Origin of the sequence: Halobacillus sp. A5, assembly GCF_024189315.1 — a bacterium.
Classification (GTDB): Bacteria; Bacillota; Bacilli; order Bacillales; family Halobacillaceae; genus Halobacillus_A.
Genome location: NZ_JAIZEO010000001.1, coordinates 1,380,834 through 1,484,836, shown reverse-complemented (window position 1 = coordinate 1,484,836; position 104,003 = coordinate 1,380,834). Strand labels below are relative to the sequence as shown.

General features: G+C 41.0%; 97 protein-coding genes, 16 tRNA genes and 2 rRNA genes (1 of these 115 only partly in view). 88 read left to right on the top strand and 27 right to left on the bottom strand.

The genetic code is table 11. From position 1 onward, the window contains the following. The 18 genes from LF822_RS07915 to LF822_RS07830 all read left to right on the top strand — a co-directional run. Positions 1-110: ribosomal RNA gene (locus LF822_RS07915) — 23S ribosomal RNA — on the top strand; the annotation flags it as partial. Between the two features lie 156 nt (positions 111-266). Further along, positions 267-380: ribosomal RNA gene (rrf, locus tag LF822_RS07910) — 5S ribosomal RNA — on the top strand. A 10-nt stretch (positions 381-390) separates the two neighbouring features. After that, positions 391-465, top strand: a tRNA-Asn gene (locus tag LF822_RS07905). Positions 466-472: 7 nt separating this feature from the next. Next, positions 473-565, top strand: a tRNA-Ser gene (locus LF822_RS07900). Positions 566-580: 15 nt separating this feature from the next. Further along, a tRNA-Glu gene (locus LF822_RS07895) sits at positions 581-655 on the top strand. 6 nt (positions 656-661) lie between these two features. Continuing rightward, positions 662-737 (top strand) — tRNA-Val (locus tag LF822_RS07890). A 32-nt stretch (positions 738-769) separates the two neighbouring features. Continuing rightward, positions 770-846: transfer RNA gene (locus LF822_RS07885), tRNA-Met, on the top strand. Between the two features lie 72 nt (positions 847-918). Further along, positions 919-995 (top strand) — tRNA-Asp (locus tag LF822_RS07880). Between the two features lie 39 nt (positions 996-1,034). Continuing rightward, positions 1,035-1,110 (top strand) — tRNA-Phe (locus LF822_RS07875). A 13-nt stretch (positions 1,111-1,123) separates the two neighbouring features. After that, positions 1,124-1,199, top strand: a tRNA-Thr gene (locus LF822_RS07870). A gap of 18 nt (positions 1,200-1,217) precedes the next feature. Next, a tRNA-Tyr gene (locus tag LF822_RS07865) sits at positions 1,218-1,303 on the top strand. A 20-nt stretch (positions 1,304-1,323) separates the two neighbouring features. Then, positions 1,324-1,394, top strand: a tRNA-Trp gene (locus LF822_RS07860). Positions 1,395-1,406: 12 nt separating this feature from the next. Next, positions 1,407-1,482 (top strand) — tRNA-His (locus LF822_RS07855). A gap of 21 nt (positions 1,483-1,503) precedes the next feature. Next, positions 1,504-1,578, top strand: a tRNA-Gln gene (locus LF822_RS07850). An 8-nt stretch (positions 1,579-1,586) separates the two neighbouring features. Then, positions 1,587-1,661 (top strand) — tRNA-Gly (locus LF822_RS07845). Positions 1,662-1,721: 60 nt separating this feature from the next. Further along, positions 1,722-1,795, top strand: a tRNA-Cys gene (locus LF822_RS07840). 6 nt (positions 1,796-1,801) lie between these two features. Then, a tRNA-Leu gene (locus LF822_RS07835) sits at positions 1,802-1,883 on the top strand. A 140-nt stretch (positions 1,884-2,023) separates the two neighbouring features. After that, positions 2,024-2,977, top strand: a complete 954-nt coding sequence (locus tag LF822_RS07830; protein WP_253923418.1) for a tyrosine-type recombinase/integrase — start codon at positions 2,024-2,026, stop codon at positions 2,975-2,977. A 19-nt stretch (positions 2,978-2,996) separates the two neighbouring features. On the opposite strand, the gene LF822_RS07825 is transcribed toward LF822_RS07830, so the two are convergent. From LF822_RS07825 to LF822_RS07815, 3 genes are all read right to left on the bottom strand, one after another. Next, positions 2,997-3,662: a BA5345 family protein gene (locus tag LF822_RS07825; protein ID WP_253923417.1), complete on the bottom strand. Its 666-nt coding sequence runs from the start codon at positions 3,660-3,662 to the stop codon at positions 2,997-2,999. A gap of 21 nt (positions 3,663-3,683) precedes the next feature. After that, entirely contained in the window at positions 3,684-4,325 is a 642-nt protein-coding gene (locus tag LF822_RS07820) for a hypothetical protein (RefSeq protein WP_253923416.1), read from the bottom strand. Positions 4,326-5,343: 1,018 nt separating this feature from the next. Next, complete coding sequence (locus LF822_RS07815) at positions 5,344-6,009, bottom strand: hypothetical protein (RefSeq protein WP_253923415.1); 666 nt, start codon at positions 6,007-6,009, stop codon at positions 5,344-5,346. Positions 6,010-6,772: 763 nt separating this feature from the next. Here LF822_RS07815 and LF822_RS07810 point away from each other — a divergent pair. From LF822_RS07810 to LF822_RS07765, 10 genes are all read left to right on the top strand, one after another. Beyond that, a complete protein-coding gene (locus LF822_RS07810; protein WP_253923414.1) occupies positions 6,773-8,203 on the top strand; it encodes an alanine/glycine:cation symporter family protein in 1,431 nt (476 codons plus the stop codon). A gap of 172 nt (positions 8,204-8,375) precedes the next feature. Further along, positions 8,376-8,753 (top strand): YidH family protein, encoded by a 378-nt coding sequence (locus LF822_RS07805; RefSeq protein WP_253923413.1) that lies wholly within the window; start codon positions 8,376-8,378, stop codon positions 8,751-8,753. 73 nt (positions 8,754-8,826) lie between these two features. After that, positions 8,827-8,900, top strand: a tRNA-Gly gene (locus tag LF822_RS07800). 117 nt (positions 8,901-9,017) lie between these two features. After that, entirely contained in the window at positions 9,018-10,724 is a 1,707-nt protein-coding gene (locus tag LF822_RS07795; protein WP_253923412.1) for an ABC-ATPase domain-containing protein, read from the top strand. 20 nt (positions 10,725-10,744) lie between these two features. Continuing rightward, on the top strand, positions 10,745-11,878 hold the full coding sequence (gene queG / locus LF822_RS07790) for a tRNA epoxyqueuosine(34) reductase QueG (RefSeq protein WP_253923411.1): 1,134 nt from the start codon (positions 10,745-10,747) through the stop codon (positions 11,876-11,878). 70 nt (positions 11,879-11,948) lie between these two features. Next, the gene (locus LF822_RS07785) at positions 11,949-12,491 is read left to right on the top strand and encodes a methylated-DNA--[protein]-cysteine S-methyltransferase (RefSeq protein WP_253923410.1); all 543 of its coding nucleotides are present in this window, start codon (positions 11,949-11,951) and stop codon (positions 12,489-12,491) included. An 82-nt stretch (positions 12,492-12,573) separates the two neighbouring features. Next, complete coding sequence (locus LF822_RS07780) at positions 12,574-13,431, top strand: amidase domain-containing protein (RefSeq protein WP_253923409.1); 858 nt, start codon at positions 12,574-12,576, stop codon at positions 13,429-13,431. Between the two features lie 51 nt (positions 13,432-13,482). Further along, positions 13,483-13,959, top strand: a complete 477-nt coding sequence (trmL, locus tag LF822_RS07775) for a tRNA (uridine(34)/cytosine(34)/5-carboxymethylaminomethyluridine(34)-2'-O)-methyltransferase TrmL (protein ID WP_253923408.1) — start codon at positions 13,483-13,485, stop codon at positions 13,957-13,959. Between the two features lie 535 nt (positions 13,960-14,494). Further along, complete coding sequence (locus LF822_RS23040) at positions 14,495-14,698, top strand: hypothetical protein (protein WP_371925847.1); 204 nt, start codon at positions 14,495-14,497, stop codon at positions 14,696-14,698. Positions 14,699-14,735: 37 nt separating this feature from the next. Then, on the top strand, positions 14,736-15,329 hold the full coding sequence (locus LF822_RS07765; protein WP_253923407.1) for a hypothetical protein: 594 nt from the start codon (positions 14,736-14,738) through the stop codon (positions 15,327-15,329). A gap of 33 nt (positions 15,330-15,362) precedes the next feature. Here the strand turns inward: LF822_RS07765 and lipA are convergent, their stop codons facing one another. Continuing rightward, on the bottom strand, positions 15,363-16,307 hold the full coding sequence (gene lipA, locus LF822_RS07760; protein ID WP_253923406.1) for a lipoyl synthase: 945 nt from the start codon (positions 16,305-16,307) through the stop codon (positions 15,363-15,365). 18 nt (positions 16,308-16,325) lie between these two features. After that, a complete protein-coding gene (locus LF822_RS07755; RefSeq protein ID WP_253923405.1) occupies positions 16,326-17,141 on the bottom strand; it encodes a lipoate--protein ligase family protein in 816 nt (271 codons plus the stop codon). A gap of 262 nt (positions 17,142-17,403) precedes the next feature. Between LF822_RS07755 and LF822_RS07750 the strand changes: the two genes are divergently transcribed. The 17 genes from LF822_RS07750 (at position 17,404) to LF822_RS07670 (ending at position 43,671) form a co-directional block, all read left to right on the top strand. Further along, a complete protein-coding gene (locus tag LF822_RS07750) occupies positions 17,404-19,299 on the top strand; it encodes a PrkA family serine protein kinase (RefSeq protein WP_253923404.1) in 1,896 nt (631 codons plus the stop codon). 76 nt (positions 19,300-19,375) lie between these two features. Beyond that, a complete protein-coding gene (locus LF822_RS07745; RefSeq protein ID WP_253923403.1) occupies positions 19,376-20,905 on the top strand; it encodes a Ppx/GppA family phosphatase in 1,530 nt (509 codons plus the stop codon). A gap of 96 nt (positions 20,906-21,001) precedes the next feature. Beyond that, on the top strand, positions 21,002-23,107 hold the full coding sequence (locus LF822_RS07740; protein ID WP_253923402.1) for an RNA degradosome polyphosphate kinase: 2,106 nt from the start codon (positions 21,002-21,004) through the stop codon (positions 23,105-23,107). A gap of 255 nt (positions 23,108-23,362) precedes the next feature. Continuing rightward, positions 23,363-26,176, top strand: coding sequence for a 2-oxoglutarate dehydrogenase E1 component (locus LF822_RS07735; protein WP_253923499.1), 2,814 nt, complete (start codon positions 23,363-23,365; stop codon positions 26,174-26,176). Further along, entirely contained in the window at positions 26,173-27,480 is a 1,308-nt protein-coding gene (gene odhB, locus LF822_RS07730; RefSeq protein ID WP_253923401.1) for a 2-oxoglutarate dehydrogenase complex dihydrolipoyllysine-residue succinyltransferase, read from the top strand. Before LF822_RS07735 ends, odhB begins: the two co-directional genes overlap by 4 nt. A 291-nt stretch (positions 27,481-27,771) precedes the next feature. Next, positions 27,772-28,944, top strand: a complete 1,173-nt coding sequence (gene yhbH / locus LF822_RS07725) for a sporulation protein YhbH (protein WP_253923400.1) — start codon at positions 27,772-27,774, stop codon at positions 28,942-28,944. A gap of 321 nt (positions 28,945-29,265) precedes the next feature. After that, positions 29,266-30,783: a potassium/proton antiporter gene (locus LF822_RS07720; protein ID WP_253923399.1), complete on the top strand. Its 1,518-nt coding sequence runs from the start codon at positions 29,266-29,268 to the stop codon at positions 30,781-30,783. Positions 30,784-31,016: 233 nt separating this feature from the next. Further along, entirely contained in the window at positions 31,017-31,829 is an 813-nt protein-coding gene (gene proC, locus LF822_RS07715; RefSeq protein ID WP_253923398.1) for a pyrroline-5-carboxylate reductase, read from the top strand. A gap of 97 nt (positions 31,830-31,926) precedes the next feature. After that, positions 31,927-32,403, top strand: a complete 477-nt coding sequence (locus tag LF822_RS07710; RefSeq protein ID WP_253923397.1) for a PH domain-containing protein — start codon at positions 31,927-31,929, stop codon at positions 32,401-32,403. Next, complete coding sequence (locus LF822_RS07705) at positions 32,393-33,832, top strand: PH domain-containing protein (protein WP_253923396.1); 1,440 nt, start codon at positions 32,393-32,395, stop codon at positions 33,830-33,832. The genes LF822_RS07710 and LF822_RS07705 overlap by 11 nt, the downstream gene beginning before the upstream one ends. A gap of 158 nt (positions 33,833-33,990) precedes the next feature. Then, entirely contained in the window at positions 33,991-35,277 is a 1,287-nt protein-coding gene (locus tag LF822_RS07700; protein WP_253923498.1) for an NCS2 family permease, read from the top strand. Positions 35,278-35,468: 191 nt separating this feature from the next. After that, complete coding sequence (locus LF822_RS07695) at positions 35,469-36,998, top strand: spore germination protein (protein ID WP_253923395.1); 1,530 nt, start codon at positions 35,469-35,471, stop codon at positions 36,996-36,998. Beyond that, entirely contained in the window at positions 36,976-38,079 is a 1,104-nt protein-coding gene (locus LF822_RS07690) for a GerAB/ArcD/ProY family transporter (protein WP_253923394.1), read from the top strand. Before LF822_RS07695 ends, LF822_RS07690 begins: the two co-directional genes overlap by 23 nt. Further along, a complete protein-coding gene (locus LF822_RS07685) occupies positions 38,076-39,191 on the top strand; it encodes a Ger(x)C family spore germination protein (RefSeq protein WP_253923393.1) in 1,116 nt (371 codons plus the stop codon). The genes LF822_RS07690 and LF822_RS07685 overlap by 4 nt, the downstream gene beginning before the upstream one ends. 521 nt (positions 39,192-39,712) lie before the next feature. Next, entirely contained in the window at positions 39,713-40,903 is a 1,191-nt protein-coding gene (locus LF822_RS07680; RefSeq protein ID WP_253923392.1) for a NupC/NupG family nucleoside CNT transporter, read from the top strand. 425 nt (positions 40,904-41,328) lie between these two features. Further along, positions 41,329-42,180, top strand: a complete 852-nt coding sequence (locus LF822_RS07675; RefSeq protein ID WP_253923391.1) for an SDR family oxidoreductase — start codon at positions 41,329-41,331, stop codon at positions 42,178-42,180. Positions 42,181-42,240: 60 nt separating this feature from the next. Then, on the top strand, positions 42,241-43,671 hold the full coding sequence (locus LF822_RS07670) for an aldehyde dehydrogenase family protein (protein ID WP_253923390.1): 1,431 nt from the start codon (positions 42,241-42,243) through the stop codon (positions 43,669-43,671). Positions 43,672-43,761: 90 nt separating this feature from the next. On the opposite strand, the gene LF822_RS07665 is transcribed toward LF822_RS07670, so the two are convergent. Next, on the bottom strand, positions 43,762-45,129 hold the full coding sequence (locus tag LF822_RS07665; RefSeq protein WP_253923389.1) for an MATE family efflux transporter: 1,368 nt from the start codon (positions 45,127-45,129) through the stop codon (positions 43,762-43,764). Positions 45,130-45,211: 82 nt separating this feature from the next. Here LF822_RS07665 and LF822_RS07660 point away from each other — a divergent pair, with 82 nt between their 5' ends. The 3 genes from LF822_RS07660 to LF822_RS07650 all read left to right on the top strand — a co-directional run bounded on the left by LF822_RS07660 (position 45,212) and on the right by LF822_RS07650 (position 47,970). Then, a complete protein-coding gene (locus LF822_RS07660) occupies positions 45,212-46,282 on the top strand; it encodes an undecaprenyldiphospho-muramoylpentapeptide beta-N-acetylglucosaminyltransferase (RefSeq protein ID WP_253923388.1) in 1,071 nt (356 codons plus the stop codon). A 205-nt stretch (positions 46,283-46,487) separates the two neighbouring features. Continuing rightward, entirely contained in the window at positions 46,488-46,841 is a 354-nt protein-coding gene (locus LF822_RS07655) for a hypothetical protein (RefSeq protein ID WP_253923387.1), read from the top strand. Between the two features lie 310 nt (positions 46,842-47,151). Beyond that, positions 47,152-47,970, top strand: a complete 819-nt coding sequence (locus tag LF822_RS07650; RefSeq protein WP_371925845.1) for an aldo/keto reductase — start codon at positions 47,152-47,154, stop codon at positions 47,968-47,970. Positions 47,971-48,002: 32 nt separating this feature from the next. On the opposite strand, the gene LF822_RS07645 is transcribed toward LF822_RS07650, so the two are convergent. Further along, the gene (locus LF822_RS07645) at positions 48,003-48,233 is read right to left on the bottom strand and encodes a phage holin family protein (RefSeq protein WP_256521655.1); all 231 of its coding nucleotides are present in this window, start codon (positions 48,231-48,233) and stop codon (positions 48,003-48,005) included. 72 nt (positions 48,234-48,305) lie between these two features. Here LF822_RS07645 and LF822_RS07640 point away from each other — a divergent pair, with 72 nt between their 5' ends. From LF822_RS07640 to LF822_RS07630, 3 genes are read left to right on the top strand one after another with little or no spacing between them, the layout of a single operon-like run. Then, entirely contained in the window at positions 48,306-49,814 is a 1,509-nt protein-coding gene (locus LF822_RS07640) for a spore germination protein (protein ID WP_253923385.1), read from the top strand. Then, positions 49,807-50,922 (top strand): GerAB/ArcD/ProY family transporter, encoded by a 1,116-nt coding sequence (locus LF822_RS07635; RefSeq protein ID WP_253923384.1) that lies wholly within the window; start codon positions 49,807-49,809, stop codon positions 50,920-50,922. Before LF822_RS07640 ends, LF822_RS07635 begins: the two co-directional genes overlap by 8 nt. Continuing rightward, the gene (locus LF822_RS07630; protein ID WP_253923383.1) at positions 50,912-51,991 is read left to right on the top strand and encodes a Ger(x)C family spore germination protein; all 1,080 of its coding nucleotides are present in this window, start codon (positions 50,912-50,914) and stop codon (positions 51,989-51,991) included. Before LF822_RS07635 ends, LF822_RS07630 begins: the two co-directional genes overlap by 11 nt. Positions 51,992-52,028: 37 nt before the next feature. Here LF822_RS07630 and LF822_RS07625 read toward each other — a convergent pair whose 3' ends face one another. Beyond that, positions 52,029-52,478, bottom strand: coding sequence for a hypothetical protein (locus tag LF822_RS07625; RefSeq protein WP_253923382.1), 450 nt, complete (start codon positions 52,476-52,478; stop codon positions 52,029-52,031). Positions 52,479-52,484: 6 nt separating this feature from the next. Further along, positions 52,485-53,480, bottom strand: a complete 996-nt coding sequence (locus tag LF822_RS07620) for a DUF3231 family protein (protein WP_253923381.1) — start codon at positions 53,478-53,480, stop codon at positions 52,485-52,487. A 111-nt stretch (positions 53,481-53,591) separates the two neighbouring features. Here LF822_RS07620 and LF822_RS07615 point away from each other — a divergent pair, with 111 nt between their 5' ends. The 5 genes from LF822_RS07615 (at position 53,592) to LF822_RS07595 (ending at position 59,706) form a co-directional block, all read left to right on the top strand. Then, the gene (locus LF822_RS07615) at positions 53,592-53,927 is read left to right on the top strand and encodes a hypothetical protein (RefSeq protein WP_253923380.1); all 336 of its coding nucleotides are present in this window, start codon (positions 53,592-53,594) and stop codon (positions 53,925-53,927) included. Continuing rightward, positions 53,860-54,603, top strand: a complete 744-nt coding sequence (locus LF822_RS07610) for a TIGR00341 family protein (RefSeq protein WP_253923379.1) — start codon at positions 53,860-53,862, stop codon at positions 54,601-54,603. Before LF822_RS07615 ends, LF822_RS07610 begins: the two co-directional genes overlap by 68 nt. A 481-nt stretch (positions 54,604-55,084) precedes the next feature. Next, complete coding sequence (locus LF822_RS07605) at positions 55,085-56,827, top strand: ABC transporter ATP-binding protein (RefSeq protein ID WP_253923378.1); 1,743 nt, start codon at positions 55,085-55,087, stop codon at positions 56,825-56,827. Beyond that, positions 56,824-58,857: an ABC transporter ATP-binding protein gene (locus LF822_RS07600; RefSeq protein WP_253923377.1), complete on the top strand. Its 2,034-nt coding sequence runs from the start codon at positions 56,824-56,826 to the stop codon at positions 58,855-58,857. The genes LF822_RS07605 and LF822_RS07600 overlap by 4 nt, the downstream gene beginning before the upstream one ends. Before the next feature lie 33 nt (positions 58,858-58,890). Then, positions 58,891-59,706: a S1C family serine protease gene (locus tag LF822_RS07595; protein WP_253923376.1), complete on the top strand. Its 816-nt coding sequence runs from the start codon at positions 58,891-58,893 to the stop codon at positions 59,704-59,706. A 21-nt stretch (positions 59,707-59,727) separates the two neighbouring features. On the opposite strand, the gene LF822_RS07590 is transcribed toward LF822_RS07595, so the two are convergent. After that, the gene (locus LF822_RS07590) at positions 59,728-60,315 is read right to left on the bottom strand and encodes a flavodoxin family protein (protein WP_253923375.1); all 588 of its coding nucleotides are present in this window, start codon (positions 60,313-60,315) and stop codon (positions 59,728-59,730) included. A gap of 409 nt (positions 60,316-60,724) precedes the next feature. Here LF822_RS07590 and sigI point away from each other — a divergent pair, with 409 nt between their 5' ends. The 5 genes from sigI to LF822_RS07565 all read left to right on the top strand — a co-directional run bounded on the left by sigI (position 60,725) and on the right by LF822_RS07565 (position 66,171). Further along, complete coding sequence (gene sigI, locus LF822_RS07585; protein WP_253923374.1) at positions 60,725-61,456, top strand: RNA polymerase sigma factor SigI; 732 nt, start codon at positions 60,725-60,727, stop codon at positions 61,454-61,456. Next, positions 61,453-62,628: an anti-sigma factor domain-containing protein gene (locus tag LF822_RS07580; RefSeq protein ID WP_253923373.1), complete on the top strand. Its 1,176-nt coding sequence runs from the start codon at positions 61,453-61,455 to the stop codon at positions 62,626-62,628. The genes sigI and LF822_RS07580 overlap by 4 nt, the downstream gene beginning before the upstream one ends. A gap of 121 nt (positions 62,629-62,749) precedes the next feature. Beyond that, on the top strand, positions 62,750-63,151 hold the full coding sequence (locus LF822_RS07575) for a DUF1499 domain-containing protein (RefSeq protein WP_253923372.1): 402 nt from the start codon (positions 62,750-62,752) through the stop codon (positions 63,149-63,151). Next, positions 63,148-64,569, top strand: coding sequence for a dihydrolipoyl dehydrogenase family protein (locus LF822_RS07570; RefSeq protein WP_253923371.1), 1,422 nt, complete (start codon positions 63,148-63,150; stop codon positions 64,567-64,569). The genes LF822_RS07575 and LF822_RS07570 overlap by 4 nt, the downstream gene beginning before the upstream one ends. A gap of 39 nt (positions 64,570-64,608) precedes the next feature. Further along, positions 64,609-66,171, top strand: coding sequence for a GNAT family N-acetyltransferase (locus tag LF822_RS07565; protein ID WP_253923370.1), 1,563 nt, complete (start codon positions 64,609-64,611; stop codon positions 66,169-66,171). Positions 66,172-66,203: 32 nt separating this feature from the next. Here LF822_RS07565 and LF822_RS07560 read toward each other — a convergent pair whose 3' ends face one another. Then, a complete protein-coding gene (locus tag LF822_RS07560; protein WP_253923369.1) occupies positions 66,204-66,440 on the bottom strand; it encodes a YhdB family protein in 237 nt (78 codons plus the stop codon). Positions 66,441-66,611: 171 nt separating this feature from the next. On the opposite strand from LF822_RS07560, the gene LF822_RS07555 reads away from it, so the two are divergent. The 8 genes from LF822_RS07555 (at position 66,612) to LF822_RS07520 (ending at position 74,932) form a co-directional block, all read left to right on the top strand. Further along, positions 66,612-67,061, top strand: coding sequence for a hypothetical protein (locus LF822_RS07555; protein ID WP_253923368.1), 450 nt, complete (start codon positions 66,612-66,614; stop codon positions 67,059-67,061). Positions 67,062-67,122: 61 nt separating this feature from the next. After that, on the top strand, positions 67,123-67,668 hold the full coding sequence (locus LF822_RS07550; RefSeq protein WP_253923367.1) for a YhcN/YlaJ family sporulation lipoprotein: 546 nt from the start codon (positions 67,123-67,125) through the stop codon (positions 67,666-67,668). A gap of 307 nt (positions 67,669-67,975) precedes the next feature. Further along, positions 67,976-69,379, top strand: coding sequence for a SpoVR family protein (locus LF822_RS07545; protein WP_253923366.1), 1,404 nt, complete (start codon positions 67,976-67,978; stop codon positions 69,377-69,379). Positions 69,380-69,511: 132 nt separating this feature from the next. Next, positions 69,512-70,393 (top strand): D-amino-acid transaminase, encoded by an 882-nt coding sequence (dat, locus tag LF822_RS07540; RefSeq protein WP_253923365.1) that lies wholly within the window; start codon positions 69,512-69,514, stop codon positions 70,391-70,393. Positions 70,394-70,438: 45 nt separating this feature from the next. Beyond that, entirely contained in the window at positions 70,439-70,876 is a 438-nt protein-coding gene (locus LF822_RS07535; RefSeq protein ID WP_253923364.1) for a hypothetical protein, read from the top strand. Positions 70,877-71,150: 274 nt separating this feature from the next. Further along, positions 71,151-72,161 (top strand): TAXI family TRAP transporter solute-binding subunit, encoded by a 1,011-nt coding sequence (locus tag LF822_RS07530; RefSeq protein ID WP_253923363.1) that lies wholly within the window; start codon positions 71,151-71,153, stop codon positions 72,159-72,161. A 136-nt stretch (positions 72,162-72,297) separates the two neighbouring features. Next, positions 72,298-72,822 carry a DUF1850 domain-containing protein gene (locus LF822_RS07525; protein WP_253923362.1) on the top strand — a complete coding sequence of 175 codons (525 nt, stop codon included), beginning with the start codon at positions 72,298-72,300 and terminating at the stop codon, positions 72,820-72,822. Further along, positions 72,815-74,932 (top strand): TRAP transporter permease, encoded by a 2,118-nt coding sequence (locus LF822_RS07520; RefSeq protein WP_253923361.1) that lies wholly within the window; start codon positions 72,815-72,817, stop codon positions 74,930-74,932. The genes LF822_RS07525 and LF822_RS07520 overlap by 8 nt, the downstream gene beginning before the upstream one ends. 16 nt (positions 74,933-74,948) lie before the next feature. Here the strand turns inward: LF822_RS07520 and LF822_RS07515 are convergent, their stop codons facing one another. Further along, positions 74,949-75,584 carry a YczE/YyaS/YitT family protein gene (locus LF822_RS07515; protein WP_253923360.1) on the bottom strand — a complete coding sequence of 212 codons (636 nt, stop codon included), beginning with the start codon at positions 75,582-75,584 and terminating at the stop codon, positions 74,949-74,951. 143 nt (positions 75,585-75,727) lie between these two features. On the opposite strand from LF822_RS07515, the gene LF822_RS07510 reads away from it, so the two are divergent. The 3 genes from LF822_RS07510 (at position 75,728) to LF822_RS07500 (ending at position 77,927) form a co-directional block, all read left to right on the top strand. Further along, positions 75,728-76,495 carry a (S)-benzoin forming benzil reductase gene (locus LF822_RS07510; RefSeq protein WP_253923359.1) on the top strand — a complete coding sequence of 256 codons (768 nt, stop codon included), beginning with the start codon at positions 75,728-75,730 and terminating at the stop codon, positions 76,493-76,495. 62 nt (positions 76,496-76,557) lie between these two features. Beyond that, complete coding sequence (locus LF822_RS07505) at positions 76,558-77,616, top strand: dipeptidase (protein ID WP_253923358.1); 1,059 nt, start codon at positions 76,558-76,560, stop codon at positions 77,614-77,616. A gap of 32 nt (positions 77,617-77,648) precedes the next feature. Beyond that, entirely contained in the window at positions 77,649-77,927 is a 279-nt protein-coding gene (locus LF822_RS07500) for a hypothetical protein (protein WP_253923357.1), read from the top strand. A gap of 32 nt (positions 77,928-77,959) precedes the next feature. On the opposite strand, the gene LF822_RS07495 is transcribed toward LF822_RS07500, so the two are convergent. The 3 genes from LF822_RS07495 to LF822_RS07485 form a co-directional block, all read right to left on the bottom strand. Then, entirely contained in the window at positions 77,960-79,621 is a 1,662-nt protein-coding gene (locus LF822_RS07495) for a putative ABC transporter permease subunit (protein ID WP_253923356.1), read from the bottom strand. Beyond that, positions 79,614-80,336, bottom strand: coding sequence for an ABC transporter ATP-binding protein (locus tag LF822_RS07490; RefSeq protein WP_253923355.1), 723 nt, complete (start codon positions 80,334-80,336; stop codon positions 79,614-79,616). The genes LF822_RS07495 and LF822_RS07490 overlap by 8 nt, the downstream gene beginning before the upstream one ends. A gap of 152 nt (positions 80,337-80,488) precedes the next feature. Further along, on the bottom strand, positions 80,489-80,989 hold the full coding sequence (locus LF822_RS07485; RefSeq protein WP_253923354.1) for a GNAT family N-acetyltransferase: 501 nt from the start codon (positions 80,987-80,989) through the stop codon (positions 80,489-80,491). Between the two features lie 95 nt (positions 80,990-81,084). Between LF822_RS07485 and LF822_RS07480 the strand changes: the two genes are divergently transcribed. Then, a complete protein-coding gene (locus tag LF822_RS07480; RefSeq protein WP_253923353.1) occupies positions 81,085-81,636 on the top strand; it encodes a sugar O-acetyltransferase in 552 nt (183 codons plus the stop codon). A gap of 86 nt (positions 81,637-81,722) precedes the next feature. Further along, positions 81,723-82,475: a type I methionyl aminopeptidase gene (gene map, locus LF822_RS07475; protein ID WP_253923352.1), complete on the top strand. Its 753-nt coding sequence runs from the start codon at positions 81,723-81,725 to the stop codon at positions 82,473-82,475. A gap of 199 nt (positions 82,476-82,674) precedes the next feature. Here map and LF822_RS07470 read toward each other — a convergent pair whose 3' ends face one another. The 4 genes from LF822_RS07470 to LF822_RS07455 form a co-directional block, all read right to left on the bottom strand. After that, the gene (locus tag LF822_RS07470; protein WP_253923351.1) at positions 82,675-82,875 is read right to left on the bottom strand and encodes a cold-shock protein; all 201 of its coding nucleotides are present in this window, start codon (positions 82,873-82,875) and stop codon (positions 82,675-82,677) included. A 297-nt stretch (positions 82,876-83,172) separates the two neighbouring features. Beyond that, entirely contained in the window at positions 83,173-83,373 is a 201-nt protein-coding gene (locus LF822_RS07465) for a cold-shock protein (protein WP_188376689.1), read from the bottom strand. 158 nt (positions 83,374-83,531) lie between these two features. Beyond that, on the bottom strand, positions 83,532-84,389 hold the full coding sequence (locus LF822_RS07460; RefSeq protein ID WP_253923350.1) for a hypothetical protein: 858 nt from the start codon (positions 84,387-84,389) through the stop codon (positions 83,532-83,534). Between the two features lie 18 nt (positions 84,390-84,407). Further along, a complete protein-coding gene (locus tag LF822_RS07455; protein ID WP_253923349.1) occupies positions 84,408-85,232 on the bottom strand; it encodes an alpha/beta fold hydrolase in 825 nt (274 codons plus the stop codon). A 95-nt stretch (positions 85,233-85,327) separates the two neighbouring features. Between LF822_RS07455 and LF822_RS07450 the strand changes: the two genes are divergently transcribed. Further along, the gene (locus LF822_RS07450; RefSeq protein ID WP_253923496.1) at positions 85,328-86,098 is read left to right on the top strand and encodes a cobalamin-binding protein; all 771 of its coding nucleotides are present in this window, start codon (positions 85,328-85,330) and stop codon (positions 86,096-86,098) included. A gap of 85 nt (positions 86,099-86,183) precedes the next feature. Here the strand turns inward: LF822_RS07450 and LF822_RS07445 are convergent, their stop codons facing one another. Further along, complete coding sequence (locus tag LF822_RS07445; RefSeq protein WP_253923348.1) at positions 86,184-87,017, bottom strand: MBL fold metallo-hydrolase; 834 nt, start codon at positions 87,015-87,017, stop codon at positions 86,184-86,186. A 208-nt stretch (positions 87,018-87,225) separates the two neighbouring features. Further along, complete coding sequence (gene nhaC / locus LF822_RS07440; RefSeq protein ID WP_253923347.1) at positions 87,226-88,599, bottom strand: Na+/H+ antiporter NhaC; 1,374 nt, start codon at positions 88,597-88,599, stop codon at positions 87,226-87,228. A gap of 253 nt (positions 88,600-88,852) precedes the next feature. Between nhaC and LF822_RS07435 the strand changes: the two genes are divergently transcribed. From LF822_RS07435 to LF822_RS07420, 4 genes are all read left to right on the top strand, one after another. Next, entirely contained in the window at positions 88,853-89,578 is a 726-nt protein-coding gene (locus tag LF822_RS07435; RefSeq protein ID WP_253923346.1) for an AzlC family ABC transporter permease, read from the top strand. After that, positions 89,575-89,868, top strand: a complete 294-nt coding sequence (locus LF822_RS07430) for an AzlD domain-containing protein (protein ID WP_253923345.1) — start codon at positions 89,575-89,577, stop codon at positions 89,866-89,868. The genes LF822_RS07435 and LF822_RS07430 overlap by 4 nt, the downstream gene beginning before the upstream one ends. A 59-nt stretch (positions 89,869-89,927) precedes the next feature. Continuing rightward, positions 89,928-90,374, top strand: coding sequence for a hypothetical protein (locus LF822_RS07425; RefSeq protein ID WP_253923344.1), 447 nt, complete (start codon positions 89,928-89,930; stop codon positions 90,372-90,374). 92 nt (positions 90,375-90,466) lie between these two features. Further along, complete coding sequence (locus tag LF822_RS07420; RefSeq protein WP_253923343.1) at positions 90,467-90,997, top strand: GNAT family N-acetyltransferase; 531 nt, start codon at positions 90,467-90,469, stop codon at positions 90,995-90,997. A gap of 193 nt (positions 90,998-91,190) precedes the next feature. On the opposite strand, the gene LF822_RS07415 is transcribed toward LF822_RS07420, so the two are convergent. After that, positions 91,191-92,060, bottom strand: a complete 870-nt coding sequence (locus LF822_RS07415) for a cation diffusion facilitator family transporter (RefSeq protein WP_253923342.1) — start codon at positions 92,058-92,060, stop codon at positions 91,191-91,193. 220 nt (positions 92,061-92,280) lie between these two features. Between LF822_RS07415 and LF822_RS07410 the strand changes: the two genes are divergently transcribed. The 4 genes from LF822_RS07410 to LF822_RS07395 all read left to right on the top strand — a co-directional run bounded on the left by LF822_RS07410 (position 92,281) and on the right by LF822_RS07395 (position 94,723). Continuing rightward, positions 92,281-92,496, top strand: a complete 216-nt coding sequence (locus LF822_RS07410) for a hypothetical protein (RefSeq protein WP_253923341.1) — start codon at positions 92,281-92,283, stop codon at positions 92,494-92,496. A 162-nt stretch (positions 92,497-92,658) separates the two neighbouring features. Then, positions 92,659-93,267, top strand: a complete 609-nt coding sequence (wrbA, locus tag LF822_RS07405) for an NAD(P)H:quinone oxidoreductase (RefSeq protein WP_253923340.1) — start codon at positions 92,659-92,661, stop codon at positions 93,265-93,267. Positions 93,268-93,523: 256 nt separating this feature from the next. After that, the gene (locus LF822_RS07400; protein WP_253923339.1) at positions 93,524-93,763 is read left to right on the top strand and encodes an IDEAL domain-containing protein; all 240 of its coding nucleotides are present in this window, start codon (positions 93,524-93,526) and stop codon (positions 93,761-93,763) included. A 117-nt stretch (positions 93,764-93,880) separates the two neighbouring features. Then, entirely contained in the window at positions 93,881-94,723 is an 843-nt protein-coding gene (locus LF822_RS07395; protein WP_253923495.1) for a M15 family metallopeptidase, read from the top strand. Positions 94,724-94,777: 54 nt separating this feature from the next. Here the strand turns inward: LF822_RS07395 and LF822_RS07390 are convergent, their stop codons facing one another. Beyond that, on the bottom strand, positions 94,778-95,398 hold the full coding sequence (locus LF822_RS07390; RefSeq protein ID WP_253923338.1) for an NAD(P)-dependent oxidoreductase: 621 nt from the start codon (positions 95,396-95,398) through the stop codon (positions 94,778-94,780). Between the two features lie 99 nt (positions 95,399-95,497). Here LF822_RS07390 and LF822_RS07385 point away from each other — a divergent pair, with 99 nt between their 5' ends. Next, positions 95,498-96,793, top strand: a complete 1,296-nt coding sequence (locus LF822_RS07385; protein ID WP_253923337.1) for an MFS transporter — start codon at positions 95,498-95,500, stop codon at positions 96,791-96,793. Positions 96,794-96,969: 176 nt separating this feature from the next. On the opposite strand, the gene LF822_RS07380 is transcribed toward LF822_RS07385, so the two are convergent. Further along, the gene (locus LF822_RS07380) at positions 96,970-97,881 is read right to left on the bottom strand and encodes a zinc dependent phospholipase C family protein (protein ID WP_253923336.1); all 912 of its coding nucleotides are present in this window, start codon (positions 97,879-97,881) and stop codon (positions 96,970-96,972) included. Positions 97,882-98,191: 310 nt separating this feature from the next. Here LF822_RS07380 and fumC point away from each other — a divergent pair, with 310 nt between their 5' ends. Beyond that, the gene (fumC, locus tag LF822_RS07375) at positions 98,192-99,580 is read left to right on the top strand and encodes a class II fumarate hydratase (protein WP_253923335.1); all 1,389 of its coding nucleotides are present in this window, start codon (positions 98,192-98,194) and stop codon (positions 99,578-99,580) included. Between the two features lie 121 nt (positions 99,581-99,701). After that, a complete protein-coding gene (locus LF822_RS07370) occupies positions 99,702-99,902 on the top strand; it encodes an alpha/beta-type small acid-soluble spore protein (protein WP_253923334.1) in 201 nt (66 codons plus the stop codon). A gap of 350 nt (positions 99,903-100,252) precedes the next feature. On the opposite strand, the gene LF822_RS07365 is transcribed toward LF822_RS07370, so the two are convergent. Together LF822_RS07365 and LF822_RS07360 are read right to left on the bottom strand one after the other, a co-directional pair. Then, positions 100,253-101,350: an ABC transporter ATP-binding protein gene (locus tag LF822_RS07365; protein ID WP_253923333.1), complete on the bottom strand. Its 1,098-nt coding sequence runs from the start codon at positions 101,348-101,350 to the stop codon at positions 100,253-100,255. 120 nt (positions 101,351-101,470) lie between these two features. After that, positions 101,471-102,370, bottom strand: a complete 900-nt coding sequence (locus LF822_RS07360; RefSeq protein WP_253923332.1) for a PucR family transcriptional regulator — start codon at positions 102,368-102,370, stop codon at positions 101,471-101,473. A gap of 120 nt (positions 102,371-102,490) precedes the next feature. Between LF822_RS07360 and LF822_RS07355 the strand changes: the two genes are divergently transcribed. Further along, positions 102,491-102,772, top strand: coding sequence for a metal-sensitive transcriptional regulator (locus LF822_RS07355; protein WP_253923331.1), 282 nt, complete (start codon positions 102,491-102,493; stop codon positions 102,770-102,772). A gap of 105 nt (positions 102,773-102,877) precedes the next feature. Here LF822_RS07355 and LF822_RS07350 read toward each other — a convergent pair whose 3' ends face one another. Further along, positions 102,878-103,048: a hypothetical protein gene (locus LF822_RS07350; RefSeq protein WP_253923330.1), complete on the bottom strand. Its 171-nt coding sequence runs from the start codon at positions 103,046-103,048 to the stop codon at positions 102,878-102,880. Between the two features lie 161 nt (positions 103,049-103,209). Here LF822_RS07350 and LF822_RS07345 point away from each other — a divergent pair, with 161 nt between their 5' ends. After that, positions 103,210-104,003: the 5' portion of a DUF445 domain-containing protein gene (locus LF822_RS07345; protein WP_253923329.1), read on the top strand. It continues 343 nt past the right edge of the window; only the first 794 of its 1,137 coding nucleotides appear in the window; the start codon lies at positions 103,210-103,212; its stop codon lies beyond the right edge, outside the window.

The window sequence follows — 104,003 nt, the reverse complement described above, 5'->3', positions numbered from 1 at the left end:
TTACGCCAAGTAAGTAAGATTCCTCAGAGACGATGAGGTCAATAGGTCCGAGGTGGAAGCGTGGCGACACGTGCAGCTGACGGATACTAATCAATCGATGACTTAACTACATCCCTTTGTGAAAAATTAACGAATCGAATCCTGATGTGTTGTCTAACCTCTTATCCAGTTTTGAGGGTTCTGAAAAAAGTTTTCAAAAACCCTTGAATTTTTCTTAAAAGGACAATATAATAAATCTTGTCCGCAAAAAAGAAACACTTTAAAGATCTGGTGACGACAGCGAAGAGGTCACACCTGTTCCCATGCCGAACACAGCAGTTAAGCTCTTCAGCGCCGATGGTAGTCGGGTCGATCCCCGTGAGAGTAGGACGTTGCCAGGTTATACATTATTCCACAGTAGCTCAGTGGTAGAGCAATCGGCTGTTAACCGATCGGTCGTAGGTTCGAATCCTACCTGTGGAGCCATTCTTCTGGAGAGCTGTCCGAGCTGGCCGAAGGAGCACGATTGGAATTCGTGTAAACCGTTTTCGCGGTTTCGAGGGTTCGAATCCCTCGCTCTCCGCCATTTTCATTTACGACTGGCCCGTTGGTCAAGTGGTTAAGACACCGCCCTTTCACGGCGGTATCACGGGTTCGAATCCCGTACGGGTCACCACTCATTGGAGGATTAGCTCAGCTGGGAGAGCACTTGCCTTACAAGCAAGGGGTCGCAGGTTCGAGCCCTGCATCCTCCACCATTTATCTATAGTAGACAATGCGTCTACATTATCGCGGGGTAGAGCAGTTCGGTAGCTCGTCGGGCTCATAACCCGGAGGTCGCAGGTTCAAATCCTGCCCCCGCAACCAAATTATTTAATCGTAGTACTGAAAGTGCAACCAATATCTTTAATCGTAGTACTCTAAAGTACATTTTATAACGGTCCGGTAGTTCAGTTGGTTAGAATGCCTGCCTGTCACGCAGGAGGTCGCGGGTTCGAGTCCCGTCCGGACCGCCACTGATTACTTTTTACATAAGCTAGTTCACTAAACTGTTTGGCTCGGTAGCTCAGTCGGTAGAGCAACGGACTGAAAATCCGTGTGTCGGCGGTTCGATTCCGTCCCGAGCCACCATCTTTTTTGACTAGCCGGCCTAGCTCAATTGGTAGAGCAACTGACTTGTAATCAGTAGGTTGGGGGTTCAAGTCCTCTGGCCGGCACCATGAAGATTTATTGTACATGGAGGGATAGCGAAGTTGGCCAAACGCGGCGGACTGTAAATCCGCTCCCATCGGGTTCGTAGGTTCGAGTCCTACTCCCTCCACCATTTAATTTAATATTTCAAATAGGGGTATAGTTTAATGGTAAAACTACGGTCTCCAAAACCGTCAATGTGGGTTCGATTCCTACTACCCCTGCTTTGTTTTGTGGCGGTTGTGGCGAAGTGGTTAACGCACCGGATTGTGGTTCCGGCATTCGTGGGTTCGATTCCCATCAGCCGCCCCATTTTTTTATCTAGTCAATTAATGGGCTATAGCCAAGCGGTAAGGCAACGGTTTTTGGTACCGTCATGCGCTGGTTCGAATCCAGCTAGCCCAGCCATTTATACTGCGGGAGTAGTTCAGTGGTAGAACACCACCTTGCCAAGGTGGGGGTCGCGGGTTCGAATCCCGTCTCCCGCTCCAGAATATATTGCATCACCTATAAAATTAATGAATATAATCTATTAAATCCTTTATTTCAATGGCGGCATAGCCAAGCGGTAAGGCAGAGGACTGCAACTCCTTTATCACCGGTTCGATTCCGGTTGCCGCCTCCATGAAATGCCGGTGTGGCGGAATTGGCAGACGCGCACGACTCAAAATCGTGTTCCTCACGGAGTGTCGGTTCGAACCCGACCACCGGTACTACAGAACGGCGTCATGACGGAAGTCATGAGGTCTTTTTTTAATTTAAAAAGCGTGAATATTTGACGATGAATCCACGAAAAATCGTGCGCATGAATCGTGTGCGCCGCCCCTGTGATTAATTTCATGGGGGTTTATTTATGGTTAAACGCAGAAGAAAAGTCGATTCACAAGTGGTTAACACAATTAAGCCGGGGAATGTTACGTCATTCGATGAAGCACTCAAAGCGTTCATACAGTCGTCAGAATTGCGCGGGTTGTCGGATGCAACTGTCACCTTTTATCGTAGAGAACTGGATTTATACAGACGCAAAATGGTCGAACTGGATGCATTGGATATAGTAAGAGTTCATAAGATTAAACCGCAAGATATTGAACTGTTTATATCGGCGGAAATGGATGTCGGCAAATCACGTAATACTATTAATTCTCGATTGCGTGCAGTTCGTGCGTTTTATTCGTTTTGTTACCGCAAGCAATGGTTAAAGAGAAATCCTTTCGACGAAGTCAAACTGCTAAAGACGCGGCACACGGTCGGGGACACTTTTTCGCCATCGCAATTAAAACGAATACTGGACGCGCCTGATATAACCACGTTCACGGGTCTGCGTGATTATTCGATTATGTTGATGTTTGCGCACACGGGTATTCGATTAAATGAACTGTCATCGTTGCGCACGCATGACATCGACTTTGAAGATGGCGCAATCAATATCCAGCACGCAAAGAATACCCATGCCCGTCGCATACCGATGACAAAGCGATTACATGCCACGATGTCCGCGTGGGTGACCGAAAGAGGTCAAATACCCGGCGTCAACGCATTATTTATTACGTATGAGGATAAACCCCTGTCTAGGCGACAAATACAGCAGCGAGTCGCATATTACGGTAAGAGAACGGGTTTATCAGATGATGTCGCTACTAGCCCGCATACATTTCGCCGAACGTTCGCAAAGAACAAGATTGCGTCTGGAACTGATGTGTTTACTGTACAAGCGTTAATGGGTCACAGTGATTTATCGGTATTGAAAAAGTACGTTGCCATTTATTCGCAAGATTTAAAGAATGCGATTGAAAATGGAATAGAATAAAAACAACCGCCGGTGACGATTAATATACGTCTACTGGCGGTTTTTCCTTTTCGTTTTTAGGGGTATTATTTTCGCGCGCTGGCGGTAATATTTCATCCATAAACCGAGCAACTACATATTCTACATTCGTTGAGTAATAGTTAAAAGTTTTGAATAGCACCCACGACATTACACACGTAAAAAGGAATATCCCAAATAATAATAGGGAAGGGGCAGATATTAATTCTACTGATACAGGGACTATACATAAACCAAAACTTGTTAATAGTGCGCCAATTTCATGTTTACGTGTTAGAAGGTAAGAATACCTATTTGAATAATAAATCATCTTATATTCTTCTAATTCTTTAACATTCGCGTGCCATAAGTATTCGATTAGAAAAAATCTTTCATTCCAATTTTTCGGTACTTCAATTCCTTTATGTTGCACTATTTCTATAATCTTATTTATATTTCTCTTTTCTGGCGGCTGGTAAATCCATGATAATACGAAATATATTTGATAAATTATATATCCCACCACTATTCCTATTAAGGTTAAAGCGAATGCAGCACTAATTGTATGCATGTTTTGAATTCCAGTCGAATCAATAGTACCACCTAAATATAAAACTGGTAATACTAACAACATAAATACCCAACCCGGCATTCCCCATTTAATCAGATATTGACTTTCGAACTTCAATGGATTACCCCCTTGTGAATTTTAGTTTTTTCTCTCTAACACTTTTTTAGTTAACTTTTCAGCCATTTTTGAGTAATCACTACTTAAATTGTCAAGGTAGTCTTGTAATCTTTTTTTGTGATAAAAGTCAAGGTAAGAATTTTTGTCCAGCCACTTATCTATATGGTCTAATAGGAAATTGTGTTGGTCTTTATCTATTTCTTGGTATATAAATCCCGCATCAACATAACGGTTAATTGAATTTGAAAATATTTCTCTTTGTTCCCATAAATCTCCTTCAAGTATATAAATATTAGCTTCTAAACTACGGATAAGTTCTGATAACGATTCTTCTCTTTCTTTTATAGTCCTTTGGGTGTGGTTCATGATGCCTTTTAAACTACCTATATCTTCTTGTAAGTTCTTGCTTAAACCCTCTATCTTTCTATGCGCAAACTCTTCTAACTCTTCTTTTATTTTTTCAATGTATTCATTTTGTATATTGCTTTCAATTTCTCTTTGAAGACTTTCGACTTCCCCCTTTTTAAATGAACGGAACATAAAGCCGAATATAATGAAGGCTGCCGCAACAATGGTCAATATTCCCCCGACAGCTAACCACACCATGTCTTTAAAATGCTTGTTCTGTTCAACTAGAACGTTGACAACTTCGTTAACTTCCATCGTTTATTCCCCCTACTGAAAATCTAACGCAAAATACTTCCAACATTACTACATTCGACATAAGGGTATATTTTCCTGCTAAATGCCGCAATTTTCCATTCAGCGCGCAATATTTCATATACAAATGGGACGTTATTCTGCGCACATATACGGGGCATACCGCGTCCATTAAAACAGGGATATTAACGGTATTGGTCGCATCCCAGGGCGGTTATTTGGCGGGGATATGGCGTTTATACGGCGGATTAAATAGCGGTAGATTGCGTCATACAAGTGATATTTTCTGCGGAAAATAGGTGTCAAGAATATGCCGACAACTGGCGTTATGTAATAGGGTGAACAGAGCGTATGGCTGCGGTGTGATGACGTTGTGATGCCGTTGTGATTGCAACATTTTATCGGGCAGACGACGCCGCTCACGCAGCACTTCGAAAACTTTCCATCGACCGCAGAACCGCACACCAACCGCATTGCAGCACAAATCACATCGCATTACATACGAACAACAATTGATATATCAACGTTCGTTACTGCTGAACAGTCGCAATTAATCGAACCAGTTGCACGTTGAATAATCATTGCATAAACGATGAATAAAACGAATCGTGTGCGTCTAAACAATAAATGACTCGGATGAATGCGCTAATGAACCGCGACAAATCAACGATTGAAACGATGCATACCGTACTACTGTAAATAGTGCGCTATGTGAATGGGGGCAAAATGGATGGATGATGGTTGATGTTCGTTGTAATACTCCCGGGGCGGTCAAGCGATGGTCGACTTCCCCGGACGACCGAAACAATGCTATGGTGTCCGCAAAATCGCCGGGTACAAAAAATTTTCTGTAATTTTTTCGAAATGTTCCGTTTGTAACGCGTCATGCACCGCAATCTCACCGAATAACGCCGCACTGATAGTTGTTCCCAACGAAACCCCCGCAGGACGCTGAATGGCGTTAGTGATAATCCTAGATTCGTTAGGTATTCGCCGAATTGAAATAAAGTTTCTTCCATAATTAATTTGAAATGCTTTCTTTAATTTTTGTGAAAACACTATTCAATAATATTTGTGTGTTTTTTATGAGTAAAGGACAGAATTCCTTATCTATGTGTATTTCTTTTTCATGACTTGAAGATACGAAAGGTAATTCTTGTATAGAGTTCTTTAAGCCTTCTACATCTTTACCGTCATTTATTCTACCATTAGAATGAACAATATTATTGCGAACATTGTATACGTTTAAAATAAACTCCCATTCTTCGCTTTCATTAGGAAAGTCGATGTTCATCTGTTCCATTATATAATAAGAAAATTTCTCAAGATTGTTTTTATCCCCATATTTTCGGTAATGTTTAAGGTTTGGATTCTCATCATAATGACTTCTGCATGTACGCACTAAGGCTTGTTCAATAGTGGAAATAACAGCTGTTACAATAGAATAGCGCAGTAAACTAGGAAAATCTCTTTCTAATCGGTGAAAATCATCATAATGGAATTCATAATACTCATCTGCTACTTCCTCGGGCATATCTTTTGCTCTTTCTTCCGTTATTCGCGCAAGTTGCTCAGACTTTTCATTAATGGCATGTTCCATTTGTTCTACATAGCTGTCAATTGTATCCAGGCGTATTTTTGCAAGTTCATGAGCAAAATTATTAACTTGTCTAAATATTGCCCCCATTACAATCCCTCCTAATATTAAACTTATAACAATATTCTACCATATTCTACCTGTGAAATTGACCAGAAGTGCATTTGCTTATACAATAAGATTAACGCAGGGGCGGTAAGCACCAGAGTTGTGCGCGTTGCCCATCTTGTGAATTATCGTCGAATCCACGCTAAATCACGTCATGAAAGCGTTCATAGCCGGTTCGTTAAACGATTCCCAGCGGAACCGACTCAAAATCGTGTTCCTCACGGAGTGTCGGTTCGAACCCGACCACCGGTACTGAAAAATTTATATTTACTACGGAAATCGCTTATTACAGCGATTTTTTTTATGCTCAAAAAAGGGTCTCTACAATATTTGTTGGGGTATCAGAAAAAAATAGGATACCTGCTGATATCCACCTGTTGCCGGCACCGGCATACTTGAGAGGTTACTCACGGTTTAAATGCTAAGCTGCATGACAATTCCTGCGGGGGATGTCAAAGCCAATAACCTGAGGTACGGTACCTAAGTCTCAGAGGTTATTAAGCTTATTTTAAGTGCTCCAAATATACTATAATATAATAAATTTTTTTAAGTTTTAGGGCGAAATTAACAGATTTTTTATAGTTTTTTAACTATTATGTTAATAATAATAACATTATATGATACAATAGTCATCATTACTAAGAGTGCATAATTCCTCGAAATTAGTTGTTTGTTATCATTTTTTATGCTATTCTTATGTATGTAAATTTCAGAATAATCCAACAAATTACCAAGGAGTGGAAAAATGGATCTGATTATGGAAATTGTAGGACAAATTAATAACTTGTTGTCCACATACTTAACGATTCCAGTACTACTAGGAGCAGGACTATTCTTTACAATCTTTTCACGGTTTGTTCAGTTTAGGTATTTAAAAGAAACAATGCGTGTTTTATTTGAGAAGACACCAGGTAACAACGGGAAAGAAATATCAGCTTTTAAATCTTTTTGTATAGGATCCGCAAGCCGAATTGGTACAGGGAACTTAGCGGGTGTTGCTGTAGCTTTGACTATGGGCGGACCAGGGGCTATCTTCTGGATGTGGGTTGTTGCTCTTGTAGGTGGCGCTACGGCATTTATGGAAAGTACATTAGCTCAGGTCTATAAAGTAAGAGACGGGAAAGACGCTTTTAAAGGCGGACCGGCTTACTATATAGAGAAGGGACTGAAACAGCGTTGGGTTGGAATTGCATTTGCCATTATGATCGCTGTAACTTTCGGACTTATCTTTAATTCTGTACAAAGTAATACGATTGCTGAGTCTATTAATTCTTCTTTTAATATTCCTACTCCAATAGTTGGAATTGCGTTAGTGATATTATCAGCCATTGTTATATTCGGAGGGGTGCACCGCATTGCTAACTTTTCCAGTATTGTAGTGCCTATTATGGCTGCTATTTATATTATAATTGCGTTAATAGTGGTGGCAATGAACATCACAGCATTGCCGGGGATTATTGGATTTATCTTCGCAAATGCATTTGGATTTGAACAGGTGATTGGAGGAGGCATCGGGGCTGCTATTATGCAGGGTGTAAACCGTGGACTTTTCTCGAACGAAGCTGGTATGGGTAGTGCACCGAACGCAGCTGCATCTTCTCACGTATCTCACCCTGCGAAGCAGGGCTTTATACAAGCAGCAGGTGTTTTCCTGGATACATTAGTGGTATGTTCTGCTACAGCATTCATTATTCTTGTTTCTGACCAGGCTGAGTTTGGTACAGAAGCGGGAATCACTTTACTGCAGGACTCCCTGGCTCTTCAGATCGGTGAATGGGCTGGAATATTTGTAACTATTGCTATTTTCCTTTTTGCTTTTAGTTCAATTGCTGGAAGTTACTATTATGGCGAGAAAAACATTGAATTTATTAAGGAAAGCCCAAATGCGATCTTAATCTATCGTATTGGTTCTTTAGCCATGGTTATGTTTGGAGCAGTTGCCAGCCTTGACCTCGTTTGGGCATTGGCTGATGTATTTATGGCTTTAATGACGATTATTAACATGTATGCCGTCATCAGGCTGAGTAAAATCTCATTTACTGTTCTTTCTGATTATATGTCTCAAAGGAAGCAAAACAAAGAGCCGGTATTTGAGCCTAGTAAGCTGGGAATCAGTAATTCTGAAACCTGGGAAAAACTTGATTTTGAAGAAGAAAAGAAAAAGAACGTCGTTTAATCTTTATATTAAAAGCCTGTTGTGTTTTACGCACAATAGGCTTTTTAGTTTGTATATTTAGATATTGATGTAAAAATTAGAAGTATGCCGGTGAAGATGTTATATTAATATTTGTACAGCACGTTAATGAAGTAATAAATGGAATTAAAGTGACGGGAATAAGGTGTAAAAGATGGACAAGAAAAGTTTCAATCAAAATCAAATAAAGTATGCCCAGCAGCATTTGGCGAATGAGCGTACATATTTAGCCTGGGTACGCACGGTAATTGCTATTGTGGGTATCGGCTTCTTAAATACAAGTCTTCATTTTACAATGGGGGCTCAAAGGAATATGACTGTGGATATTATAAGCATTGCCCTTGGGGTGTTTGCGTGTATTCTAGGCTTTGTTATAATCATCCTCGCTACCTTTGCTTATTTTCATAGGAAAAGAAAAATTATGAATGAAGAAACTTTTTTACCTTCCAGGGCTCAAGTAACGCTTGTCTCCAGTTTAATGATCATTATTATTATGTTTATCGTTCTTTATTTCATATATTTAGAAAGCTGATGAACAGAAAATAAACTGATATTGGTTGTCACATAGATTAGTGATTGTTATAATTGAAACTGTCCTTCAAAAAGCGGGTGTAGTTTAATGGTAAAACCTCAGCCTTCCAAGCTGATGACGAGGGTTCGATTCCCTTCACCCGCTCCATTATTTGCTATTATTAGTTTACTATGTGAACCAACGCAGTGTTTCGTTTAATAAAACGAAGCATTGCGTTTTTTATTGAAGCAAAACGGATACACCAATAGAGAAAGGAGATATAAAGTGAGCAAACTAAAAAATGTATTACGACAAATTGACGGAAAAAGCTATAAAGGATATAAACAAATTCAAGGCAGCCATGAGTTTTCAAAGTATCAGCTAGAAATTGATTATGTGCAGGGAGATCCATTTGCTGCCCCTTCTAAGATACGGGTTCAAATTCCTCAAAAGGTGAAGAAGATTGACCCACGATGGAAAGAGACGAAAAGCAGGCGGATCTATACCGAGGATGTGCTGGCTCGAAAGGTAGCTGATGCACTAAACCAAGCGAAACCTAATGTGCGGGGGTCAGGAAAAAGTGGTATGGTGGCTATTGATCAGCCAAAGCAGGAGGTTCTTGAGCGTACAGCCGTAAGTATCGATAATGATCAAATCACTGTATGTTTAACGGTAGGACTTCCTGCGAACGGGCGGCGTATTAATGGAAAAGAAGCAGATAAACTGTTTTTTACTGTAGTCCCCGAGGTCGTTGAGGATTCCATTTTTTCCATTACCGATGAAGAAATATGGGAGTTTGTCGAATTAGCTGATCAGCACGATGCTGTTTTAGCTAAAATGAGAGAAGACAATCTGATATCGTTTATTGCCGATGATTCTATTTTACCAAGAGCCAGCGGTATTAGTGATAAGCCGATGAAGGATGCAGTGCCATTTAAGAGTCCTGAAGCAAACCGTATCTCTATTGATATTCCTCACCGTGAGCTTCCCTTAACAGGTATGGGGATCTCTAAAGGCATTGTGTTAATCGTCGGAGGAGGATATCATGGTAAAAGTACCCTCTTGAATGCAATGGAGCGAGGGGTATATCCTCATATTAAGGGAGATGGACGTGAGTTTATACTAACTGACCCAAGTGCTGTTAAAGTGCGGGCAGAAGATGGGCGTCAGGTCACAAATGTTGATATCTCTCCTTTTATAAAGAATTTGCCACGAGGAGCAGATACGACTCAATTTTCAACTGAAAATGCGAGCGGCAGTACTTCCCAGGCTGCAAATGTAATAGAAGCTATAGAAGCGGGTGCTCAAACCTTGCTTATTGACGAAGATACAAGTGCTACGAATTTCATGATCCGGGATGAGCGTATGCAGGAGCTGGTAGTTCAGGAGAAAGAACCCATTACTCCTTTTATAGATAAAATCAGCAGTCTTCGTGATGAGCTGGATGTTTCAACTATATTAGTCATGGGCGGATCAGGTGATTATTTCACTAAGGCGGACGACGTGATTATGATGGATCAATATGTGCCGTATAATGTGACGGCCAAAGCTAAAGAAATAGCTGAAAAGTATCCCAGTCAGCGTCAGACGGCTGCAGAAACATTTGGCGCCCTGCCTTCCCGGCATTTTCTTCCACAAACGATTCAGCCTAGAAAAGGGAGTAAAGAAAAAATACAATCAAAAAGCCGAACAAAGATTTTAATGGGTGCTGCTGAGATTGATCTTCTTGGAGTCGAGCAGCTTGTTGACGGTTCGCAGACAAGGATGATTGCCGACCTGTTGATGCATTTATATAAAAAAGGGAGGCTGAACAAGAAACAGCCATTATCCTCATTGCTGGATGAAGTGGAGGAGCAGTTTAATGAGCAAGGACTGGCCTCATTTGCTCCTTTTAAAGATCAACACCCCGGCGAACTGGCAAGACCGCGCCGTCTTGAAATAGCTGCTGCATTAAACCGTATCCGTACGGCGAAGGTCAGTGATTTAAGATAAAAGGAAAGGAGGTAGCCAAGGTGGATTTTCATCAATTTAAAGAAGAAGTAGTTGCTTATAGTAAAGAGATTGGGGTTGATAAGATCGGTTTTGCCTCAGCTGATGTGTTTGGCGAATTGAAAGCGAGACTGCAGCGACAGCAAGCCCTTGGCTATCAATCCGGTTTTGAAAAAGGCTCTGTAGACGAGCGGTCAGAGCCTGGACGACTCCTTCCAGAGGCTCAATCTATTATTTCTATCGCCCTTGCGTACCCTTCTAAAATGGAGAATGCTCCTAAAAGTAAAAAAGGTGAGCGCAGAGGCGTCTTTGCCCGTGCTTCCTGGGGGCGCGACTATCACGACGTACTAAGAGAAAAATTGAATCTGATTGGGGTATTTATAAAAGAGAAGTTTCCTGCAGCTGAATTTAAGTCCATGGTAGATACAGGAGAACTTTCTGACCGGGCTGTGGCTGAACGTGCAGGGATTGGATTCAGCGGGAAGAATTGCGCTATTATTACGCCTGAGTTTGGCTCTTACGTCTATTTAGGGGAAATGGTTACAAACATTCCATTCGCTCCTGACGATCCGGTAGAGGACAGCTGCGGAGATTGTAACATTTGTGTAGATACGTGTCCGACGGATGCATTGGTCCAGGGCGGTCAGCTGAATGCTCAGCGCTGTATCGCTTTTCTAACGCAGACTAAGGATTTTCTGGCTGAAGAGTATAGAACAAAGCTTGGAAATCGTCTTTATGGGTGTGATACCTGCCAGACAGTGTGTCCTAAGAACAAAAAGAAAGACTTTCATAACCATGAAGAGTTTGAACCCGACCCTGAAATTGCTAAGCCTAAATTAATTCCGCTCTTATCCATCAGTAACCGTGAATTTAAAGACAAGTACGGCTCGATGTCAGGTTCCTGGAGAGGGAAAAAACCTATTCAGCGTAATGCCATTTTAGCTCTCGGTCACTACAAAGAAGAAGCAGCAGTGGATGAATTGATCCGGTTAATGAAACAAGATCCCCGGCCCGTGATTCGTGGAACTGCGGCTTATTCTCTAGGTAAAATAGGCACTGTGGAAAGCTTTCAAGCGATAGAGGAAGCGATGGGATACGAAGAAGATGAAAAAGTCGTAGAAGAAATGGAAAAAGGGCTCCAATTTCAAGAAAGATAAACGAATCTCCCTTTTCAGAATATAATAGGTTTTGTATAATAGGTAAAACTGTTAGTAAGAGGGGTTTTTTATGAGTTACCAATCCATGATCTATTATGATGTGATGGAAACACCCGTTGGCGATCTCACTATTTTAGCAACAGATGAAGGAATTTTGCGAGTGGACTATGGTCGATTTGACGACCTGCACTCTTTTTACCAGACATGGACCAAAAAACATCTGCTCCGAAACTCATTTACTCATGATCCTGAACAATCCTATGTGAAGCAGGCAGCAATAGAACTTAGTGAATATTTTACAAGAGAACGAGAAGCGTTTACACTGCCTCTCATATGCTATGGAACCCCTTTTCAAAAAAATGTATGGCGGGCTCTTCTTGAGAATATACCGCTTGGTGAGACTAGAACTTACAAGGATATAGCAATGAGACTTCAGGCTTCTCAATCTGTTCGTGCAGTAGGGGGAGCTGTGAACAAGAACCCTTTTTCAATAATCGTACCTTGCCACAGAGTAATTGGAAGTAATGGTAAGCTTGTTGGGTATGCAGGTGGTTTAGACCGCAAAAGACAATTGTTAGAGCTGGAATCAAATCAGCAGCAGTTGAAGGTATAAAGTGAAACTCCCTACTTCAGGGAGTTTTTTTGTATGGTTTTCTTTGCTAGTTCATATAGTGATAGAACAGGGGGGATGAGCGGTGTATACGATTAGAAGTTATTGGGAGGACATCATTAAACATTTGTTGATTCAAGAAAAAGAAGTGTGGCTCCAGCGGAAGGTTCAAGGGATTATGGAGAGAGGTCAGCAAATAAAAAGGGCGACCTTCTCCATCAGACCATACCATAGAGTATCGTTTGATAGAGATCAGTACGTTCAATATCTTGTTTCTATTCATTTATATGTGAAGGATGGATTAAAGTCCTTCTTAGAAGAAGGGATATATTCGTGCCAATCTTACATTCGTGATGGAAATATGATGGAACAAAATACAATAACTGAAAAACTCTTGTCACCGAGTAAAACTAATTTGACTCCTCAATTCATTGAGAAGGATGAGGAAGCAAGAGCTCCGTTCACCTATAACCGCCGGGAGGCTGTACGGTATGCTGAGCAATGGTGGGACAGCTATAACCCTGCTTATCAACACTTTGATGTAGATTGCACCAATTACATCTCTCAATGTTTAAAGGCAGGGGGAGCCCCGATGGCAGGCCAGCCCAACCGCAGTAAGGGATGGTGGTATGGAGGTAAGAACTGGAGCTACAGCTGGTCTGTCGCTCATTCGCTCCGCTGGTATTTAAGCGGAGCGCGGCAGGGGCTGATCGCTGGTGAAGCAGCCGAGGCTCATCAGCTTTCGCCGGGCGATATTATTTGCTATGACTTTCAAGGGGATGGCCGGTTTGATCATACCACCATTGTAGTCAGTAAAGACAGTCAAGGAGAACCTTTAGTTAATGCTCATACGACAAACAGCCGTCAGCGGTTCTGGAGTTATACAGATTCTACTGCTTATACACCGAACATTCAGTATAAATTTTTCCGCATTGGGGGTTGATGAGTGTGATATAATAATCTAGTTGATGAAGTAGAGAACGAGGTGAGGAAGTTGGCCAATCATATTGTTTTATTTCAACCTGAGATTCCTGCCAATACCGGGAATATTGCCCGCACATGCTTAGCGACGAATTCACAGCTGCACCTTATTCGGCCATTGGGTTTTTCCACAGATGATAAGATGCTTCGCCGGGCCGGTTTGGATTATTGGCATGATGTGACAATTCACTATTATGATTCAATTGAAGAATTATATGGGACATATCCTTCAGGTGAATATTTTTATATAGAAAATTTCGGTACGAAATCATATGCAGATTTCGACTTTAGTGACGCCGGGCAGGAGTGGTTTTTCGTATTTGGCAGAGAAACCGATGGTATTCCAAGGAATCTTCTCGAAGGTCTTGAAGACCGTTGTCTGCGCATCCCCATGACGGATAAAGTACGGTCCTTGAACTTAGCTAATACAGCGTCGATTATTTTATTTGACGCATTAAAGCAGCAGGGATTCCCACAGTTAATAAAATAATTTAATGTGGTGGTTGAAAGTAGATGAACAGCATGGTCCTAAATGGATTTTAATTCATTAGACAAAAAGACCGCATCTTCTCGTGGTGAGGAGATGCGGTCTTTGTTATGTGTTATTTTTTTGGGCGTCCTGGCTTTACGTCATAGCCGGCAGTAAAGATTGAAACTAAGTATGTTACACACACGAGAATAATTAAAGTTAACTTCATATTAAGGGCCTCCTTTAATAGCTGAGCAGACAAGCATTGATGTTTGTTATTATACCCCATTTTCCTGTTGATGTGAATTGTTTGTCAGTTATTAATTAAAAAGAACAAGCTCATCGCCCAAACATCAGCCAGCAGAGGCACATATGTTGAAATGTAGGTGAATAACCCGCTTGCAATGGAGGGATGATATGCTGCCTTATTCGTACGAAATGGAAGACGATATGCGTTTCATAGATCCACATGGGTATGAACACGAAGATGATCGCATAATAGGAGGATTCATAGGAGGTCCTTTTGTTGGAGGTTTCTTAGGAGGGCTGTTGGGGAGTGCAATATTTCCACCTTTCTATGGGGGAGGGGGATACTACCCGCCGCCTTATTACGGCCCGCCTGGCCCACCCGGTCCACCGCCGCCGTATTACCCGTATGGTGGAGGAGGAGGCTATTACTGGTAGACAGAAGACCGCTCTTACAAGCGGTCTTCTTCAATGTGGAAATTATGGTATAATTGGTAAAATACATCCGACATAATTTTACATCATATTCTTTTTTTTGAAGGGGTGGTACCATGAGAAAATTAATAGGTTATTTCATAGCGGGGAGTGCTTTACTGCTCGCATGTGCCTGCAGCTCAAGTCAGGCAGAAGAAAGCGATCCAATTGAAGTAACACTTGAGCAAATAGAAAGTGAAGATAAAGAGGTGGAAGATCTTCCAGATGAAGAAATCGAAGGCGAGATTCCTGAGAATGAGGTTGAGGATTTAGAGATAGTGGAAGAAAAAGAGGAAGAAGAGGAAGTAGAAAGAGAAAATACGGTTGAGGAGCAAGATAATCGTGATGGCTCAACGACTACGGAACAGTATACATATAACGAAACGACTGAAGACACATACTCACCTGAATCTCCTGACAGCTCGTCCAGCAGCTCTGCATCCTCAAATAATAATACTGCTGCCAGCGAATCTTCAACATCAGGCTCAACGCCATCTGCCCCAGAGCAGCCAGAAGAACCCGAGCAGGATGACTCAAAAGATATAGAAGAGACAATTGAGGAAGAAGAATTGGACGATGAGGAAGAAGAAAAAGAAGTAACCGAAGAGGCAGGAGATGAGGAAAAGGAGCAAACCGAAGAAATAGCAGAAGATGAAAACCGCTCGGAATAAAGTGAAGCCGCCTTTTATTAGGCGGCTTTATTATTAAAACGTAGTCTTATCTAAAGTTTTACCCTGGGATTCGTACCCCTGCATATACTTAATACGTCTCTGGGCAGAAGTTTCGTTTACCTGCTCATCAGCGTGATAGGAGGAACGAACCATCGGGCCAGCTTCACAGTGTTTGAACCCTTTTTCCATTGCAATCTGCTTTAATTCTTCAAACTCATCCGGGTGATAATAGCGCTCTACATTCAAATGTTTCTTTGTAGGCTGCAGGTATTGACCAATTGTCATAATATCCACGTTGTGAGCTAAGAGGTCGTCCATAGCCTGCATGATTTCTTCCTTCGTTTCGCCAAGACCGACCATAAGGCTTGACTTCGTAGGTGTGTCAGGACGTATCTCTTTAACACGGCGCAGAAGCTCTAAAGAGCGGTCGTACATAGCGCGGGCACGAACTTTTTTCGTTAATCGGCGGACAGTTTCAATGTTGTGGTTGAAAATGTCGGGCTCTCCCCCCATTAGCGTGTGTAGGCTGTCATAATCACCCTTCATATCAGATGGAAGGATTTCTACGGTGCAGCCTGGAACTCTGCGGCGGATGGCTTTCACGGTTTCACCAAATACAGCCGCTCCTCCGTCTTTTAAGTCATCACGTGCTACTGCTGTAACTACCACGTGCTTAAGCCCCATAATTTCTACTGATTCAGCAACACGCTCCGGCTCTCCCCAGTCCAGTTCATTAGGCAGACCTGTTTTTACTGCACAGAAACGGCAGCCTCGTGTACATGTATCTCCAAGGATCATAAAGGTGGCTGTTTTTCTTTCGCTCCAGCATTCGTGAATGTTTGGACAGCGTGCTTCCTCACATACTGTGTTGAGCTTCTTTTCGCGCATTAATTTTTTTAAGCCGGTATAGGATTTATTCGTGTTAATCTTGATCTTTAACCAATCCGGTTTCCTTATGTATTCATCTTTTTTTGACACTTTAATCGTCTCCTTTAGTTATCTTGAATAATTCCATTCATTACTGTTGTACCTTTTTTCGGCAAGTTCATAAACCTCTTTCCATTGTTCGTCACTTAATTCAAGAGGCTTTAATTCAATATTTAATCCTTTTTCAAATCCAGCTTTAAATGCAGCCCGGGTTTTCTCATAATCAATTGGTGTATTGACGATATCGTTAATGGCGATTGCTTTATCTGCGAAGGCCTTACGAGCCCTCTCTTTAATGCGGTCATTCTTGTAAATAAACATATCGAACAATTTGTTTTCGTCTACATTAATCGGAATTGAACCATGCTGGAGAATTACGCCTTTCTTTCTGGTCTGCGCACTTCCCGCTGCTTTTTTACCGTCAACGATTAATTCATACCAGGAAGGTTCTTCGAAACAGACCGCTGATCCTGATGAGTTCAGCTTCTCTTCCGGAATGGCAAACTCAGCTTTAATGTTAAGTTCTTTGAATCCTTCAAGCAACCCCTGCGATAGAACGAGGTAGGCTTCTTTAACAGAAGCGGGCATCTGTGGATGGTTTTCTGAAACAATTACACTATATGTTAACTCATCGTCGTGAAGAACAGCTCGTCCGCCGGTTTGCCTTCTTACGAGGTGGTACCCATTTCTACGCACGCCTTCAAGATCTATTCTGCCTTCAACTTTTTGAAAGTATCCTACTGAGAGGCCGGCGGGTTTCCAACCATAAAAACGAAGGACAGGCGGGATCTTTCCTTCGCTGTGCCAATTCAATAAGGCTTCATCCAGCGCCATATTTAAAGCCGGCGTTAAATGGCCGGAATCAACAAAGGACCAAGTTTCCATTAATTAGACCTTCTTTCCATAAGTAATCCTTTATTCGATTAAATAGTCAAGACAATTCTAACAAGGGGACTATATCGTGTCAAAGCAAGGAAGCGGTTACGAAGGGGAAAAAAGCATTTTTTCGTTGATTTGCGTGATCACGCAAATCTTTTGGTTGCGGTTTATACAATAGACGAAAGGAGCTTGTACCTTTATGAATGTTTCGGGTTTCACGCGCATAGGATGTATTAAATTTGCTAGTTACGACGAGGGAGGTCGTTGAGTGGATATTATTAAAAGAATACAAGATCATCGTGAACATGAAGAGGAATTGAAATGGGAAGGAACTTTCAGAGATTATTTAGAGCTATTAAGAGACAAACCTTACTTGGCCCAATCTGCTCATTCTCGTGTTTATAATATGATAACGGAAGCGGGGGTTGAGGAAGGCCCTCATCATAAGAGATATTCCTTTTTTGATGACGATATTTACGGACTTGATGAAGCTATGGAAAGGTTAGTTGAAGAGTATTTTCATCCGGCTGCACGCCGCCTGGACGTAAGAAAAAGAATTCTATTGTTAATGGGACCTGTCAGCGGCGGTAAATCAACACTGGTTAATTTGTTAAAGAGGGGACTAGAGAAGTATTCATACACTGACAAGGGAGCAGTCTTTGCTATTAAAGGGTGCCCGATGCACGAAGATCCCCTGCATATGATTCCACACCATTTAAGAGATGAGTTCCGTGAAGATTACGGGATTCGAATTGAAGGCAGCTTGTCCCCTTTAAATACGATGAGACTCGAAAAAGATTACGGCGGCCGTATCGAGGATGTTCTGGTAGAAAGAGTCTTTTTCTCTGAAGACAAACGAACTGGTATTGGTACCTTCAGCCCTTCTGATCCTAAATCACAGGACATTGCCGATTTAACAGGCTCTATTGACTTCTCGACGATTGCCCAATTTGGCTCTGAATCAGATCCACGTGCTTATCGTTTTGATGGAGAGCTTAACAAAGCAAACCGGGGTATCATGGAGTTCCAGGAGATTTTAAAATGTGATGAGAAGTTTCTCTGGCACCTTCTCAGTTTAACTCAGGAGGGCAACTTTAAAGCTGGCCGGTTTGCCTTAATTTCGGCAGATGAGCTGATCGTTGCTCATACGAATGAGGCTGAATACCGTTCCTTTATTGCTAATAAAAAGAATGAAGCGCTGCACTCACGGATGATTGTTATGCCGATCCCGTATAATCTGAAAGTAACTGAAGAAGAAAAGATTTATGAGAAGATGATCCGGGAAAGTGATATACGTGATGTTCATATCGCTCCTCATACATTAAAGGTAGCGGCCATGTTTACCGTGCTGACGCGCTTAAAGGAATCGAAGAAAGCGTCTATTGATGTACTGAAGAAAATGTATTTATATGATGGCGAGGAAGTAGAAGGCTTCAGTGATGTGGATGTAGAAGAATTGAAGAAGGAATTCTCTGATGAAGGTATGACCGGGATTGATCCGCGTTATGTGATCAACCGAATTTCTTCAACTATTATTAAAAAAGAGATGACATCAATTAATGCGCTGGATGTACTCCGTTCGTTAAAAGATGGATTAGACAGTCATGCTTCAATCTCTAAGGACGATAAGGAGCGCTATCTCGAATTTATCTCGCTGGCTCGCAAACAGTATGATGATTTAGCGAAGAAAGAGGTTCAAAAAGCATTCGTTTATTCTTATGAAGAGTCTGCCCGTACGCTTATGGACAATTATTTAGATAACGTAGAGGCGTATTGCAACAAAGCAAAGCTTCGTGATCCGCTGACGGGAGAAGAAATGAATCCAGATGAAAGGTTAATGCGTTCCATTGAAGAGCAGATCGGTGTCTCTGAAAATGCGAAGAAGGCCTTCCGTGAAGAAATTCTTATTAGAATATCTGCCTATGCCCGTAAAGGTAAAAAGTTCGACTATCAGTCCCATGAGCGCTTACGAGAAGCCATTCAGAAGAAATTATTTGCTGACTTAAAAGATATTGTGAAAATAACTACATCGACGAAAACACCAAACGAACAGCAATTGAAGAAAATTAATGAAGTGGTGGCCACTTTAGTCGATGAACACGGATATAACTCATCGTCAGCTAATGAGCTGCTTAAGTACGTAGGAAGCCTGCTGAATCGTTAAATCTACAAGGGGCTCTAGACCCAGTCTAGGGTCCCTTTATGATATAATGACCAAAAATACAAGGCAGGTGAGGCAGATGGCGAAACAGCATTATGCCATTATTGACATTGGTTCAAACTCCGTACGATTAGTTGTTTATCTGCGGGATAAAGGAGGAAGACTCCGGGAAGTTGAAAACGTAAAAGCTGTAGCAAGGTTGAGTACATATTTACTGGAAGACGGGACGCTTTCAAAGAACGGAATAAATAAATTGCTCCACACATTATCAAGCTTTGAAGGGGTACTTGCCACTTACGTGTTGGAAGAGACGGTCTGCGTAGCTACCGCTGCTATCCGTCAGTCTACTAATCAGGAAGAAATTATCAAAGAAGTTTCTAAGCATACCGGATTCGATATGAGAGTTCTGTCTGAAGAAGAGGAAGCGTACTATGGATATTTAGCCGTTGCAAATTCAACCTCTTTAACCGAAGGCTTCACTGTCGATATCGGGGGTGGAAGTACTGAAGTCACCTACTTTAAGGATCGTGAACTTATTCATTCTCACAGTTTCCCTTTTGGTGCTGTAACCCTTAAACAACGCTTTTTTAAAAAAGACCTGCCTACAGAAGAAGAGTTTTCAAACCTTCGGCAATTTCTTAAAGAGAGCTTTAGCAGCCTCCCCTGGCTGACTGGTAAAAAAGTACCTTTAGTTGGAATTGGCGGAGGCGCGAGGAACGTGGTACAGGTAGATCAGAATTTAAAAGAATATCCTCTCGCAGGTCTCCATCAATACAAGATGCTGGACAGCGATCTTTCATTTATTAAAAATTACTTGTTCACCCTGCCGATGAAAAAGATGCAGAAGGTTGAAGGTTTGTCTAAAGACCGGGCGGATATAATTCTTCCAGCTGTCGAGGTTTTCCATACATTGTACGAAGCCGTACAGGCAGATGGATTTATTTTAAGCAGGAAAGGGTTAAGAGACGGTGTGTTTTACGAGCAGCTTACCCAGGGCATGGGGACCAGCCTTTTTCCAAGTGTTTTAGAAGAAAGTATCCAGGAACTGATCAATGACTATGAGCTGGATATGCGGCAGATACAGCACGTACAGCATTTAGCCAAGGAGTTGTTCTCGCAATTTCATGAAAGAGGAATTGGTTCATTAACCATAGACGATTGGACAGAGGTGAAACGTGCGAGTTATGTATTTAATCTCGGGGAATATATAGATGATGAAGCAAGTGCACAGCATACCTTTTATTTACTTGCGAACCGTACAATTGACGGATTAATGCATATTGACCGCTTAAAACTTGCTTTAATGGCCTCTTTTAAAAACAAAACGGTTTTCAAACAATTTATCAGCCCTTATAAAAGCTGGTTTTTAAAAGAAGAACGAAAGCACATTCGTTTTTTAGGGGCGTTTCTTAAGTTTTGCTACAGCCTGGACAGCACGCGCAGAGGAACGGTGGAATCATTAAAAGTGAATGCAAAAGGCGAGAACCTTACGATCACTCTTTTCTGCAGCAAGGATTATATGCCTGAAGAATATCAGATAGAAAAGCAAAAGAAGCACCTGGAAAAGGCGCTGAACACAAAAATTAATTTAGTATTTGTTCAATTATAAGGCCGGACTTTTACAAATACTTAATTTAAACTTTAAATTCGGTCAAAATTCGCGTGATAGAGTGGTTAGAAATCTCTGGCATAAGGGGAGTAGTCAATGACAATGGATGACGTCAAAAAGAATCTCGATGACCCGCGTTATTACAATAACCGTGAACTGAGCTGGCTTGCCTTCAACGAAAGAGTGCTTGAGGAAGCACTGGATCATACCACTCCTTTACTTGAGCGGTTTAAGTTCCTTGCTATTTTTTCAGCGAATTTGGATGAGTTTTTTATGGTAAGGGTAGCCGGTTTAAAGGATCAGGTAAAAGCCGGCTACAATAAACCGGAGAACAAGGCAGGGTTAACTCCGAAACAGCAGTTGAAAGAAATAGCGAGAATTAATCATCAACTTGTTAAAAGGCAGTACGATACCTACCAGGCGATGAAGCCGCAGCTATTAAAAGAAGGTATTGAACTCACTGAAATTGAAAAGCTGACTGAGGAACAGCTTCACGAATTAGAACAATTCTTTGAAGAAGAGATATTTCCGGTTTTAACCCCTATGGCCGTTGATACCTACCGGCCATTTCCCAAGCTTTTAAATAAAACAATTAACCTTGCTGTCGTTTTAGAAGATACGTTTGATTTAAAAGACCCTACGGAAAAGCACGCCATTGTCCAGGTGCCTTCAGTTATTCCACGATTTGTTGAACTGACAGTAGCTGATACCTCATCAACCTTTATTCTGTTAGAAGATATTATCAGTCACTTCGCAGAAAAGCTTTTTAAAGGATACCGCGCAAAATCAATAACTGAATTCAGAATTACGAGAAACGCAGATATGACGATACACGAAGAAGGCGCACGTGATTTACTAAAAGAAATTGAAAAAGAACTAAAGAAAAGGAAATGGGGTGCAGCTGTCCGGCTTGAGGTTCGCAAAGAGAAGCTTGATGAAAAAATGGTTCGGTTTTTATTAAGTGTACTGGAGATTCATGAAAATGATTTATACATTACGGATGGTCCTTTAGATCTCAGTTACTTATTTGATTTCTATAAGGAATCAGCCGATAGAAAAGAAGGCCTTGTTTACGAGCAGTTAATACCTCAGCCTGTGCGTGATATGAAGGATGAGGAAAATATTTTTGAAGCTGCATTAAAGCGTGACATTTTTCTGCATCATCCCTACGAGTCCTTTGAACCAGTAATAGAATTTCTGGCAGATGCAGCAAAAGACCCTGATGTTTTAGCGATAAAACAGACATTGTATAGAGTGAGCGGTGATTCCCCGGTTATAAAAACTTTAAAAGAAGCGGCTGAGAATGGAAAACAAGTTACAGTTCTGGTTGAGCTTAAAGCCCGTTTTGATGAAGAGAATAATGTTCAATGGGCACGTGAATTGGAAAAGGCGGGCTGTCATGTTATTTATGGAATGACTTATTTAAAGACACACAGCAAGATTATTCTTGTCGTTCGAAAACAAAAGAATGCAATTGAGCGTTTTGTTCATCTGGGAACAGGGAACTACAATGATCAGACAGCGAAGATTTATACAGATATGGGGATTATTACGACAGATGTTGAATTCGGGATTGATGCTACCAATTTCTTTAACTATTTAAGCGGTTATACAGAGAAACCCGATTATTTCCACATTTCTATGGCTCCCTTTGACATTAGAACTGACTTTCTTAAGAAAATAGATGAGGAAATCGAGTTCCATCGTGATTATGGAAACGGCCGTATTGTAGCAAAAATGAATTCACTAACTGACAAGCTTATTATTAAAAAGCTTTATGAAGCTTCACAAGCAGGAGTGTCAGTGAATCTCATCGTCCGCGGCATCTGCTGTCTAAAACCGGGCGTCGAAGGAATTAGTGAGAATATTCGAGTCATCAGTATTGTCGGACGCTTTTTAGAGCACAGCCGGATCTTTTATTTTCATCATAATGGTGAGGAGAAGGTTTTTCTATCCTCAGCTGATTTGATGACAAGGAATATGGTAAAGCGTGTGGAATTACTTTTCCCTGTATATGAGGCTGAGATTAAAAGCAGGTTAATTGAAATTCTTGAATTATACTTAAAGGATAACGTGAAATCGAGAGAACAGGATGAACACGGAAGCTATCGTTATATCAAGGTCAACAAAGATTACCCTTCTGTCAATAGTCAAATGAAATTGTTTGAGTGGGCGTACGATGTGCTCGAGGACGAAGAGTAAATTTCTGTATAATTTTCTGAGAAAAGTGAAATAGACGTACCAATCGGTGCGTCTTTATTGTTATAATAGAGAAGAATTCGAGACGAAAAGAAAAAAAGCGATAAATGTTGAATTTTATAACGTTTCAACTCTATAATAGTATGTGTGTTTGCAAACGTTTACGTTCCAGCATTAGACAACAACTACTTGGAGGTATTTCACGTGGCTAATCAAGGTGCCAACGAAAGGTTTTGGGAAGAATTTCACGGCCCTAATATGGGGTATATTGAAGAACAGTACGAGTTATATGAAAAAGATCCAGAGTCAGTGGATCCATCATTAAAAAAAGTATTTGATGAGCATGGGGCACCGGAATGGATGAGTGCGTCTGCTGCTCCTGCAGTAAACGGAGCTGCACAGGCTGCATCTTTAGATATGGTTAAAGTCACCTCAGCATTGAAACTTGTTGAGGCTATTCGGCGTCACGGCCATCTAGATGCAAAAATTTATGCGGTGGGCAGCAATGAAAGGCCCCCGACGAATATGCTTGAAATCAGCCGATATGGTCTAACTGAGCAAGATTTGAAAAATATACCAGCAGATGTAGTCTGGCCGAATCCACCTGTGAAGCTGAATAATGCTCTTCAGGTCGTTCAAACTCTAAAAGAACGGTATGCAGGGACGATCTCCTTTGAATATGACCACGTGAGTCATGAAAATGAAAGACAGTGGCTGCAAAGGAAAATCGATTCTTCAGAGTTCCAGGTTAATTTAAGTGAAGAAGAGAAGAAACAATTACTTAGAAGGCTGGCTAAAGTAGAAGGCTTTGAAAACTTTCTAGCTAAGACTTTTGTCGGCCAGAAACGTTTTTCTATTGAAGGACTCGATTCAATGGTCCCAATGCTCGATTTTATCGTCCAGGCAGCTTCTTCCGATAAGATATCCAACATTATGATGGGTATGGCACATAGAGGACGTTTAAATGTACTGGCACATGTATTAGGGAAGCCGTACGATCGTATTTTCTCTGAGTTTCACCATTCGCCGGATAAGGAGCTTATCCCTTCTGAAGGTTCGACTGGCATTAACTACGGATGGACAGGGGATGTGAAGTATCACTTTGGTGCTCACCGTGAGATCGGAAACGGCGAGCAGTCATCCACTCAGGTAACCTTAAGTCATAATCCATCCCACCTGGAATACGTAAACCCGGTCGTGCAGGGATTTACAAGAGCTGCACAGGATGACCGCTCTGAGCCCGGATATGCAAAGCTGGATGAGGAAGAAGCGTTCGGATTGTTGATTCACGGGGATGCGGCGTTTATTGGGGAAGGCGTAGTTGCCGAATCCTTAAATATGAAGGATCTGCCTGGATATCGTACAGGTGGAACTATTCACGTTATTGCGAATAACTTAGTCGGATTTACGACAAACCGCCGTGATGGCCGGTCAACCCGATATGCAAGCGATCTGGCCAAAGGCTTTGAAATTCCAATTCTCCATGTCAATGCGGATGACCCGGCTGCATGTCTGTCAGCTATATCACTAGCTTATGAATATCGTAAAAAATTCAAAAAAGACTTTGTTATCGATTTGATTGGGTATCGACGTTACGGTCATAACGAAATGGACGAACCGCGTTCAACCCAGCCTATTCTTTATAAACAGATCGACGAGCACCTTACCGTTCCTCACCTTTATGAAAAGCAGCTGATCGAAGAAGGAATTGTAGAAGAAGGTACATTAAAAGATTTTTTTACAGAAAACGAAAAAAATCTTCGTGAAATATATAACAATATGAAAGAAAACGAAACTACAGAAGCAGATGTAAAGGCTCGTCCGGGCGGAGTTGAACGTCCGCTGGATGAAATTGTGACAGCTATTGATTTAGAGCGTTTGAAGAAGCTGAATAAAGAGCTTTTAAAGAGACCGGAAGGCTTTAATGGGTTTAAAAAGCTAGAGAAAATTCTTCAAAAGCGTGGAAACATGCTGGAAGAAGGCAATAAAGTTGATTGGGCAACAGCCGAAGCCCTTGCGTTTGCTTCTATTATTGAAGATGGAAACCCAATTCGAATTACCGGACAGGATACGGAACGCGGAACCTTTGCTCACCGGCACCTCGTCCTTCACGACATCGAATCTGATGACACATACTGTCCGCTTCACGGTATTGAACAAGCAAAAGCATCGTTTGATATTTACAACAGTCCGCTTTCTGAGGCTGGAGTATTAGGATTTGAATATGGCTACAGCGTTCAAGCACCTGAAGCCCTCGTCATTTGGGAGGCGCAGTTCGGTGATTTCGCTAATGCTGGCCAGGTTATATTTGATCAGTTTGTAGCGGCAGGAAGAGCGAAGTGGGGAGAAAAATCAAATATGATATTCCTTCTTCCTCACGGTTATGAGGGACAAGGTCCTGAGCACTCCAGTGCGCGTTTAGAACGTTTTCTGCAGCTCGCTGCTGAGAATAACTGGACAGTAGCTAATGTCACGTCGGCTGCACAGTATTTCCACCTGCTGAGACGACAGGCTGCTATAAATGATGAGGAAGAATCACGTCCGCTTGTTCTCATGACACCGAAAAGCCTGCTGCGAAACCAGAGAGTGGCAGCAGAGGGCAGCAAGTTCAGTGAATTAAATTTTCAGCCGATTATGCGTCAGCCTTACATGACGAAAGAAACGAAAAAGGAAAAAGAAAAAGTGAAATCTCTTCTGCTTGGAAGCGGGAAGATCATGGTAGAAATTGAAGATACCGTTGAAAAAATGGAAGATCCCACTTTTGAAACATTGGATGCTGTTCGAGTAGAACAGATTTATCCTTTTCCTACTAAACAGCTAAAAGAGATTTTGAGCGAATATCCTAATTTAGAAGAATTAGTATGGGTACAGGAAGAGCCTCAGAATATGGGAAGCTGGTATTTTGTAGAGGGTATCCTGCACCGTATGCTTGAAAAAGGCCAGATTCACCGATACGTTGGAAGACCACACCGTGCATCTCCTTCTGTAGGTGAACCAAACATCCACAAAACAGAGCAAAGAAGAATTATAAATGAAGCGTTACAGTTGTCTAAAGGAGGAAACAAATCATGAAGGAAATCAAGGTCCCTGAATTAGCTGAATCAATTACAGAAGGTACGATCGCCGAGTGGCTGGTGAAAAAAGGCGATCAAGTTGAAAAGGGTGACCCCATCCTTGAGCTCGAGACAGATAAGGTAAACGTTGAAGTTAATGCCGATGCAAGCGGCGTTCTTGCTGAAATTTTAAAGGATGAAGGAGATGACGTCGAGGTAGGCGACGTTATTGCCAAAGTCGATGAGAATGGTGAAGCCGGCGGCTCAGGTGAGGATGAGTCTTCTAAAGAGGAAGCTTCTTCAGAAAAAGAAGAGCCTGCCCAGGAGACAGCTGGCAACGATGAAAAACAGGAAGAAAAGCAAGAAGAAAAACAAGAATCTGCTGACCAGCGGGATACTAAAAATGATGTAGTGGCCACTCCGGCTGCCCGTAAGCGTGCACGTGAATTAGGAATCGATCTCAGTGAGATTACAGCGAAAGATCCATTAGGAAGGATCCGTCCTGAGGATGTGGATGCAGCAGCAGGAGGATCCAGTAAAGAAAGTAAAAAAGCGGAGAAAAAAGAAGCGCCGAAGCAGGAGAAAAAATCAAAAGAAACCAGTGGGAAAACTGAGTTTGATAAGCCTGTTGAACGAATTAAAATGTCCCGCCGCCGCCAGACGATTGCCAAGCGTTTGGTAGATGCCCAGCAAACCTCAGCAATGCTTACGACATTTAATGAAGTGGATATGACGAATGTAATGAAGCTGCGCAGCGAACGGAAAGAAGCCTTCCAGAAGAAGCATGATGTGAAGCTTGGATTTATGTCATTCTTTACTAAAGCTGCTGTAGGAGCTCTTAAAGAATTCCCTCTCATTAACGCAGAGATTCAGGAAAATGAAATAATCCAGAAGAAATTCTATGATATCGGTATGGCCGTATCAACAGATGAAGGGTTAGTCGTTCCAGTGGTTAGGGATGCTGACCGTCTGGACTTTGCAGGTATTGAAAAAGGAATTATGGACATGGCCCAAAAAGCTCGTAATAAAGAGCTCCAATTGGACGATCTTCAAGGTGGCTCATTCACGATCACAAATGGCGGAATCTTTGGATCTATGCTTTCCACACCGATTCTGAACTCTCCGCAAGTTGGAATTTTAGGATTGCACAACATTGAAAAGCGGGCCAAAGTCATGCCGGATGATACGATTCAAGCCCGTCCAATGATGTACATTGCGTTATCTTACGACCACAGAATTGTAGACGGAAAAGATGCGGTCCAATTCTTACGCCGTATTAAAGAAATGATAGAAGATCCTTATGACTTGCTATTAGAAGGATAATTTGAAAGAACCTCTTCGTTAAAACGGAGAGGTTTTTTTATGTTTAAGTCAACTCCAGGCCATGGGAACTGAAAGCATTCAATGCCGTGCCTCCCACTTTCTCTGACCAATCGTAACGAACTCCCGCTTTTCAAAACCTCCAGCATAGATTAGTTAATGAATGGTTACGATCATAACTATGCAATAAACTGAAAATTCAAATAAAATTGTTGTCATATCGTAATTAGTCTCATCCATTGAACTTGTCCTGCATATGATAAAGTAATCCACAAAGAGGAGGGGGAATTTAGGATGAATGATAAGAAGAACTTTGTCATTGCTGAAGACGACTGGTCCCTCCATCGAAAAGGCTATGATGACCAACGGAGACACCAGGAAAAAGTCAAAGATGCGATGAATAAACAGCTGCCTGATTTAATAACTGAAGAAAATATTGTAATGTCTAATGGAAAACGTGTTGTTAAGATCCCTATTCGCTCACTTGATGAGTATAAGATCAGATATAATTACGACAAGAATAAACATGCAGGTCAAGGAGATGGGGACAGTCAAGTTGGTGACGTTGTCGGTCAGTCACAGGAAGCACAGAAGAAACCAGGTCAAGGAGAAGGTGCCGGCGACAAGGCTGGCGAAGACTATTATGAAGCAGAAGTTTCACTTGCTGAGCTTGAAGAAGCTTTTTTTAAAGAATTAACACTGCCGAATCTGGCTGAGAAAGAAAAAGATACGATAATTCATGAACAGATTGAGTTTACAGATATTCGTAAAACGGGGCTGGTTGGAAATATTGATAAGAAACGAACGATGCTGGAAGCTTTTAAACGAAATGCTCTCGGCGGTGATTCCTCGTTCGCACCAATTTACCCGGAAGATATCCGATTTAAAGCTTGGACAGACCAAGATAAGCCTGAATCAAAAGCAGTGGTTATTGCCATGATGGATACCAGTGGTTCTATGGGGCAATGGGAGAAGTATATGGCTAGAAGCTTTTTCTTTTGGATGAATCGTTTTTTAAATAAAAACTATGAAACTGTGGATGTAGAATTTATCGCTCACCATACACAGGCTAAAGTGGTCTCAGAACACGACTTTTTCTCTAAAGGAGAAAGCGGAGGAACGATTTGTTCATCAGCTTACCGTAAAGCACTGGAGCTTATTGAAGAGAAATACTCACCGGATCGATATAATATTTATCCGTTTCACTTTTCGGATGGCGATAACTTAACGTCTGATAACAAACGATGTGTATCATTGATTAATCAATTAATGGAAGTATCACAAATGTTCGGTTATGGGGAAGTTAATCAATACAACCGGTCATCAAGTTTAATGCAGGCCTATAAATCGATTGGCCACCCGAAATTCCGCTATCATATATTAAGAAAGAAAGCTGATGTCTTCTATGCTATGAAACACTTCTTTAATGAAGAAGAGAGTAGTGAATTAGCTGCTTTAAGCGAGTGAGCTTGAGGGGAAACCCTCGGCTCTTTTTTATTGGATGGAACCTTTGTGACATCGAACGCCTCCGCGACGTGTGGGGTCATGGAAAGGGAGTGGTTTCCTAAAACCCCTTCCTCTTGATCTTGCAAAGAATGTTTACACTTTCGAGATGAAAGTGTAAATGAGGGTTTCTTAATAAGCTGTTACTTCGACGTATTTCTTATATCATGTCCGCCAGGTCGCTTTAAGCCTTTGTTCTTTCTTGAGTTGAAATACTCCACTAGATGTTATAGATCTTGTTATAATAAGGGTAATGTAGTTGTGAAATAAAAAGGAGTTACCCTGATGATCCATGAAATTATTGAATCCAACCAGTTTATTATGCTTGTCTCCCTGCTGTTAATAATGAGTGTCGTAGTTACTAAATTTTCTTCAAGACTTGGAGTGCCTTCTCTAGTTTTATTTATTGGAGTTGGGATGCTTGTAGGAAGTGATGGTCTAGGTCTTCTCTACTTCGATAATGCAGAGGTTGCTCAGGTGGTTGGTATTTTTGCTTTAATTGTTATTTTATTCGAAGGTGGAATGCAGACTAAGTGGGAGTCCATTAAGCAGGTCATTGGTCCTTCAGTTACGTTAGCAACATGTGGAGTTATCATTACGAGTACGATTGTAGGAGTAGCTGCAAAATACATACTGGGCATCTCATGGCTCGAGGCCTTCCTGCTTGGATCAATAGTAGGTTCTACGGATGCTGCCGCGGTGTTTGCTGTTCTAAAAGGAAAAAATATACGAAATAAATTAGAGGCTACATTAGAAGCAGAGTCTGGTACGAATGATCCGATGGCCGTGTTTCTAACGATAAGTTTTATCCAGATACTTACGACTGATAACACGAACTTCGCGGCGATGGCCGGCTCTTTTTTCTGGCAGATGGGAGGGGGCTTAGCCGTAGGACTCCTGATTGGTTATGGAGCGAGTTATGCATTAAATCGTATTAATCTTGATTCGAGCGGTCTTTATCCGATTTTTGCTCTTGGTTTTGCCTTTTTAACGTATGGGGCCAGTTCTTTGATTCAGGCAAGCGGGCTGCTTTCTGTTTATGTTGCGGCTGTATTGGTAGGTAATACTGAGTTAGCCTATCGCTATTCGATCTTACGGTTTCATGAAGGCTTTGGCTGGATGGCGCAGATTCTTATGTTTATTTTGCTTGGGTTATTTGTGTTTCCATCCGATGTGTTTACGGGAACGATTATTTTCGATGGGTTGTTAATTGCTTTAGTTTTAATTGCGGTGGCGAGACCTGTTGCCACTTATTTAAGCCTTGTATTCTTTAAGTTTAATTGGAAAGAGAAGCTGTTCCTCTCCTGGGCTGGTTTACGCGGGGCTGTTCCCATCGTTCTTGCCATCTTTCCTTTATTAACCGAGGTGGAAAACAGTCAGCTGATGTTCAATGTAGTATTTTTTATCGTAATTGTATCTACAGTAGCTCAAGGCTCTTCGATCACGTGGGTCGCAGAGAAGCTTAAGCTTGTTTCAGAAATGAAAACGAATCCGATCCACTCACTGGAGCTTATTTCAATTGGAAAAGCTAATGTGGAAATTATGCAGTTTGATGTGAGCGCTAAAAATTTGATCGTCGGTCAATCCTTAGAAAATATGGAACTGCCTGATAAAGCATTAATCAATGCGATCATCCGGGATGGAGAAGTAATCACTCCTTATGGTCAAACGACAATACAGGCTGGCGATACACTTTATATTATGGTTACGAAGCGTGTGAAGAAAGAAGTAAAAACGTTGCTGGAAGCTGTGGAGGAAGAAGGGAGTAAAGAAAATAACTTCAACGAAAAAAACCGAGCTTGAAGGCAGCTCGGCTTTTTTCGTAGCAGCTATGATATTTGTGGTCAATCGTTATGATATGAAGAATACACTCATAATTATAGATAAGCTGAATGGATTTGTAAAGGCTTTACTTAGAAAACGTGATTTTTTTACTAGAACTTCTTACCCTGCAGCTGACAAATATAGATCGATAACGTTGTCTGGCAGCATTTTATCATATACAATTGAAGACACGAAAGAGAGGGGTTGGTAAGGTGAGTAAAAAAATTGGATTTTTAGGATGCGGTCAAATGGGGCAGGCCATGATTCAAGGAATGATCGATTCCCGTGTGGTAGAACCTGCTCAAATCTCCGCTACAGCTTTAACGGATGAAACCATTGATTTTGTAGCTGATGAATACGGTATTTTAATTTCGAGTGATAACAAGAAATTAGCTGCCTCCAGTGATATTTTATTTTTAGCTGTGAAGCCCTATATATATGAAGGGGTTATCCAGGAAATAAAATCTGCTGTTACTGAAGACACAATTATTGTTACGGTGGCTGCCGGGATTACATTAGAAAAAGTTAAAAGTTCTTTTGACTTTAATGTGAAAGTGATTCGTTCCATGCCGAATACCCCCTCTTTAGTCGGAGCAGGAATGAGTGTGCTATGTCCGAACGACTTCGTCACCGAAGAAGAATTGTCCAGTGTAAAAGAACTTTTTGAGAGCTTTGGGGAGTCTGAAGTAATTGGCGAACATCTTATGGATGCCGTTACTGCTGTAAGTGGTTCATCCCCGGCTTATGTTTATATGTTTATTGAAGCGATGGCCGACGCGGCCGTCCAGCAGGGTATACCAAGAGACAAGGCTTATAAGCTGGCGGCTCAATCCGTTCAGGGAGCAGCGAAGATGGTTCTGGAAACAGGAAGACATCCAGGTGAGTTAAAGGATATTGTCTGTACACCAGGGGGCACAACCATTGCAGCTGTAAATACGCTTGAGCAGACAGGATTGCGAAGCTCAGTTATACAAGCTATGAATGCGTGTGCGGAAAGAGCAAAAGAACTATCGCAGAAAAAGTAAGCGTTAAAATCCAGACTAAAGAGGTCTGGATTTTGTTTGAGATGAAACGAAACACGAGGTCTCATCGTACATAAGGTGGAGGATGGAGGAATGTTTAATGAAAGTACCAACTCAACGAATTTCAACCCGCGCTTTAACACTCTGGAGATTATACGGTGTAATTCAAGCGGGCGTTGCAGCGCTGCTTGTAATCGGGACGGGCATCACTACATATTTGTTTGACTGGCCATTATGGCCGCTTCTTTCTGTAAGTATTGTGCTTGCAGCGATTATCATTTTAAATATCGGTGTAATCCCGAGTGTAAGGTGGAAGCGCTGGAGGTATGAAGTGAGAGATCAGGAAATTGAATTACAGTACGGCCTGTTTATCATTACGAGGACACTGGTCCCCATGGTCAGGGTCCAGCATGTAGATACCGAGCAAGGACCTTTGCTGAGAAAATACAAGCTGGCTACCATCAGCATTTCAACTGCGGCTACTACTCATAAGGTCCCCGCTCTTGATGAAGGGGAGGCAGAAGAATTAAGACATTCTATTTCTTCATTAGCGAGGGTGGCTGAAGATGATGTTTGAACCGAAGCGGCTGCATCCAATTTCTGCGGTTATTAACTTTGTGAAAGGCTTAAAAGATGCAATTCTTCCCCTGGCTGCTGTTCTGTTTTTAAATAGCAACCGGGGAGAAGGCATTCTGGGGCTGCTTCCTTATCTTATATCGGGACTTCTTCTCGCTTTCATTCTCATTGGCGGAATTGTTAAGTGGATTCGGTTCACCTACTGGGTGGAAGACGGAGAACTTCGAATGGAGCATGGATTGTTCGTGAAGAAAAAGCGGTACATTCCAATTGATCGAATTCAGAGCCTTGATTTCTCCGAAGGGATCCTTCACCGGCCATTACAGCTGGTGAAAGTGACGGTGGAGACGGCTGGTTCGTCAAACGTCACGGAAGCTGAGGCCGAATTAACCGCGATACACAAAGAAGAAGCCAGACAGTTGGAGCATTTTATCGATCAAATTAAGCACAGCAGCGGAGAACCAGCCGGGGAAGAAGACCAATCAACTCGTCAATTGGTTTACAAAATGGGTATGAAGGATATCTTAGTCATGGCGTTAACATCCGGCGGTGCAGGAGTGGTCATATCGGGAGCCTTAGTGTTTCTGTCACAGGGGTTGGAATTTTTACCAGTTGACGCGATATATGATGAAATGATTGACTGGCTGCAATTCAGCTTTCTATTTATTGCTGTTCTTGTGCTTCTCGTTTTAATTATTGCTTATGGAATATCGGTACTCCTCACAGTTCTTAGATACAGTCAGTTCTCAGTCTATCTTGATTCTGGCGATATTATTATGACTAGAGGGTTATTGGAAAAAAAACAGGTCACGATACCATTAAATCGAATTCAGGGAATTCGAATTGATGAGAATTTGATTCGTGAGCCTTTAGGTTACGCCACTGTAACCATTATAAGCGCGGGAGGATCGCTGAAGAATGATTCTGACCAAACATTGCGCGTGCTCCCCCTGGTTAAGCGGTCTGACATGCAGAAGGTCCTTAAAAGTATATTGAAAGACTATGAGCTTAACCTGCCGCTAAACACTCCGCCGAAGCGGTCGAAACTGCGTTACATTGCCCGGTTTATTTGGTTTCCTGCTGTTTTATCATCAATAGCAAGTGCGATGTTTTTTCCATTGGGATTGTTAAGCTTACTGTTAATTCCGGTTTTTTCCTGGCTGGGCTATATGTCATATAGACATGCAGGCTGGAATCTAAAAGGTCACCAGTTAACATTAATCCGTCGTTTCTTAGTTAAGCAGACCTATGTTATGAAGAAGTATCGTGTTCAATCGATGTATAAAGGTCAGTCTATACTTCAAAGACGGACAAAGCTGGCTTCCATTAGAGCTACGTTAAAGTCAGGTGTAGGTGGAGAAAGTGCCCGCATCTGGTACCTTGAAGAAAACGATACACATACTTTATTAAGCTGGTACAGTCACGAATAGAAAAAGCGCTGATTTCCTGAAGCTTTAGGAATCAGCGCTTTATTTTTGTTCATAATACGAACGTTAGTAATATTATTATTGAAATTTGTTCGGAAAACGAATATTATAAAATGTGTTGGTAATTTCATTCGGAAAGTAAGGTGTTTGTTGTGCTGAAAATGTTTCGCTTACAGGAAAATCAAACAAATGTACGAACAGAAATATTAGCAGGGGTTACGACTTTTTTAACAATGGTTTATATTGTTGTGGTCAACCCGGCCATTCTATCAGAAGCCGGGCTGCAATTTGAGCAGGTTTTTATGGCTACAGTGCTCGCAGCTATAATTGGAACTTTAATTATGGCACTGGCTGCGAACTATCCTATTGCCATTGCGCCTGGTATGGGAATGAATGCATATTTCGTTACTGAAGTGGTGCAGCAGGATGTGAGTTACTCGGTAATTCTCGGAACGGTCTTTATTGCCGGGGTGCTGTTTGTCCTTCTCAGCTTGACCAGACTGCGTGAAATTCTAATCACAGCTATTCCCGCATCCCTTAAATATGGAATCACGTCCGGAATCGGCCTTTTTATTGCATTTCTAGGATTAAGGATGTCCGGTATTATTGTTGCAGATGAGTCGAACCTTGTAGCGCTTGGTGACTTAGCTGCCCCGGGAACGTTTCTGGCGATTATCGGCCTCTTTATTACGCTTGGATTAATTGCTAAACGAGTAACGGGTGCTTTATTTGTCGGTATGGCAGTTACAGCAGTGATAGGCATGTTTATAGGGCAATTATCGTTTGCTGACGGCTATATTTCTACTCCTCCCGCACCGGTCTTCTGGGATGTAGATCTTGCTGGTGTGTTCAGTAATGGGTTATATACAGTTATTTTTGCTTTTTTGCTGGTTACTATATTCGATACGACCGGGACAATGATTGGTGTAGCTGAACAAGCCGGGTTCATTCGAAAAGACGGCAGCCTGCCCCGCGCTCGTGCTGCGTTGATGGCGGATGCTACGGCAACAACAGCCGGCGCAATGTTCGGTACAAGTCCATCCTCAGCATATATTGAATCGTCGTCAGGAGTTGCTGCGGGAGGGAGAACAGGTTTAACGACCGTGGTCGTCGCTTGTTTGTTCTTTCTTTCCATTTTCTTTTCTCCAATCGTGGGTGCAGTGTCGAACCTGCCAGCTATTACGGCACCGGTGCTTATTATCGTGGGATGCTTTATGATGGAAGGTCTGGCGAAAGTGGCTTGGACAAAGTTTGATGAAGCTTTCCCTGCATTTATCATTATATTGACAATGCCTTTAACCTCGAGTATTGCTACGGGCATCGCGATCGGATTTATTACGTTTCCACTGCTTAAGCTTTTTAGTGGAAAAGGAAAAGATGTGCACTGGATCCTATATTTATTTGGAGCCATATTTATTGTTCAGATGATTTTCTTTCCAGGCCATTAAATCTAAACTGCTGTAAAATATAGCTTTCAGCTCGCGGAGAAACCATTGGTTTCTCCGCGAGCTTTTTTAAATTGAATTAAATTCATCTTTCAAAGTTAAATTGAGATAGTCTTAACTTATAATACACTTTCTTTTTTTAGTTCATGAATAGGATGAAACACGATTTGGCATCCTAAGAGAAGGTGATGACTATGGGATTCTTTAAAGATTTTTTTCATAAAGACCAGAGAGCAGATCGCAGAATATCAGATGAGAGCCAAGAACCGAAGCAGCCGAGCACTCGGAATCTCTCAAATAACATTGACTATATATTAAATGCATTAAAGCGGACTGAAGATTTAAAGGTTCGTATATTAAAGAAGGGTGATGCTGCGCTTCTTTATATTGAACCGCTGGTTGACCAGGATAAAGTTCAGATGAATATCTTTAATCCAATTGAGATTGGCAGGGTAGATTCTATTCATGATATTCCTAGTGCTAAAGAAACGACTAACCTTGAGGAAGCCGTTAATAGCCTGCTCCGTGGTCATGCCGTGTATTTAGAGGATGAGAATCGCAGGGTTTCTCAATTTAGTGTCACCTCTGTCTTTAACCGAAGTGTTGAGGAGCCGGCAAACGAAAAGGTAGTTAGAGGATCGCATGACGGATTTGTAGAAAATATTATGGTTAATATAAACCTGGTTAGAAAACGAATTGAACACCGTGATTTAAAGGTGAAGTTTTTTAAAGTAGGGAAGAAAACGAACACTAATGTAGCTATTCTTTATATGGAAGGCCTAGCTGACCCTGAAGTTGTTTTGAAAATGGAAGAGAGACTGGAAGCCATTGATTCAGATAAGGTACAAAGCCCGGGATATGTGGAAGAATTTGTTGAGGATAGTGCTTTCTCTCCATTTCCGCAGATGTTAAATACAGAACGGCCTGACCGGGTGGTTGCTAACCTAATGGAAGGGCGAGTAGCTTTGTTTTCTGAAGGCAGCCCTACAAGTTTAATAGCACCTGCAACGTTCTTTATGTTTTATCAGGCGCCAGACGATTATAACACAAGGTGGTACACAGGAACTTTTGTTCGTCTGATTAGGTTAGCGAGTTTCTTAATCGCTGTCGGTCTGCCCGCCTTATATATTGCGATCGTCAGTTTTCATTTTGAAGTTATTCCGGATGACCTGATTACTCCGGTGAAAAGTTCTATTAACGAAATCGCTTATCCCCCGGTAGTAGAAGCCCTAGTAATGGTAATTATTATTGAACTTATCCGGGAAGCCGGGATCAGGCTGCCTTCTCCAGTAGGGCAGACGATCGGTATTGTAGGAGGTCTCGTTATTGGCGACGCGGTAGTAAGGGCTGGATTAATTTCCAACATCATGGTGATTGTCATCGCTCTAACGGCAATTTCTTCTTTTGTTGTCCCTTCAAATGAATTAAGTACAACATTGAGACTGCTTACCTTTCCATTAATATGCTTGTCTGCGACATTAGGGTTTGTAGGTTTAATATTTGGTTTTCTGTTCATCGCCGTACATTTAACGAAGCTTGAATCCTTCGGTGTTCCTTACTTTGCTCCAGTGGCGCCTTTGCGACTGAAAGATTTAAAAGACACCTTTGTTCGTTTTCCGATATTTATGATGAAGAACCGGCCAAAAGATGCTCATCCGATGGATTATAAAGCGATTGGAGAATCGAGGGAGTGGAAAAAGAATGAGCAGTCAAAAAAATCTTAAATTGACGAATCGCCAATACTTTTTCCTTATCATTCAAACGCAAATTGGAGTGGGCATACTCGCCCTCCCTTTCGATTTACACACAGCTGCCAAACAGGACGGGTGGATTTCTTTAGTTCTTTCAGGTGTGTTAATTATTATTCTCATGGTTTTTTACTGGCTGCTGGCTAAAAAATATCCTGATAAAGATTATTTTCTCCTCCAGCAGTATGTCCTTTCAAAATGGGTGGGGAAAGCTGTAACTCTTTTTTATATCGTTTACTTTGCAGGCGTAGGCGTTTTAATATTGCTTTTGTACGGCCGCATGATCAGCATATGGGTCCTCCCGAACACTCCATTTTGGATCCTTTCCATGATGATGGTAGCTGTATGCATGTATATTGTCTGCTGTGATTTGGTGGTTATGGCCAGGTTATACACCATGTTTTCAGCCTTTCTTATTTTCCTTGTTGGTCTTATCTTGTATTCAGTCAAAGATAGTCGGTTGTTTTATTTACTTCCCGTGGCTTCAGACGGGTGGGGAGGGATTCTGGCAGGAATTGATAAAGGAATTATTTCATTTCTCGGATTTATTGTAGCTTTAGTAATCTACGCTAAAGTAGAAGGGGAGCCTAAACAAAAATTAAAGACCATCATTTTCGCTCAGATTACTGTCCTGCTGTTTTACCTTTCCATAGTTCTTGTTACTTTCACTTTTTTTAGTACAAAAGAAATAGCACTTGTATCAGAACCTGTTCTTTATATGCTGAAGTCATACCAGTTTCCAATTGTAGCAAGAATAGACTTATTTTTTATTTCCATTTGGATGGTGTTTGTAGCGACCTCCTTTTCCACCTATTTATACCTGGCGGGCCTTGGAATCACAAGGGTGTTCAATAAAAAGCACAGCCCGGTCATTGTTTTGATCGTCGGCTTGAGTTTTTACTTTTTATCGTTGTTTATAGGCTTTAATCTTGTAAAACTTGATCAATTCAGCTCCTATATTGTAAAGGGAGGCTATATTTTTTCAATGGGCATCCCGCTGCTCGTTCTTTTCATCAGTCTCTTTAGGAATCGTCCTAAGAAGGAGAGCGCAACATGAAGAAGTTATCCTTATTACTCATCATATCGGCACTTATTCTTTCTGGCTGCTGGGACCAGAGACAATTTAAAAATGTCAAGCTTGCTTTGTCCATCGGTTTAGATGAAGGGTCGAACGGACAAATGACAGAGACCGTTTCGATTCCGACCGTACGAGGTGGGGGAGAAGGGCCGTTAGAAGAGACAGTTCAAATCTTATCAAGCGATGCGCACACCGTTTTAGACGCCCGTGATAAAATAGACCGGATGATTTCTCACTCCTTTAACCCTTCCAAGATGGAGGTACTGCTGCTGGGGGAAGATCTTGCAAAAAAAGACATTTATCCTGTACTGGATAATTTCTATCGAAACCCAAACAGTAATTTAAATGCGAAGCTTGTGATTGTGGAGGGGACAGCAAGAAAAGCACTTGAATTTAGAGGGGCTGGTGAAATGAGAATAAGTGAATATTTAAACGGAATGTTAGAGGGAGCCGAAGCGGCTTCCCGTACAACTGGAGAGAATCTGCAGATGATTTGTGCTGAGCTGGTGGAAGAAGGAGAAGATTTTACTCTGCCTCTAATTAAGTTTGACGAAGAAGAGGTTGCTCTTGAATTCAGCGGGCTGGCACTAATGAGTGGAGAAAAATATACAGGCGAAAAAATATCTGCAGAGCAGGCCCCTCTGCTCATGCTTCTTAAAGGTATAAAAGGCAGATTTGTACAGCTGACGAGAAAAGTAGATGATAATGAAGAGGAAATTCTCGACTATATTACAGTAGAAGTCATGAAATTCAATGATGATATGAAAATTAACCCCAGCAAAGATGAGATAAAGGTTGATATAAGCCTGGACCTGGACGTGAGAGTTACAGAATACCCTCATGATCACCTTGTCTCAGAGAAAGTCATCGAGGATTTAAATAAAAAGCTTTCAGAAGTATTGACGGCCGAAGCAGAACAAATTATTTCTAAGCTTCAGGAAGCAAACAGCGATGTGTTCTCGATAGGCCGCCACATTCACGCCTACCACCCGGATGTATGGAAACAGATGGACTGGAAAACAATGTATCCTGAAGTGCAATTTAATACAGAAGTTAACGCAGAAATTCAACAGCACGGCATTGTAAACTAAAAATATATAAATAGTTGAAACCTTATTTATCATTCTGTCGTCTATTATATAGAAGTGCTTTAAAGCGCTGGTGAATATTTGTATTCACTTGAGCTTGTAAGCCTTCTATGAGAAAGCTGGCACCCAAGCTGCGGGTTGCATTTTTTCAAACGATATACCTCCCCTTAGGTATAGCACCCTTCGACTGACCACCGAAGGGTGCATTTTAGTGTCTAATCATATTATAAGACCTGTTGGACATCCTAGTGTTAAATACATCAAACAAATTCGACAAAAATATATATTTTTACATTTGATTAGGGAAAAAATCACCGATTTGTTAATGCGCTTACTTGCTTGCCCCTCAAGGTTTTCGAGCTCTGTGGACTAAATTAGTCATAAAGTATCAAACTTCGTTTTTTTTAAATTGTATTGCAAGACGTCTGACAACCTGTTAAAATCCTAATAGAAACAAGTAATGAAAGCATTTTCATTTTTTGTTCAATGACGACATCTAAAACTTTCTGAGGGGGAAATAAAGCGTGGATATTTTGCTTGGCCTTTTAGCGATTGGGGTTATTATTGGCATTGCTTTTTTAATGTCCAATGACAGGAAAAACATCAATTACTTTGGAATTATTGTAATGCTTATTGCTCAGGTTATAACTACATTCATAATGTTTATGACTGAGTTTGGCCGCATGATCATTGAGGGTATTTCGTGGGGTTTTGAAAAATTAATTGAATTTGGAACAGATGGCGTCCAGTTTGTGCTTGGTGGTTTTGTCATAGAGGAAGATGCTTCAGTATTTTTCTTTAACGTATTATTATTAATTATTTTCTTTGCAACCATTTTATCAGTACTTACTTATCTTAAAATCCTTCCTTTTATTATTAAATACCTTGGGCAGGGATTATCTTATATTACACGACTTCCTAAAGTTGAATCCTTTAATGCGGTTAACAGTATTTTCTTTGGGCAGTCTGAAGCGATTATTGCTATTAAATCTCAATTTAAACAGTTAAGCGACAATCGGCTGTATATTGTCAGTGCTTCTGCTATGGGGTCCGTTTCAGCGTCAATTGTAGGAGCCTATATTGAGATTCTGCCGGCTGATTATGTATTAGTTGCTCTTCCATTGAATATGTTCAGTGCCCTAATTGTGGCATCACTGATTGCGCCTGTCCGTGTTCCTAAAGAAGAGGATCATGTAGATATCCATGACGTTTCAAATGCGAAGAGTTTCTTTGAAGCAATGGGAAATGGTGCTTTAGATGGCGGTAAAATTGCTTTAATCGTAGCTGCTATGCTAATTGCCTTTATTGCTTCTCTAGAGTTGGTTAATGCTATGTTCGCAGGTATTTTTGGAGGTCTGACACTTCAGGAAACACTGGGGTATGTTATTGCTCCGATCGGGTTTTTAATGGGGATTCCATCCGGAGAATTGCTCGATGCCGGATCGATTATGGGAACAAAAATTGTAACAAACGAATTTGTAGCTATGCTGGAGTTCCAGGGAATGGTCGACAGCGTTTCTGAAAAAACTGTAGGGATTGTAACAGTCTTCTTAACCAGCTTTGCCAACTTCTCTTCTATCGGGATTATAGCTGGTACTGTTCAGGGAATTGATGCCGATAAAGGTGCTCGTGTCTCAGGGTTTGGAATGAAATTGTTAATCGGAGCAACTCTTGCTTCTATGCTGTCAGCTACAATTGCTGGTCTATTTATATAAAAATTAGTAAGAACGAGACTTGGATAAAACAATTCTCATTTAAGAAAGCCCTGATCAAATTCGAATTTGATCGGGGTTTTTTTGTATTTAATGGTCATCAACATACTTCGCTTTTCGTCTGTTGACGAAGCTTCATAGATTTAATTTTTGAAATGCGTTATTATTCGTTTTTTTATCCCAGTCCCGTGTTTTTACTATTCCTGATTAATTTTACCCGTTTCTTCTCCAATACCGCTGGAAGCACCTGTTAAGATTCCTACTTTATCTTTTACGTTAGTCATTAACTTCATCCTTCCATCATTAAGCTTTCACAAGTGGTGATTACTTGTAGAGGGCAGTCTTCCTACCTTAATATAGCATTAAACATTATCATCGTTTATGAATATGGAAAGAAATAAACAATAAATATAAAGTGAGGGAAAGCCATGGAAAGAAAAACAGCTATTGTAACGGGGGCCAATTCAGGAATGGGACTAGTTGCAGCGACGGCGCTGGCTAAGAAAAGGATTCATGTCATAATGGCATCCCGCAGTAAAGAAAGGGGAAAGGAAGCACTCCTTAAAGTCATGGATAAGAGTCAATCGGAACATGTTGATTTGATGCAGTGTGATTTAGGAAGCCTCGCATCGATCCGTTCGTTTGCTGCAAATGTTAAAGAAAAATATAAGTGCCTCGATATTCTAATTAACAACGCTGGAGTTGTCTCTTTAAAAAGAGAATTAACCACAGACCTTTTTGAATCTCAAATAGGTATAAACCATCTCGGCCACTTCCTGTTAACCAATCTGATTCTACCTGAATTGAGAAATTCAGAAGATGCTCGAGTAATTAACATATCTTCGGGTGCTCATAAATGGGGAAGAATTCATTTCAGAGACCCTCATTTATCGGAAAATTATAATGTAGTTAAAGGTTATGGACAGTCAAAGCTTGCCAATGTACTGTTTACCAAAGCGTTAGCGGAAAAAGTGAGCAGCGAATTCATTGCTGTAAATGCTGTTCATCCAGGAGCGGTGGCTACGAACTTAGGGATCGACCGGACGAGTGGTTTTGGGAAAACGGTCACCAACTGGCTGGCCCCCTGGTTTAAAAGCCCGGAACAAGGCGCTGAAACAGCTGTGTATCTTGCTTTAGATCCTGAGATCAAAGGGGTAACAGGGGGATATTTTTATAATAAAAAACCTGCCTCGATTTCTAAAAAAGCAAGTGACAGGAAGCTCGCTGAAACCTTGTGGATTTGGAGTGAGCGGGAAGTAGGGATTACAAGTCTGTCCTAGTTTAATGATAGAGAAGAAAGGCTATATGTTTTGTAAATTCCACTAGAAGGAGATGGGAATATGACAAAGGAATACCAGTTGTATATAAATGGAGAATGGACAAGAACTGATGAACAGCTGGATGTACTTAATAAATATACGCAGGAAACATACGGCCGCGTAGCCAAAGCTGCAGAAAAGGATGTTGAAGCGGCGGTGAGTGCTGCAGAACAAGCCTATCAATCAAACAAAATGACACCGTATGAGCGTTATGAAGTTTTAAAACGTGTAAGTGAACTATTGGTGGAAAATCAAGAAGAATTAGCTGAGACTATTACGAAGGAAGCTGGGAAACCATTGAAACAGGCACGTAATGAAGTAGAGCGTGCTGCTCAGACCTTTGAAATATCAGCTGAGGAAGCGAAGCGGATCCACGGGGAAGGAGTACCCGTGGATGCAGCACCAGGCTCTGAGAATCGCATGGCCTTTACGATTCGTGTGCCGGTCGGTGTTGTAGGAGCGATCAGTCCGTTTAACTTTCCTTTAAACTTAGTTGCTCATAAGGTTGGTCCCGCTATTGCCGCAGGAAACTCTGTAGTTTTAAAGCCGGCGAGTAAAACACCAATTTCTTCTATAAAGCTGGCATCTATATTCCATGAAGCCGGTCTGCCGAAAGGGTTTTTAAATGTAGTCGTCGGTTCCGGGTCAACCGTAGGAAACCAAATGATGAAGGATTCGAGGATCAATTTGTATACGTTTACAGGGAGTGCCGAGGTCGGTTTGAAGCTGAAACAAAACACAGGTATTAATAAATTAATTTTAGAATTAGGAAATAACTCACCTGTGATCATTGATAAAGAGGCAGACATTACAAAAGCAGCCCAGAACACAGCAGCTAAAAGCTTCGCTTTTGCTGGTCAAGTCTGTATATCAGTTCAGCGCATTTACGTTCACGAAGAGATCAAAGAGGCTTTCCAGGACGAGTTTTTAAAAGCAATAAAACAGCTGAAAATAGGCGACCCTAACGATCCAGAAACAGATGTAGGTCCAATGATTGGAGAAGATGAAGCGAAGAGAGCTGAAGAGTGGATCGAAGAAGCTAAAAGAGAAGGTGCCACTATATTAGAAGGAGGCACAAGGGACGGAGCATTAGTACATCCTACGGTAATCACTGAGGTCAATCCTGGGATGAAAGTAGTATGTGAAGAAGTATTTGCCCCTGTAGTGACTTTAATCCCATTCAGTGATATAAAAGCGTGTATTAAAGAAGTCAATGCCTCTCCTTATGGTCTTCAGGGAGGAATCTTTACACGGAATTTAGATACTGCTTTCTATGCGGCAAGAAATGTAGAAGTCGGCGGGTTTATGATTAATGATGCATCCCAGTATCGAGTAGACTTAATGCCGTATGGAGGGGTTAAGGATAGCGGCTGGGGTAAAGAAGGTCCTAAATATTCCATTGAAGAGATGACAGAAGAACGACTTATTGTCATGAATCTGGAACAGGAGTAAACGAATAAAACCGCAGGCCATGCTGTCGGCCTGCGGTTTTATTTTCGTTTCTATATGGATTTTTGTGTGGTCATGAGGCGATCATCTTAACTACGCTCGTAAAGCCTGTCCTTCTTTTGCTTTTTTGTGTTGGAGATGAAGCAATCGAAACCATAGGGTCACAGCTCCGGCTGTTAAACCTATAATCAGGCTCATCCAATATCCAAAAGGACCCAGAGGCGTATAGTTTGCCATTAAATATCCGCTGGGAAGCCCAATCACCCAGTAAGAGACAAATGCCATCAGCAGCGTAATATTAACATCTTTATACCCGCGGAGGATGCCCTGGAGCGGTGCACCAAAGCCATCGGACAGCTGAAAGAAAATAGCGTAAAAAATAAACGCTTTCGTTAATTCAATGACTTCTTCGTTCGAACTGTATAACCGCGCCACCGTGTCATCGAAAACAAAGAGAATCACTCCCGCTAACACTGACGTCCCTGCTGACAGGGAAATTCCTAAATAGGAGTAAGTCCGCGCTGCGTTTAAACGATTTGCTCCGACTTCAAATCCTACAGCAATTGTCAGAGCAAAAGCTATACTTAACGGCATCATATAAACGAGTGATGCAAAGTTAATGGCAGCCTGGTGAGCAGCGATTGTATAAGTATCGTAAGCCGTCATAAAAAAAGTAACCGCTGCGAATATACTAGTTTCAAAGAAAATAGCGAATCCAATCGGGATCCCGATACGCAGCTGTTCATACCAGCTTTTTATTGAAGGCGTGATCCAGTTAGAAAAAATCCCATATACACGCAGTGGGTACATTTTGTGTATGACCCCTATAATTATGACACAGGCCGTCCAGTAGGTAAGAGCTGTAGCCAGGCCGGCACCAATTCCTCCCAAAGCGGGGGCACCCCATTTACCGAATATAAATATGTAGTTAAAAAGGATATTGGCAGGTAGTGTCATCAAAATAATGCCCATAGAGATTTTCGTCTGTCCAAGGGCATCTATAAAAGACCGTAACAGGTTAAATACAAACAAGGGGAGAATTCCGATTCCTAAAGTGATTAAGTAGTATTTTGCGACATAACGGACTTCTTCTTCAAGGGTAAACAATGAAAGTACGGGATCCAGAAGCAGAAAGCCAATAAGGCCGATCATGATTGCTATAGCAATAGATAAGTAAACCCCTTGCTTCACTGCAGAAGAGATTTCGCTTTCCTGCCTGGCCCCTTTTAATTGAGCCACAATAGGAGAGATGGCCATCATAATTCCATTTAGGCCGGTAAAGACAGGAAGCCACAAGTTAGAGCCGATCGCTACACCAGCTAATTGATCAGGTCCTGCCTGTCCGGCCATTATCGTATCAAAAAAGTTCATTAGGTACATGCCGATTTGAGTGATTAAAATCGGGACTAAAATAACGATAAGCAGTTTAATTTTTTCGCGTAATGTTTTTGTTTCGTACATAAGTGTTCTCCTTTTTGATACAATTCCCTTAGCAGGATACTAAGCTTAATCAAGCGCATATTTAGAAAGGACGTTGAAGATTTTGAATCAAAAACGCATTTTATTTACAGGAGGCGGAACAGCAGGCCATGTTATCGTCAACCTTGCTCTTATTCCTGAATTTCAAAAACAGGGTTATCAAATAGATTATATTGGTTCGTATGAAGGAATTGAAAGAAATTTGATTGAATCTTTAAATGATGTCACCTATCATGGCATATCCACCGGCAAGCTGAGACGGTATATGTCGAAAGAAAACTTCAAAGACCCTTTCAAGGTTTTAAAAGGACTTTATCAATCGCTTCGCATTATTAACAAAAGGAAGCCTCAAGTTGTTTTTTCAAAGGGCGGGTTTGTCTCTGTACCGGTTGTAGCAGCAGCTAAGCTTAAGAAGGTGCCGGCAATTATTCATGAATCTGATTATACACCGGGCCTTGCGAATAAACTTTCTTTTCCTTTTGCTGAGAAGGTGCTGGCCACTTTTCCTGAAACGATGAAGTACCTTCCAGAGACGAAAGGTAAATATATAGGGGCCGTTGTCCGTGAAGAGCTTTTTGAAGGAGATCGCAGTGCCGGCCTCAGATTTTGCGGATTCTCAAGTACTAAGCCTGTAATATTAGTCATGGGCGGCAGTACAGGTTCGAAAAAAATTAATGATTCCATTCGCGGGAATTTGGATGAACTTCTGCAGGAAGTGCAGATTGTCCACTTGTGTGGAAAAGGACACAAAGATGACTCTATAAATCGTACAGGCTATGCCCAATTTGAGTATGTAAATGAAGAGTTGAAAGATTTGTTTGCTGCCTGTGACTATATCATCTCAAGAGCCGGTTCTAATGCCATTTTTGAATTTCTGGCCTTACGGAAGCCGATGCTGCTCATTCCATTGTCGCGACAGGCAAGCAGGGGCGATCAGATTTTAAACGCGGATTCATTCGTCAAGCAGGGATACGCGTTAAAGCTGGAAGAAGAAGAACTAGATTCGACAGCATTGCTCAAGAAGGTTAAACAGCTGATGGAAGAGAAAACAAAGCTGCTGGAGAATATGACCTCCTATGAAAATAGAAAAACGAAGCAGCAAGTGATCGACCTCATTCAACAATCTGAAAAATAAGATAACCGCCGCTGCGATAAAGTCGCAGCGGCGGTTTGTTTTTTGTTGTATGAAGTATTTATTTGGACGGAGGTCTTTAGTTCTTACCCTCATTTAACCGCCAGAGAAACTTATTTCATGCTACGCATAATGAATGAATTAAGATATAATAGAAATACGGATGACGGGTATTAACAAAAAAATATAACGATCAGGGGTAGGTGCGATGAGTACAAAGGTATGTCGTTATTGCTACAAAGAAGTCAGGGATCGGGATGAGCTGGTTACAGCCTCGAATTGGTTTCGGGTACGGCCATATCATTTTCGTTGTTTTCAGTTATTAGAAGAGGATACAAGCACAGTAGCAGGTAGTTGGACGCCCATCAACGGCAGGGTCGGCTTGATTACAGTGGTATTGATGTTAGGGCTGTCGGTATGGATGCTTACGACAGACACGCTTAATTTCATTGGAGATCTTCTAGGGGTGCTGGCACTATATCCTGTCTTATTGAGAATTATATCTTATTTATTTATAGAGAGCCGTCTGCCAAAATACATAGAAAATAAACCTCATTTGTGAAGAACCTGACTGAAGATAAGCGGGTTCTTTTTTTGTTTGTCCACTAGGAAATTATAAAATTCCAAACTGTGGATCATTTTCATAGAGCCACATCCAGCTCCAGCGCCCAGACACTCGCGGCATAAGCAATCCGTCCTATGGAAGGGAAGCCCACCTTCCTTCGGCGGTTTTGCTTATGCATTTCGTGTCTCCCAGTGCGCTTGCGCTTTTGCTCTATATGTTGATATGTTCTCACGTGCAGGCTGGTTTAAGTTGGGGACAGCGGGGGAAGAGGTAAAAATAGATCTAAGGAAGAGAAAGGCGGATAAAAGTGAGTTTAACAACGACCATCAAATTATCAAATGGAGTGGATATTCCTCAACTGGGATTAGGTGTCTACAAAGTGAACAGCGGTGAAGAAGTTTATCAGACCGTTCAATCAGCATTAGACATAGGTTATCGGCATATTGATACAGCTTCATTCTATGGTAACGAAGCAGGGGTAGGACAAGCGGTCAATGACAGCGGTATTAAAAGAGATGAATTATTTATTACAACAAAGATATGGAATGATGAACACGGGTATGAGAAAGCGATTGATGCTTTCCACAGGAGCCTCGAACAGTTGGGAATGGAGTATGTAGATTTGTATCTCATTCACTGGCCGGTACCGGGACGATTTAAAGAAACATGGAAGGCGATGGAAAAGCTATATAAAGAGGGGCGCGTACGTGCGATCGGAGTCAGTAATTTTCTTGAGCATCACCTGGATGATCTGCTGGACGTAGCAGAAATCTTTCCTATGGTTAATCAAGTAGAATTTCATCCTCAATTATACTTGAAAGATTTGCACCGCTATTGCAGTGATCGTAATATTCAGCTGGAAGCCTGGTCGCCATTAGCGAGGGCAAGGTACTTAGACCATCCTGTTCTCAAGAAAATCGGTGAAAAATATGGAAAGTCTACTGCCCAAATTATTTTAAGGTGGGATTTGCAGCACGGCATTGTGACGATCCCTAAATCCACACACACCGGCAGGCAGCAGGAAAATGCAGATATTTTCAATTTCACTCTTTCTGAACAGGAGATGAGGTTAATAAATAAACTGAATCGAAATCGAAGAGTTGGCTCAGATCCTGATCAACTTTGAAACAAATACCGTCCCCGCAAGAGGGCGGTATTTTATTTTTTTTCTTTTTGTGTAACTGGGTCAACATCCCGTACTTCTTCTTTATAGATAAGAAGAAATGGCAGAAAAACGATTAAGAGCAAGAAAGCAACTAATATGAACTTTGCCAGCCATTCAACTAAGAAAACAATAGCTAAAAAGAAGCAGAGCAAAAAAAACAATGGAATAATATAGGCGTAAATCACAGCAATTCCTCCTCGTCCATAGTCTTGCCAAAATCGCATAAAATACTAGCAGTGGTGAACAATAAATCAGAACGGATATGAAATGATAAATTTGGGTTAAGGAGATATCTCATGTGGAAAAGGAAGCGCGGTCGAGAGGAAGCCAAAAAAGAAAAGGAGTTGAAAACTCATACAGAACAAACGATTGACTCCCTTTTTAATACTTTAGCAAAATCAAATGATTTTAAATCATATTCTGCCGGATCGAGCCATTATATCGTTTCTTATCTTAAGACAATGTGCGAGCCTAAGCTGCTAAATCAATCAATCCTGCCTATTCTCACAAAATATGAAGTATATACACTTGCAGAGTTAAAGAATAAACTTCCAGTAGAAGCCACAGAGATCACAAAAGATCCAGCGGTAGTTCAAGAAAAAATGATGAAAGGGTATATAAGCATACAACTAAGAGAGAATGCTCCCGATGTATTGCTGTTGCCGGCTATAACTGTAGAAGGAAGAGAAGTATCCATTCCAGAAGTTGAGTTTAGTGTTGTAGGTCCAAAAGAAGCCTTTGTGGAATCACTAGATAAAAACATGAATCTGATGCGTAAAAGACTGACGCTGCCGCAGCTGACCTTGAAAGAAGTTTCAATTGGAAAAATTACTAAAACCAGAGTAGGCATAGTGTACATAGATGGAATTGCAGATCCTGATAATGTAACTACGGTGCTTCAGCGGTTAGAAGATATTGAATACGATCAAATCATTGATAGTTCCTTTATTACTCAAATGATAGCAGACAATTCCACTTCTCCTTTTCCTCAGTTGCTAGACACAGAGAGACCGGACAGAGCAGTAGAAGTAATTGTTGAAGGGAAAATTGTCATTATTGTCGATGGTTCTCCTCATGTACTGACCTGTCCCACCACTATTGTGGAATTCTTTTCTTCTTCTGATGACTATTTTCTGCCGTGGCCTTTAGCAAGTGTTTTCCGGCTGATTCGGTTGTTTGCCGTATTTTTTTCTGTCTTAAGTACATCATTGTACGTAGCGATTTTGACTTATCACCACGAAATGATCCCGGAAGAACTGATGTCGACCATTGTTTCCTCGAGAGCTGACATTCCGTTTCCTCCTATTTTAGAAGTAGTGATACTGGAATTAACCATTGAACTGTTAAGGGAGGCGGGGGCAAGGCTTCCGACCAAAATCGGTCAGACAATAGGTATTGTAGGTGGAATTGTCATTGGAACAGCCGCGGTGGATGCAGGGCTGACGAGTAACGTCCTTTTGATTATTGTGGCGCTGGCAGCACTGGCGTCATTTACAACGCCGGTTTACCAAATAGGTAATACGATAAGACTCATTAGATTTCCATTTTTGATGGGGGCCCAGTTATGGGGATTAATCGGGGTATCTATGGTGATGGTTTTTTACGTAGGCCATTTGATCAAATTAAAGTCAATCGGGCGTCCTTTCTTTGCGCCTCTTTACCCGCTGCGGTTCCGGGATTTAAGAGATGCTTTTATACGGCTGCCTTTTAATAAACAGTCGGAAAGGCCGTTACAGACCCGGCCGGTAGACCCTGTTCGGTTTAACGTCAGACGAGCTTCAGAGAAGAGGGATGTGGATGAATAAGATTTCCGGGAAACAAGGTGTGCAAATTCCTGAACAGTTTCTCGTCACTCCTATGTTTGTCTTCTTCATCATCCACTCCATGCAGGTAGGGGTTGGAATACTAGGATTTGAAGGTTATATTGCTGAGCATTCCGGGTTTGATTCCTGGATTTCTATCATAATGGCCGGTGTGTTTATTCATCTTCTACTTTGGATGCTCTATAACATTCTTAGAGACAGCGGGGGAGACATTGTCTCGATTCATAGAGATGTATTTGGCAAGTATATCGGAGGGTTTTTCAGCCTGATCTTAAGTATCTATTTTCTATTGCTGGCATTAACAGTGCTCCGTACATTTTTAGAAGTCATTCAAGTGTGGATTTTTCCAAGTATCCGGATTGAATTCTTTACATTGGTCTTTTTAATGCTTATTTATTATCTGGTTATCGGTGGGTTTCGTTTAGTTACAGGGTTTTGCATGATCAGCGTTATATTAACGCTGCCTCTGCTTCTACTAAAGTTCTTTCCAATAGACGTTGGTAGTGTGAATTATTTGTACCCTGCGATCGAGCACAGCCTGACTGACTTATTAAAATCTGCTAAGGCCACTATATTAAGCTTTTTAGGAATAGAGCTGCTGTTTGTGTTTTATCCTTTTATCAAGCATCCTCAGAGATCAGTAAAGTGGGCGCACTTTGGTGTTTTTTTTACCGTGCTGATCTATTTAGCTACCGCACTTGTAGCATTTATTTACTATAGCGAAGAACAGCTTGAGCATGTAACGTGGGGAACGATTTCCCTTTGGAAAATTGTTGAGTTTCCTTTCATTGAACGGTTTGAGTATATCGGTATAGCACTCTGGGTGTATGTGATTGTTCCTAATATTTGTTTAGCTATGTGGGGCGCAAGCCGAATCCCTAAACGGTTATTTAACGCCAACCAGAAGCTTATGATAGTGGTTTACTGTGCAATTCTATATATATTGACTCTGTTTCTGGATGATCGTGAAATTGTTGAGAAAATCAATACCTTTACCAGTCAGGTTGGGTTTTATGTGCTTCTTTACATTCCGCTGTTGTTTGTAATAACCAAGGTTTTCTATAAAGTGAGGAATCAACATGAATCGTAAATGGATTTGCGTGTTATTAGTTATTTTTTTAACAGGGTGTCAGCAAATATACAGCGTAGAAGATCGGGCTATTGTCCAAATACTTGGGTATGATTATGTAGAGAAAGATGTACTAAAAGGAACAGTGGGGATTCCTCAATATGGCGAAGAAGAAGTAAGAACAGTAGAAGAACTCAATCTGACCGTAAACGCAGAATCATTAAAGGATTTCAGTCAGCAAGTCGAAAAAGAGTCTTCAAAGCCATTATCCATGGGGAAACTAGCAGTTACACTTTATAATCAAAAACTGGCGGAGAGTGGAATTGATGAGTTTTTAGATGTCCTCAGCCGTGATCCAAGAGTCGGAAGAAATATATATCTTGGGGTAGTGGATGGAGAAGTTCAGGAATTGATTGAAGGAAAGTACAACCAAAACGAAACTACAGCAAAGTACGTGAAAGGCATTATGGAAAATAATATGCAGCGAAACTTTCCGAAAACAAACCTTCACCATTTCTTATATGCCTATTATGCAGAAGGTCTGGACGGCTTCCTTCCTTATATCAAAAAAAGGAACAGCCATATTCAGATCTCTGGGGTCGCTTTATTTGACGGGGGGAAAATGGTTTCCGTAGTTACTGATGAAGATGTGCTCACTCTGAAACTTTTGTTAGAAGAGGTGAAGGAGGGGGCTTTACCACTGAGTCCTGAAATGGGTAGTGTAGGCATGGAAATAACAGATTCAAACTTAAAATATGAAGTAGATAATAGTAAGGACATTCCCGAATTTGATATTAAGGTTAAAGTAACTGGTTTTATTAATGAAATGAAAGAACAGGAATTAGAAAGCACCCAAACTCCCGGCTTAGTGAATGATTTAGAAACCGAATTTAAAAATCATTTAAAGGCGAGTGCAGACAAGATGATTGCGAAGTTTCAAGAGGACCAAACAGATCCACTGGGACTTGGGAATATATTGAAAAATAGGCGCCGGAATTTTGACAAAGAAAAATGGGAGGAACAGTATCCTGAAGTTCCTGTGAACGTTGATGTAGAGGTGAAAATAACCGGAACCGGAATATCGCTCTAAAAAAAGACGAACCCTTCCTATGAAGGAGGGTTCGTCTTTATATTCTTAAGAGGATGGATCGAAGCAATAAGCCAAGGGCTGTCCCGGGAATAACGCAAAGGATGGGCAGCCATATGGGGCCGATGAGAAAGCCGAACACGTTGTCGGCGGAATAGATTAGTCCGATCGTAACCGTGAGTGCCGAACAAAAGAAGGGTAGAAATGATAGTCTGGGTACTTCATCATCCGCATTCTTATATGCATCCCATACCGCAAACATGTACACACAAGGATAGAACATAAGCCACTGATAATCCGCAGCTTCAATTGATTGAGCGATCTCCCCTCTAAAGCTGAACAGAATAGCCATATTAAAGCTGCTGTAAAGGTTAATTACAACTTCAAGCAGAATGAAAAAAATCCCTTTTAGCAGCTGCTGGTTAAGCAGCTGTCCAAAACCGGGAAAAGCAATACTCCAGCAGACGACTTCCAGCCTTGAATGCTTCATTCCGCTTTATCCTTTGCTGCAGTCAATTAATTTATCTCGATCTACGAGTTGAGGCGGCTCTTCCAGCCAGTTTTTATAGATCATAAGATCCAGCCCTTTCTTGGCATACAGACCGATTTCGACTGAGAGCTTCTGATAAAGCAGCACTAAATCATATCGGAGGCTTGCAGAAGAGGCTATAGAATAATTGCCTTGCCCTGTATTCGTTAAAACACTAATAAAATAGACGAGCATCTTATCGGAAAAGACAGGAGTAGTTGATTGTGTAACGTAGTAAGACGCACTCATCGGGGGGTGAATGTCAGATTCATTAAAAATTTTAGTGAACGTCTGAATATGTTTTTTTGAGATGTCTCTTCCTTCAGTCATAAATTTCTTCACCTTATTGCACTTCGTCGTCTGAGCAAATCCTGTACACAGTAATTCACCCACTGTATTACTTTTTATATTTTCAAATAAGTGTGTCGTTTCTATAGTGTTTACAGTTCTTTTATGAAAAGGGCTGAAATATTTTATACTTTGAACAAACTCTATATCCTGATTGATTTCAATTTGAGGAGGACTTAGGAAGCTGCCATTTGAAAGAGCAGTGTCTAAACTAATATTGAAAAATTGAGACGTTTCATTTAACAATTCATTAAACAATGTTCTTACTTCCTTGTTTGAGCACGATGCTAATGAAACGCTATAAGACAGCAGCCCAGCCTTCCCCATATTTTCTATGAATTGCAGCATAAGTGAATCGGAAAACAGTTTAGGTGCTGTTATATCCACGTCCTGATCTGTAAAGCCGACAGGAACAGGAATACTGTATGCCTGCATAAGCTGATTTGTCTGTTCTTGAGCCTGTATCGATACATTCAACGCCTGCTCAATAACCCTTTTAATTTCTTCATCTTCCACAGTTTCTATAAAGTATCTTAGAATCTGCACGGACATACTTGCTTGCGAATTTTGTGTCCACAGGGTTCCGATCTCATTTGCAGTTAACCTTTGAGCCACTATAATCCTTCTCCTTTAACATATCATTTTCATTTATGGTTACCATAAATACAAATATTATTTTCGTTGATGATGAACTAATAATAAAGACTGAGGAGAGAGGGCTTCATAATGAGTCTTCAGCTGATAGAAGTTTATGTTCCGCCTGGTAATATCGACACGTTCACTCAAAAGCTCAATCAATTCTCCTATGAAACGTACTGGTTTGATCAACAAAGTGATGGACGCACTTTATTTCGGATTCTCTCAAAAAAAGGAAATGTGGAGGACTTATTAAATGAATTAGAAGGAGTTTCCCGACGAACTGAAGGATTTGAGACAGTGCTTATCCCGGTGAGAGCTTATTTTTCCAAGGATACAATAACGACGCAGGAAGAAGATGAAAAGCAAAAAGCAAAAAGCAAAACTGCAGCGAGCCAGTCGACAGGAACTGTTAATTACAATTGATAAAAACAGTAAGGTTACATGGAACTATTTTCTTTTAATCCTTTTGTCAGCTATCGTGGCAACTACAGGTTTTTTGAAGGATAGTGAAGCTGTAGTTATAGGGGCTATGGTCATTGCGCCTATGATTGGACCAGTGATAGCGGTAGCTTTCTCTTCGATACTTGGTGACTATAAAACCCTTGGCAAATCTGTATTAACTTCATTGCTTGGCGTTACAGTAGTAGTTACGATCTCTATTCTTTACGCTGCCCTGGTTGACTTACATCTGGAAACCGGTCAATATCTGAGCCGTACGGAAGTAACGTTAATTGATATAATTCTGGGGGTGGCTTCAGGAGCGGCGGGTGCGTTAGCTTTTTTAAATCGACTGGAAGGCAGCTTAGTCGGTGTAATGGTATCGGTTGCTTTGCTTCCTCCGTCAGTTGCCCTGGGAATGTCGCTGGGCAGCAGTGAATGGGAATTAGCTTATGGAGCATTTTTACTTGTTACAGTTAATATTATGTCCATATTATTGGCAGCTGTTGTAATATTCTCATTAAGCGGAATACGCCCTGTTCGTTGGAAGGATGTCCAGCGAGCCAGCGTCTCAAGGCTGCTTTCCATATTGTTTATTTTTATCATTGTCTCTCTTCTTGCCCTAGTCATTTTTATTAGTGAAGGACACTTTAACTTGTAAATAAATTCAAATAGTGTTGCAATAATTTTCCGAAAACTATATAATTAATAATCATTAAGTAAAGGAGGTCACGAGTATGAATAAGAGAATGACAGCACTACGCATAAACTTAATATTTTCGTGGCCTCTCCGTTTCCTGTAATAAAGGCTTGAACAGCTGGAACTTCAAAAGGGGTCACGTATGTCCGTGACCTGTTATATCCTTTTTAAAGCATACGTCGCGTACGTATGCTTTTTTGTTTTGGATTTGGTAAATAATAGAAAAAGTTATTCTCAAACTGTTTCTCTTCCCCCAACTGTAAAGAAATCTAAACTGGCCTTTGAGTACTTTAAGAAGTTGTTCAGCGGTTTTTTACCGCTTTACATAAATATTAGAAATAAGGAGGAAGAAAGATGGACAACAAAAAAGCTGATAAGAAAAAGGTAGAAGAATGGAAAGAAAGCGGCTAGCCATGGACGTTATGTTGGAAAGGGTGATTTTATGTTTAGTGTGTTATTTAAGCTGGGCTGGTTTTTTAAGGAGCATTGGAAGAAGTATACATTTGCAATCACAGCATTAATTGTTGTAAGTGCCGTCGATTTAATACCTCCCAAATTAGTTGGCATAGCGATTGACGAAATTCAATTTAATACATTAACGATGGAACGATTAGTGGAGCTTCTGCTCATTTACGGAGTGATCATCATACTCAGCTATACGCTGTCATATCTATGGGACTACACATTATTCAGCGGGGCAGCAACATTAGAACGAACGATGCGGGAACGGTTAATGAATCATTTCTTAAGAATGACGCCGCGGTTTTTCCAATCGAATAAAGTTGGAGATTTAATGGCTCGTTCCACCAATGATCTAAAAGCAGTTATGATGACGTCGGGATTTGGTATATTAACCCTGGTGGACTCTACCATATTTATGATTTTAATTATATTAATGATGGGTTTTACAATCAGTTTTAAACTTACCCTGGCTGCTTTGCTTCCACTACCTGTTATGGCCATCGTCATGAACAGGTATGGTAAGGCTATTCACTCCCGCTTCATGGAAGCTCAGGAGGCATTTGGAGACCTAAATAACAATGTTCTTGAATCCGTTAGAGGAGTTAGGGTGATTCGTGCATTCGTCCAGGAAAGAAATGATGAGCAGGCTTTTCAAGAGATGACCAGTGATGTTTATGAAAAAAATGTAGCAGTGGCTAAGATTGATGCTATGTTCGAACCGACCATCACGATTTTAGTAGGGATTGCTTATACGATTGGCCTTGGCTACGGCTCTTCACTCGTCTTTCAGAATGTGATTACTTTAGGGGAGATGGTCTCCTTTAATGTATATTTAGGTATGCTGATCTGGCCTATGTTTGCTGTAGGCGAGCTTATAAATGTAATGCAGCGGGGCAATGCTTCGCTTGACCGCGTGAATGAAACGCTGAGCCAGTCCCCTGAAGTTGTCCCGCCGGGCAACCCTATACACGTGGATAATCCTCGAACTATTAATTTTAAAGATGTAACTTTTACTTACCCACAGATAAAGGAAGCATCTTTAAAAAGAATCACACTTAGGATCAACCAGGGGGAGACATTGGGCGTTGTGGGTAAAACGGGAGCAGGGAAGACAACTTTTATCCGCCAGTTTCTCAGGGAGTATGCAGGGGTCGAGGGGGCGATTGAGATCAATGGAGTCAATCTCAATAACGTGGACTTAGACAGAAGCCGTGCCTGGATCGGGTATGTTCCTCAGGATCAAGTGCTTTTCTCAAAAACCATCCGGGAAAATATTCAGTTTGGCAGAATGGACGCCTCAGACCAAGAAATATACAGGGTGCTTGAGCTTGCCCATTTCTTAGAGGATATTAAAGTACTTCCTAAAGGTCTGGATACCCTTGTAGGAGAAAGTGGAGTAACATTATCCGGCGGACAGAAGCAGCGTGTAAGTATTGCGAGGGCATTTATTATGGATCCGGAGATTTTGCTGCTGGATGATGCAATGTCTGCAGTAGATGGAAAGACGGAATCAGCTATTATCAGCCATCTGCGGGCACAGAGAAGAAATAAAACTACAATTATTGCGGCCCACCGCTTATCGGCCGTAACTCATGCGGACCACATTATCGTTCTGGATGAAGGACGCATTATTGAACAAGGAAAACATGAAGAATTAATGAAAATAAAAGGCTGGTATCAGAAGCAATATGAACACCAGCAGCTGAAGGAGGGGGCAGAATGAAGAAGCAGTCGACTGAAAAAAAGTTATTTCAATACGCATTTACCTTTAAACGAAATATCATAATTGGTCTCGTCTGTCTTATCATAGCCGTCGCTCTTGAGCTGACAGGACCATTTATAGCCAAGCATTTAATTGATAAACATATCGTAGGAATAGAAACGACCTGGCATGAAGTGGAAGAGGAAAGTAAGTGGTCAGTGCCTTATAATGATAAACTATATGTGCGGGACGATCGTGTAACGGAAAATGCAGAGACTAAGTCAGAAGCCGTTATTCTTCAAGTTGACAGAAATTATTATTTTATTGATGAGAAGGTCCCCTTATACGGCACTCGTAGTGTGGAGGAGCAGGGCACTTTAACAATAGATACCCCTGAGGGAACGGTAGAAGTCGAAGGGGAGAAGTTATCAATAAATGAGCTGTACCAATTCTTTCAACCGGAACAGACTCCAATATATTGGCTGCTTGCATTATACATTGGATTATTACTTGTGGCTGCTTGTTTTCAGTTTGTCCACACCTTTATTCTGCAAAAGACGTCTAATCGAATTATACGTAAAATGAGAGATGACTTATTCAGCCATATTCAAAGACTTCCTATGGGTTATTTTGTTAATCAGCCGGCAGGAAAGATTGTAGCCCGGGTTACAAATGATACAGAAGCGATTCGTGAGCTGTATGTAAAAGTACTAGCTACCTTTGTATCCAGTATAATTTATATGACAGGCATTCTTTTGGCTTTATTCTTGCTGGATGCTAAATTAGCGCTTCTCTGCTTGCTGGTTATTCCCATTATTCTAATATGGATGAGGGTCTATAAATATTATGGCGGCAAATTTAATACAGTCGTCCGGTCAACAGTGAGCGACATGAACGGAAACATTAATGAAGCGATACAAGGGATGTCAATTATTCAAGCCTTCCGTCAGGAAAAGCAAGTATCCGGAGATTTTGAGCGACTGAATCAGAGGCACTTTACTTTTGCACGAAAGTTAGTGAAGTTAAGCGCGTTTACTTCATTTAATTTAGTAAATGTCATAAGAAACCTGGCCTTTGTTGCCTTTCTTTGGTATTTCGGATCTGGAACTATTGGAGCGGAAGGGATTGTAACAGCAGGTGTGCTGTATGCTTTTGTCGATTATTTAAACCGTTTATTTCAGCCTGTAACGGATCTCGTTAACCAGCTTCCTCAATTGGAACAAGCGAGGGTCGCAGCAGGAAGAGTATTTGAATTAATGAATGAACCGGGGGAGGACGTTTGCGCCCTCCCAATGAAACGCTATGAAGGTCATATCGAATTTGATCAGGTTTCGTTCGCCTATAACGATAAGGATTACGTATTACATGACCTGACTTTTGACATAAGACCAGGAGAAACAGCTGCATTTGTTGGTCATACTGGTTCGGGTAAAAGTTCTATAATGAATATTCTATTCCGTTTTTATGATCATCAAAAAGGCACGATTTCTGTCGATAATCATTCAATTACAGAATGGTCAAGACAGCAAATTCGCAGCCATATGGGGATCGTATTGCAGGACCCGTTTATTTTCTCTGGCACGATTCTCTCAAATGTGACAATGAATGATAAAAACATTTCCCGGGAAATGGCTATCCAGTCCCTAACAGCAGTAGGAGCAGATCGTTTTATAAATAAACTGCCTTTAACATACGATACTCCACTGCGTGAAAACGGCGACTCTCTGTCAATGGGAGAACGGCAGCTAATTTCTTTTGCAAGAGCACTTGCTTTCGATCCGGCTATATTAATACTCGATGAGGCAACGGCTAATATTGATACAGAAACAGAGCAGCTGATTCAACAAGCGTTGGAAGTGCTTAAGCAAGGAAGAACTACATTAGTCATTGCCCACCGCCTATCAACAATTAAGCAAGCGGATCAAATATTTGTGCTGGAACGTGGTACAATCATAGAAAGAGGCAGTCATGAAACTCTTATTGAAGAAGGCGGTAAGTATCACCAAATGTATAAGATGCAGCAAGGTACTTTAAAGCAGCCGGCTGTTTAAGATAATGCCTACACTAGTTCACGAGGTGGAATAATGACTGATCGTGACAAAAAAGAAAAAGATATAATTGATAAAGATCTATATGAAGAAATTGACGAGGAAGAGATGTATATTCTCGTGCAGGAAGAGAAGAAAAAAGCACTTGAAAGAGCAGCAAAAGAAAAGAATGAAAAAACCAGACCTTTTCCTAAATGGATTTTTTACCTGATTGCATTTATGATGGCTGCGGCCATTCTGCCTAATACGCTGTCGATTCCTGCTTTTGATTTTTTAGTCACCTCAGCTAAGCTCTCAACTAATGATGAAATTTCGGACTATAAGCGTTCGGTAGTTACGATAAAAGCAGGAGAGAGCAGGGGGACTGGTTTTTCCATTAGTGACGAAGGGTTCATTTTGACTAATCATCATGTTGTGGAAGAGGAAACTAGAGTCTCCGTCAGCTTTCCAGAAACAGGGCTTCATGAAGCTGAGGTTGTTGAAGAAATGCCCGGCGTAGATTTGGCGGTATTAAAAGCAGAAGGCAAAGACTTTCCTCACCTGCCGCTGGCTTCTGAAACGAAATTTAGTACGAATGAAAGCTTTTCTTTTATTGGTAACCCGTTAAGCTTTTCCGGGGTGGCTAATAAAGGAAACATTATTGATTATACTGAAATCGATGATTGGAACCGTCCTGTACTCATGCTGGACGCCCCTATATACAGAGGAAATTCCGGGAGTCCGGTGATTAATGCAGATGGGGAAGTAACAGCTGTTGTTTTTGCCACTTCCAGAAATGATGACTTTGGCAGAGTGGGTCTGGCTGTCCCTATTGACTACTATTACGAAGAAAGTGAAAATCCCCTGCCTTAAAGACAAAGGCGGGGGATCAATTTATTCTTTTACTACAGGGATAGGATGAAAGGTTAAGATTTCAGCGAAGTTAATTAAATTAGAGGTCATTTGAAATATATTGTCTTCAGCTGACAGGACGCCTGATTCATTAAGAAGCGATTCACCGCAAATCGTGCCGGCATGAGGGGGGATGCTGAACCCGAGCATCGAGAAGCTGTACATAATGGACTGAACGGCCACCCTGGCGCCGCCGTCACCTCCATCAACAGCGATTATGCCTCCCACCTTATTGTAAAACAGGTGCTGTCCTTTTTTGTTCTTCATATTGTGATAACCTTCAAGGCGTTCAATAATTAGTGTTGCGACACTGCTTTTTTCACCTAATGTAACGGGAGTGGCTAATAAAACAATATCCGCTTCACAAATTTTATTAAATACGAATGGCCATTCATCATTTCCATTTAAGTTACTCGTGACCCCAAATGCAATGTGAAAATCACGCAGGTGTATTCGCTCTACATCTACTTTTTCTTTTTGAAAATTTAATGCAGATCGATCAAGTAATTGTTCGGTGTCTGTTTCTTTATGCCCTTTTTCCAAGCTGCAGTTTAACAACAGAGCTTTCATACTCTCACCTCCCAATATACCGCTAATGAGGGTATAACCTATATGAGAAAATTTAAACGCAGAGGTATGGAACTTTGTTCGAATGGGGTATAAAGTACTAGTTAGAAGTCGTTAGTTCGGGGCATATATTCTTAATGAAAATTAGTGTGACATTTGCCCTGTTTTTTGAAATGATTATTTAACAAACTGTAAATCGAGTGTGGTGGAATTTTCGTCGAATATTAAGTAAAATTGTCTTGCTCGATTAAATACCAAAAACATACCTATTTATAAGATTAGTAAAAATTACTTCAGTTTTAATGGTTGATACAAAAATGTAATCTAATTGAAATTATTTTTAAAGAAACGCCCAAATAAAAGAGTGCTCATACGAAATCGTATGAGTGGCTGGAGGTGGTGAAGGTTGATCATGCGCCTGTTAAGAAAGAAAGACACCTCCCTTGATGAACGTGTAGCAGCAGCAAAAGAGGGAGACGACGATGCCAAAAATGAAATTCTGCAACAGTATCAACCTTTTATCGCCAAAAGTGTTTCTGAAGTATGTAAAAGATATATAGACCCAGCTAAGGATGACGAATTCAGTGTTGGCTTACTGGCTTTTAATGAAGCGATTCATGCGTATTCCTATGATAAAGGAAGCTCGTTTCTGTCATTTGCGAAGCTTGTGATTAAGCGTAAAGTAATCGATTATATTCGCAATGAACAGAAACGTCCTAAAATGATGTCACTGGACGAAGAATACGTTGATGATGAACAGATGGAGAATCCTTCTGAAATAAAAGCAGCGAAAGACCGTTTCGCACTGGAAACTGAAGCCTGGTACCGGAGGGAAGAAATCGTCGAATTTCAAACCCAGCTGCAAAAGTATGGACTGACCTTCGAAGAACTAACAGAATCTTCCCCAAAGCACATAGATGCAAGAGAATCCGCAATTCAGGTTGCTCGTATTGTTTATAATGATGAACTGCTGCGTGAACAGGTCCTTCTTAAAGGCAGACTGCCAATGAAGGATTTAGTTTGCAAAGTAGAGGTCAGCAAAAAAACTTTAGAGCGGAATCGTAAATTCATCATTGCCATGGTTATTATTCTAGCTGGGGATTACGTATATCTAAGAGAATATCTAAAGGGTGTGGGTATGTGAGGAAAGGTATTGTAATGGAGCAGAACAAAAAATTCACCATCGTTATGGTTGATGATGGAACCTTTCATAAAGCCAAACGCTTAAAACGAGCTAACGTTGGAATGGAAGTTCATTTTCAGTCCTTTAAAGACTCAAGTATGAAAGACCTCTTCCTCGTGCATCGGATGAAGCTTGCTGCTGTAGCCATGGCCATATTATTAACTCTATTTCCGGCATATTTCTGGCATGAGGATAACAAAGCTTATGCCTTTGTAAACGTTGATATTAATCCTAGTGTCGAGATGGAAGTTAATGGAAAAATGAAGGTGTTAAAGTTAAATCCTTTAAATGATGAAGCAGAAGAGATGATTACCCGGATGACAGATTGGAAGAAGCAGCCCGCTTCTGAAGTAGCCCTGCAAATGATTTCTCTAAGTCAACAGCAAGGGTATATGAACAGGGATCAGGAAGTATTAATTGGAGTCAGCTATTTAAAGGATAAAGACTCTGATTTTTCTAGTGAAATTGAGAATTATCTGCATGATGAAATGGAAGGTCTTATGTTAGCCTCCTATAACGTTCCCAACAAAGTGAGAAAGCAGGCTGAGGACGAAGAAACTTCCGTGAATGAGCTGATGGCTGAGTCCATAGGTGAGGATGCAGAGGAATCAGAAGAGCAGGAAGGCGAATCTATTGAAGATGATGACCTGGCAATTATACAATCTTTTTATGAAGAAAATAAATCATCGGATAATGATAAGGAACCTGGAAGCTCAAATGAGGAACCTGTTGAAGAAGAATTGATGCTGCCTCATCAAAAATTCAATAGGAGTAAGCCTGACCAGCAGGAAATTCATCCAGTTCCTAATCAGGATAAAGGGGAAAAAGAAGTAGAAAATTCTACTCCACACAGGGAGAAAGAGCCAGATCACCCGTCTAATGAAAAAGGGAAAAATGGAGATGCAAAAGGAGGAAATTCTGCTGGCCAGCAGAATTTCGAAAAGAAGAAGTCAAAAAACGACACTGAAAAACCATCTGAGAATAATAGTGATAAATCCAGGGAAAAAGATGCTGCTAGAAGCGAAGACCGCGGTAATAAGGAAAAAGACAAAGACCACCCTTCTCAAAAGAATAAAAATTCCAATAAAAATGACCATAAGGGAAAACCTGATCATAAGGGGAATCCTAACTAAAAAGAATAGTACATACGAAAACAATCGACATTTCCAGCCGCGTGGAAGTGTTTTTTTATAGGTGAAATAGTGAATACATAATAAATAGAAACGGAGCACACATTGATGAGGAGGAAGAAGGATGTCTCAGTCTTACTCAGGAGTGAAATTTAGTTGTTTAGAACCATGTCCAAAGTCACCTAACTGCGTATCTACACAGTCTGAACAATTAAATAAACGAATGGAGGCGCTTCCGTTTATTTCATCTACTAACACCACGAAAAATCTAATAAAAGAAATTGTTCAAGAAATGGGTCGGAATGAAATTAAAGACGAGGCGCTTGATTATTTGCATGTAGTATTTTCTTCCAAATGGCTTAAGTTTAAAGATGATGTAGAGTTTTATCTTGATAACGAAAATGAATTATTACATTTTAGATCAGCTTCAAGAGTGGGAAGCTCTGATTTTAATGTTAATCGTAAGCGAATGGAGAATTTTTCTGTGAGATATAAGCAGAAGCATAAAGGTGAGAGTAGTCTATGAGGTATGATTATCAATTAGCAGTTATAGGAGGGGGAGCCGGAGGGCTGACAGCTGCTGCCGGAGCGGCTTCCTTTGGTGCTTCTACTGCGTTGATCGAACGTGAGATTAAGCTTGGTGGTGATTGTCTCCATTTCGGATGTGTGCCGTCCAAAGCTTTAATAACAGCTGCTTCTGAGGCGGTTGATTGGTCCGTACACATGAACCTCTCAGAGGACCAGTATAATTCGTTATTTACTAAAGCAATGAGTCGGGTAAAGGAAGCAGTGGAAGAGGTGCATTCACACGATTCTAAACAGCGTTTTATTGATATGGGGGTAGCTGTATACGAGGGATCTGCTAAGTTCCTGAACAATCATACTCTTCAAGTAGGAAATGATTTGATTACAGCGAAGCGTATTGTCATTGCTTCAGGATCTTCTCCTTCTATTCCGTCTATACAGGGTATCGAACAGGTAGATTATTTAACCAATGAGACGATTTTTTCACTTAAGGAGAGACCATATTCTATTATTGTTATCGGCGGCGGTGCAGTGGGAGTGGAACTAGCTCAGGCTTTAGCCCACTTAGGTGTGAAAACTACCCTTTTAGAAAGCTCGGAAACGATTCTGGCTAAAGAAGATGAAGAAATTGCAGATCTGGTGCAGAAAGAACTGGCAAAAAAAATAATAATCATTACCGGGACTCAAGTCGACCATGTAGAGTCAGCCGATGAAGGAGTGACGGTTTATTTTAATAAAAAGGGCAGTCCTGCAACTGTTCAAGCCTCACATCTGCTGGTTGCAGCAGGAAGAAAAGCAAACATAGATAACCTGGAGCTTGAGAATGCAGAAATAGCAACGGAAAATGGTGTTGTCAAAGTCGATTCTCATCTTCGCACAAGCCAGAAGAATATTTATGCCATAGGGGATTGCAATGGTAGTATGCCTTTTACTCACGCCGCGGGGATGGAGGGGAAAATTGCAGTGTCGAATGCTGTGCTTGGTCTTACGAGAAAGGCATCTTATGAGAATGTCCCCTGGGTGGTGTATACCACACCAGAATTATACCATCTTGGTTTGACTGAGCAAGAAGCTCGGGAGAAGTATGGAGATCAATTACTGACTTTTAAAACAAAGCTTGAGACTTCTGATCGTTTTATGGCAGAAAGAAATAAAACGGGTCTCATTAAAGTTTTGACGACAGGAAGAGGTAAAATTGTCGGGGCCCATGCGTTTGGACCGGCAGCTGGAGAATGGATGCAGGAGGTAGGGACGCTTAAAGCCCTTAATAAAAAGTTTCAAGCGATTTCCAGTATTGTACACCCTTATCCAGCTCGGAATAATGCCATAGTTCAGACAGCTGACCTCTACTGGAGAGAAAAATTGTTCAATAGTAAATGGAACGAAGCAATTAAATGGTATGTACAAACATTCCGTTAAAATGAATATAACCTTTAAGTAGAAAGGAATTTTGAAAAAATGTCTAAGCTGGATTTATCCCAATTTGAGAAAAAAATGATTGTCAGAAACACGACAGCTTCTGATATTGATCAACTGCTTCAATTACAGAAGATATGCTTTCCAAATATGGATCCATGGAAGAGAGAACACTTAGTAAGCCACTTACGTCAATTTGCTGAAGGACAATTTGTTGTGGAATATGACGGGGCCATTATCGGGAGCTGTTCAAGCTTGATTGTTAATTTCGATGAGTATGATGACAAGCATACGTGGGATGACATTACGGACGAAGGCTATATCACCAATCATGATCCCGATGGTTATAATTTATATGGAATTGAAGTGATGGTACATCCTGATTTCCGCGGCATGAAGATTGGAAGAAGGCTGTATGAAGCGAGGAAGGAGTTAGCCCGGGAGTATAACTTAAAAAGTATTATCATTGGCGGGAGAATTCCGAATTACCATAAACATGAGGATGATTTATCACCAAGAGAATATGTAGAAGAGGTTCGTAATCAAAATATTTATGACCCTGTTCTCACATTTCAAATTATGAACGGCTTTGCTGTAATGCGGATCAACCCTAATTATTTACCAGACGATGATTTATCTTCAAAATACGCTACATTAATGGAATGGAATAATATTGATTACCAGGCCCGTACAAAGCGTCATTTTAAAACAAGTCATCCCGTGAGGATTATGGTTATTCAATATATGATGAAAAACATCGACAGCTTTGAAGAGTTCAGTCGTCAATGCGAGTATTATGTAGATGTGGCTGCTGATTATGGAGCGGATTTTGCAGTATTTCCTGAAATCTTTACCACTCAGCTTATGTCCTTCCTGGAAGAGAAAGTTCCTTCTAATGCGGTCAGAAGATTGTCCGAGTATACGGAGGAATATATTGAAATGTTTACACACTTATCGGTCAAATATAATGTCAATATTGTTGGCGGATCCCATTTTGTAGAGGAAAATGAACAAATTTACAACATCTCTTATTTGTTCAGGCGTGATGGTACAATTGAGAAGCAATATAAGATTCATATTACTCCTAATGAGCGTACGTGGTGGGGGATCCAGCCTGGTGATGCCGTAAAAGTTTTTGATACAGACTGCGGGAAAATTGCCATTCAAATTTGTTACGATATTCAATTCCCTGAGCTGGCTAGATATGCTGTGGAGCAGGGGGCTAATATTATTTTTGTGCCGTTCTGCACCGACGATCGTCAGGGGTATTTGAGGGTTCGTTATTGTGCTCAGGCAAGAGCTGTGGAAAATCAAGTCTACACCGTGCTGGCTGGTACAGTAGGAAATATGACGGAAGTGGAAAATATGGATATCCAATATGCTCAATCAGGTATCTATACCCCGTCTGATTTTGAATTTGCACGGGACGGAATCGTGGGAGAATGTAACCCTAATGTTGAAAGTGTTGTAGTCGGTGATGTTGACCTGGAAATTTTAAGAAGGCAAAGGAAGTCGGGAACTGTCCGACAGTTGCACGACCGGCGGAAAGATTTGTTCGATCTAAATTTCAAAGTGAATACAGAAGTTAAACCGGAACGCACATAATAAGGCCACCCTTGTAGAAAGGGTGGCACATTTTACACATAATACTCTGCCTGCATTGTCGTAGCATGGGCATGGTCAATATAGTGTAATAAATTTTCGTGTGATACATATAACGAAGCTTCATGGTTTGGGTAGTGAAAAGCGTGAAGAAAACACTCAATTTTCTTAGCTAGAATGTTATCGCGAGTTCTTACCATAAGGACGAGTAAATCGTCCCACTGGCCCCAGATCATATAGTGTAGAGCTTTCTCGTAGTCATCTGGATACATGAAGTCACATCCTTCTAGGAAAGGAGTGTTTTTATTATCTCCTCGAAGGGTAACTACAAATCAGAGAGTTCTTCACAGTAATGGAAAAATCGACACATAGAAATGATGGATAAAAATCAAATTTTGTCGGGAAGGGATTCGATAGGAACAATGGAAGGAGCAATTGGTTCAATGACAGAAAGGCAGTGGCTTTGGATTAACTTTGGCAGTGTGACAGCTTTTATTTTTTTCATTTTATTATCATTGATTACCGGCGGCCAGGATGCACTGGTTATCATGACTGAGATTCTTGCGGTTCTTGCTTTAATTGTTGCAGGGGTTACAATTGTTTATCATAGAAGTGAAGCCATGTGGGTCGCTGTTGCAGCAGCTGCATACATAGTACCATGGGGTGTTTTTGCTGCAGGATATGAGTTAGCTGTTGAACAAACAACAAGCTATTATCATTTATGGTTTATTTTTTTCTATATAGCTTTTACTGCAGCCGTCGTTTTTTTAAGAAAAAGTTTTAAACAGCTGAATGATGAATTTAAATTATTTCCAGTCTTTTTATTATTTTTTCACGCGATGCTTCTGTTATACATGATCTTTCTACATATTTGGTGGCTGCTGCCTTTTTAATCGCATATTTCCTCTTTTCCTACACATACTACGTGTAACCACGGAAGGAGGGAAGATGAAAATGAAATTAAAAGTATTTACTCTTGGGCTTGTAGCCGTGTTTTCATTAGCAGCTTGTCAGGCTGAACAAGAAGAGGGACAAGATAACGCTGGAAATTATGATGGAGTAGAAAATACGCGTTTTGAACGAACAACAGATCAGGATAACACGGAAGCTCCTCAAAACAGAGAAGAGAACGATCGTGGTATGCAGCATAATACGAATTATGAAGTAGCAGAGCGTGCAGCTGAACGAATCACCAAGGATGTTAAAGGTGTAGAAGATGCCTATGTATTAAAAACGCGTGATAATGCTTATGTGGCTGCTGAGGTAGATGGCAAAGATGGAGAGACAGATGAAGTCTCTGATGAAGTTGAAAAACAAATTACGGATATTGTAAAAGACACTGATCAAGATATTGATAACGTGTATATTTCCACTAACCCAGACTTTGTTGACCTAACGAATAACTACGTTAACGATGTGGATAATGGAGAACCTGTTGAAGGTTTTTTCCGTGAATTTGGCGAAATGGTTGACCGCATATTCCCTGATCAAGAGGGATAATAAAAGAGTCAGGCTTCTCTATACCGAGAACCTGACCTTTTTTGTGCTCCTGGAAATTATAAATTTCGAGCTGTGAATAAACTTTCTTTAAATAGAGGCATAAGCCATCAGCCTTGCGAAAGGGAAGGATACCTTCCTCCAGAAGTTTTGCTTATGCGTTTCTTGTCTGCCAGAGCCTGCGCCTTTGTTTTCCTAACGGTGCTGCTTCTCGTTTCAAAAAATGAAAAAGTGAAAATTACCCCCTCTTTGTTCATTTAGATCGTTTTTCTTCATATAGATAACTATGTAATTTAAAGGAGGGGGCAACTTGAAACCGCAAGATCAAGTTGAATTAGAAAAGGCGATCAACGAAATCACTGAAATAGCAGACGGCTTTGGTTTGGACTTCTATCCAATGCATTATGAAATCTGCCCTGACGATATTATTTATACATTTGGAGCTTATGGTATGCCCACAAGATTTTCTCATTGGAGCTTCGGTAAACAGTACTATAAAATGAAGCTTCAATATGACTTAGGATTGAGTAAGATTTATGAATTAGTCATTAACTCTAACCCTTGTTATGCATTTCTGTTAAATTCCAACAGTTTAATTCAGAACAAATTAATTGTAGCTCATGTATTAGCACATTGTGATTTCTTTAAAAATAACGCACGCTTTCAAAATACGAAGCGGGATATGGTTGAAAGTATGGCTGCCACAGCTGAACGAATTGCAAGCTATGAGAAGAAACACGGTAAAGAAGAAGTAGAATCTTTTCTGGATGCAGTGCTCGCCATTCAGGAACACATTGATCCTTCACTGGTACGGCCTAAATTGACCTGGCAGAAAGATGAACCTGAGGAAGTGAGTAAGAGAAGACGAACCCCTTACGATGATTTGTGGAAATTAGGTGAGTCACCTGAAGAGCCCGTGTTTAAGAAAAGCAAGAAGTTTCCTCCACAGCCTGAAAAGGATTTATTGCTTTTTCTAGAGCAGTTCAGCAGGGAACTCGAGGACTGGCAGTGCGATATTTTAACGATGATGCGAGAAGAAATGCTGTATTTCTGGCCTCAGCTCGAAACTAAAATTATGAATGAAGGGTGGGCTTCCTACTGGCACGCGCGCATCATTAGAGAAATGGATTTAACGAGTGGAGAATCCATAGACTTTGCGAAGTTAAACGCCAGTGTGGTGCAGCCTTCTAAAACTCAATTAAACCCTTATTACTTAGGGTTGAAAATTTTTGAAGATATTGAACAGCGGTATGATAACCCTACAGAAGAAATGATAAAACATGGAGTTCTGCCGGGATCTGGAAGAGAAAAAATGTTTGAAGTGCGTGAAGTGGAGTCAGACCAAAGCTTTATACGTAATTATTTAACGAAAGAATTAGTCAGAAACGAAGACATGTATTTATTTCAAAAACAAGGACAAAAATATAAAATAACCGACAAAGACCATGAAACTATAAGAGATCAGCTCGTCACTATGAGGGTGAATGGTGGATTTCCTTATATAACTGTTGAAGACGGCGACTTTATGAAGAGCGGAGAGCTTTATTTAAAACATCATTATGAAGATGTAGAACTTGATTTAACATATCTGGAGAAAACCATGCCATATATTTATCAGCTCTGGGGACGTCCTGTTCACTTAGAAACGAAAGTGGAGGATCGGGAAGTAGCCTTTAGTTATGGAGGCAAAAGAGTGCAGAAGAAATATTTATAGGTAGAAAAGATAAGGTCATCCTTCGCCGGATGACCTTATTTAGGCAGTTCTTATCGTTGATAAGATTTCATGAATTCAACGACTGTGGTAAACTAGTCGTTACTACAGTAACTGCGAACAGGAGGCATTATGATGAGTGTGTATGATTACGTGTTAACCCAAACAAACTTTGTCCGAAAAGATGATTTGAATTACCCTTTTGAAGAAAGAGGCCTGCAGTTTGGAGACGGCATTTATGAAGTGATCCGCGTATATAATGGTAAGTACTATTTAATAAATGAACATGTGGAACGGTTATATCGTTCTGCAGAAGCCGTAAGAATAGAGCTGCCATTCACCGAAAAGGAAATGTACAGTCATCTGGATGAGCTTTTAAATAAAAATAACATCGAATCAGATGCGAAAGTGTACCTCCAAGTAACAAGAGGATCTGCACCAAGAGATCACTCTTTTCCTTTAAATACAACGGCTAACCTGTATGCTTACGTTCAGGATCTTCCAAGAAAAATGAATATTATGCGAGAAGGCGTAACGACTATTACGGAGCCGGACGTCCGATGGGATTGGTGTTATATAAAAAGTCTGAATCTGCTGCCAAACGTTATGGCAAAGCAGACGGCCAGTGAACAAGGCTGCTTTGAAGCGATATTACACAAAGACGGTGAAGTGACAGAGTGCAGTTCTTCTAACATCTACCTCGTACGGGAAGGAAAAGTACACACTCATCCGGCCAAGAAGAATATATTACACGGCTGTGTGCGTATGCGGGTGGAGCAATTTTGCAAAGAAGAGAGTATTCCTTTTATAGAAGAAGCTTTCCGTGTGGAGGATATTCAATATGCGGATGAACTCTTTCTGTCGAGCAGCACGGCTGAAGTTACACCGATCATTAAGGTTGACGGAAAACCGGTTCGTGAGGGCATGGTTGGAGAGATAACCAGAAAGATGCAGGAGAAATATGAACAGGACGCCGGCATTATAGAGTCCGCCTCGATTTTCGCTAAGGAAGTCTAGGTGTGATATAATAACCCTGCTTATATTAACAGCAGGAGGGTTATCATGAAAAAGATTAACCTTGAGTTAGATGAGAAGCAATATAAAACATTGGTAGAAGCTGTTTTTCTGGGAACCTGGATGGTTAACTCAACAAAATTGGAGCTCGATGAAGATTTTGAAGAGATCCGAGAAAAGATACTGTCGAAGTATAAAGATGCAGGACTCCAGGAAAAAATTAACTATCAGGATGCTTTTGAAGTGCATGATCTGCAAACTGATTATGAAAGAGAACTATTTGAAAAGTATGTCGACGAGTATGAAGAGTTCAGCTTCTGGGATATGCTCATAGAGAAGCTTTCAGAAAAGCAATTGAAAGAGGAATATGGAGATCTCAGTGCTCCTCTGTCAGATGACATGATCGAAAGACGCTTACAAATAGAAGAGGAATTAGGAGACGAACTTGAAGAACGTGGAATTACAAATTTAGAATTGAAAAAATAAGGTTTAGCAAAGGGTGTACTGGTCTGTGCACCCTTTGTTATTTCTTGACAACCACCTGTTAGAAAATTAAGATTACTTTATAGCGAACGTATTAACGTTGTAATCTTTTGATAAGCTGTTTTAAATTTTGTAATTTTCGTGTAAAATAATGTTGTCTCCTGTGTGTGAACTTTCATCACATTAGTGGACCATCATTTGATTTTCAAATTGTACATAACGACGAAACGGTTTGAAGATTAAATGTTGTCATAAAAAAATTAGGGGAGGAATGATCATGTTTAGTAAGAAAAGCTTGTTAACTATCACTATGTTGTTAGCGCTTTCCCTTGTACTCTTTGCCTGTGGCGGCGGCACATCTGATGGCGGCGACGAAGGCGGAGATGGTGAAGAAGGCGGAGCGGATGAGGAATTCATCCAAATCCTGACTGGTGGTACAGAAGGTACTTATTATCCGCTGGGAGGTACTTTTGCACAGGTTATTAATGATAACGTGGATGGAGTAGAAGAAGCGAATGCAACATCAACAGGGGCTTCAGTAGAGAACATGAACTCAATGAGCGAAGGTGATGGTGAGATCGCATTTACGCAAACAGATATTGCTTCATACGCTGCTGAAGGTGAAGTTATGTTTGATGAAGCGAACGAAGATTTCGGTGCGATCGGCACCCTGTACCCTGAAACGATTCAAATTGTAACCACTCAGGACAGTGGAATTGAGTCTGTTGAAGATCTAGAAGGACAAACGGTTTCCGTAGGTGCGCCTGGTTCCGGTACTTATGCAAATGCTGATAACATCCTGGATATTCATGGGTTGGACATTGAAGAAGACATTGAAGCCCGTGACCTTGATTTCGGTGATTCCACTACGGGTATTCAAGACGGAACAATTGATGCAGCATTCATTACTTCTGGTACACCAACAGGAGCCGTTGAAAGTCTGGCAGCTTCTGTAGACGTAAACATCGTCAGTGTTTCAGAGGATAAAGCTCAGGAACTAATGGACGAGTTCAGCTACTACTCTGAAGATGAAGTACCCGAAGGAACTTACGGCTTAGAAGAAGCTGTTCCAACTGTAGCAGTGCAGGCTATGCTTGTTGCCCACAGCGATTTAAGTGAAGATGTCGTTTACGATATTACAAAAGCCATCTTTGAAAACACGGATGCGATTTCTCATGATAAAGGTGAAGAGATTGATGCAGAAAGCGCATTAAATGGTGTAGGAGTAGACCTTCACCCTGGTGCGCAAAAGTATTTTGATGAAGAAGGAATCGAAGCAGAAGAATAAATAAAAGTCTTGCGGGGCTGTCTCAGGTTAAGTTGCTGAAAATGTGATAAAACCTGGGCGCAGTCCCTTCTCATGTATTAGAGTTATAGGAAATAATTGCTTGATTTACTAAACGTTACAGTGCAGGGGATTCATAATGAAGCATCAAAAATTCTACCTTATCATAATAGGCATTAGTTTGGCAGCAGTTGTGCTGGCGGTTGTATGGGCATTTTATCCTTACCGATCAGTAATCACGTTTGAGCCTATAGATCGGCAGGGGTCAAATGCCTATATGCCCATAACAGAAACTGAGCATTTCAAACTTAAATTTACACACTCCGTACATTTATCTGATGTGGTGGAGGAATACGAAGTTAGAGAAGGAAGGCTCTACCCTGTCCAAATGATTTACGAGGATACAGCTATTGGTATGCCGTCGAATGCTGAGGAAGGAGAAACGTTTGAAGTAAAAGATGGAAAGTATTATATTTCTGACTTAAACGGGTTTCATGAGTCTATTAACCTATCGATCGGTCAAGTTCGGGCTGATCACACCATCATATATAAAGAAAAATCTTATCTCTTAAAAGACATACTGGGAGCCGGTTCGTTTATTCGAATCGTTCCTCAACACGTATCGAACTGGGAATTGATGAGAGGAGAGACGCTCGATGAGTGAGGAAAACAAAACGATATCGACCGAAAAACAACAAGAAATTATGGAAAAGTATGACCCGGATGCCGGAGGAAGAGAGTTAACCGGTTGGTTAGGAAGACTCGCATTTATCGGGCTGCTGGCTTTTTCTTTATTCCAATTATATTCGTCTACGATTCACCCGATGCCTGCCCAAATCCTTAGATCCGTTCACGTTGGTTTTGGACTTGTATTAATTTTCTTATTATACCCGGCAACAAAAACGAATAGAAGATTAGGCAAAGTTGCCTGGTATGACTGGATTTTCATAGCAGCCAGCGCGGTAGTCGGCACATACTGGCTGTTCTTTTATGAAAGAATCGTTACGCAGGCAGGATCTTTAACTACGATTGATTTCTATGTTGGCGTAGCTGCTGTATTATTAGTTCTTGAAGCTACCCGTAGAGCGGTGGGCATTCCTATTACAATAATTGCTGTTTTATTTCTTGTCTATGCTTACTGGGGGAGGCAGATGCCGGGCTTCCTAATTCATAGAGGAGTGGACGTGGACAACTTAGTTCAATCCATGTACTTTACAACTGAAGGGATATTAGGGACACCAATTGCAGTGTCAGCTACTTTTATTTTCTTATTTTTACTATTTGGAGCTTTTCTTGTTAAAACCGGCGTAGGGCAATATTTTAACGATCTGGCCGTTGCACTCGCAGGCCGACTGACAGGGGGGCCGGCTAAGGTTGCCATCTTTTCAAGTGCGCTTCAGGGGACGATCAGCGGAAGTTCAGTAGCTAACGTAGTAACATCCGGTGCATTTACGATTCCTATGATGAAAAAGCTGGGCTACCGGCGTGAGTTCGCAGGCGGCGTAGAAGCTGCAGCATCAACAGGCGGCCAGCTGATGCCTCCGATTATGGGAGCGGCTGCCTTCTTAATGGTAGAATTTATCGGAGTCGATTACTGGGCTATTGCTAAGGCAGCATTAATTCCTGCCATATTATATTTTACAGGCATTTGGATTATGACCCACTTTGAAGCCAAGAGGACTGGTTTAAGCGGGATGTCCAAGGAAGAAATCCCTAATAAAAAAGCGGTTTTAAAGCAGCTTTATTTGCTGCTTCCGATCGTAGCTATTGTTATTTTCTTAAGCAGCGGGATGAGTGTAATGCGTGCGGCATTATACGGAATCCTAACAACTATTGTCGTTGGATTACTGCGCAAAGAGAAATTCCGCAAGCTTTATGTTATTGCTTTTATCGCAGGTTTTGCCGGATACGCTGTATATGGAATGACAGCGGGCGGATTTGATTTAGTTCAAGCATTTGTAGTAGGAGGGATGGTTACAGTCCTCGTCAGCTATTTATTTGATGGGAACCTGGCTGAATCCATCGAAGCTCTTGTGGATGGCGCTCGTACCGCACTTGGGGTTGTTGCTGCAACTGCAGCTGCGGGTATAATTGTTGGTGTAGTAACAAAAACAGGACTAGGGCTTAAATTAGCTAATAGTTTGGTAGACTTAGCCAATGAACAAATTCTGCTGACACTGTTCTTTACAATGGTGGCTGCTATAATTCTTGGAATGGGATCACCGACGACTGCAAACTATGTCATCACTTCTACCATTGCAGCGCCGGCCATAATTTTACTGGGTGTAACCGATTTAGCTGCTCACTTATTTGTGTTTTATTTCGGAATCATTGCCGATATTACTCCTCCTGTTGCCTTAGCGGCATTCGCAGCTTCAGGGGTAGCTTCATCAGAGCCGATACGAACCGGGTTTGTGGCGGCTAAGCTGGCGATAGCAGCGTTTATTATTCCCTATATGTTTGTGCTGGAAAACCAGCTCCTTATGATTGGAGTGGATAACGCATTTGAGCTTGCTTGGATCCTATTCACTGCAGTATCAGGAATGATTGCAATTGGCGCCGGTATGGTTGGGTACTGGTACAGAAAAATGGACTGGTATGAGAGGATACCTGCTATAGCAGGCGGGTTGTCCCTCATTTATCCTAGTACGATGAGTGATGTAATTGGGTTGTCAGTATTTGTTGTTCTGCTCGGTCTTCAATTTCTTATTAAGAGAGATAAAATCGGTGTCCCCGTCTATAAGGCGAAACCGTCAAAAGAGCAGGAAGCATAAAGAAAACGTGAATCCGTTATACGGGTTCACGTTTTTTTCTTGCGGAATCTGTCCACATAGCAGCAACGGGTCTGGAAAGCTGGTAGGACCATTGAATAACTGGCCCGAGACCGAGGGCAACTATTAAAGTTCCGATTCCTACCGGTGCTCCTAATAAGAACCCGATAAGAGCCATGCCTGATTCGATAAATATGCGGGAAGTGCTTTTTGACTGCTTTGTTTTCTGATCTAAAATCATCATGAAGTGATCAAGAGGTATTCTTGGAAAAGGAGTACGCAAATAAACAGCAATCCCAACTGCAGTGGCTAAAAGACCCAGAGCGAAAATCCCCCATTGAGAATACCAGGCTTCATATTCCGCATTGCCAAGCCATCCATATAAAAAGTAGTCCAGGCTTGTGCCTCGAACAATAATTGGCAGCAGCGATTCTAATTGAGGACGTTTCTTTTCCAGCTTCGCATTAACCAGCAGCAGAATGATAAAGGCGATCATCATGACTGTTCCTACTGTAATAGGGGTATGCATAGAAACACCTACTGCTATGCTGTCGCCTGGGCCTACACCTAGTCCGGAGCGGATAATTAAGGCAAGGCCAAGACTTGAAACAACTAGTCCTCCTAAGTATATAATAAATAAGTATAAGTATTTCATGGCGGGCTCCTTTGTTCAAAGTACCTGGGTAATCTTTCACAATCATATACGTTAAAGATGTGTATTGTAAAGGTATATACAAACGAGTAGTTTGATCTGGAAATGTCAGGGGAAAGAATAGATGATGAAGGAGGAATTTAAGAATGAAGTATGCCATTGTAACGGGTGATTCAAGGGGACTTGGTGAAGCTGTAGCCTCTAAATTTATGGAAAAAGATATACACGTAATCGGTCTGTCGCGTACCTACAATGATAATCTTAAGAACAAGGCTGATAATAATAAAGTAACTTACTCACATATCCGTTGCGATTTGAATGATTCAGACGATTTGACTCAGGGAATTGATAAGGTGATGTACTTAGCTTTTCAAAATAATGTTGAAATGGTTTATCTTGTGAATAATGCCGGGGTTATCGATCCAATTGAGACTGTAGGGCGGCTGGAAAGCTCATTAGTGAACAAGCATTTACAAATAAATGTAGCAGCGCCAATATTGTTTATGAATCGTCTATTAAAAGAAGCTGATGAACAAAAAGTAAAAGCAGGGATTATTAATGTAACTTCTGGAGCTGCCGAAAAAACAATTCATGGATGGAGTGTTTACAGCAGTGGTAAGGCGGCAATTAATCAATTCACTGCAACATGTGCCATGGAACAAGAAAAAGCGGGGAAAGAGCATTTTGTCATTGCGTTTAGTCCGGGAGTAGTGGATACCGATATGCAGGGCGAAATTAGGGCTTCTGAAGAATCAGCTTTTGCTGATGTTAATAAATTTAAAAAGCTGAAGGAAGAGGGGCAGCTCCGCTCGCCGGATACTGTAGCTGAAGTCTTATTAAATGTAATCTCTAAAGAAAAAACGATTGAGAACGGTAAGGTATATAAGCTGTACGATCTAATTGACAAATCATAAATGAGCTCTTTATTCGGTAAGAAGAAGCAGGCACTCAATAACACCGCAGGGAGGATTTCAGCTTGACTCAATCTTTTTTTGATGGACACAATGACACGCTGCTGAACATTTATATGAATTATAATTCGGACTCGGACATTTTTTTTCAAAGGGTTAGTAAAGGACATATTGATTTTCAAAGAGCCGTGCAGGCCGGGATGCTCGGCGGTTTTTTTGCCGTTTTTCCACCCCCTCACTCCGGGCTTTCTCTGCCTAATCCAGAAGACTACTTAACGACGGACGGGTATGATGTTCCATTGCCTGAAACTGTAGACACAGAGGCGTGCAGAAAGGTTACAGACGAGATGACGGATCTGCTGTATCAGATAGAAGCCTCCTCAAATCATAAGTTCCGTATCGTAAAAAACATATTTGAGCTGCGTAAAGCTATTCAACATAATAAAATGGCTGCTATTCTACACTTTGAAGGAGCCGAAGCAATTAAGCCTGATTTAAGCAACTTAGAAAATTATTATCGAATGGGCCTGCGTTCGCTCGGGTTAGTGTGGAGCCGGCCGAATGCTTTTGCGCAGGGAGTTCCATACCGTTATCCTTCGACTGGAGATATTGGTCCGGGGTTATCGCAAGAAGGCAGAGCCCTTGTCCGGAAATGTAATGAGCTTGGTATTATGCTGGATACTTCTCACTTAAACGAAAAGGGGTTCTGGGATGTAATAGAGTTGTCCACTGCTCCAGTGACGGCCACCCATTCAAATGCATATACTTTATGTCCAATTTCAAGAAACTTAACAGACGAGCAGCTTCAGGCGATTGCAAAGTCTAATGGTGTTGTCGGCGTGACGTACAGCGTAAATATGACTCGCTCTGACGGAAAGATGAATCGTGACACAGCTATACAAGAGGTAGTAAGCCATATTCGTTATATTGCTGATCTAATTGGAGCAGAGCATGTATCTTTAGGTTCTGATTTTGATGGAACCACGCTGCCTAATGAATTAATGGATGTTTCCTACGTTCCTAAGTTGATGGATACTCTTCTTAAAAACGGATTTTCCGAAAAAGAGGTGGAGCAGATTGCCTTTAGTAACTGGTTAAGAGTTTTAGAGGATACATGGAAATAGCTAACCTTGAATAAAAAGTGAGGGGGGATCATTTGATTTGTTCACAACCCATCATATGGGTGAACCGTAAGATCAAAAATAATCAGCAGAATTATGTAGAAGAGTCAGCTTCCGTTGACCTTTATCATGATCGCGTGGTCACTCCTTTTGAAGAGTTCCATCTCAAAGACGTGCATGATGCATCATACCGTCCTTTATCCGGAAGAATTGGATTCTTTTACCTCCATACGATAAGAGGGGTATTCTCTTATCAGGTAACTGATTCTCCATATGATTGGATTGAGAAATATAAGAACATCCAAATAAAATAAGTCAGCGGTTTAATTTCGGCTGACTTTTACGTTTATGAAGCAATGGCGGTGTAGCGTGTATAGATCATTTTTTTTAGGATGATGTGACTAGTCAAAGTAAGCCCGGTGAGGATGACGAGAAGGGAAGCAGAAGTTCCCCAAAGTCCCGTAATAAAAGAAACATTCCAGAGAATAAGAAGGATAATTCCAAATACTACAACTTCTACGATCAGCGCCAGAATCCCAATCATTCTGCCTTTAAATATTTCGCGCTCGTCTGTCCAATTAAGATTGGGCATGTATAAATCCAGCGAGGTGCCGATGACACTTGTTACCCAATTTGTTGTTAAGGATAATGCAAACCATACTAATACAATGCTTAAGGGAAGATCGATAAATATGATTCCAATCACACTTAGAACGATTAATGTAAGTAAATTAATCGTAAAAGCCGCAATTATTTTGCTGTAGATCACTGTACTTGGTTGAATAGGCAGGTATAAATGATTAAACCAGCTTTTCCCATCCCGGGATACTGACGATATTGAAGCGGGATTAATACCGAGAGCAAAAACGGTAAATCCAAGCATGGCAAGGATAATATACTTCTGCTCAGTTCCAGCAAGAAGAGTGCTTAAACCGCCGGCAGATAACCCCCCATTTCCAGTATCAAAAACTACAATAACGATAAATAACACAGGGAAAACCAAAGACTGAACAATAATCTGAGTAAAGAATGTCGGGGTGCGCAGCATCACCTTCATTTCTTTTAACCAACTCATATATAAGATATTCTTTTGTTTGATCTGCTTCGTTACTTTTTTCTCATTCCAGCGATTTTTGGAACCTGCTGATAATCCAAGCACGCCTTTAAAATATAATTTTTGACCTGCAGTGAGGAAAATCATAAATACACCTGCAGTTAAAATGAAGAGAAGAAATAAATAGAAAATGCCTGCAAGGCTGTCCGGCTGTGTTAAACTAATCGAGCTTAAGTAAGCCGAAGGAAATAGGGCTGTTATGATTTCCAGTAATGCATTGCTCTCCATCACCAACTGTCCCAGATCTTCTCCTGCTTGATTAGAGCCTGTATCTAATCGAAGAACAATATTAAATCCGATAATAAACACAAACATAAGTAATCCTGCAAATATTTTAATGCGGTCTTTGTTTTTTGATAGGTTTAAGAAACGCATAAGGTACATAATAACAATGGCTGTCAGTACGAAAGGAAGGACCGGGGTAATCAGCCAGATTAATAAAGCATACAAAAAATATAGAACCCCTGCCCCGCTGTGAAAACCGTAAATAAGCAACGCTGGTCCTAGAATAGCTATATTTGTAATATATAAGGTGATAAAGGGGGCAGCAGATTTGCCAATCATGATTTGATAGGGATGGTAAGGAAGTGAGATAAACGACTCAATATCCTCTGCAAAGTAAAAAGAGCTGATAATCGAACCAATACTTACTATGGTAAAGACAGCAAACATAGAGATAAATAATAGTCCTAAGATGAAGCTCTGATTATTTAAAGGTTCAAGTACATCGTATAACCCCCCGATAATACCGTCCATAGCATAAAAGATCATGATGGAAAAAGGTATGCTGAACAGAAGTAAAAAGAGATAACCGACTTTCTCGCTTGAGCTTTTGCCGGCCATAGAGAACTGCATTTTCAGCATTAGACGAATCAGTTTTAATGTTTTATTCATTTTGTGTAAGCTCCAGGAAAACCTTTTCTAAGTTTTCGTCGTCTTTAAATTGACGTTTCATTTCTGACATTTCGCCTAAGAACTCAATCTGACCATTGTTAATGATAGCCACTTCATCGCAAAGCTGTTCTACCACTTCGAGCACATGTGTCGAGAAGAAGACAATTTTTCCTTTATCTGCATGCTCACGCATCATTTCTTTTAAGGTAAAGGAGGATTTGGGGTCAAGTCCTGTTAAAGGTTCGTCTAAAATCCATACTTCAGGTTCGTGCAGCAAAACACCACAAACCACAATTTTCTGCCGCATGCCGTGAGAATAAGTAAGTATATGATCGTTTAATGCTTCATAGATTCCGAAATTTTTGGTCAGGTAATCAATTTTTTCTTTTCTCATATCAGTAGATACGCCGTAAACGTCCGCTATAAAATTTAAATACTCCACTCCTTTTAACCGAAGAAAAACGTCAGAGCGGTCAGGGACATATCCTATTTTATATTTAGCTTTCAGTGGTTCAGTGGAAATGTTGCTGCCGTTTATCGTTATCTTTCCTTTATCTATGGGAAGAATGCCTGTCATCATTTTGATGGTAGTCGATTTCCCTGCTCCATTTGGACCTAAAAATCCAAAGATTTTTCCATTATTTACTTGAAGTGATAAGTCGTTTACGGCTGTTTTCCCGGGAAATTGTTTCGTAATGTTTGCAATTTCAATCATAGCAATCCCCTTTGTTCTTTATTACGTCCTCTAAAGTTATATCGCTTAAATAAACAAAACATGTCTAAATGGTTTTAATTTTGGTTTCATCTTGACTGCTTACTATAGTTACTTAGTAATACGAGTAAAAGTGCTGAAGGTTTCAGGAGGTTTTATATAAAATACTCCATCCACTGTTCGTCTAAATAACGGTCATGTAACTTAATCGCATGACGTTCCGTTGCAAACACGCGAAAACCTAATTTCTCGTATAATCGAACAGCGGGCTTATTGTTTGTAACGACTCCGATCTGTATAATCTCTATTTTAAATGAAGAAGCTTTCTCGATAAGCTCCTTCATCATCTTTTCTGCAGTACCGCTTCGACGATGAGCAGCCGTAACATAAACCCCTACTATCGAGCCTTTATGCAGACATTTGGGATGTCTTTCCTGTGTAAGAGTAGCAATCCCAACTAATTGATCTTGATCGAAGGCGCCAACTGTCTTTGAGTTTGGACTGTCTAACCGTTCAGCTGTAAAGTTAATCGGATCGGGCCGCTGTTTTTCCTGCTCGTAAGTAGTTAGAAATGCGTCCGGGTTCGTTAAGAGCGCTTCCAGCCTTAGTTCTCTATAAGCTTTTGCATCGTCACCTGTTAATAATTTTATATTCATGCTATCACCTCTCCTAATTGTTCTAAGGTTAGCGAATCAGTATGGTAAAGTAAAGAAAGAAGACAATATTTAATATAATACCAGGGGGATAAAAAATGACTGAAAAAGAAAAAATGCTTACAGGAGAACCTTACAAGTCTTGGGATGAAGAGTTGGTTTACGAACGTCAAAGAGCAAGACAGCTTTTATATGAATATAATCAATCTAAAGTAACTGACAGTCATTACCGGGGGCAGCTGCTTGCAGATTTGCTGGGATCGAGCGGGGAGGGAGCTTTCATTGAGCCCGTGTTTCAATGTGATTATGGTTATAATATTCATGTTGGTGATCACTTTTTCGCTAATTTTAACTGTGTATTTTTAGATGTGTGTCCGATTAAGATAGGGGATCGGGTAATGTTTGGTCCTAACGCTCAAGTATATACAGCAACTCATCCTTTAGGTAAGGAAGAGAGGGCGACAGGTCTTGAATCTGCTAAGCCAATTACAATCGGCAATGATGTATGGATAGGAGGCAGCGCAGTAATTAACCCGGGTGTGACGATAGGTGATGGAGCGGTGATTGGGGCAGGAGCTGTTGTTACGAAAGATGTTCCACCGAATGTGTTTGTCGGCGGGAACCCTGCAGCTATAATAAAAGAGATTTAAACGGCTGCACTGGTTTTGTTCGGAATTTTTCGTTATGATACTAGAGGGAAATAGGATATAGAGTTAGGTGAAGAGAGGGATCGCGTATGATTAAAAGAAAAAGTAAACGGGAAATTGAATTGATGCACGAAGCAGGTAAACTGCTTGCAGGAGTTCATAAAGAATTAAGAAGTTTTATTAAACCTGGGGTAACAACGATGGAAATCGAAAAATTCGTAGAGAGATATTTAGAAATGCATGGGGCCAAGGGGGAACAAAAAGGGTATCAAGGCTATGAGTTCACCACCTGTGCTTCAGTCAACGATGAGATCTGTCATGGGTTTCCCCGGGATGAAAAGCTGAATAATGGAGATATTGTAACGATTGACATGGTTGTTAATTTAAACGGTGCCCTGGCAGATTCCGCCTGGACTCATCCTGTTGGAGAAATCAGTGAAGAAGCTGAGAAACTGCTGGAAGTGACGAAAACTTCATTGTACAAAGCAATTGAACAGGCCAAACCGGGAAACCGTATTGGAGACATAGGGCATGCCATTCAATCGTATGCGGAAGGGGAAGGTTATTCTGTAGTTCGTGACTTTACCGGTCACGGAATAGGAGAGACGATTCATGAGGATCCATACATCCCTCACTTCGGAGCAGCTGGAAAAGGAGCTCGTTTAAAAGAGGGAATGGTGGTTACAATTGAACCTATGATTAACATTGGGACGTACGCGAATAAGATGGATGATAATAACTGGACCGCCCGTACTCTCGATGGTTCACTATCCGCACAATTTGAGCATACCATTGCAATTACAAAAGAAGGAGCTCTTATATTAACAGAGCAGGAAGAGTAAACAATACCATATACGGGAGCATGTTTTAAGGGCTTGTGGAAAAATACCGCAAGCTTTTTTTCTTGACGTCGGGAGCGATGCTGATTACCTTTTTGCGGAAGAACTTCCTGGCAGCCTCGCAAACGCGACTCTGCTCCCTCCTAGTTTGAGACAAATCATGACCAAAAAAAAAGCTCCCGGGACGGGAGCTTTTTTTGAATTATGCTTTTTGAACGTTAGCAGCTTGAGGTCCGCGTTGACCTTCTTGAATTTCGAAGCTTACAACTTGACCTTCTTCAAGAGACTTGAAACCTTCTTCTTGAATAGCAGAGAAGTGAACGAATACATCGTCTTGACCTTCAACTTCGATGAAACCGAAACCTTTTTCTGCGTTAAACCATTTAACTGTACCTTCTACCATGTAGAATACCTCCTGCGTGGAACTATGCTCCACATTGTATTACTATTCTTGCTCTTCACACAATCAAGACGAAAATTACTTTGTAGCAACTTCTTTCTTTGAATCGTATCCGAACAACAATAACTAAAATTAGTATAACAAATTGCGCATTTAAATGATACAATTTAGGGAATAATTTTCATTTATTATTCAATTGCGTTTATAAAATTAAATGAGCAGCGGTCCATTTAGATCCTGTGGGTTCGTAATTCTAAGTGCATAAAAAGACTCCCGTTCGGGAGTCTTTTTAAAAGGTCATTATGCCTTTTGAACGTTAGCAGCTTGAGGTCCGCGTTGACCTTCTTGAATTTCGAAGCTTACTGCTTGTCCTTCTTCAAGAGACTTGAATCCTTCTTCCTGGATAGCAGAGAAGTGAACGAATACGTCGTCTTGACCTTCAACTTCGATGAAACCGAAACCTTTTTCTGCGTTAAACCATTTAACTGTACCTTCTACCATGTAGAAAACCTCCTGCGTGGAACTTAGCTCCACAATGTATTACTATTCTTGCTCAAGTATTCAATCAAGACGAACTCACTATTACGTAACCTTCTCTGTTATGAATCGAACAACAATAATTAATACAAGTATAACAGGTTGTATGAGAAATGCAACCCCTACTCCTGAGATTGAATATATTTCGCCTCTTCCATGATTTGATATAAGGACTTTTCTATAAGTGTCGTTAATCTCTCTTCAGGAATAAATAATAGTTCTGGCAGAGTATATCCTCTTTTTAAGAGGTGCTCAACAACGCACCATCCGACAAAGCCTGCTTCGTTCTGATATCCTGATGCACCAGTCCCCTTGGTAAAAGAATAAATGGCTTTATAATCTGAACGACGCAAATGAGGGAAGATATTAATCATAATACGTGTCGGTTCAAGCTGACATTTTTCCATCCAAGGATAGAGACCGGTACCAAGAGCCTCAGAAGTGATGACTCGATTGGATGTATGTAGAGCCAGTCCTTCCAGAAAAATGACAAAAGCGATATTGGCAAGCCGAGCAGGATTAACTTTTAATTGATTAAGGTATACGACTTTAACTAACTCATTTGCGAAGTGGACATCGTTCCATTCTCTTTCTATTGGAAAATAAAGAGTATACGATTCGTTATCCTCTTTTTCAATGAATGGATCGGTTTCAAAGTCTCCTACAAAGAATATCACGGTGAGATGCAGTGGCTCATAAGCTTGGAAGTGTTCACGAATAGTTGAAACATAGTGGTAGATCGATTCTTGATCTGGTTCAAAATTACGAATATGTGAAAGGGCTGCTTCATATTTAGGAAACGCCTGGTTCAGCATTTCCTGAGCTAATTGTTCTCTCTGTTCTTCTCTTCGGAAAGGATTGAATCCGTAGTACTGTTTCCAGATAGTATATCGCTTCTCCTCTTGAACCTCTGCAGCTTGAGCCTGCTCATAAAACGCTAAAAATTCATTTTTATAATGAGATATCTTGATGGCATCCACATTTATCCCCCTCATTCTCTATTGAGTTATAAAATCAAGACGTTTTCTCCACACATTTGAAGCGTTTTTTCCTATCCATATCAGGTGACTGTCTGATTTAACATCATAAATTTCACAATTTGGCACGGTTGATTGAAGCAGAACAGCATTTGAATAGTCAACACTTCGGTCTTTTTGAGTGTACATTCCTAAAACGGGTACTTTTATCTCGTCCATATTATGGGCGTTTTGCTGGATATCGAGTAAAAAACCCTTTCCGGATTGAGATGTAGCCAGCATGTCATAAATGAAGCGTCGATCATTTGAAGAAAGGTTGTTAAGATAGTCTTCTACGGAGTCGGTTGTCAGAGAACTCATGATCTGTTTTATGGCAATGTTTGGGGAGATTCTTAAGAGAGTTCGTAAACCTTTCCATACGAATTTTTCTCCCCTTCCAAACAGCAATCGAGCTTTAGTCTGCGTTTTTTTAGAAAAAGGAGTAAGCAGAGCCGCTTCCATAATGAGCTTATTTACACGATGATGATGGTGGGCTGCCAGCGCAATACCTGTTGGTCCGGCTGCTGAAACAGCAATTACTGTCACCTGGTCAATTTTTAAATGATCGAGAACTTCAATAATGGTGTGGGCAAATTCTTCAGGCGTATGCCCCGTAGAAACTTCAGTGTAATCATAGCCGGGTCTTGAGATTGTTAATAAGGAGTATCCTTCATATACTAAACTATTGTGTGACAAGTCAGTATTCCTTGTGCAGTGACCGCCTTTTAGCAGGAGCAGTACGGGGCCGGCGCCCAGGAAAGAATACTCGACCAATCCTTTAGAAGTATCTAACAATGCTGACGTCACACTGTTCACCCTTTCTATCTTTTTTCTTATCCTAAATATAAGCTATAATGAGAGAAATTGAAACATCAGACGATTCTGAAAAAAGAGGTGTTATTATTCGAATTGTGTCGATTTGCCCAAGCAATACTGAAATTATAGCTTATCTCGGTAAAACCGATATGTTGATTGGTGTCGACAATTATTCTGATTACCCAGAGAGCGTGCTTGAACTGCCCAGACTGGGACCGGATCTCTCTATTGATTTGGAAAAAACAGCAGAGCTGAAACCAGACCTTGTGCTTGCTTCCCTAAGTGTGCCTGGTATGGAAAAGAACATCGAAGGTTTAAAGGAGAAACAGATTCCTTACATCGTACTTAATCCTCAATCTCTTGAAGAAATTGCACAGAACATAAAGAGAGTAGGGAAAGCCATTGGGTATGAGCAGCTCGGAAAAGATAAGGAGAAACAATTTTTGTCTGAACTAAACCATTATAAGAAAGAAGCAGAACAGAAGGATCGAAACGGTCCGTCTTTGTATTGGGAATGGTGGCCAAAACCAATCTTCACACCAGGCGGGCCAAATTGGTTAACAGAAATTAGTGAGCTGGCTGGAGGGTACAATATTTATGCTTCTGAAAAGGAAGCTAGTGTTCAAACGGATTGGGAGGATGTAAAGAATCGTCGGCCTGATCATATTTGTATGGTATGGGTAGGGGTTAAGGAGGAGAAGATGAATCCAGAGATTATTAGAAAGCGTCCAGGCTGGAGCGAGTTATCTGCGGTTCAAAACAACCGGATTCATGTTTTGGAAGAATCACTTTACTGCAGACCCAGTCCTCGTTTACTAGAGGGGTTGAAAAAATTAAAAATAATAATGAATCATTAACTACCCACTATTTACAACTCTAAGAGAGAGTCTTTTATTAAATTACGAAAAATGAAAGAGACCGTTTGGTTTTACCGGTCTCTTTTTAATGAATTTTCTTGTCATGGTTAGGGATGGCAAGATCTTTAAAGTTGAAGGCAAGGTGACTAAGCTGTTGCTGCAGGTTCTCCCCATCCATTGGCAGCCCGTGCCCTGTGAGTGCAGTTACCGGGTTGAGAGCAGCAAGTTTTTTTACAGATCGCTCGGCTTCCTGCCAGTCTGGGGTGAAATATGCTGGAGGGCCGTGCACATGCTGGTGCTGTATAAATACAGCCATACTGGATTCCTGTTTCACTGTGATAAACGCATCTCCCGCAATCAAGGTACGGTCGCGGTCACGAAATAACGCTATATGTCCAGGAGTATGCCCGGGCGTATGAATCGTCCGCCATTCTTCTAAGAATGGAATGGTTCCATCGTCAGGCAAAGGGTGAACCCACTTTTTCAAGTTAACAGGATCTGTAGGAAAAAAGGGAGAAAGTATAGAGATCAGGCCGCCGCCTACTGTTGAGTTTCCTACTGGGTAAGACCGCTTACCTGTTAAATAATCCATTTCTTTTGGGTGTGCATAGATGGGAACATCGTAATGCTGCGCTAGCTTTTTAGCAGAGCCAATATGGTCAAAGTGTCCATGAGTGATTATGATTGCTTTTGGAGGTGCCGGGCCAAACCGTTTTTCACCAGCTTCAATGATCCTTCTTGCATAATGATTGATTCCACAGTCTACAAGAACCCAGTCCTTTGACCCGGCTTCTCCAATAAATCCCACATTAACCATTAATGTTCGGTAATAAGCTAGATCATTTAATACTTCATCAGCCTCTGCGTGACTCAAATCATAGTATCGATCCTGAGGAAGCTCGTGATCTTGATCCTTCATTTTCTTCACTCCTTTTCAATAGTTTGGATGGGGAGGCTTTGTTCTATTCGCAGCAGTAGAATGAATAAAGAAAACCCGGCATTCAGTTAAGGCAGAAAAAGGGCTGCTGCCGGGAGAATGAAAAAGAATTAGTCTCTCTTCGTCTTTTCAGTTGACAATTATTGTCTTGTCCCGGACCAGCGGAACTATATCCGGTTTTGTTTTATGATCACGCTTTTGTTAATGTTTTCCCTGTCAATCCATATAGTATGGTTAACAGAGGACATAAGAGGCAGAAAAATGCGAATGGCAGATAATCGATCACAGCTATATCTAAGACATCAGCCAGAAAAACACCACAAACGCTCCATGGAACGAGCGGGTTAATCACCGTTCCTGCATCTTCTAATGTACGCGATAAATTTTTACGGGCCAAATGGGCTTTTTCATAAAAATCCTGATAAGCTTCTCCTGTTAAGAGAATCGATAAATATTGCTCACCAATAGCTATATTGATCCCTATAGCCGTCAATGCGGTAGAAAGAACAACTGAACGGGCAGAAGTTAACGCATGCTGAACCTGTTTTAAAATGGAGGGGATCAAACCCGTGACAAAAAATAATCCTCCTAAAGCTAAAGCGAGAAGCACAAGAGAAATTGTAAAGAGCATCTCGTTTATCCCCCCGTTTGATAACAGTTCATTGACCATTTCATGGTTGAAGTCCCTGGTAAACCCATTAAACCAGGAATTCCAAAGTTCCGGCCATGTGAGAACACCTCGAATACCAGCAATGACTGTGGCAGTGACACTTGTTAAGGCCAGAGAAATGAACGCAGGTTTCCTGTCTAAAGTAAGTCCTGCCAGCACAATGAGCGGAATCCATGAACTCCAATGAATCAACTGAGTAGCTTCAAGCTCTCTTTGAAGTACAGCCAGCTCCTCACTCTGTCCTGATGTGGAAGGCGACATAATTCCAAAACCGATAAAGCTGATGATGAACGCCGGAATTGTGGTCCAAGCCATATTCTTTATATGCTCAAATAAGTCAACATTCACGACTGTTGAAGAAAGATTGGTTGTATCCGACAAAGGAGACATCTTATCTCCGAAGAAAGATCCGGAAACAACTGCCCCGGCTGTTACGGCCAGGGAGAAGCCCGCAGAAGCAGCTGCCCCCATAAGTGCTACTCCTACGGTAGCAGCAGTCGTAAATGAGCTTCCTAAAGCAACGCCGACGAGGGATGTAATAGCAAATGAAACAGCGAAGAACCATGGACCTTCAGTTAATGTGAAGGCTGAATACATAAGAACTGGAATGGTTCCGCTGGCCATCCAGCTTGATATTAGTATTCCGATAAGGAAGAATAGCAGCACTGCCCCTAATCCTGTGTGAGCACCTTGAGTCATACCGTATTGTAAAGTAGAAAATGTGAACTTCCGAACCGTCCCGTAGGTAATCATTATTAAGATACCAAGTAGAAGTGGAATATGTGGAACGGTTTCCAGCCCGATAATAAAATAACTGGTTATCGTCATAATTAACAAAAGTAAAGATATTGATTCTCCTGCTCCCGGCAGGTGTTTTGGACTTAAATGAAACATAATAATTCCTCCTAAACATAATAAAGAGCCTCGTCCCAGGTGATTTGGGACAAAGCTCCACTCTATCACTATTCCCTGATTAATGGCGGGAAGTCTTTCAATTTTATTAAAGTGGTCTTTTTTGCTTGAACGCTTTTGCGTGCTGAAGTGTCACTAACAAATAGTAAAACAGAACCTCATGGATGTCAATGCGTTTTCAATCTAATTTGAATCGGGTATAATAGTGGAAATTTGAAGAAAGGAGAGGTGTACGATGAATTCACAAGCTGTTGAAATGCCTTCTTATACTCGGCTGGATATGGTGCGAAAAGGCGTAATAGCTGGATTCCCTATTATGCTTGGATACATCCCCGTTGCGCTGACGTATGGGGTACTGGCGGGACAATCGGGTATGACGAACGCCGAACTTACGTTAATGAGCGTTCTTGTCTTCGCAGGGGCGGCCCAATTCTTAGCGGTGAGTATGGTGGCTGCCGGAACAGGAGCTGTAGAAATTATTATCGCTACCTTTGTATTAAACTTCCGTCACTTTGTGATGAGCCTGTCCTTTATGAATCGTATAAGGTCGATTACCCTAAGAGCAAAAGTTCCGTTATCCCTTGGTTTAACAGATGAGACGTTTACAATGTCTTCTTTACATAAACGGGAGGCGAATGAAGAATTTGGAGCTTGGTTTTACGCTTCGTTAATGCTCACTGCATATTTGTCGTGGGTGGGAGGTTCTTTCTTAGGTGGAGTCTTAGGTGATGTGATTCCTCCCCGTTTAAGAGAAAGTATGGGAGTAGCTTTATACGCTATGTTTATTGGTCTTCTAATTCCATCTGTGAAAAAACATTTCAGAATCGCTTTTATTGCCTTATTTGCTATGATTATTAATTACCTTTTTCAGCTCTGGGGAATGAGTCAAGGCTGGGCCATCGTATTAGGTACTCTGATCGGCGGCCTTAGCGGTATATGGATTCTAGAGGATGACATATGATTGTTTGGATGATCATTGGAATGGCTGTTGTCACTGCAGTTCCTCGATTTCTGCCAGCATTTATCGTGGATCTTATCAGTTTTCCAAGATGGATAGACCGCTGGTTGAATGCTATTCCTTATGCTGCTTTAGGTGCCCTCATCTTTCCGGGGATTCTTTCTGTTAAACCAGAGGCACCGCAGGTTGGGATTACAGCTGCTTTAGTAGCAGGGGCTCTGGCATGGTTAAATTTAAATATAATTGTTGTGGTGCTGGGGGCCATTGCTTCCGTCTTTCTTATGACTTTTTAAGCACGCCGATCATGTTTACGCATAACTTATAAAGAAACTCCATGAAGGGATGAAACGTTATGCATAGACAAAATGGATTTCCTGGAGGGCAGCAATACCCTGGATTAGGTCCGGGAGAGGGTGGTATGGGTCCTGGCGGTCAATTTAGTCCTGGAGGTCCTGCAGGTCCCGGTGGTCCGGGCGGCCCAGGAGGCTTCCCTCCTTATGGCGGAGGTCCTCAGCAGCCTCCTCAAGGTCCGCCATTCGCAGGTGGACAGATTCCGCCTCCTCCAAGCCCTCCGCCTTCAGGTGAGGGTCCCGGATTGTATGCAGTTGATCCAGGTTCGTTATATGGATGCTTGTATCGTTATACGTGGGTGCGGTTAAACAATGGGCGGCGTTTTTGGTTCTATCCTGTATTTATAGGCAGAGAGTCTGTGGCAGGGTACAGATGGCGGCCTAATAGACGGCGGTGGGATTACTTTGGGATAGATACTCGCCGGATCGCCAGTTTCCAGTGTTTCTAATAAAGAAACTTTAGAAAAGGGGTGTCACAAGCGTGATGCCTTTTTTTTTGCTAAAATAAAACTATTAACAAGGTAAAAAAGGAGAATTTAATATGCCTCAAGTCAGACTTGCCCAGTTTGAAGATGCTGAACAGATTGCCAATATTCATATCCAAACATGGAAAGCTACATATAGAGATTTAATCGATGAACAGGATTTGAGTAATATCACTTTAGAAAACCGCATCGCATTATGGGAAACCATTTTAAAGTCGCCGGTGAACGGGCAGATTGCATATGTAATAGAGAATGAATATAACGATGTCGTGGGCTTTGTTTCAGGGGGAAAAGAACGAACGAAAAATTACAGTTATGATGGAGAAATTTATGCCATTTACTTGTTAAAGGATTACCAGCGCATCGGGTACGGCCGGTTACTTCTAAAAACTTTTGCTGCAGCTATGTATGAAGAAGGCTGTCGTTCTCTGCTTGTATGGGTTTTAACAAGGAATCCCTCGGCTCAATTTTATAAAAACTTAGGAGCAAAGCAGGTAGAAGCAGAAGAAGTAACAATTGGACAGGGGACTTATGAAGAGACTGCCTTTGGATGGGAGGATATGAATGATCTTCTTGAAAAACTTTAATGAAGGCGGCAGGGACAAAGCGATATTAATCCAGGAAAGACCCGGACAATTCTTTGGAATTCGTCCGGGTCTTTCTATAGTCAGAAGTTTTTTTAGCGGGCATGATGTCAGCCTCACAGGAAATTGTTGACTGCGCTGCATTGTGAAAATGATAGATGCTTATTAGATGACACTAGTTGTTTTGTCCCAGCTGTTATTTCGGATAGGGCTCTATATGAATGTGAGCATAGTAAATGCTTAATCTCTTCTCGAGCATGGATTCTAATTCGTCTGTAATATTATGACCTTCCTCGATCGTGAGGCTATGATTCACGTGTATGGTAGCTTCAACTAACGTTTGATTTCCCTGCATTCTCCCTTTTACATCTCTAACTGACCAGACTTCCGGATGAGACTCAATTAGTTCACGGATTTCCTCGATTTCTTTTTCATCAAATCCGTCAGTAAGCCTGTGGGTGGAGTCTCTAAAGATATCCCAGGCCGTTTTACATATAATAAAGCCTACGATTAAGCCAGCTAAAGGATCAAGCCAGAATGCTCCAAACTGAGCGCCGAAAATTCCGATTGCGGCTCCGATACTGACTAGTGCGTCAGAACGGTTGTCCTGGGCTGCTGCATATAGGGCATTACTGTTCACTTTCTTCGATAACTGTAAGTTGTATCGGTATACTCCATACATAACAGCGGCTGCGGTAAGTGCTGTCCATGCGGTTAACATGGCTGGTTCATTAGTGTTCCTCTGGATTATATCCTGTAAAGTACCGACGATTACCTCAATACCTACCGTCATCATAATGAAGGCGGCGATTAGAGAAGCAATCGTTTCTGCGCGAAAGTGTCCATAATGATGATCTTTGTCTGGAGGCTTTCTTGATATTTTTAAACCGATGAGCACGGCAACTGAGGCAATAACGTCCGTGGTATTGTTTAAACCATCTGCCCTGAGTGCTTCTGAACCACCAATCGAAGCAATTATAAGCTTGGCAGTGGCTAGAATTAAATAAGCTATAATGCTTACCCAGGCCCCGCGTTCCCCTTTTTTTAAGTTTTCATATTCGCCCATAAATGTGGCCTCCACTCCGGTAACTTAAAAGCATGGTTAAGCTTATCAGAATGCACCTGTGTGAGTCTAGAGAAAAAAAGCTACCTCCATGCACATCCCTTGTAGCAGGTAAGATTCTTTGCATGAAGTCAACTCAGGAGGATTATAAAAGACAAAGTTTGGGTACATATTCAATAAGTGTTAATTTTTATATATATATTGACCAGAGAGGGGAGTTTTTATGATTCAGGAAAAGATTATTGTTGAAGGTTATGTCAAAGGAATGAAATTCTCAAAGACGTTAAACCTCACTTACAACCCCGATCAGCAATCAGTAGAAGAGGCAATCATTTATTATTATGGAAGCCAGGCGATGTCGTTTGAGGAACTTGCGATCCAACAGGGATGGCAGGATTCTTATTGGACGTACCCAACGTACTTAAACCTTGTGATGTAGAACCTTTATGGTTCTTTTTTTTTTTGAATGTGTATTATCTCGAAATAAAGATTCTTAAGTTTGAAATATAAGAGATCAGGGTATAGTTTATAGTGAATACGTCATCTTCTAAGGGATACAATAAGATGACTTAAACTCATACAAAAAAGGAGAGGAATAGTAATGACAGATGTAAAGCTGGCAATTATTTATTACAGTTCCACCGGTACTAACTATCAGATGGCTCAATGGGCTGAGAATGCTGCTCAGAAGGCAGGGGCAGAGGTGAAATTAGTCCGGATTCCCGAACTTGCTCCTATGGAAGCTATAGAACAAAATCCTGCTTGGAAAGAACATTACTTAGCAACAAAAGATAAAGTTCCTGAAGCACAGGTGGATGACCTGGATTGGGCAGACGCATTTTTATTCAGTGTGCCGACAAGATTTGGTGCCGTACCTGCTCAGGCTAAACAGTTTATCGATCAAGCCGGCGGGCTGTGGGCTCAGGGAAAACTTGTGAATAAAGTAGTCAGTGCGATGACTTCGGCACAAAACCCTCATGGAGGTCAGGAAGCGACGCTTCTAAGCTTATATACGAGTATGTTCCACTGGGGAGCGATTATTGCTGCTCCAGGCTATTCTGATAATTCAATTTTCTCTGCGGGCGGAAATCCTTACGGAACAAGTGTTAGTGTAGATGGAGAAGGAAATATGAAGGAAGATATAGAAGAAGCTGTCCGTCATCAAGTAAATCGTACAGTAGAAGTAGCGGGGAAAATCGTCAATAATTAATCATTCAAAGACTCTCATAATTTATGGGGGTCTTTTTTAGGTAATAGTCTTCATCTTATAGAGATGCTCCTCACATTACTTTTCAAAAATAGACGGGCAGCATAGTTAATTTCTAAATTTTTTTGGACAAGCTAAATCCCGTCATAGAGGTTTAAAATTGAGAATTTCGGGAATTATATAACTAAATATTCAGAATATTATTGCGAAAAGTCGTAAAATCCTTCATAATGAAAAAAAGCAATTAGGGGGTAATCTCATGAGAAAGCAAAAACTAATATACGTGCTGCGTCGTGACCCTGGATTTAGAAATCGAGAAATCACTGCAAAAAGAGAATTGTCCTTCGGAATTAAATTAGCCTCCAGGCTTTTTCTGGATGAATTAAGTTTTCAGTTTAATAAAGAACGATTGGACGAAGAAATTAATACAGCTATTGAAAATAACGACCGTAAAGAATTTGAGCGGTTAAGCTTGAAATATCAGCCATATACGTGGTAATAAATGTAGGAAGTGCCTCTCTTTTGAGTGGCACTTTTTTTGAAATTTTTTATGCAGGGTCTTTAGAACAATGTTATAGTGGTGGAGAATATTTTTTATGTGGGAAGGTTTTAAGTGATGAGAATTAAGCCGGCAATTCTTATTCTTTCACTAAGTCTAACGTTAACTGCTTGTTCGCTCGATGAATGGACGAATCAGTCAGAACCCTCGGAAGAGCCGCCTGCTGAAGAAGAGCAGGATGGAGAAGGAAATGGAACTAGTGAAGAAGAGGAAGATGAGAACAACGAAGAAGAATCTGAAGAACAACATGAAGATGCAAATCCAGAAGCTTACGCTGATGAGCTGGAAGAGAAAGTTGATGAAGATGGACTTACTGTTATTGAAGAGCCTGATATTAAAGAGGTTGTTGTAAATAAGAGCCGTAAGCTTCCTGAAGGTTACGAGCCTGAAGATTTAGTAACGCCTGATGTTCGATTTCCTTTTGAAGAAGATCTTCCAAAAAAGTACATGCAGCCTCAGGCCGCTGAAGCTTTGGAAAACTTATTTGCAGCCGCGGATGAAGAAGGGATGGAGTTGTATGCTACTTCCGGTTATCGTTCATACGATACTCAAAAACAGATATACGATAACAATGTAGCAGAAAGAGGCCAGGAAGAAGCGGACAAATTCTCGGCACGTCCTGGTACTAGTGAACATCAAACGGGACTGGCTATGGATGTCACTACGCCTGAAATGGAATATAAGCTGGAGCAATCCTTTATTGATACAGAAGAAGGAGAGTGGCTTGCTGAACATGCTCATGAATATGGATTTGTCATTCGGTACTTAGAAGGAACGTCTGATATTACAGGGTATGAATATGAACCATGGCATTTGAGGTATGTTGGAGAAGATTTATCTACAGATATACATGAAACGGGTGGGACCCTGGAAGAGTTTTTCGGGTTTCACGCTGAATAATTGGAAACAGCCTTCCTTTCTCAGAAGGCTGTTTTTGTGTATTCTGGTATTTTATTAATAACAGATACCTATTCTTGTCTGATGAAATGTGCCTGATTTAATTACGTTTAAAGAAAAGGCAGCTGTATCGGTAACTGATATTCTTTTTCCATCTTCAGGAAGCTGGTTCACCTCATATCGAACTCCGCCTTCTGACCCTCCTTCCGGCAAATAGGTGGGGCAGATAATCACCCAGTCCAGCGTACTTTCATTTAAAGCCTGATAAGCTTTTTCATGTTCTTCCGCTGCAAATGTGGATCGACGCTTTGACTCCTTAGATTGGAACCGGTATTTCCCTTTTTCCAAACGACTGTTAAGAATGCCTGCGGTCCCGATAGTAATAATTCTGTTTATTCCGTGGTTCAGCATCCCTTGTATGATAAGAGGAGTGGCTGCTGACAGGGTGTCTGTCTTGTCTGTGTTTAACGCACTAAACACGAGATCACAGTCTTTTAACGTCTTTTCAATGGAGACAGGGTCTGATGCTTCCCCGTTAATATGATGGGCGCCTGGTATCAGACTTTTTGCTTTTTCGTAACTTCTAACTAATGCATATACTTCGTATCCTTCCTTTAAGCAGAGGTTAGTTACCATTGAACCGACCCTGCCGGTACCCCCGAAAATTGCAATTTTCATTTAAAAGCATCTCCTGACTTGTAATTATTTTATAAAATTGATCTATATTCTGCGGTCTTTTGCTAAGCTAATAGTAAGGTGTTGGAATGGGGGAAGCAAATGAAAAAGAAACAGGAATTGAGCTGGATTTTATATGATGTTGGTAATTCTGCCTTTGCGACCACTATTATGGCCGCTGTTCTCCCTGTATTTTACTATGATGTCGCTGCTAAAGGTCTTGATGAGTCACTGGCGGCGAGCTACTGGGGCTATTCCCAATCTCTTGCCGTTTTAATCGTAGCTATATTAGCACCCGTATTAGGAGCGATAAGTGATTTCTCGGCGGCAAAGAAAAAATTTCTTATGTTCTTCGCATTTATGGGTATGATTGCAAGTGTTCTTCTTGCTTTTGTGGGGGAAGGAGATTACTTACTGGCCTCTCTGCTGCTCATCTTAGGCACAATAGGATTTTCAGGAGGAAATGCCTTTTATGATGCTTTTCTGCCTGAAGTAGCTGATGAGGAGAACATCGATAAAGTTTCATCTTTTGGTTTTGCATTTGGTTATATCGGAGGCGGCATTTTATTAGCTGTAAATTTATTGATGATTCTCAAATATGAATGGTTTGGACTGCCGGATACAGTGGCAGGAACACAGCTTGCTTTCATTTCTGTAGGCATTTGGTGGCTTATTTTTTCCATTCCGCTGTTTAAGAATATAAAAGAAGAGAAGAAACAGAAGATTGAGAGGAACCATTCTTATGTAAGAGTTGGTTTCAGACGTGTAGGAATGACCTTTAAAGAAATAAAAAAATACAAGCAGCTGTTATTGTTTTTAGCTGCTTACTGGCTGTATAACGATGGAATCTCCACCATCATTAAAATGGCAACGATCTATGGAAGGGACATAGGGATAGATAGTAACTCTTTAATTATAGCCTTGCTCATTACACAATTCGTCGGGATTCCCTGTACTTTCTTTTTTGGTTACTTAGCCGGAAAAATTACGGCTAAGAAAGCATTGACGATTTCACTATACGTTTACCTTGGTATTGTAGCTCTAGGTTATTTCATGACGTCGGCTCTGCATTTTTATTTGCTAGCCATTTGTGTAGGGCTTGTGCAGGGCGGAGCTCAATCGCTAAGCCGCTCCATATATGGAAAAATGGTGCCGGCAGACCGACATGCTGAATTTTTTGGGTTTTATGGGATTTCTGCAAAATTCTCTGCAATCTTCGGTCCTTTTGCTTTTGCCATAGTCGGACAGTTGACGGGATCCAGCCGCCTCGGGATACTATCGCTTATTGTGTTTTTTATTGCAGGGATTGTACTTCTTAAGTTTGTTGACGTTAACAAGGGCAGAGAAGAGGCAAGAGAACAGACAGATGCGGCACATAAAACTGTTATTAAAACTTAAATTCATGGTATTTTCTTATGATTTCTCGATTTGAATCCGCGAGCAGTTGCGGCTCGTTCAACCTCTGTTCACACTGAATCGCGGATAAATTCTCACTTCCGCGGATATAAACAAAGATCCGCTCTCTCCAGCATGGTATGAGAGAACATGAAAGCAGGCAAAGCTGCCTGCTTCGTTTAAACTATAGGTTCACTATAAAAATTATCGTGGTTTTGGATTAACGGTGTACCTGTATCATAAGAAATATTCTGAACCACGTTTTCTATTTCCTTACGTGTCTTTTCCTCTTCTTTTGACCAGTAGTCTAATATTAAAGCAAATAGTGCTGAGGCTTCCTCTTTGGCCTGATTGTATAGATCTTCGAATGATTCTGTACGACGTTCGAAAGTCGCTGAGTGATGCCAGGTTTCACCCTTGCTATTCAAGTAATCGACCTGATCAGCAATTGGCTGATGCGAAAAAGAAGAAACTAGAGGTCCAAACCATTTGTTCTTCCACCCAAACGGATCAAATAAAATTCGCTGGGCTGCGGCCATATGTTTAAAAGACTTTTCAATGAAATGCTTTGGCAGGCTTTCTGGTGAGTAATGATTGTTAATGGACGGCTCAAGCATTGTCGCGACTTCTTTTCTCTCTATTCTCCTTAAACGAATAAGGGGAGAAACCGTTGTTTTCCACGTTTGTACATGCCGATGTTTACTGAGCATCAATGTATCAATCGCCACCTCTAATTCCTGATGTTTATTTCCCTCATAGCCAGACTTATAATGCACATAGGGATGCGTGATTCGATCTAAGATGTGATGACTGACGAAGCCGAGAATATAAGCCTGCTTACGGTTTTTTAAAAATCTTCCGTTCTCAATCAGTTCCAACAAAAAATCTCCGCATTTTTCTTTATGTAATTGCAGACCAAGGTCATTAACCCCATGATCATTTCCCATTGGCCAGAAATTATAATAAAAAAATGGGTCGGGTCCTTGAGCACCTAAATAAAGAAATGTTTCACTTGCTTCAAGAAGATCGTTCCTTCCAATATTCATACAAATATCCTCAGCAAATAAAATATGAGTCCATACATTTGGCATGATATACCTCCTTGCCTCATAAAAAAGAGCCTTTGCAAGAAGGCTCTTTTTTAACCATTTACCCTTTTTTTAAAAAGATCAAGCAAAAACAGTTTAAAGTTCTCCAGCCCTCCTTAAAAGGAATATGTAAAACTCTTCTGTTTCTGCCTCCTTTCTTTAAGTTAACCCCATATTACTACAAAGTTTGAATAATGTAAATACTCTGATTATTTATTTTTCGACAAGTTTACATGTAAGCTTATCGATTGTTTATTAGAATATTGATACAATTAGAGGTGGAGTTTAAGTTCATGTGAAAGGAAGGATCTGTATGGATTATCGTATTGAAAGAGACACTTTAGGTGAAATTAAAGTTCCAAGTGATAAGTATTGGGCAGCACAGACGCAGCGAAGTAAGGAAAACTTTCCGATTGGCCAGGAAAAAATGCCGGTTGAAGTAATTGAGGGCTTTGCAATTTTGAAAAAGAGTGCGGCCAGAGCTAATGCTGAGCTGGGTTTATTAGATGAAGAGAAGGCTCAAGCTATAGGTTATGCAGCAGATCTGATTTTAAAGGGTGAATTAGCCGAGCACTTTCCGTTAGTCGTATGGCAGACGGGCAGCGGTACACAATCAAATATGAATGTGAACGAAGTCATCGCCAACGTTGGAAATAAATGGCTTCAGGAAAAAGGAAGCGACACGCGTCTGCATCCAAACGATGACGTGAATAAATCTCAAAGTTCCAATGATACGTACCCAACGGCTATGCATGTGGCTTCTGTGAGAAAAGTAGAAGATGTCCTCTTACCGGCTGTTGCACAATTTAAGCAGACGTTAAAAGAAAAAATGGAAGCGTTTAACGATATTGTGAAAATCGGACGTACTCATCTGCAGGATGCAACTCCGCTTACTTTAGGACAGGAGATCAGCGGCTGGCATCGTATGCTTGAAAAGACTGAGAAAATGTTAGAGGAAAGCACGAATTATGTAAAAGAGCTGGCTATCGGAGGCACAGCTGTCGGCACTGGATTAAATGCCCATATTGATTTCTCTGAAAAGGTCGTAAAATATATTAATGAGGAAACGGACAATTCATTTATTTCCGCTCCAAACAAATTTCATGCATTAACTTCCCATGATGAACTTGTACACACCCATGGAGCTGTTAAAGCACTTGCTGCTGATGTCATGAAAATTGCAAACGATGTACGCTGGCTTGCGAGCGGACCGCGCTGTGGAATAGGCGAAGTAACGATCCCTGCCAATGAACCCGGCAGCTCGATTATGCCTGGAAAAGTAAATCCAACTCAAAGTGAAGCGATTACTATGGTTGCAGCGCAGGTAATGGGGAATGACGCTGCGATTGGGTTTGCAGCCAGTCAGGGGAATTTTGAATTAAATGTTTTTAAGCCCGTAATTGCTTATAATTTCTTACAGTCTGCGCAGCTATTAGCTGACAGCATTGTTTCCTTTGATGAGCGCTGTGTAAGTGGATTAGAACCGAACCACGAGCAGATTGAGAAATATTTGCGCGATTCTCTTATGCTCGTCACGGCCCTTAATCCTCATATTGGCTATGAAAATGCTGCAAAAATTGCTAAAACAGCTTTTGAAAAAGATCAAACGCTAAAAGAAACAGCGGTGGAATTAAATCTTTTAACAGAAGATCAATTTGAAGAGTTCGTTAATCCAAAAGCGATGACAAAACCAAACTCTTAATTGCCGGAAAAAATAGTTAGCCATGGACGGGAGGAAAAATACCGTTAATTACCAAATTATTTGTGTGATAAAAAATGTAGACCGTGATCATACTACTATCATACACAGGAGGTGAGACAACATGGCTAACAACAGATCTAACGAGTTAGTAGTACCTGGTGTACAACAAGCTCTAGACCAAATGAAATACGAAATCGCTCAAGAATTCGGTGTACAGCTTGGTGCTGATTCTACTTCCCGTTCTAACGGTTCTGTAGGTGGAGAAATCACTAAGCGTCTAGTACAAATGGCTGAACAGCAGTTCGGTGGACAACAAAAGTAAATATAATGAATGAGGAGAAAGGGTGCGCCCTTTCTCTTTTTATTTTGTGTCTAAAGAATAAAGTAGGAGGGAAGTCGTTCATACGCACTCTATCTATTAATAGCTCTCCGTATAGTGATCACTTCGAGACCAGCTATCAGCCTGAGCGTTGTCGACCTTCACCACGTATTTAAGACGAACTGAGCCATAGTCACCCTCCATTTATTAGAAAATTCTATCTTTTTAGTCTAGAGAAGCGGTGAGAGAAGGTAAATGGATGATTTGCACAAACATTACTAAAGTAGTTAGTTAATATGCTTATCTTTGCATAAAAAAACACACGGCCGAAGCCGTGTGTCTGGGGGAGTTTATTAACGGATACGCAGTTCGTTTTCAGCATCAAAGAAGTGGACTTTGTTCATGTCAATTGCCATTTCAATTTTGTCGCCGCCTTGAACATCTGAACGAGAGTCAACACGCGCGATAAACTCTTGATCTCCAATACGGGAGTAGAGGTACGATTCAGCACCCATCAGCTCAGCTACTTCAATGTCAGCTGTAATCTTCTTATCTGGGTTGGCATCAATGAAAAGCTGCTCATCATGCATATCTTCGGGCCTGACACCTAAAATAATATCTTTTCCGATATAATCCTGCTCGCGTAATATTTTTAATTTGCCTTCAGGAACAGCGATTTTTACGCCATCAACTTCGACGTGGTCTTCACCAAGAGTACCGTTAAAGAAGTTCATAGCAGGGGAACCAATAAATCCACCTACAAAAACATTTTCCGGCTTATCATATACCTCTTTAGGAGCACCAACCTGCTGGATAACCCCGTCCTTCATAACAACAAGACGTGTCGCCATTGTCATCGCCTCTGTCTGGTCGTGCGTTACGTAGATGGTTGTGGTCTGCAGACGCTGGTGAAGCTTTTGGATTTCTGCACGCATTTGAACACGAAGCTTTGCGTCTAAGTTGGATAGCGGCTCATCCATTAAGAATACTTTTGCATCACGTACAATGGCACGTCCTAAAGCCACACGCTGACGCTGACCACCTGAGAGCGCTTTCGGTTTACGGTCTAATAATGCTTCGAGTCCAAGGATCTGGGCTGCATTATTTACACGCTGCTCTATTTCTTTCTTATCCATTTTACGCAGTTTAAGTCCAAACGCCATATTGTCATAAACATTCATGTGCGGATAAAGGGCATAGTTCTGAAACACCATAGCAATGTCGCGGTCTTTTGGAGCTACATCATTCATACGCTTCTCATCAATTATGAAATCTCCACCTGTAATTTCTTCCAGACCGGCGATCATACGTAGTGTAGTTGATTTACCACAACCGGAAGGTCCTACAAATACTACAAACTCCTTATCTCCGATATGTAGATTGAAATCATCTACAGCTCTCACATTTTTATCATAAACTTTTTCGATATTATTCAACTTTAACTCTGCCATTAACAATTCCTCCTCTGTTGAAATCGCTTTCTTTTTGTATATTTACAGTCTAGCGAAGTTTAGAGATAAGGTAAATGGACAAAGTGCACAAAGAATTCTGACAATCTTTGTGCATGCTGGTTACAGGTTTAATTGCAGTAAGAGTAAGTAGACAACGAGACCCTGCTCAAACTGCTTAATGTCTATTCCGGTTTTCTCAATAAATTTATCCACCCGGTACTGAAGACTGTTCCGGTGCATAAATAGAAGCTTTGCAGCTAAGCTGGCATTGGAGCCGGACTCCAGAAATACTTTAATAGTCCGGAGCAGATCTCTGTCGGATTCTACTTCGTGAAGTGCAGTTTCTTTTAACAAGGCGGAATCGTTTTCTGAAAGTCCGTCAATATACACGAAGGGAAGAACCTGGTGATAGCTTACCGTTTCACCAAGCTGATACTTACTCGATAACGAGAAACACTTGTAAGCCCATTTGTAGGTGCGCTGCGCTGCTGCAAGGTCAGTTACTTCTTCACTTATGTAAAAACGCAGCTTCGTGTAAAAATCACTCATTAATACATCAATTACATTCTCTAAAGAAATAGGTTCCTGATCAGAATCAAAGAATTCTTCAATAATTATTCCTTCACTGCTGCTTATCCAGATGAGCGGCATCTCTGCGGGAAAGAACGCCTGCAGAGCTTCTCGAAAAGTTTCAGGCTCTAAAGCAGGATCTGAGACGGAAAAGAAAATAAATCTTATCTTATAAGGGGGGGCATCTAAATGTAACTCCTGCTGCTGGCCGTTAATGAAATTTTTCCATTTCAAATCTTTATTTGTTAAATCCACTTCATATTTATCCACAGGCTTTAGAAAAGCAGCTAATAAAGAATATTCTCTATCGGAAAGTTCATATGAAGCGATACCAATGATCTCATCATCACTGGTCCTAAACAGGCGGAAGTCCTTAGACGGCCAGCTTTCGCCAGGCTGATGAACAAACAATGTAGAATAAGTTTCTCTTAATCGATTAATGTAGGACATTGAAAACTTCCTTTTTCATAGTGGATTTACTATTATGATAATATAAAGTATGAAATAAAACTTTATCATTTTAAAAATACATTACAGACAGCTTGTTAATTGAGATAGGAGGAAAATGTAATGGATAATGTGAAAAAAAAATATGTATATCCTCAAGAAACAAAAAATCGGCTCAAACGAATTGAAGGTCAAGTACGCGGTGTACTGAAAATGATGGAAGAAGATAAGGACTGTAAGGATGTAATTACCCAGCTTTCGGCCGCTCGTTCAGCGATGGACCGTGCCATTGGGTATATTGTAGCTAAAAACTTGGAAACATGCATTAAAGAGGCGCAGGAAGATGGCGAATCTGCAGAGGAACTTATAAACGAAGCCGTAAATATGATAGTAAAAAGCCGCTGATTAGTGAACCTTAATCATGGTTTCACTATGCTTGCAGAGAACACGGGGGAGTCTCTGCAAGCATTTTTTGAAATTTTTACAGCGGTCTAAAGTTGCAGTACTGCTTCATTTTTTATTTTTTTCCTGTTTAGGGATGGGATGATCTTCTCCAATCTGCTCATTTCCATAGGCTGATAAAGGACGTCCTCCAGCCATTCCTTCATTAATCATTCTGTCAACGTCCAGTTCGAATCGATCTTTCCCCTCATCCGCATACTGCTTTTTCTTATCATTCATTTTTGACTCACCTCCTACAAAATAGTCTTTCCAGTTACAGCTTTTGTCCAATTGCTAATAATTGGGTAATGTTAAGACATCAAACTTAACTGTGATAGTAGCGAAGCATAATAGATTGCTCTATAATGGGACAGAGTTCTAGAGGGAAAAGAGGGATCATCTTGAACACAAGTTTTTTGATTTTATTTATGATGTTAATTGGGGCAGCAATTGGGGGAGTGACCAATTCGCTGGCTATAAAAATGTTATTCAGACCGTATCAGGCTATCTATATTGGTAAGTTTCGTCTGCCATTCACACCGGGAGTGATTCCGAAGCGTCAAAAGGAATTGGCCAGGCAGCTTGGCAGAATGGTGGTTAATCACTTATTAACGGCCGAAGGCTTGAAAAGAAAAATTAAAGGGCAGGATTTTCAAAATCAATTAACAACATTCGCCCAGAATGAAGTTGAGAAAGCATTGCAAAATGATCAATCTCTTCAGCAGCTCCTGAATACTCTGCAGTTAGATATTGACATTGAGCGAGTAGAGGAAGCGGCAGCTGAATGGGTGGATCAAAGGTACAATCTGATGATGGAAGAATTAAGACAGAAAAAAGTAAAAAACATTCTGTCTGATGATTGGCTGTATAAGGCGGAAGCTGGGACAGACCAGCTGGCAGGCTATATACAACTAAAAGTTCAACATTTCTTAATGAGCAGAGAAGGAAAAGAAAAAGTGGGAGCACTTATTGATGATTATCTTGATAAACAAGGTTTTCTGGGCAATATGATTCAATCATTTATGGGGTCAGACCGCGTTATTGACCGTGTTCACCCGGTTATAGTGCGATATGTCTCTGCCAAAGAAACAACCGAGTGGCTGCAAACCATGCTGCAGACAGAATTAGAAAACGCTCTTGAACAGCCTTTAGGCTATTTTGAAGATAAAATTGGGAAAGGTGTCATTTCAACCAG

Excerpts from the sequence above, each read along its gene's own strand:
- LF822_RS07830 (WP_253923418.1), top strand. The coding sequence starts at position 2,024 with ATGGTTAAACGCAGAAGAAAAGTCGATTCACAAGTGGTTAACACAATT.
- LF822_RS07820 (WP_253923416.1), bottom strand. The coding sequence starts at position 4,325 with ATGGAAGTTAACGAAGTTGTCAACGTTCTAGTTGAACAGAACAAGCAT.
- LF822_RS07815 (WP_253923415.1), bottom strand. The coding sequence starts at position 6,009 with ATGGGGGCAATATTTAGACAAGTTAATAATTTTGCTCATGAACTTGCA.
- LF822_RS07810 (WP_253923414.1), top strand. The coding sequence starts at position 6,773 with ATGGATCTGATTATGGAAATTGTAGGACAAATTAATAACTTGTTGTCC.
- LF822_RS07805 (WP_253923413.1), top strand. The coding sequence starts at position 8,376 with ATGGACAAGAAAAGTTTCAATCAAAATCAAATAAAGTATGCCCAGCAG.
- LF822_RS07785 (WP_253923410.1), top strand. The coding sequence starts at position 11,949 with ATGAGTTACCAATCCATGATCTATTATGATGTGATGGAAACACCCGTT.
- LF822_RS07765 (WP_253923407.1), top strand. The coding sequence starts at position 14,736 with ATGAGAAAATTAATAGGTTATTTCATAGCGGGGAGTGCTTTACTGCTC.
- LF822_RS07755 (WP_253923405.1), bottom strand. The coding sequence starts at position 17,141 with ATGGAAACTTGGTCCTTTGTTGATTCCGGCCATTTAACGCCGGCTTTA.
- LF822_RS07745 (WP_253923403.1), top strand. The coding sequence starts at position 19,376 with ATGGCGAAACAGCATTATGCCATTATTGACATTGGTTCAAACTCCGTA.
- LF822_RS07740 (WP_253923402.1), top strand. The coding sequence starts at position 21,002 with ATGACAATGGATGACGTCAAAAAGAATCTCGATGACCCGCGTTATTAC.
- LF822_RS07735 (WP_253923499.1), top strand. The coding sequence starts at position 23,363 with ATGGGGTATATTGAAGAACAGTACGAGTTATATGAAAAAGATCCAGAG.
- odhB (WP_253923401.1), top strand. The coding sequence starts at position 26,173 with ATGAAGGAAATCAAGGTCCCTGAATTAGCTGAATCAATTACAGAAGGT.
- yhbH (WP_253923400.1), top strand. The coding sequence starts at position 27,772 with ATGAATGATAAGAAGAACTTTGTCATTGCTGAAGACGACTGGTCCCTC.
- LF822_RS07720 (WP_253923399.1), top strand. The coding sequence starts at position 29,266 with ATGATCCATGAAATTATTGAATCCAACCAGTTTATTATGCTTGTCTCC.
- LF822_RS07710 (WP_253923397.1), top strand. The coding sequence starts at position 31,927 with ATGAAAGTACCAACTCAACGAATTTCAACCCGCGCTTTAACACTCTGG.
- LF822_RS07705 (WP_253923396.1), top strand. The coding sequence starts at position 32,393 with ATGATGTTTGAACCGAAGCGGCTGCATCCAATTTCTGCGGTTATTAAC.
- LF822_RS07700 (WP_253923498.1), top strand. The coding sequence starts at position 33,991 with ATGTTTCGCTTACAGGAAAATCAAACAAATGTACGAACAGAAATATTA.
- LF822_RS07695 (WP_253923395.1), top strand. The coding sequence starts at position 35,469 with ATGGGATTCTTTAAAGATTTTTTTCATAAAGACCAGAGAGCAGATCGC.
- LF822_RS07690 (WP_253923394.1), top strand. The coding sequence starts at position 36,976 with ATGAGCAGTCAAAAAAATCTTAAATTGACGAATCGCCAATACTTTTTC.
- LF822_RS07685 (WP_253923393.1), top strand. The coding sequence starts at position 38,076 with ATGAAGAAGTTATCCTTATTACTCATCATATCGGCACTTATTCTTTCT.
- LF822_RS07675 (WP_253923391.1), top strand. The coding sequence starts at position 41,329 with ATGGAAAGAAAAACAGCTATTGTAACGGGGGCCAATTCAGGAATGGGA.
- LF822_RS07670 (WP_253923390.1), top strand. The coding sequence starts at position 42,241 with ATGACAAAGGAATACCAGTTGTATATAAATGGAGAATGGACAAGAACT.
- LF822_RS07665 (WP_253923389.1), bottom strand. The coding sequence starts at position 45,129 with ATGTACGAAACAAAAACATTACGCGAAAAAATTAAACTGCTTATCGTT.
- LF822_RS07655 (WP_253923387.1), top strand. The coding sequence starts at position 46,488 with ATGAGTACAAAGGTATGTCGTTATTGCTACAAAGAAGTCAGGGATCGG.
- LF822_RS07645 (WP_256521655.1), bottom strand. The coding sequence starts at position 48,233 with ATGCGATTTTGGCAAGACTATGGACGAGGAGGAATTGCTGTGATTTAC.
- LF822_RS07640 (WP_253923385.1), top strand. The coding sequence starts at position 48,306 with ATGTGGAAAAGGAAGCGCGGTCGAGAGGAAGCCAAAAAAGAAAAGGAG.
- LF822_RS07635 (WP_253923384.1), top strand. The coding sequence starts at position 49,807 with ATGAATAAGATTTCCGGGAAACAAGGTGTGCAAATTCCTGAACAGTTT.
- LF822_RS07630 (WP_253923383.1), top strand. The coding sequence starts at position 50,912 with ATGAATCGTAAATGGATTTGCGTGTTATTAGTTATTTTTTTAACAGGG.
- LF822_RS07625 (WP_253923382.1), bottom strand. The coding sequence starts at position 52,478 with ATGAAGCATTCAAGGCTGGAAGTCGTCTGCTGGAGTATTGCTTTTCCC.
- LF822_RS07615 (WP_253923380.1), top strand. The coding sequence starts at position 53,592 with ATGAGTCTTCAGCTGATAGAAGTTTATGTTCCGCCTGGTAATATCGAC.
- LF822_RS07610 (WP_253923379.1), top strand. The coding sequence starts at position 53,860 with ATGAAAAGCAAAAAGCAAAAAGCAAAACTGCAGCGAGCCAGTCGACAG.
- LF822_RS07605 (WP_253923378.1), top strand. The coding sequence starts at position 55,085 with ATGTTTAGTGTGTTATTTAAGCTGGGCTGGTTTTTTAAGGAGCATTGG.
- LF822_RS07600 (WP_253923377.1), top strand. The coding sequence starts at position 56,824 with ATGAAGAAGCAGTCGACTGAAAAAAAGTTATTTCAATACGCATTTACC.
- LF822_RS07595 (WP_253923376.1), top strand. The coding sequence starts at position 58,891 with ATGACTGATCGTGACAAAAAAGAAAAAGATATAATTGATAAAGATCTA.
- LF822_RS07590 (WP_253923375.1), bottom strand. The coding sequence starts at position 60,315 with ATGAAAGCTCTGTTGTTAAACTGCAGCTTGGAAAAAGGGCATAAAGAA.
- sigI (WP_253923374.1), top strand. The coding sequence starts at position 60,725 with ATGCGCCTGTTAAGAAAGAAAGACACCTCCCTTGATGAACGTGTAGCA.
- LF822_RS07575 (WP_253923372.1), top strand. The coding sequence starts at position 62,750 with ATGTCTCAGTCTTACTCAGGAGTGAAATTTAGTTGTTTAGAACCATGT.
- LF822_RS07570 (WP_253923371.1), top strand. The coding sequence starts at position 63,148 with ATGAGGTATGATTATCAATTAGCAGTTATAGGAGGGGGAGCCGGAGGG.
- LF822_RS07565 (WP_253923370.1), top strand. The coding sequence starts at position 64,609 with ATGTCTAAGCTGGATTTATCCCAATTTGAGAAAAAAATGATTGTCAGA.
- LF822_RS07560 (WP_253923369.1), bottom strand. The coding sequence starts at position 66,440 with ATGTATCCAGATGACTACGAGAAAGCTCTACACTATATGATCTGGGGC.
- LF822_RS07555 (WP_253923368.1), top strand. The coding sequence starts at position 66,612 with ATGACAGAAAGGCAGTGGCTTTGGATTAACTTTGGCAGTGTGACAGCT.
- LF822_RS07550 (WP_253923367.1), top strand. The coding sequence starts at position 67,123 with ATGAAATTAAAAGTATTTACTCTTGGGCTTGTAGCCGTGTTTTCATTA.
- dat (WP_253923365.1), top strand. The coding sequence starts at position 69,512 with ATGAGTGTGTATGATTACGTGTTAACCCAAACAAACTTTGTCCGAAAA.
- LF822_RS07535 (WP_253923364.1), top strand. The coding sequence starts at position 70,439 with ATGAAAAAGATTAACCTTGAGTTAGATGAGAAGCAATATAAAACATTG.
- LF822_RS07530 (WP_253923363.1), top strand. The coding sequence starts at position 71,151 with ATGTTTAGTAAGAAAAGCTTGTTAACTATCACTATGTTGTTAGCGCTT.
- LF822_RS07525 (WP_253923362.1), top strand. The coding sequence starts at position 72,298 with ATGAAGCATCAAAAATTCTACCTTATCATAATAGGCATTAGTTTGGCA.
- LF822_RS07520 (WP_253923361.1), top strand. The coding sequence starts at position 72,815 with ATGAGTGAGGAAAACAAAACGATATCGACCGAAAAACAACAAGAAATT.
- LF822_RS07515 (WP_253923360.1), bottom strand. The coding sequence starts at position 75,584 with ATGAAATACTTATACTTATTTATTATATACTTAGGAGGACTAGTTGTT.
- LF822_RS07510 (WP_253923359.1), top strand. The coding sequence starts at position 75,728 with ATGAAGTATGCCATTGTAACGGGTGATTCAAGGGGACTTGGTGAAGCT.
- LF822_RS07495 (WP_253923356.1), bottom strand. The coding sequence starts at position 79,621 with ATGAATAAAACATTAAAACTGATTCGTCTAATGCTGAAAATGCAGTTC.
- LF822_RS07490 (WP_253923355.1), bottom strand. The coding sequence starts at position 80,336 with ATGATTGAAATTGCAAACATTACGAAACAATTTCCCGGGAAAACAGCC.
- LF822_RS07485 (WP_253923354.1), bottom strand. The coding sequence starts at position 80,989 with ATGAATATAAAATTATTAACAGGTGACGATGCAAAAGCTTATAGAGAA.
- LF822_RS07480 (WP_253923353.1), top strand. The coding sequence starts at position 81,085 with ATGACTGAAAAAGAAAAAATGCTTACAGGAGAACCTTACAAGTCTTGG.
- map (WP_253923352.1), top strand. The coding sequence starts at position 81,723 with ATGATTAAAAGAAAAAGTAAACGGGAAATTGAATTGATGCACGAAGCA.
- LF822_RS07470 (WP_253923351.1), bottom strand. The coding sequence starts at position 82,875 with ATGGTAGAAGGTACAGTTAAATGGTTTAACGCAGAAAAAGGTTTCGGT.
- LF822_RS07465 (WP_188376689.1), bottom strand. The coding sequence starts at position 83,373 with ATGGTAGAAGGTACAGTTAAATGGTTTAACGCAGAAAAAGGTTTCGGT.
- LF822_RS07445 (WP_253923348.1), bottom strand. The coding sequence starts at position 87,017 with ATGAAGGATCAAGATCACGAGCTTCCTCAGGATCGATACTATGATTTG.
- nhaC (WP_253923347.1), bottom strand. The coding sequence starts at position 88,599 with ATGTTTCATTTAAGTCCAAAACACCTGCCGGGAGCAGGAGAATCAATA.
- LF822_RS07435 (WP_253923346.1), top strand. The coding sequence starts at position 88,853 with ATGAATTCACAAGCTGTTGAAATGCCTTCTTATACTCGGCTGGATATG.
- LF822_RS07430 (WP_253923345.1), top strand. The coding sequence starts at position 89,575 with ATGATTGTTTGGATGATCATTGGAATGGCTGTTGTCACTGCAGTTCCT.
- LF822_RS07425 (WP_253923344.1), top strand. The coding sequence starts at position 89,928 with ATGCATAGACAAAATGGATTTCCTGGAGGGCAGCAATACCCTGGATTA.
- LF822_RS07420 (WP_253923343.1), top strand. The coding sequence starts at position 90,467 with ATGCCTCAAGTCAGACTTGCCCAGTTTGAAGATGCTGAACAGATTGCC.
- LF822_RS07415 (WP_253923342.1), bottom strand. The coding sequence starts at position 92,060 with ATGGGCGAATATGAAAACTTAAAAAAAGGGGAACGCGGGGCCTGGGTA.
- LF822_RS07410 (WP_253923341.1), top strand. The coding sequence starts at position 92,281 with ATGATTCAGGAAAAGATTATTGTTGAAGGTTATGTCAAAGGAATGAAA.
- wrbA (WP_253923340.1), top strand. The coding sequence starts at position 92,659 with ATGACAGATGTAAAGCTGGCAATTATTTATTACAGTTCCACCGGTACT.
- LF822_RS07400 (WP_253923339.1), top strand. The coding sequence starts at position 93,524 with ATGAGAAAGCAAAAACTAATATACGTGCTGCGTCGTGACCCTGGATTT.
- LF822_RS07395 (WP_253923495.1), top strand. The coding sequence starts at position 93,881 with ATGAGAATTAAGCCGGCAATTCTTATTCTTTCACTAAGTCTAACGTTA.
- LF822_RS07390 (WP_253923338.1), bottom strand. The coding sequence starts at position 95,398 with ATGAAAATTGCAATTTTCGGGGGTACCGGCAGGGTCGGTTCAATGGTA.
- LF822_RS07385 (WP_253923337.1), top strand. The coding sequence starts at position 95,498 with ATGAAAAAGAAACAGGAATTGAGCTGGATTTTATATGATGTTGGTAAT.
- LF822_RS07380 (WP_253923336.1), bottom strand. The coding sequence starts at position 97,881 with ATGCCAAATGTATGGACTCATATTTTATTTGCTGAGGATATTTGTATG.
- fumC (WP_253923335.1), top strand. The coding sequence starts at position 98,192 with ATGGATTATCGTATTGAAAGAGACACTTTAGGTGAAATTAAAGTTCCA.
- LF822_RS07370 (WP_253923334.1), top strand. The coding sequence starts at position 99,702 with ATGGCTAACAACAGATCTAACGAGTTAGTAGTACCTGGTGTACAACAA.
- LF822_RS07365 (WP_253923333.1), bottom strand. The coding sequence starts at position 101,350 with ATGGCAGAGTTAAAGTTGAATAATATCGAAAAAGTTTATGATAAAAAT.
- LF822_RS07360 (WP_253923332.1), bottom strand. The coding sequence starts at position 102,370 with ATGTCCTACATTAATCGATTAAGAGAAACTTATTCTACATTGTTTGTT.
- LF822_RS07355 (WP_253923331.1), top strand. The coding sequence starts at position 102,491 with ATGGATAATGTGAAAAAAAAATATGTATATCCTCAAGAAACAAAAAAT.
- LF822_RS07350 (WP_253923330.1), bottom strand. The coding sequence starts at position 103,048 with ATGAATGATAAGAAAAAGCAGTATGCGGATGAGGGGAAAGATCGATTC.